The following is a 112,291-nucleotide window of genomic DNA, read 5'->3' as shown; positions in this document are numbered from 1 at the left end:
AACAAAGGCGAGCGTCGGGCGTGGCGGCCGGCCCGGGTCAGCCTGTAAGGATGCCACCATGCGAGCGACCACGATCCACGCCCCCGGAGACATCCGCGTGTCGGAGGTCCCCGACCCGACCATCGAGCAGGCGACCGACGCGATCGTCAAGGTCACCGCCGGCTGCATCTGCGGCTCGGACCTGTGGCCCTACCGCGGCGAGAACGAGATCACCGCCGGGCAGACCATCGGCCACGAGTGCATCGGCGTCGTGGAGGAGGTCGGAGCCGACGTGACCTCGTTCCGGCCGGGGGACTTCGTGATCGTCCCGTTCGACCACTGCGACAACACCTGTGCCCACTGCCTCGCCGGCGTCCAGAGCGCCTGCGTGAACTACGGCGTCACGGTGAGCGGTCAGGCGGAGTACGCCCGCGTCACCCAGGCCGAGGGCAGCCTGGTGAAGCTCGACGGCGCCCCCGACGCCGCCCTGGTCCCGTCGCTGCTGGCTCTGTCCGACGTGATGCCGACCGGCTGGCACGCGGCGGTCGCGGCCGGCGTACGGCCGGGCGGCACGACGGTGGTCATCGGCGACGGCGCGGTGGGCCTCTGCGGTGTCCTCGCCGCGGCGACGATGGGCGCCGAGACGATCATCGCCATGTCCCGCCACGAGCCGCGCCAGGAACTCGCCCGCGCCTTCGGCGCCACGCACGTCGTCGCGGAGCGCGGCCGCGAGGGTGGCGCGATCGTGAAGGAGATCACCGGGGGAGTGGGGGCCGACTCCGTCCTGGAGTGCGTCGGCACCGATGCCGCGATGCGCACGGCCTTCGGCGTGGCCCGCCCCGGGGCCACCGTCGGCTTCGTCGGAGTCCCGCACGGTGTCGAGCTCCCGGTCCGCACGATGTTCGCGAAGAACGTCGGCCTGGCCGGCGGGATCGCTCCGGTACGCCGCTACCTGCCCGACCTGCTGCAGCTGGTGCTCGACGGGCGGATCGATCCCGGGCGGGTGTTCGACGCCACCCTGCCGCTCGACGAGGTCGCCGAGGGCTACCGGGCGATGGATGAAAGACGGGCGATCAAGGTACTGATCCAGCCGTGACCTCTCCGCTCCGCCTCGGCCCGCTGCTCCGGTACGTCGACGACACCTCCGCCGCCGTCTGGGTCGAGACCGAGTCGGCGGCGACCGTGGTGGTCACCGCAGGGGACCGGGCCGCCACGTCCCGTACCTTCACCGCGCACGGTCACCACTACGCGCTGGTCGAGGTCGAGGGTCTCGAGCCGGGCAGCCACACGCCGTACTCCGTGTCGATCGACGGCGAGCGGGTCTGGCCCCTCGCCGCGGGGGAGTACGGCGAGTCGATCATCGCCACCCTGCGCCCGGGCAAGCCGCTGCGGATGGCCTTCGGATCCTGCCGGGTGAGCGTGTCCCACGACGAGAAGGGGCACGCGGCCCACGGCGTCGACGCCCTGCGCGCCTACGCGCTGCGGATGGCCGGGATCACCGGTGACGGCGACGCCGACGGCTGGCCCGACCTGGTGCTCTTCCTCGGCGACCAGGTGTACGCCGACGACACCAGCGACGAGATGAAGGCGTTCATCGAGCAGCGCCGGGACCCGACGAAGTCGCCGTGGCACGAGCTGAAGGACTACGAGGAGTACGCCCATCTCTACCGGCTCGCGTGGAGCGATCCGGCGAACCGGTGGCTGCTGTCGACGCTGCCGAGCGCGATGATCTTCGACGACCACGACATCCGCGACGACTGGAACACCAGCCTGAGCTGGCGGCGTGAGATGGAGGCCACCGACTGGTGGCACGAGCGGGTCGTCGCCGGGCTGGCGTCGTATTGGGTCTACCAGCACCTCGGCAACCTGAGCCCGTCCGACCGCGCCCAGGACGCGCTCTGGCAGCGCATCAGCGCGTACGACGGACCGGGGGAGCTGGACGTCACCGAGGAGCTCGACCGGCTGGCCGACGACGCGGACCAGCGGCCCGACAGCTACCGCTGGAGCTTCGCCCGGGACTTCGACACCCAGGCGAGGCTGGTCGTGGTCGACTCCCGAGCGGCCCGGGTGCTGCAGCCCGACCAGCGCTCGATCCTCGACGACGCCGAGATGGCGTGGCTCGACGAACAGCTGCGTGGCGACGTCGACCACCTGCTGATCGGCACGTCGCTGCCGTTCCTGCTGGCGCCGGCGATCCACCATGCCGAGTCGTTCAGCGAGGCGCTGGCCAGCGGCCGGTTCGGGCGGCTGCTGAAGCCGCTGGGGGAGAAGGCGCGCCAGGGCGCCGACCTCGAGCACTGGGCCGCGTTCCAGGAGGGCTTCGCGCGGGTCGCGCGGATGGTTCTCGACGTCGGCTCCGGTCGTCGCGGCCGGGCGCCGCGCTCGGTGACGTTTCTCTCCGGCGATGTGCACCACAGCTACGTGGCCGAGGCGTGGCCGGACCCGGCCGAGGGCATCGACGTGACGAGCCGGATCGTCCAGGCGGTGTGCTCGCCGATCCGCAACCCGCTGCCGAGGTTCATGCGCGGCGCCACCAAGCTGGCCGGCCTGGGACGGGCGCGACCCACCGGCCGGCTGACCCGCGGACGGATGCCCCGCTCGCCGCTGCGGTGGCGGATGGCGAAGGGGCCCTGGTACGACAACAATCTCGCCGTACTGGAAGTGCTGCCGGGCGGTCTGCGGATGCGCTGGTGGTGCGGCGAGGTCCAGGGCGGCGACGTACGACGGCCGCGGCTGCGGATGGTCGCCGACATCGACGGGATCGGCTGACCCCGAGGAGCCGATGCTCAGGCGGCGCGGTGCTGGTGCGCCGGCTTCTGGCTCGGCTCACAGCTGCAGCCGTCGCCGCACGCCAGGAACGTGTGCATCCCGTGCCCGCAGCGCGGGCAGGGGCGGTCGTGCGACAGGTGCTCGCCACTCGACTGGACGGTGTCCCACATGGCTCTTCCTCCCCTCGCGTGCGGTCCGTCGACTCTCACCTGAACGTACGGACAGCGCGCGGCGAAACTGCGGAGAACGCTCCGGAAACACGCAGGTGAGCCATCAGATTGGCCCGATCGGGCACCGCCGGCATGACCCGGACGGGCCATACCGGAGCGCCGGGCGGGCCGATGGCGCCGCCCGAGGGGGAGCGGCGGATCAGTCCTCGCGCCGACCCGCGGCGCAGAGCAGCGCGCCGAGGAGGATCAGGATGCCGCCACCGAGCTCCGTGACGAAGATGCTGGTCGGGTCGTCGTAGACCAGAGCGAAGAGGATCAGCAACGCCCCGCCGAGGCCGATCACGCCGATCGCCGGACCCGGCGAGACGCGGGTGCGCAGCACGAACGACGCCAGGACGACCACCGTCGCCACCATGCCGCCGCGGTAGCCGGCCCACATCCCCGCGGCGTCCTGCGGGTAGATGTACCAGGTCGAGATCACGACCAGGATGCCGGTGGTCAGCACCAGCGCCCAGCCGAGGGGAGCGAGCACGGGGACCGGCTGGTAGGCCGCGGCGGCCGGGGCGGTCACGTCGGAGGGCTTGGCAGGAGTCGTCATGGTGCCGACATCCTATTCACTCGGTGCCGTCGGAGGCAGGGGAGGTCCGGTGGTTCGGGCGCGCGCGTTAGATTGCCGGGTAGCCCACCCCCCAGCTCTGGAGCATCGCGATGACCGACCAGCCCCGTACCGGTTCGTCCCGCACGCCCATCCTGGCGGCGCTCGCCGTGGTGCTCGTCATCGTCGGTGCCGTGGCGGTCGGTCAGCTCGTCCGCGACGACGACGGAGGTTCGACGGGTTCGTCGCAGGGGGAGTCTCCTGCTCCCGAGGGCGCCGAGCGACCCGAACGGCTGCTCGTCCCGGCGGCCACCGAGACCTGGGGCAGTCAGTCCGTGGCGGACTGCGCGTCGTACCAGTACGGCGAGGAGCCCGAAGTCGTCTACGTCCCGCAGCTCAGCTACGAATGCGTGGCCAAGGTGCCGCACGACGCGAGCGTCGTCTTCTCCGCGAGCGATGCGGTGACCATCGGCGGCATCGCCTGGGACAAGGCGTCGGAGCCCTGGGTCCAGGTCGACGGGCATCAGGTGATGAAGAAGGTCGAGGGTGACGAGTTCAACCTGACCAGCCGGGTGATCCAGGGCGTCTGGGTCGACACGCCGCGCGAGTACGCCGTCTTCGTCGGACCCGAGAGCCCCGACGCCCTGGCGTCGTTGGAGGCCGGCGGCTGACGAACCGGTCCACCGCGCAACGAAGGCAACACTTGCTCATTGTGTTGTGTGCGTTGCGTCGGAGCGGTACGATGGGCTGACGTAGCGAGAGGGGAGGGATGATCGTGGGCGCGTCCCGCGTGCTCGTCCCCGAGGGCATGGATCCGCGGCATGCCCAGCGCACGCTCGACCTGCTCGCGGCGCACGAAGGTGCGCTGCACCGGATCGAGAGCGCCCTGGCGAACGAGGCGACCGCCACCGCTCCGGCGACGGCCGCCATGCTGGCGGCGCTCGACGCGAAGTGGCGCAGCGTCGAGGTCGACTACGGGGTCTACGAGACCAACGAGGTCGCTGCTCTGGTCGGGGTCACCAACCGGTCCTCGGTGCACCGGCTGCGCGAGACCAGGGGACTGGTCGCCTACAAGCGGGCCAACCGCCGTCTCTACCCCGCCTTCCAGTTCCACCGCGGCCGGGCACTCGACCTGCGTCCGCTCACGAGCCCGCTGCGCGAATCCGGCTGGAGCGACGAGGACATCGTCATGTGGCTGATCTCGGCCAACGGCTACACGCGCGGCAACGAACCTCCCGCGCGAGCACTGGTCGAGGCGATCGAGCGTGCGGACTCCGGCGTACCTGACGTTCCTGACGAGCTTGCCGGGCTGGCCCGGACCGCAGCCGCCCCGGCGTGGTGAGCGCCGCGTCCGGCGGATCGGTCGTCGCGCCGCCGCCGGAACCGTTCGAGGTCACGGAGGAGATCCTCCCGGCCGGCACCCGGCTCTACCGGGTCCATCCGCTCCAGGTCCCCGAGGTGGACGACCTCCTCCGGCCCACCGGGGCGGTCCTGTCGGACGACGGCACCCTGTTCAACCCCGGAGTCGGCCGGACCCGCTTCGCGTTCTTCGGCGATCCGCCGGTGCCGGTCTGGTACGCCGCCTGCGGTCCCGAGGGTGCGGTCTTCGAGTCGCTGCTGCACGACAAGGTGCCCGGTGGCTCACTTGCGCGCGCCGAGTGGGCCGAGCGGATGCTGTCCGTCGTGGTGACCACTCACGACCTCCGGCTGGCGAAGCTGCACAGCGACGGTCTCCGCAAGTACGACCTGACGGCCGCCCGGCTCACCGACACGCCTCCCACGACGTACGGCGAGACCGTGCGCTGGGCGTACCAGGCGTGGCTGGCCGGCTTCGACGGCTGCTCGTGGGTCTCCCGGCAGTACAACAGCCAGTTCGCCTACGTCCTGTTCGGCACGGCCGGGGCGGACGGGCGATCGCGCATCGGCGCGCCGCCGACCCGGCTGCGTGCCGTCGCCGATGCCGCCGAGACCCGGGTCTTCGCCGTCAGTCGGGCCGACTACGACTGGCTGGCGGACGTCTGCTGGTCGATGCGGGTGACCACGACGCTGTGATCGTCGTGAGCTCGTGGAGATCCAGCGGATACGGGCTGGGCTCTGCCACCGGTCCGGCGCTCTCGTTTCGCTCCATCCACTTGTGGTCGTCGCGCCAGACGAGGAGTACCGCGGACACCGCAGCCGCCGAGATCAGTGCGCACAGTCCGATCTGGAGTACGAGTACCGCCGGGACCGGGTCCATGTCATCAGTGTGTGCCGCCGGAGATCGGCGCACCAGGTATCCCTCCGCGGATACCGCCGATAACTGACATTATGTCAGGTAGTGTCCCGGAGCGCCTCGCTCCCTCGCTCTCGGCGTGGCTGCGTCAGTGCGCAAGTTCTGCCGACTCGGCGTGCAAGTTCTGCCGACTCGGCGTGGGGCGTCAGGAGAGCTTGGCGAGGATGGTGATCAGCGTTGTTCGCTCGGCTGAGGTCAGCGGGCTGAGTACCTGGACCTGTACGTCGTCGACGATGCGTTCGAGGCGCGGCAGCAGGTCGCGGCCGTCGTCGGTGAGCGTCACGACGTTGCGGCGGCCGTCGGCGGGGTCCGGGCTGCGGTCGACCAGCCGGCGACTTTCGAGCTCGTGGAGCGTGACGGCGACGTCCTTGCGGTCCAGGTGCAGGAGTCGGCCGAGGTCGGCCTGGCTCAGGGCGTCGTACTCCCCCAGTGTCGACAGCGTCCGGAAGTGGATCGGCCGGAGGTCGAGCTCGGCGAAGGCGTCGGCGAGGACCGCCTGACTGCGGGCGTTGGCTCGACTCAGCAGCCAGGTCGGGAGTCCGGCGAGCTTCGCGGGCGGCATACGAGCAGTCTAGAGATTGTTGGCCTTCCCAACAAGGTATATCGTTGGAGAAACCAACAAAGTGGAAGGTGGCCACGATGACGTCCTTCGGACCTCAGCTCATCGGCGAGACCGAGAAAGCCCTCAACGCCCTGCTCCGGCTGCTGCTCAACGATGCCGAGCTGACCGAGCCCGAATGGGTGACTCTCCGGCTGGCCGGCCAGGCTCCGCCGGGAGTCGCGCTGGCCGAGCACGTTCGCGGGCGCGCCCACTTCCCCGATGCGCGGGCACTCGTCGACGAGCTCGAGGGACGGGGGCTGGTCTCGGAGGACAGGCTCTCCCCCGCCGGTGGCGCGCTGGTCGCCGAGGTGCAGCGGCGGATCGCCGCGGTCACTGCACCGATCTGGAGATCCCTGGACCCGAGCGATGTCGTCGTAACCGAACGGGTGCTGAGGACCGTCGCAGCGAGTGCTCGCGAGGTCGTCACGACGGTGGTCAGCCGAGCGTCACCAGGCGAGCCGCGTCCTTCGGCAGGACTGCCCGGTTGAGCCTGCGATCGAAGGTGACGAGAACGGCGTCGTGCCGCGCGGCCAGGTTCAGCAGGTGCCAGTCGGTCACCTGCCGATGGCCGGCAAGGCCCGTGGTGTCGATATCGGCATCGGCGAGGCTGGCATCGTCGGTGAGGAACACGGCTCGTTCGTCGGCCCGGATGCCGGCGAGCACGCCCAGGGCCTGCGGGGTGGACACGGACTGACCGGCGACCACGGGGTTCAACAGCATGCGGACGAACCGCTCTCCGTGATCGGTGTCGTCGCCAAGCGTGTCACGTCCCCGAGCCAGCGGTGCGCCTCGGTGTGGAAGACGTGCGCCGGGTTCGTGAGCGCGACGAGCACGTTGACATCCGGAAGGAACAGCGTCTGATCAGTGGTCATCGAGGGCGTCGTCCACCATCTCGACGGTGATGACGTGGTCCGCGACGGCGGGCAGCATCGGGAAGCCGACAGGATGCGCGACGGCCGAGGACTCGGCCTCGTAGCCGATCAGCGCGAGCTGCGAGAGCGCCTCTCCCACTGAGATGCCACGGCGTCGCGCGCGGCTGCGGGCAGCGGCCAGCACGCGGTCGTCGATGGTGAGTGTGGTGCGCACATCACGAGGCTAGCGCGGTGCATCGCGCATCAATCATCGCCTGGCAGGTCAGCCGGCGAGCGCGGCGGTCCGCAGCGGCGTACGACGAGCGGTGACCTGGCGGGCGGCGACCGCGGCGACGTACGCGTCGCGGCGGCGAGCGACGACGCCGTTGGGGCGGGCGGGGGCCTTGACCATCTCGGGGTCGAGGGCGGCGTTCATCGCGTCGCGCACCATGACCAGCGCCTCGGCGCGCATCTGGGAGATGCGGGACTCGGTCACGTCGAGCTCGGCGGCGAGCTCGGCCATCGGGCGCTCCTCGAGGAAGTAGCCCTCCACGACCCGGCGCAGGCGCTCGGGGAGCTCGATGATCGCGGCGTGGAGGTACTGCAGGCGCTCGGTCATCTCGATGCTGGCCTCGGGGCCGGGCTCGGCGGACCGGACGAGCTCGGCGAGGGGGAACTCCGAACCGGCGTCCAGGGAGGTCACCCCGGCGCGGGCCACGTCGTTCGCGGTGCGGGTGATCTCCGCGACGTCGATGCCGAGCGACCGCGCCACCGCGGCGTCGTCGGGGAACTGGCCGAGGGCCGAGGCGAGCCGGTTCCGGGTCTCCTCGATCTCGCGGCTCTTGCGGCGGACCGAGCGCGAGGCCCAGTCGACGGAACGCAGCTCGTCGAGCAGCGCGCCGCGGATCCGCGCGGCGGCGTACGCGCCGAAGGCGATGCCCCGCTCCGGCTCGAAGCTCCGCGACGCCTTCACCAGGGCCACCAGACCGGCCGACCGGAGGTCGTCGCGGTCCACGTGCGAGGGCACGCGCGCCATCGTCTCGCGCACCAGGTGCGCGACCAGCGGGACGTGCGTCTCCGCCAGGTGGTTGGCGGTGGCGAGGTCGAGGGGCTCGGCGGAGGGGGCGGCTTCGGGCGCGGCCGTCGTGTGCTTCATGGGAATAATCTCAACGCCGGTGATTCTGAGTAATGGCAAAGAATCGTCAAGTATTCATCAAGAACCCTGAGCTCTGATCAGGACGCCGATCTTGTCGATGCGGTGCTCGGGGTTGTCGAACTCGTCCGACCAGTAGTTGCCCACCGCGTGGTCCTCGATCGTCGCGCAGGTCGACAGGGTGATCATCGCCGCCGTCGGCTCGACGCCCGGTCGTCCCGGGACGGCGGCGCGTTGCTCACGCAGGGACCGCGGTGAGCGGAACGACGTACGACGGGTCTCGGTGATCCGGTAGGTGTAGCGCACGCCGCCCGCCTCGACGTGCACGCGGTCGCCGCGCCGCAGCTGCGGCAGGAACTCGAAGGCCCGCGTCGACGAGAGCCGGTGCGCCGTCACCTGGTAGTTGCCGATCCCGCCCGGACCCGTCCCGCCGCGCCGACCGTGCGGGCTGGCGGCGTGTCCGCGGTTCTGGATCTCGGTGCCGGGAGCGTCGTCGGTGAAGCCGACGTACGGGACGACGGCCAGGTCGTCGACGTCCAGCGCGGGGATGCTCAGGCGCGCGCGTCGGGGCGTGCCGTCGCTGGGCGTCGGACCCGTCGGCGTCGGATCCGGAGTCCCGGTCGGAGCGGTCGGTGTCGGCAGGGCCGTGCTGGAGCTCGGCGTCGGCGTCGCGCTCGGTGCGGCCGAACGGGAACCGCCCGGAGTCGACCCGGGTTCCCCCGTCGAGCAGGCGACGAGCAGCGGCGCGATCAGGACCAGCGCACGGCGCGGGAGACGCTCAGACCTCGGCAAGGCGGGGCAGCACCTTCTCGCAGACCCCCGTGGTCCACGCGACGGGGTCGTCGCCGGCCGGTACCAGCGCGACGAGGCTGATCCCGAGGGCGGCGTACCGTTCCATGTCGGCGAGGAAGCCGTCGACGTCGGCGAGCGGGTCGACCGAGCCGATCATGGTCTTCCGGATGCTGTCGTAGTCGCGCCCGACGTCGTCGCAGTGCCGGCGCAGCACGTCCAGCTTGTGGGCGACCCGGTCGGGCGACTCGCCGAACAGGTTGCAGGCGTCGGCGTACTCCGCCACGAGCCGCAGCGTCCTGCGCTCGCCCGATCCGCCGATCAGCACCGGCGGGTGCGGCCGCTGCACGGGCGGCGGCACGCAGACGGTCTCGGCGAGCCGGTAGTGCTCGCCGGTGAACGGTCCGTCGTCGTCGCTCCACATCTGGCGACAGATCCGCAGCGTCTCCTCGAGCCGTCCGAAGCGCTCCTTCAGCGGCGGGAACGGGACGCCGAGGCCCTCGTGCTCGCGTTCGTACCAGGCCGCGCCGATGCCGAGCATCGCCCGACCGCGCGAGAGCACGTCCAGCGTCGTCACGGTCTTGGCGAGCAGGCCCGGACGACGGTACGTCGCGCCCGTGACCAGCAGGCTGAGCCGGATCCGCTCGGTCACGGCTGTAAGGTAGCCGAGCGTGGTGTACCCCTCGAGCATCGGCTCCTCAGGACCCCCGAGCGTCTCCATCTGGAACCAGTGGTCCATCACGGTCAGCCACGCCACACCGCCCTGGTCGGACACCCGCGCCGTCTCGGTGAGCCGGTCCACGAGCAGGCGGTCCCACGCGGGGTGGGTGAAGCTCGCGTAGTGCAGGCCTAGGTCCATACGGGCGAGATTAGCCCCGTGGGCGAAGGGATACCCCGGGCGTCATGACCTCCGAAAGCACCGAGAGCACCGAGAAGCTGGAAGCCGTCCAGGCCGTCGTCGACCGGGTGAGCTCGTGGCAGGACGGCGCCACCGAGGGCACCGTCGCGAGCGAGCTGCGCAAGGGCGCCGGCGAGGTCGGCGTCGACCTGACCGAGACCGAGATCGAGAAGCTGGCCGACGCCATCGAGTCCCGCCACGGGGCGGTCTCCGCGGCCGACGTGCTCGCGACCTGACCATGTCCGGTCCCGACGCGGCCCACCAGCGGCCGGCGGGCGTCTCGGACGCCACGGTCAACGCGCTGGGCAAGCTGTCCGAGGCGCTGGAGGCGGTCGAGGTCGCACGCGGCTTCCTCTACTCCTTCCACCGGCTCAGCGGCACCGCCGACCTCACCCTGGGTGATGCGGTGAGCGAACTGCGCGAGGCGGGCCATGCCGATCTCGCCGACCGGATCGAGCGCGAGCTCGTGGGTCGCAACGTGATCGAGGGTCGGTGGACCTTCCAGATCGTCGAGGCGTACGACGACACGTACTACTCGGCCTTCAAGGAGCTCGAGGCCGCCGCCCGGGACGAGCTCGTCGGCGGGCGACGCCACCTGTACGAGGCGGAGATGAAGGAGGGCCGGCGTACCCACGGGCGTGAGCACCACGCGGCGACGCCGGACGAGGGCTCCTAGGTCCAGTGGACGGGCCGGCTCAACCGCCTCGGCAGCCGGGTCGCCGCACTCCCCCGGGCCGCGTTGGCCTGCGGCTGGGTGAGGAAGAGGGTCGCGGACAGGTCCGCGCCCGCGACGTCCGCCCCGCGGAGGTCGGCGCCGAGCAGGTCGGCCCGACCGAGTACGGCGTCGCGCAGGCCGGCGCCCATGAGCAGCGCGCCGCGCAGGTCCGCGTCGCGCAGGTCGCGGGCACGTAGGTCGGCGCCGGCGAGGTCGGCGTGCCGGAGGTCGGCTCCCGCGCCGCGGACGAGGAGGCTGATGCGCTCCAGCACGGGGCCGATCCGGACCCGGAGCGCGAACGGGTCCACGGCGAGCACCTCGTCGGGTTCGCCGGCGGTCAGGGCGGTGACCCGCCCCCGCAGCTCGACCACCTCCGGGTCCGAGGCGAGGGCGGCCGCCTCGTCGAGCAGCACCAGGAGCTCGTGCAGGTCCCGCATCCGGGCGAACACCGCGAACATCTCCGACGCCGTACCGGGATCGTCGCGCCACGAGCGGCCGCCGTACGTCACCTGCGAGACCTGCTGCCCGGCGCCGAAGCACTCGAAGACCGTGCAGCCGGTCATGCCGTCGGCACGCAGCGTGCGGTGGATCGAGCACCCGAAACCCGCGTCGAGGTGCTGGCACGGGGTGTCCGGAGCCTTGTCGAAGGCGAAGTCCGAGGAGCGCCGGAACGGCAGTGCGGTGCAGCACAGCCCGAAGCAGCGCGAGCAGTCGGAGGTCAGGTCCACGGGCTCCATGGTGCTCCTAGGCTGAGGCCATGACCGTCCCCACCCGCACCCTGAACGACGGCCGGACCATCCCCGGGATTGGCTTCGGCACCTACCCGCTGACCGGTGACGACGGCATCGCCGCGGTCGTCAGCGCCCTCGAGACCGGCTACCGGCTGGTCGACACGGCGGTGAACTACGGCAACGAGCAGGAGGTGGGCGAGGCGATCCGGCGCGCGGGCGTGCCGCGGGAGGAGCTGTTCGTCACCAGCAAGCTGCCCGGCCGCGACCACGGGTACGACGACGCGATCGCCAGCGTCCGGGGCTCCCTGGAGCGGCTCGGCCTCGACTACCTCGACCTGCACCTGATCCACTGGCCCAACCCGAGCGTGGACAGGTACACCGAGGCGTGGCGCGCCCTGGTCGAGCTGCGCGAGCAGGGGCTGGTGCGCTCCGTCGGGGTCTCGAACTTCACCGAGGCGCACCTCGAGCGGATCATCGCGGAGTCCGGCGTGACGCCCGTCGTCAACCAGATCGAGCTGCACCCCTACTTCCCCCAGCGCGAGATGCGCGCCGTCAACGACCGGCTCGGCATCCAGACCGAGTCGTGGAGCCCGCTGGGCAAGCGTCAGGCGCCGTTCACGGAGCCGCCGGTCGCGTCGGCCGCGGAGAAGTACGGCGTCACGCCGGGCCAGGTGATCCTGCGCTGGCAGCTCCAGCTCGGCTCGATCCCGATCCCCAAGTCCGCGACGCCGGAGCGGCAGCGGGCCAACCTCGACCTCACCGGCTTCGAGCTGTCCGCCGACGAGGTGGAGGCGATCACCGCGCTGGGCCGTCCCGACGGCCGGCTCTTCGGCGGTGACCCCGAGACCCACGAGGAGTCGTGACGACGCCGCGGACGCCGTACCTGCGGGTCGACGTCGGGCGGCTCGACGCCAACCTGACGCGGGTCGCGGACCGCGCCGCGTCTGCCGGAGTCGCGCTGCGTCCGCACGCCAAGACGCACAAGTCGGTCGAGGTGGCCCGGCGGCAGCTCGAGGCGGGCGCGGTCGGCCTGACCGTCGCGACCATCGGCGAGGCCGAGGTGTTCGTCGACGGCGGCTGCTTCGACGTGTTCGTGGCCTATCCGCTGTGGGTCGACGCCACGGCGGCGGCGCGGCTGCGGTCGCTCGCGGAACGGGCCGTCGTGGCCATCGGGGTCGACTCGGTCGCGGGTGCCGAGCAGGCGGCGGGGTTGCTCGCGGGCTCCGGCGTCGAGGTGCTGGTCGAGGTCGACTGCGGCCAGCGCCGCACGGGCGTGCTCCCGGCCGGGGCCGGCACCGTCGCCCTCGCCGCGGCGCGCGCCGGGTTGGGCGTCCGCGGGGTGTTCACGTTCCCGGGCCACAGCTACGCGCCGGACGCGCTGGCGTCCGCGGCGGTCGACGAGGCCACGGCGCTGGCGGAGGCGGCCACCTCGGTCCGAGCCGTCGGGCTCGACGTCCGGGTCCTCAGCGGAGGGTCGACCCCGAGCCTCGCGGCGTCCGACCTCGATGTTCTCACCGAGCTGCGGCCCGGCGTCTACGCGTTCGGCGACGCCCAGCAGTGGGAGCTCGGCGTCCTCGATCCGCGCGACGTCGCGCTCACCTGCCGGGCCACGGTGGTCAGCCATGCCGGTGGGCGCCTGGTGCTCGATGCGGGGAGCAAGGCGCTCGGGGCCGACCGGGCGTCGTACGCCACGGGCTGGGGCCGGCTCCCGGCGTACGACGCCGCCCGGGTCGTGCTCCTCTCCGAGCACCACGCGGTGGTCGACCTGGCGGGGGCCGAACTGCCCGCGTTGGGGTCGGTGGTGGACCTCGTCCCGAACCACGTCTGCGCCGCGGTCAACCTGCACGACACCCTCTGGGCCGAGCGCGACGGGGCGTTGGTGGCCTGGACCGTCGCGGCCCGCGGCCGCAACTCGTGACCCGCTCCCCTACGATCTGGCGCATGTCCTCCCTGAAGCGCCCGCTGGCCGTGCTCGCCGTACTCGCCTCCGTGTCCGTCCTCGCCGGCTGCGGCGACGACGAGTCCAGCAGCGCCGTCGACTCCGGGAGCGGGAGCTCCTCGGCGCCGTCGGAGCGCGAGGGCACCGGGACGGAGTGCGACTTCCCGGAGGACCCGATGGGCGCGTCCAAGGAGGTCGAGCCCCCGCCGTCGGAGTCCAACGTGAGCGGTGAGGTCCCCGTGACGATCTCCACCAGCATCGGCGACCTCCAGGCGACCCTGGACGCCGACGCCGCCCCCTGCACGGTCACCTCGTTCGTCTCGCTCGCCGAGCAGGCGTACTTCGACTCGACCACCTGCCACCGGCTGACCACGAGCCCCGGTTTCGGCGTCCTGCAGTGCGGCGACCCGACCGGAACCGGCACGGGCGGCCCGGGGTACTCCATCCCGGACGAGCTGGAGCAGACGAAGTCCTACCCGGCCGGGACCCTGGCGATGGCCAAGACCAACGCGCCGAACTCCGGTGGCTCGCAGTTCTTCATCTGCTACACCGACACCCAGCTCCCGCCCGAGTACACGGTCTTCGGCAGCATCGACGAGGCGAGCAACAAGCTCGTCGCCGACGCGGCCGCGGCCGGCACCGTCGACGGCGGCCCCGACGGTACGCCGAAGACGCCGGTCGAGATCGAGACCGTCACCGTCGACTGACGGCGGGCTCCCCGCTCAGCCGGGGAACCCGACGCCGGTCAGCTCCTCCGAGCGCGCCCACAGCGCCTTCGCGAGGTCGGGGTCGAGCGCGCGCTGGCTGCGCCGTACGGCGGTCGGCCAGCCGCGCATCTCCAGGCGGCCGTGCGGACCGACGTAGGTGTTCGCGGGCACGTCCATCGTGGCGGCGTACAGGATCGGGAGCGCGCCGCGCGCGATGGACATGCCGACCAGGCGGTGCCCGTAGCGGCCGACGAGGGTCTTCACCGGGCTGCCGGTGTGCCCGGTGATCCCGGTGGCCGTCGAGCCGGGGTGGGCGCCGGTGACCCGCAGGGTCGAGCCGACGGCCGTGAGCCGGCGCTGCAGCTCGGCCAGGAAGAGCATGTTGGCGAGCTTCGAGGATGCGTAGGCGGCGTACGGCCGGTAGGGCCGGCGCTCCCACAGCAGGTCGTCGGGGTCCAGGTCGCCCACGAGGTGGGAGCGCGAGGAGACCACCACGACCCGGTCCGTGAGGCGCGGGAGCAGCAGGTTGGTGAGCGCGAAGTGGCCGAGGTGGTTGGTCGCGAGGTGCAGCTCGAACCCGTCCACGCTGCGGGAGAACGGCAGGCCCAGCACGCCGGCGTTGTTGACCAGGACGTCGATCTCCCCCGTCGCATCGGCGAACGACCGCACGGACGCGAGGTCGCTGACGTCGAGGCGGCGTACGTCGACGTCGCCGGCGAGTCCCGCGGCGGCGCGCTCGCCCTTGGCCACGTCGCGGACGGCGAGGGTGACCCGGGCGCCGCGGGCCGCGAGCACCCGCGCGGTCTCGAGGCCGATGCCGCTGCTGGCTCCCGTGACGACGTACCGACGTCCGGGCTGGGGAGGTACGTCGCTCCAGGGACGGACCGCGGCCATCAGGGCTCGACCGGCCCACTGACGTAGCGGACCGGGTCGCCGACCTGGACCGTCCGGCCCACGGCGCACAGCCGGCCCTCGATCTGGGACAGGGCACGCGGGAGGATCTCGCGCGCCCGGTCGCCGCCCTCCCCCTCGGGGAAGGTGACGTCGAAGGTCACCCGCAGGTCGACGAGGTGGTTGCCGAGCTCGTCGCGCACCTTGTGCCCGTCGCTGCGGGCGGCGAAGGAGGCGAACGGAGCCCGCTTCCCGGTGAGGTGCTCCAGGTCGATCGCACCGCACCCGGCGAGCGCGGCCAGCAGCAGCTCGACCGGGGTGAACGAGTCGTCGTCGCCGCTCCCCATCGGCAGCACTCCCCCGCGGGCGTTGGTGGCGGCGAAGGTGAAGTCGCCCGTGCGCTCCAGGTCGATGCTGCGGTAGGTCTCCGGGGGGTGGCTCATGGGCCGCAGCCTGCCAGATCGACACGCCCGGGACGGCGCCGACTTGAACGATCGGCCGTCGTCGGGTTCCGTGGGGAGCGACCTGCACGCCATCGGAAAGGCGAGTCATGCTCACCCTCACCGAGAACGCCAGCACGATCGTCAAGGACATCTCCAGCCAGCCGGGACTCCCCGAGTCCGCGGGCCTGCGCATCACCTCCGAGAGCGAGTCCGAGCTCGCCGTCAGCGCCGCCGACCAGCCCCAGCCCGGGGACCAGGTCGTCGAGCAGGCCGGAGCCACGATCTACCTCGACGAGACCGCCGCGGTCATGCTCGACGACAAGATCCTCGACGCCGCGGTCGACCCGACGGGGAAGGTGGAGTTCGCGCTCGGCCTCCAGGGCTGACGAGGCGCGGTTCGTGCCGGGACCCCGGGGTCTGCCGTTTGGTCACCAACGGCAGTCCCCGGGGTCCTTTTCGTGCCGTTGGTGACCAAACGGCAGACCTCAGCGGCCCACTGCCGGCCGGATGCTCGTCCGGTTCCGATAAGTTCTGCCGACTCGGCGCGCAAGTTCTGCCGACTCGGCGCGCAAGTTCTGCCGACTCGGCGCGCAAGTTCTGCCGACTCGGCGCGCAAGTTCTGCCGACTCGGCTATTCGGCGTCGAGCAAACTCGTCGGCGGGAGGTCGAACCAGCGCAGGTGCTCGAAGTCGGCGATGATGACGCCGGGGCGGAGGGCCGGGTGGGAGTCGAGGTCGGGGCCGGCGGATGCGGCGAGGATGGCGGCACCGTCGCGCAGGTGCTCGGCCAGCAGCTCCTCGCCGCCGGTGGCCCGGTGGGTGGGGAACGACGGCCGCCCGGCGGCGTACGAGACGTCGTGCAGCGAGAGGGGCGGGGCCACGACGCCGTCGCGGTGCCGCCAGCGGCCGGTGGCGGGGTCGAAGCGGTAGTCACCGAGGAGCCGCCATCCGTCCCGGGCGACCAGGCGCACGGCCTCGACCAGGTAGTCGGCAACCGCGTCGGAGACGAAGTAGTTGAGGTTGACCCGCACCCAGCCGGGCTTGATCCCCTCGCAGCCGCCGGTGATCTCCCGCTCGAACTCGTGCGAGCGCTCCAGGTCGATCCCGAGCAACCGGTGGCCGTACGGGCCGGCGCACGAGCAGCCGCCGCGCGACTGGATCCCGAACAGGTCGTTGAGCAGGGCGACGACGTAGTTGTGGTGCAGGTAGCGGCCCGATGGGGAGCGCACCACGAACGAGACGATCGAGAGCCGCGGCGCGTCCAGGTTGCCGAGCAGCTCCAGCGCCGGCTCCGCGCGCCACGCCGATACCGCGCGAGCCAGGAGCCGGTCCTCGTGCTCGCGGATCGTGTCGGTGCCGACCGCCTCCTTGAGCTGGAAGACCAGTCCGGCGCGCACCGCCTCGATGATCGCCGGCGTACCGCCCTCCTCGCGGTGCGTCGGGTCGTCCAGGTACCGGTGCTCGTCGTCGTTGACGTAGGCCACCGTCCCGCCGCCGGGGATGTCGGGCACCCGGTTGGCGAAGAGCTCGCGTCGCGCGACCAGTACGCCGGGAGTCTGTGGACCGCCGACGAACTTGTGCGGCGACAGGAAGACCGCGTCCTTGTACGACGCGGGACGGCCGGGCAGCGCCCGCATGGAGATGTCGACGTACGGCGCGGCCGCGGCGAAGTCCCAGAGGCTGAGCGCGCCGCGCTCGTGCAGCAGCTCGGCGATGCCCGCGGTGTCGGAGATGATCCCGGTGACGTTCGAGGCGGCGGAGAATGAGCCGATCTTCAGGGAGCGGTCGGCGTACCTCTCCAGCTGGGCGCGCAGATCCCCGACGTCCACTCCCCCGTCGCCGTCCTGGTGGATCACCACCACGTCGGCGATCGACTCGCGCCAGGGCACCTCGTTGGAGTGGTGCTCGTAGGGACCGACGAACACGACAGGTCGCTCTGCGGTCGGGATGTGCCCGGTCAGGCCGTAGGTGTCCTCCAGGACCGAGGGCACCCGGAGCCCGAGCACCCCGATCAGCTTGGCGATCGCCCCGGTACACCCGGACCCGGCGAAGAGGACCACCGTGTCGTCGTCACCCCTCACCGCCGCGTGGATGATCGCGCGGGCGTCCTCGCGCAGCCGGGTGGTCTGCAGCCCGGTGCCGCTGGACTCGGTGTGGGTGTTGGCGTACGACGGCAGCACCTCCTCCCGGATGAAGTCCTCGAGGAACGTCAACGCGCGACCGGAGGCCGTGTAGTCGGCGTAGGTCACCCGACGGGCGCCGTACGGCGTCACCATCAGGTGATCCTCGCCGATCACGGACTCGCGGATCAGCGCGAGCAGCGCCTGCGCGTCGTCGGCACCCATGTGCCGACGATACGGCGGTCCGGCGTCGTCAGCGCACGATCACGCTGAGCGTCTTCGAACCGCCGACGACGTGCGCGAGCGGTGCGCTCGTCTGGGTCTGGACGAACGACACGCGCTTGCGGCCCAGCATCTCGAGCAGGTCCTCGAGATCGCCGTCCGAGCCGAGGTCGACCTTGTTCGCGGTGCCCACCTGGACGCGGACCTGGTCGTGGCGCAGCTGCTTGGCGAAATCGGCGCCGATCTGCGCGGTCCGCTCGCCCGACACCATGTTCCAGGCGCCGTCGCCGCCCTGGGCGACGAGCATGAGGACGCCGCGGGCGCGCTTCGGGATGCTGATCCGCTTCAGCGGCACGACCTTCCGGCCCGCCCGGCCGCCGACGACGGCGCGCAGCCGGATCGTTTTGCCGGCGCGACCGATGGCGGGGGCGCGTCGGGTGACCCGGACCCACTGACCGGCGCGGCGCTGCTCCACGGCGACGAGCGTGTGGCGGCGCAGGTCGTCGGTCACGTTCGCGCTGGCGCTCACCGAACGGATCGTCACGTCGTCCAGGGAGATCAGGTGCGCGACCAGCTCGGCCACGCCGAGGCTGGTCTCGAAGGACAGGTCGCTGCCGGTCCAGCGGTCGGTGTAGGACAGCGTGAAGGGCTTGCCGGCCTCGACGCCGGTGATGGTCCACGACAGCAGCGAGGTGCCCTTCGAGGCACCGTCGACGACGCGGTCCTGGTTGGCGACGAGCTGCAACAGGCTGATCTCGGCGGCCAGGTCCTGCACCGAGACCGCGGTGGTGCCGGTGCGCGAGCGCGGGCCGTAGGTGACCTTCGAGGTGATGGAGGCCGCGGCGGGCAGGGCGCCGAAGGTGCCGGTCACGCCGGTCAGCCGGTCGTCGGTCACGGTGCCGACGGCGGGGGCGATGTTGGCCACCTTGAAGGGCGCGGAGACCGGGTCGGGCTGGACGTAGATCGCGTCCGCCGGGTGCAGACCCATCGTGGTCGCCCCGAGCAGCGCCATGGGGTGCCCGAAGCCGACCACCCGTCCGCCGCAGACCGAGGTCGCGGTGCCGACGCCGGCCATCGTGACGTCGCCGTACGACGCGGACACGCCGAGGTTGCCGCCGGCGACGATGGTCTCGGCGGCCGGCGCGGCGGAGGCCGCGCGACCGAGGACGTACGTGCTCCGCTCGACGAGCTTCGGAAGCTTGGCCTGCAGCTGGGCCAGGCGACGCGCGGTGACGCCGGTGACCCCCATGGGCATCGGCAGCTCGCGGAAGCCACGGGAGGCCTGGTCCGTGCTGATGCCCGCCCGGGCCGCGAGGGTGCGGGCGGTCGCCTTGCCGACGGCCACGCGGCGCGGGGCCGCGGCGGGCAGGTAGTCGTCCATGAGCTCGAACGGCGTGATGCCGGCGATCGGCGACGGGCCGACGGCCAGACCGTAGGCCACGGCGCCGATGAGCTCGCCGTTCGCGGCGTAGACCGGGGAGCCGGACATGCCCTGCCAGATCCCGCCGGTGCGGTCGAACTCGGGCATGTCGAGCTCGGCCATGATCATCGGGACGTCCGGGCCGATCCCGTCCTCGACGACCCCGAGGATCTCGCCCGTGAAGCCGGTCGGGGTGGTCCCCCGCACCACGGTGTCCCCAGTGACCGGGTCCCCGGTCGCGATCTCGTCGACGGGGAACGGCACGGCGCAGTCCTCGGCGGGCGGGGCCGACTGGGCCGGACCCGCGAGGAGCGTCGCACCGACCGCCGGGAGGCCCAGGGCCAGGGTGGCGGCGGTGGCCAGGGACACCAGCCGCTGGCGGCGGTGGAACACAGACATGGAGAACCCTTCCGAGGGCGGGCCGGGCGACGGTCGTCGCGCTGGCGGAAGGGTCAGCCTAGGCACCGTCAAGTCTCCCTGACCGGCGAACACGCGAAGTGGCGCCATGACCTGCGTCCTACAGTGCGAGGGTGACCGCACCCTCTCGCAGCCTCCAGCACACGGAGGCCCAGGCCCGGGCCGCCCTCCTCACCGTCGAGGGGTACGACGTCCGCCTCGACCTCGCCGCGGACGAGGCGACCTTCGGCTCGGTCACGACGATCTCGTTCACCAGCCGGGGCGGTCCGACGTTCGTCGACCTGAAGCCGGTGCGCGTCAACGCGATCCGGCTCAACGGCGCCACCGTCGACCCGGGCCTCCTCGAGCGCGGACGGCTGCCGCTGGCGACCGTGGCCGGTCCGAACGAGCTGGTCGTCGACGCGGTGATGCCGTTCCGCAACGACGGAGAGGGACTGCACCGCAGCGTCGACCCCGCGGACGGTCGCCACTACGTCTACGGCATGTCGTTCATGGACGCCGCCCCGTCGATCTTCGCCTGCTTCGACCAGCCGGACCTGAAGGCGCCGTACACCTTCCACGTGCGCGCGCCGCTCGACTGGACGGTCATCGGCAACGCGGCGGCGACGCAGGTCGAGCCCGGCAGCTGGGAGCTGGAGACGACGCATCCGCTGTCGACGTACTTCGTGACCCTGGTCGCCGGTCCCTACCACCTGATCGAGGCCGAGCACGACGGCATCCCGCTGGGGCTCAGTGCCCGGCGGAGCCTGGCGGGCACCCTCGAGAAGGACGCCGAGGAGCTCCTCACCCTCACCCGGCAGTCCTTCGACGAGCTGCACCGGCTGTTCGGGATCCGCTACCCGTTCGGCCGCTACCACCAGGCGTTCGTGCCGGAGTTCAACGCCGGCGCGATGGAGAACCCCGGCTGCGTGACCTTCCGGGACCCGCTGCTCTTCGACACCCGGGTCACCCGCGGGATGCGCATCACCCGCGCCACGACGGTCGCCCACGAGATGGCACACCAGTGGTTCGGCAACATCGTGACGCCGCGTTGGTGGGACGACCTGTGGCTCAACGAGTCGGTCGCCGAGTACCTCGGCACCCGCGTCGTCGCCGACGTCACCGAGTACGCCGACGCCTGGGCCGACAACACCTACGCGCGACGGCAGTGGGGACTGGGTGCCGACCAGGGTCCGGGCACGCACCCCGTCGCCGGCAACGGCGCCGTCGACGCGGTCGCCGCCCTGCAGGACTTCGACGGCATCTCCTATGCCAAGGGCGCGACCATCCTGCGCCAGCTCAACACCTCGCTCGGAGACGACGTCTTCTTCGGCGGCATCGTCGACCACCTGGACCGGCACCGCTTCGGCAACGCGACCATGCACGACCTGCTCGGCAGCTGGGAGCGGGCCGGCGCCGGAGACCTCGGACCGTTGACCGAGCAGTGGCTGACGACGTCCGGCGCCGACACGATCAGCCTGGACCGGCCGGCCGGCCTCCTGCGCCGTACTCCCCCGGGCGGGAACTCCGCCGACCGCGCCCACACGTTCCGGGTCGCCGTCGGCGGGCCGGACGGCTGGACTGACGAGCAGGTCACGCTCGCCGCCGCGGAGACGCCGTACGACGCGGGCGGTGCGCCGGTGCTGATCGACCCGTACGGCGACACCTGGGCGGTCACCCACCCCGACGCCACCACGGTCGCGGCCCTGAAGGACGCCCTGCCTGCGATCGCGGACCCCGCCCTGCGGGCGGGCGTGTGGGACACCGTCCGCAGCGCGGTCGTGGACGCGGCGCTCGACCCGGCCGACGCGGTCGACCTGGTGGTGACGTCCTTCCCCGTCGAGGACACCGAGGACGCGCCGCACCGCAGCAACGCCCGACGCACCCAGCCCTGGGTCTTCCAGTTCCTGTTGCCCGTCTCGCCTCCGGGGTCGCTGGAGCGGGTGCACGCCGCGACGACGGGGCTCGTCTCGTCGCTGCCCGCCGGCTCGGAGCACCAGCTCGCGGCCTTCCGCGCCGCGATCAAGTCCGCCGGCGACCCCGCGGTGCTGAGCGGCTGGCTCGACGACGTGCCGGCCGGGATCGAGCCCGACCTCGACGTCCGCTGGCGGATCCTGGTGCGACTGGCGGCCCTCGGCGGTACCGACGCCGTTTCGCTGGACGCCGAGCTGGCGGCCGACCCGACCGGGCTCGCCCGGGTCGAGCACACCCGTGCACGTGCGTCGCTGCCGACCACGGAGGCCAAGGAGTTCGCCTGGGCCCGGCTCACCGGTGAGGTCGGCGCCAGCAACTACGAGATCGAGGCGGCGGGTCTCGGGCTGTGGCAGGCCGAGCAGGCCGAGCTGACCGCGCCGTACGTCGACCGCTACCTCGACGCCGTGCCGGGGCTCTCCGGAGCGCACAGCGGCTGGGTACTGGGCGAGGTGACCGAGGCCTTCTTCCCCATCACCGTGCTGGACCCGTCGCTCGTCGAACGGGCGGGTGCCGTCGCGGAGACGCCCGGTCTGGAGCCCGCCGTACGACGCAGGCTGCTCGACGTCACCGACCGGCTGCGCCGGATGCTGGCCGCGCGGGCGGCGTACGCCTCATGACGGCGCGGCGGCCCGGTCCGACCGTCCGCACCCGGGTCCGGGAGTACACCGGCAGCACCGAGCGCAGCCGCGAGGACCGGCTCGCGACGGAGGAGCCGCTGGAGATCCGGGTGGAGTGGCCGGGTGCCCCGGCGCGGCCGGTGTGGGTGACCATGCGGACGCCCGGCCACGACTTCGAGCTCGCGGCCGGCTGGCTGCGGCACGAGGGGTTCGTGGCGGGCGGCTCGACGATCCGGTCCGTCGCCTACTGCACCGACGAGACGCTGAGCGCCGAGCAGGAGTTCAACGTCGTCACCGTCACGCTGGGCGGTCCGCCAGCGCGGGATCCGGGGCACCGGCACGACGCGGCCTCGAGCGGCTCGGCGGCGTGCGGGGTCTGCGGCAAGGACAGCGTGGCCGCCGTCCTCGACGTCCCCCGTGGCGAGTCGTGGTCCGGTCCGGTCCCGACGGCCGACGTCGTCCGGACCCTGCCCGACCGCCTGCGTGATCACCAACCTGCCTTCGCCCGCACCGGAGGGGTGCACGCGGCCGCACTGGCCGACGTGGAGGGCCGGCTGCTGGTGATCCGCGAGGACGTCGGCCGGCACAACGCGGTGGACAAGGTGACAGGTTCCCGGCTCCTGGGAGCAGAGCCCGAGGCCGGCGCGTGCCTGGTGGTCAGCGGACGTGCCGGGTTCGAGCTGGTCCAGAAGGCGGTGGCCGTGGGCACCGGCTCGCTGGTCGCGGTCGGGGCGCCCTCGAGCCTGGCGGTCCGGCTCGCCGAGGAGGCCGGGTTGGTGCTGTACGGCTTCGCGTCGGCGGAGCGCTGCGTGCGCTACGCGTGATCCGTCACGTCCCGGCGTGGGTACGCCGTCCTGTCGGTGGTGCCTCCTAGGTTCGTCCCGTGCGCATCCTCCACACCTCCGACTGGCATCTCGGCCGGTCCTTCCACCGCGAGGGGATGCTCACGCACCAGGCCGACTACGTCGACCACCTGCTGGCGGTGGTCGAGTCCGAGCGGGTCGACCTCGTCGTCGTCGCGGGCGACGTCTACGACCGGGCGCTCCCCCATGTCGACGCGGTCCGGCTCGCCGATGAGACCTTGGCCCGGCTGGCCGCCTCGCGCGCGAAGGTGGTGCTGACCAGCGGCAACCATGACTCGGCGCAGCGGCTCGGGTTCAGCTCCCGGCTGATCGATGCCGCGGGCGTGTTCATCCGCACCGACGCGGGCCGGATCGGCTCCCCGGTGCTGCTCGAGGACGAGCACGGGCCGGTCGCCGTCCACGGCATCCCCTACCTCGACCCCGACGCGGTCCGCGAGCCGTGGGGGCTGGCGGTGCGCTCCCACGAGGCCGCGCTCTCCGAGGCCATGCGACGCGTCCGTCTCGACCTGGCCGGGCGGTCCGCGGCGACCAGGTCGGTCGTGCTCGCGCACGCCTTCGTCGCCGGTGCGCAGCCGAGCGACTCCGAGCGCGACATCAGCGTGGGCGGCGTCTCGCGCGTGCCGACGTCGGTCTTCGACGGGGTGTCGTACACCGCGCTCGGGCACCTGCACGGTCCGCACACGCTGACGGACTCCGTGCGCTACTCCGGCTCCCCGCTCGCGTACTCCTTCTCCGAGGCCGACCAGCGCAAGGGATCCTGGCTCGTCGACCTCGGGCCGCAGGGCGTCACCTCCACGACCTTCGTCGAGGCGCCGGTGCCGCGGCCGCTCGCTCGGCTGCGTGGCGACCTGGAGACGTTGCTGGACGACCCCGACCTCGCCGCGCACGAGGACGCCTGGGTGCAGGTCACGCTGACCGACGCGGTGCGACCGACCGGGGCGATGGACCGGCTGCGCCGGCGGTTCCCGCACACGTTGGTGCTGGGCTTCGAGGCCACCGCGCCCGGACTCGGCAGCCTGCCGGCCGAGCGCACCCACGGCCGCACCGACCACGACGTGGCCCGGGAGTTCATGACCGAGCTGCGCGGCACGGAGCCGTCCGAGGACGAGACGGCGCTCCTCTTCCGCGCCGTCGACGCGTGCTGTGACGACTCCGACGTCGACACCGTGATCTCCGCCTCGCCAGGCTCGTCGGAGGCCGACTGATGCGCCTGCACCACCTCGAGGTCACCGCCTTCGGACCCTTCGCCGACACGGTCGAGGTCGACTTCGACCACCTGTCCGGCGCGGGCCTGTTCCTGCTGTCCGGGCCGACCGGGGCCGGGAAGACCAGCGTCCTCGACGCCGTCTGCTTCGCGCTGTACGGCGACGTGCCCGGCGACCGCGCCACGGCCCGCCGCCTCCGCGCGGACCAGGCGGCGCCGGGTGTCGCGCCCCGGGTGACGCTCGAGGCGACGCTGTCCGGCCGCCGGTTCCGCCTGGTCCGCTCGCCGGCCTGGGAGCGTCCGAAGAAGCGTGGCTCCGGCACCACCGCCCAGCAGGCGTCCGTGACGATCTCCGAGCGCATCGACGGTGAATGGGTGCCGTTGACCAGCCGTCTCGACGAGGCCGGTCACCTGGTCAGCCGGCTGCTCGGGATGAACCTCGCGCAGTTCACGCAGGTCGCGATGCTGCCCCAGGGGCGCTTCCAGGCATTCCTGCGCTCCCGCTCCGAGGAGCGGCACCAGCTGCTGCAACGGCTGTTCCGCACCGGACGCTTCGAGGACGTCGAGCGCTGGCTGCGCGATCGCCGGATCGACCTGCGCCGTTCCTCCGACCGCGTCCATCAGGACGTCGCCGACCTCGTGAGCCGGTTCTCGGAGTCGGCCGGCACGCCGCTCCCGGAGGACTGGGACGTCCGCGACCTCGCCGCGCAGGCCGATGACGGGACGCTTGCGGCGTGGTCCGTCGAGCTCGTGACCACCACCCGCGGCTCCCTGTCTGCCGCCACCGCGGTGACCCGCTCGGCGGCCCAGGCGGAGCAGACCGCCCGGTCGGCGCTCGACGCCGGGCGCGCGACGGCCGACCAGCAGGCCCGGGTGGAGGCCGCGGCCGCGGAGCACGCCCGCCTGCTGGCCGCCGCCGACGAGCACGCGACCGCCCGGATCCGGATCGAGGCGGCTCGTCGCGCCGCCACCGTCGTACCTCTGCGGCGGGTGGCGGTGGACGCCGGACGAGCTCTGGAGCGGGCGGCGGCGCAGGTGCCGCCGGGCACCGACCGTGAGGCGGTCGAAGCGGGTCTCCTCGACCTCGTGGAGGGCGTGGCTCGGGTGCGGTCGCTCCAGCCCCGGGAGGACCGGCTGGCCGTGCTCGACCGGGAGCTCACCACGCTCGTCGCGCGGCGTGACTCCGTCGCCGCGGCACTTGAGGTCGCCACCGGTCGTGCTGCTGAGCTTCCCGCCCTCGTCGGCGATCTGCGCGCCCGCCGGGAGGCCGCGCGTGCGGCCGTGGCCGAGGTCGACTCGGTGGCGGCGCGGCTCTCGGCGCACGAGGAGGTCGCCGCCCTCACCGTGGCTCTCGACGAGGCCCGCTCGGCTCACACCGCGGCGCGCGAGGTCGCGCTCGAGCTGCGCAGCCGGGCGCTCGACGTACGCCAGGCTCGGTTGGAGGGCATGGCGGCGGAGATCGCGCACGGGCTCGCCGTCGGGGCGAGCTGTCCGGTGTGCGGTTCGCACGAGCACCCACAGAAGGCCGCCCGCCCGGACGGCGCCCCCGACGCCGCCGCGGAGCGCACCGCCCAGAAGGCCGCCGACACGGCCGCCGCCGACGAGCACCTGCGGGATGTGGAGGCGCGGGACCTGGCGACCAGGCTGGAGCACGCCACTGCCCGGGCCGGCGACCCTGCGGACCTCGACGAGCTGCGTGCCCGCCACGCCACCCTCGCGTCCGCCGCGGCCACCGCCCCCGAGGTCGAGCGCTCGCTGTCCGCCGTCGAGGCCGAGGTGACGGCGGTCGCCGACGCGGTGCGCCGCCACGAGACCGAGGCCGCCGAGACCGCGGCCTCGCTCCGCCTGCTCGGCCAGGAGGCGGCGGTGCTCCGGGCCGAGATCGACCGAGCGCTCGACGACACTCCCCACGCGTCGTTGGCCGCGCTGCTGGCGGACCTGCTCGACAGGGAGCGGACGGCACGGGCGCTGCTGCGGGCCCTCGACGCCCGCGACGCCGCCGCCGATGCCGCCGCCGAGGCGGAGCGCCGGGCCGAGGAGTGCGCGCTGGAGGCGGGCTTCGACGACGTCGCCGGCGCGCTCGCCGCTGCCCTGCCTCGCGAGGAGCTCGACGAGCTGGCCGCCCGGGTCGCCGACCACGAGCGGCGCCTCGCCAACGCGGAGGCGGTCCTCGCCGAGCCCGGCGCGGACCAGGCCGGCCTGTTCCCGCCGCCCGACCTGAGGGCGCTGACCCGCACGCACGGCCGCTCACTGACCGCACTGACCGCGGCCCGCACCACCGAGGCCGCCTGGGCGACGCGGGTCGAGCGCCTCACCCTTCTCGCAGCCGAGCTGGCGGTGACTCTCGAGAAGTGGACCCCGCTGCGGGCCGAGCTGGACCTCACCACCCGGCTGGCGAGCTTCGTCGAAGGCAAGTCGGCGGACAACCGGCTCCAGATGCGGCTCTCGGCGTACGTCCTGGCGTACCGGCTGTCCCAGGTCGTCGCGGCTGCCAACGAGCGGCTGTCGCGGATGAGCGACCAGCGGTACTCCCTCGAGCACACCGGCCGCCGGGGCGCCGGCGAGACCCGCGGCGGCCTGAGCCTCCTCGTCCGCGACGACTGGTCGGGCGAGTCACGCGATCCCGCCACCCTCTCCGGTGGCGAGACGTTCGTCGTCTCCCTCGCGCTCGCCCTCGGCCTGGCCGACGTGATCACCCAGGAGACCGGCGGCGCCGACCTCGACACCCTCTTCGTCGACGAGGGCTTCGGCTCCCTGGACGCCGACACCCTCGACGACGTCCTCGACACCCTCGACTCGCTGCGCGACGGCGGTCGCGTCGTCGGCGTCGTCAGCCACGTCGCCGAGATGCGCGACCGGATCCCCACGCAGCTGGTCGTCACCAAGACGCGCACCGGTTCGGGCGTCTCGGTCGTGGGCTGAGCGCCCTCGGTCGTCCCGCCGCCTGAGGCCTCCCGGGGTCGGGTGGTGCCTGCCGAGGTGTGCCGTTTGGTCACCAACGGCACAGATTCGGCCCCAGAGTTGCCGTTGGTGACCAAACGGCACCCCCTGGGACCGGCCGAAAAATCGACTGGCGCAGGTCCGGTAGGTTCGCGACATGAGTGGCCAGCAGGTCGATCCCAGCTTCCTCGCGCTGCCGTACCGCAGCCTCGGCGACACCGCGCTCGCGCGGGCACAGGAGCTCGGGGCGAGTCATGCCGACTTCCGCTTCGAGCGGGTGAGGTACCAGGACCTCGCGGTCCGCGACGCGGTGCTGCAGAGCGCGAGCGACCGCGAGGACCTCGGCTTCGCGGTCCGGGTGGTGCACCAGGGTGCCTGGGGCTTCGCGGCCGGGGTCGTGCTCACCGAGGAGGAGGCGGTCCGGGTCGCGGAGACGGCGGTGGCGGTGGCGCGGGTGGCGGCGACGATGACGCCGGTCCCGGTGGAGCTCGCCCCCGAGCCGGTGCACCCGGACGTCACCTGGGTCTCTGCGTACGACGTCAACCCGCTCGACGTCCCGGTCGCGGAGAAGGCCGAGGTGCTGGTCGGCTGGACCGAACGGCTGCGGGCAGGTGCCGCGGTCGACCACGCGTCGGCGTACCTGATGCAGGTCCAGGAGAACAAGTACTACGCCGACCTGACCGGCACCCTGACCACGCAGCAGCGGGTCCGGATGCAGCCGGGCTTCGAGGCGATGGGCACCGGCGCGGACACGTTCGACTCGATGGCCAGCATCGCGCCGCCCGTCGCTCGCGGCTGGGAGTACGTCGTCGGCAGCGGCCCGGAGCGCTGGGACTGGGACACCGAGGTCGACGAGGTCCCCGAGCTGCTGGCCGAGAAGCTGAAGGCACCGAGCGTCGAGGCGGGCAGCTACGACCTCGTGATCCACCCGAGCAACCTGTGGTTGACGATCCACGAGTCGATCGGGCACGCCACCGAGCTCGACCGCGCGCTGGGCTACGAAGCGAACTACGCCGGCACGTCGTTCGCGACGTACGACAAGCTCGGCAACCTCCAGTACGGCAGCGGCGTGATGAACGTGACCGGTGACCGCACCCTCCTCCACGGCCTCGCGACGGTGGGGTACGACGACGAGGGCGTCGCGACCCAGTCGTGGGACATCGTCCGCGACGGGGTCCTGGTCGGCTACCAGCTCGACCGCGCCATGGGCCACCTGAAGCCGGAGCTGAACGACGGACGCTCGAACGGCTGCGCGTACGCCGACTCCCCTGGACACATCCCGATCCAGCGGATGGCCAACGTCAGCCTCCAGCCCGCCCCGGACGGACCGAGCACGGACGAGCTGATCGGCCGCGTCGAGCGCGGGATCTACGTCGTCGGCGACAAGAGCTGGTCGATCGACATGCAGCGCTTCAACTTCCAGTTCACCGGCCAGCGGTTCTACCGGATCCAGGACGGCGAGCTCGTCGGCCAGTTGCGCGACGTCGCGTACCAGGCGACGACCACCGAGTTCTGGGGATCGCTCGAGGCGGTCGGAGGTCCGGAGACCTGGGTGCTGGGCGGCGCCTTCAACTGCGGCAAGGCCCAACCCGGGCAGGTCGCCTCGGTCAGCCACGGCTGTCCGACGTCGCTGTTCCGCGGCGTCAACATCCTCAACACCACCGACGAGGCGGGCCACTGATGAGCACCCTGTCCCCGCAGTCCTTCGTCGAGCACGCGGTGGCGACGAGCATCGCCGACGACTGCATCGTGATCGTGCACGACGAGACCGGCGCCAACCTGCGCTGGGCCAACAACGCCCTCACCACCAACGGCGTGATGCACGGTGTGTCGGTCACGGTGATCTCGTTCGTCCGCTCCGCCGCCGGCGTCTCGACCGGGTCGGTCAGCGGGAGCGCCACGACGCAGGCGCAGGTGACCGCGCTCGTCGAGGCGGCCGACGCCGCCGCGCGGGCCGGTACGCCGGCCGAGGACGCCGCCGACCTCCCCCGAGACCGGGTCTCGCCCGACTGGTCCGAGGCCTCGGTGCCGACGGACATCCACGTGTACGACGCGTTCGCACCCGCCCTCGGCGAGGCGTTCGGCCGGGCCAGCGGGGCCGGTCGGGTGCTCTACGGGTTCGTCAACCACGAGGTGACGACGACGTACCTCGGCTCGACCACCGGCCTGCGGCTGCGCCACGTCCAGCCGACCGGGCACTACGGCTGCACCGGCAAGACCGCCGACCTGACCCGCAGCGCCTGGGTCGGCGGCGCCACCCGCGACTTCGCCGACGTCGACGCACTGGCCCTGGACACCGCCCTCGAGCAGCGACTCGGCTGGAGCGCTCGCCAGGTCGACCTCCCCGCGGGGCGCTATGACACGATCCTGCCGCCCACGGCCGTCGCCGACCTGATGATCGACGCCTACTGGTACGCCGGCGCCCGCGTCGCCCACGAGGGGCAGTCGGTCTACAGCCGTCGGGGTGGCGGCACCCGGCTCGGCGAGCGGATCGCCCGGCCGGGCGTCGGGCTCTACTCCGACCCGGCCTACCCGGGCCTGGAGTGCTCCCCGTTCGTCGTGGCCTCCCGGTCCGGCAACGAGTCGAGCGTCTTCGACAACGGCCTGCCGCTGGAGCGCACCGACTGGATCCGCGACGGCGAGCTCACCGCGCTGTTGCAGACCCGGCACTCGGCCCAGATGACCGGCCAGCCCGTCACTCCGGGGATCGACAACCTGGTCCTCGACGTCGCCGGCGCGACCCGAGGCATCGACGAGCTGGTCGCCGGCACCGAGCGCGGCCTGCTGCTGACCTGCCTGTGGTACATCCGCGAGGTCGACCCGCAGAGCCTGCTGCTCACGGGCCTGACCCGCGACGGCGTCTACCTGGTCGAGAACGGCGAGATCACCGGCGCGGTGAACAACTTCCGCTTCAACGAGAGCCCGATCGACCTGCTCAACCGCTTCACCCACGCCTCCGCGACGGTCCCGAGCTTCAGCCGCGAGTGGGGCGACGACTACTTCTCCCGCACCGCCACCCCGGCCCTCCGCGTCCCCGACTTCAACATGTCGAGCGTCTCCCAAGCCCAGTAACCCGCGACCCGGCGCGAGTTCGCGCCGGGTCGGCAGCAAACTCACGCCGGGTCGGCGGTTGGTGGGGTCAGGCGAAGGCCTCCGGGGGCGGGCAGGCGCAGACGAGGTTGCGGTCGCCGTACGCCTGGTCGATCCGGGCGACGGGGGGCCAGTACTTGTCGGAGACGCCGTTGGGGCCGGTGAGGCCGGAGGGGAAGACGGCCAGCTCGCGGGAGTAGGGGCGGTCCCAGTCGCCGACCAGGGCGCGGGAGGTGTGCGGGGCGCCGCGGAGCGGGGACTCCTCGGGGCTCCACTCCCCCGCGCCGACCCGGTCGATCTCGCCCTTGATGGCGATCATCGCGTCGCAGAACCGGTCGATCTCGGCGAGGTCCTCGGACTCCGTCGGCTCGACCATCAGCGTGCCCGCGACCGGGAACGACATCGTCGGGGCGTGGAAGCCGTAGTCGATGAGCCGCTTGGCGACGTCGTCGACGCTGACCCCGGTCTCCTTGGTCAGCCCGCGCACGTCGAGGATGCACTCGTGGGCGACCAGCCCGCCGTGGCCCTGGTAGAGCACCGGGAAGTGCTCGCCCAGCCGCGCGGCGATGTAGTTCGCCGACAGCACCGCGGTCGCGGTCGCGCGGGTCAGTCCCTCGGCACCCATCAGCCGGACGTACGCCCACGAGATCGGCAGGATGCCCGCCGACCCGTACGGCGCCGCACTGATCGGCCCGATCCCCGCGCGCTTGTCGGCCTCGGGGTGCATGCCGTGCGTCGGGAGGTACGGCGCCAGGTGGGCGCGCACCGCGACCGGTCCGACGCCCGGGCCGCCGCCGCCGTGCGGGATGCAGAACGTCTTGTGCAGGTTGAGGTGCGAGACGTCGCCGCCGAACTCGCCGGGCTTCGCGTAGCCGAGCAGGGCGTTGAGGTTCGCGCCGTCGACGTACACCTGACCGCCGTGGCCGTGCACGATCTCGCAGAGCTCGGTGATGGTGTCCTCGTAGGCGCCGTGCGTCGACGGGTAGGTCACCATGATCGCGGCCAGGTCGTCGGCGTGCTTGTCGCACTGCGCGCGCAGGTCGTCCAGGTCGACCGCTCCGTCGTCGGCGGCCTTGACGACCACGACGCGCATGCCGGCCATTACGGCGGAGGCGGCGTTCGTGCCGTGGGCGGACGACGGGATCAGGCAGACGTCGCGCGCGGCGTCGCCGTTCGCCCGGTGGTAGGCGCGGATGGCCAGCAGGCCCGCGAGCTCGCCCTGCGAGCCGGCGTTGGGCTGGATCGAGACCCGGTCGTAGCCGGTCACCTCGGCGAGCCAGCCCTCCAGCTCGGACACCAGCTGCAGGTAGCCGGCCGCGTCCTCGACCGGCGCGAACGGGTGCAGGTCGGCGAAGCCGGGCAGCGACACCGGCTCCATCTCGGTGGTCGCGTTCAGCTTCATGGTGCACGAACCGAGCGGGATCATGCCGCGGTCGAGCGCGTAGTCGCGGGCCGAGAGGCGGCGCAGGTAGCGCAGCATCGAGGTCTCGCTGTGGTGGGTGTTGAAGACCTCGTGCTCGAGGTACGGCGTGGTGCGAGCCAGGTCGGCGGGCAGCGCGTCGACCGGCTCGACCTCCGTCGGCACGACCTCGAACGCCGTGTGCAGGGCGCGCAGCGTGTGCGCCCCGCTCAGCTCCGAGAACGACAGCCCGACCGTGTCGTCGTCGACGAGCAGCAGGTGCAGGCCCTCCTCGCGGGCCGACTCGACGATCTTCGCCGCCCGGCCCGGAGCCGCGACGCGGAAGGTGTCGAAGAAGGCGGTGGTCGGCACGTCGTACCCCGCCCGCTGCAGTGAGGCGGCCGCGCGGGCCGCGAGCTCGTGGGTGCGCTGCGCGATCGCGCGCAGGCCGGCGGGGCCGTGGTAGACGGCGTACATCGACGCGACGACGGCGAGCAGCACCTGGGCGGTGCAGATGTTCGACGTCGCCTTGTCGCGGCGGATGTGCTGCTCGCGCGTCTGCAGCGCGAGCCGGTACGCCGGCCGCCCCTCGGCGTCGACCGAGACGCCGACCAGCCGGCCGGGCAGGTGCCGCTCCAGCCCGGCACTCACGGCCATGTAGCCGGCGTGCGGGCCGCCGTAGAACAGCGGGACGCCGAAGCGCTGGGTCGAGCCGACCACGACGTCGGCGCCGAGCTCCCCGGGCGACTCGAGGACGGTCAGCGCGAGCAGGTCGGCGGCGACGACGGCGAGCGCGTTGCGCTCGTGCGCGGCGGCGATGACGGCACGTGGGTCGCGGACCTCCCCGGACGCACCCGGGTACTGCACGAGGACCCCGCTCAGCTCGCCGTCCGGCAGCCCGGCGCCCAGGTCGGCGACGACCACCTCGATGCCCATCGCCTCGGCCCGGGTGCGCACGACCTCGATGGTCTGCGGCAGCGCGTCGGCGTCGACCACGAACGGACCGGACGCCTTCCGGTTGCCGCGGCGTACGAGCGTCATCGCCTCGGCGGCGGCGGTGCCCTCGTCGAGCAGGCTGGCGTTGGCGGTCGGCAGCCCCGTGAGGTCGCCGACGACGGTCTGGAAGTTGATCAGCGCTTCGAGGCGGCCCTGCGAGATCTCCGGCTGGTACGGCGTGTAGGCGGTGTACCAGCTCGGGTCCTCGAGCACGTTGCGGCGGATCACCGGCGGCGTGGTCGTGCCGTGGTAGCCGAGCCCGATCATCGGCTCGGCCGGCCGGTTGCGCCCGGCGAGGGCGCGCAGCTCGCGGGCCACCTCCTCCTCGCCCCGTGCTGCCGGGAGGTCGAGCTCGGCCGTGGTCCGGATCCCACCGGGGACCGCGGCGGACATCAGCGCCTCGAGGGAGTCGAAGCCGAGGCGACCGAGCATCGTCTCGACGTCGGCGGGGCGCAGGCCGATGTGGCGGTCCACGAAGGACGTGGCGGCAGGGGTCTCTGACACGGGGCTCCTCGAATCCAGCGGATGGGTCGATCGGCCTCCCCCTCTGTCGGAGCGTCGTCGCTCCTTCAGAGTCGCCTGCTCCACGCGGTCCGGTGGCCTGAGAGGTTCCGGGGAGGAATTGCCCCTTCGGCGCCCCGCCCGGCGTACCGGTCGAGGACTCTCCCGCGCGGGATGGTCAGCGCGACCGAATCTACCAGCCGAGACGCCGACGGCCCGCCTCCCCGTGGGAAGGCGGGCCGTCGTGCGGTCGATCGGGGTCGGGCTACCCGGCGTTCCGGGCCGCGCGGCGCGCGGCGAGCTCGTCGCTCATGCTCGGCGCCTCCGCCACGTCGGCGGTGCGCTCGCTGGGCAGCTCGGCGAGCGTGCCCTCGATCTCGCGCCACACGCCGCCGATGGCGATGCCGAACACGCCCTGTCCGCCCTGGAGCAGGTCGATGACCTCGTCGTTGCTGGTGCACTCGTAGACCGAGGCACCGTCGCTCATCAGCGTCACACGGGTGAGGTCCTCGGTGCCCCGCTCGCGCAGGTGCTGGACCGCGGTGCGGATCTGCTGCAGCGAGATCCCGGCATCGAGCAGGCGCTTGACGACCTTGAGCAGCAGGATGTCCTGGAAGGAGTAGAGCCGCTGGGAGCCGGACCCCTTGGCGCCGCGGACCGTGGGCTCGATCAGGCCGGTGCGGGCCCAGTAGTCGAGCTGGCGGTAGGTGATGCCGGCGGCGTTGCACGCGGTCGGCCCGCGGTAGCCGGTGTCACTCGGCAACGGCGAGACGTCGTCGGTGAAGAGCAGCCCTTGCTCGTCGGCCACCGATGCGGCCGCGGCCGCCTCGGCGTTCAGCTCCTGCTCGTGCTCGTTCACACGGTCCTCCGGGGGTCTACTCCGTTTGCTCGTAACGTCCGGGGAAGGGCCGGTGCTACGCACGGGACGCAAGCACAGCGGTGGAGTTACAACAGAGACAGTTCAAGGTAAGCCCCCGCGGGAGGGTGGTCAAAGAGGTGCGCGGCGTGTCGCAACCCTCAACCTCAACTTGAGGGTGAGGGGCGCGGTCACTGCGCCTCGAAGTCCTCCGGCGTCACCTGGTCGAGGAACTCGCGGAACCGCTCGACCTCGTCCTCCTGCTCGGCGGGGACGGCGAGACCGGCCTCGTCGAGAACCTCCTCCGCACACACGATGCGGGTGCCGGTGCGCAGGGCGAGCGCGATCGAGTCCGAGGGCCGGGCGCTGACCTCCACGCCCGAGCCGAAGACCAGGGTCGCGAAGAAGACGCCGTCCTTGACGTCGGTGATGCGGACCTCGGCGAGCTCGTTGCCGGTCGCGGCCAGCACGTCCTTCATCAGGTCGTGGGTCAGCGGTCTCGGCGGCACCACGCCCTGCTGGGCGAAGGCGATCGCGGTCGCCTCGACCGCGCCGATCCAGATCGGGAGGTACCGCTCCCCCGAGACCTCGCGCAGCAGCACGATCGGCTGGTTCGACGGCATCTCCACGCGGACACCCATGACATCGACTTCGCGCACGTCGCCACCCTACTCCCGGGCCCCGACAGCGCTACGAGGACCGCAGACCGGCCTTGACCAGGGTCGCGTGCAGCCGCACCGACAGCGCGGCGATCTCGCTGACCGCCTCCTCCGCGCGGGCCTTGGCGCCCGTGTCGCGACCACGCTTGTGCGGGGCGACGACCTGCTCGACGAGACCGACCTCGCGGTCGGCGGCGGTCTTGAAGGCGCGCAGGTGCCGGGGCTCGAAGCCGAAGTCGGCGAGCTCGCGTGCGGTCCGGGCGATCACCAGGCAGTCGGTGTCGTAGTGCCCGGTGCCGGGGCGGGGCGTGATCAGCCCGAACTGCTCCAGCTGGTCGAGCAGGTCCTCGGAGATCTCGGCGATCTTGACCAGCTCGCGGCGCGACAGCCGCAGCTGGTCGGTACGCCGGAACGACTCGGGCGAGGGCAGTCCGTCGGCGGCCAGCGCCACCCGCGGGACGGTCGGGACGACCGCGTCGATGGGCGGCGGCTCGAGGCCGCGGTCGATGGCATCGAGGTGCTCGCCGATCACCTTCAGCGGCAGGTAGTGGTCGCGCTGCATCCGCAGCACGTAGCGCAGCCGCTCGACGTCGCCGGGCGAGAACTTGCGGTAGCCGGACGGGGTGCGGTCCGGCTTGATCAGCCCCTTGTCCTCGAGGAAACGGATCTTGGGGATGGTGATGCCCGGGTAGTCCGGGCGGAGGAGGTCGAGGACCTCCCCGATGTTCATCCGCCCCCGAGAAGCCCCGGACGCGGCGCCCGCGGGCTGCGTCACGGCCACCGGATCAAGCGCTCTCGTGTCCGGAGAAGAACACCAGGCGGTACTTGCCGATCTGCACCTCGTCGCCGTCGGTCAGCTGCACGCGGTCGATCCGGTCCCGGTTGACGTACGTGCCGTTCAGGCTGCCGACGTCGCTGACCGTGAAGGTCGCGCCGTCCCGCGTGAACTCGGCGTGCCGCCGGGACACGGTGACGTCGTCGAGGAAGATCTCGCTGTCGGGGTGCCGACCGGCGTTGACCACGTCGGAGTCGAGCAGGAACCGGCTGCCCGATCCCGGGCCGCGCTGGACCACGAGCAGCGCGTGACCGGTGGGCAGGGCGTCGACCGCGGCCGCGTCGACCGGGTTGAGCTGACGGTCGGAGGTGTCGACCTTGTCGCCCACGCCGATCTGGATCGTCGCCGTCGACTCCCCCACGGCCTCGGTGATCGTCGTCTCGTCGGCAGACGCCGCCTCGGCGGTCACCAGGCGGGTACCGCACTGGGAGCAGAAGCGCGCGTCGTCGGGGTTCTGCTTGCCACATGCTGTGCAGAACGGCATCGGTCATCCTCCGGAGTCGGGCGGTCGCGAAACCCCAGGTCCCTCAAGGCGAACCCTCAAGGCCGGGCTGAGGTTGACGGTTGTCCGAACCTATCAGCCCGGCCGTGTGGCTCAAGCCGGAACGGGTGCGCGGGACGCCGGGCTCAGGAGTCCAGGGACGCGACGTACGCCGAGGCGTCCATCAGCTCGTCGAGCTGGGCCGGGTCCGAGGGGACGACCTCGAAGAGCCAGCCGGCGGCGTACGGGTCGTTGTTGACCAGCTCCGGGGTCGCGTCGAGGGCCTCGTTGCGGGCCACGACCTCGCCGGAGACGGGCGCGTAGACGTCGCTCACCGACTTCGTCGACTCCAGCTCGCCGCAGGTGCCGCCGGCCTCGATGGTGTCGCCGACCTCGGGGAGCGAGACGTAGACGATGTCGCCCAGGGCGTCCTGGGCGAAGTGGGTGATGCCGACCCGCACCGAGCCCTCCTGCTCACCGGGCGAGCGCAGCCACTCGTGCTCGGAGGTGTACTGAAGGTCGTCGGGGTACAAGGCGTCTCCTCGGGTCGGACCAGGCGGTCGGTGCTGTCCTGCGACGGCAGGTTACTGCCCGGAGCCCGGCTGGGCGTACACCGGATCCTCGGGGTCGCGGACCGCCGTGATCTCGAGCGGGCCGCGGTCGGCGTAGGTGAGCTTGCCGCCGTCGACGGTCTCGACCTGGTAGCGCGGGCCGAGCGGGAAGGTGAGCGCGCCCTCCAGGCTGTGCGGGTCGCCGATGACGTCGAAGACGTACGGCGCCTCGAGCTGCTGGCCGTCGATGATCACCCCGCCGTCGCCCTCCGAGAACGAGCTCTGGGCGACCAGCCGGACCCGGCCGTTGACCTGGATCGCCTCGGCGCTCCCGGTACGCAGCTCCTGGACCATGTCGAGCAGGGTCTCGGCGCTGACCCGCGAGGTCTTCTCCTCGACGGTGATCCGCAGGCCGGGGCCCGTGACGGGGACCTGTCCGGCGAGGATACGCAGGGTCTCGGCCTCGGTGCGTGCCTGGCTGAGGGCGGCCTGGCGCCGGTCGGAGTCGGAGAGCAGGTCGTCGCGGGTCTCCTCCAGGCGCGAGATCTCGGCCTCCGCCCGCTGGGTGGTGCCGGCGAGGCCGGTGAGCACGTCGATCAGGTCCTGCTCGCGGTAGCCGGCCAGGTCGGCCTCGTCGACCTGCGTGTCGCGGACCTGGGTGATCGCGGCGAAGGCCAGGACGCCCAGCAGCACCGCGACGACCGCCTGGCCGCGTGAGGGTCGTGAGAGTGCCCGGAACAGCCGCTGGCGGCCGGAGGCGGGCGGGGGCGTGGCGTGTTCAGGCATGGAACAGGTGCCTTCGGATGGCCGCGGCGTTGGAGAAGATCCGGATCCCGAGGACGACGATGACGCCGGTCGAGAGCTGGCCGCCGACGCCGAGCTGGTCGCCGAGCCAGACGATGGAGGCGGCGATGACGACGTTGCTGACGAACGAGACCACGAAGACCTTGTCGTCGAAGATCCCGTCGAGGTAGGCGCGCAGGCCCCCGAAGACCGCGTCGAGGGCGGCCACCACCGCGATCGGCAGGTACTGCTCCAGGGACTGCGGGACGTCGGGCGCGAACACGAGCCCGAGGACGATGCCCGCGAGCAACCCGAGTGCGGCGATCACGGTGCGGTCCCCTCGTTGGCGCTTCTGTTCTTCTCGATCGTCTTCAGGGAGGCGTTGCGCAGGCGCTTCGCCCGCGACGCCCCCATCGTGATCGAGTCATCATTGTCCATCTCGAAGCCAAAGCCGTAGCGATCCTGCAGCGAGTTGAAGGTCGCGAAGCTCGACGTGTCGAGCAGGTCGGCGCCCAGGGTGCCGCCGTTGCCGATGGCCTCGATCGTGTACGGCGGCAGCAGCGCGGACGACTCCACGTTGATCGCGACGTCGGAGTTGTTGATCGACGTGAGCCCGCCCAGCCGGTGTCCGTTGAGCGAGATCGCCTCCGCGCCCGCGGCCCACAGGCCGTTGATGAGCAGGAACAGGTCCTCCTTGCGGATCCGCTCCTCGCCCTGCTCGGGATCGTCGACGACGATCCGGACCCCCGGCCCGGTCACCGCGATCCGGCCGGTGCGGACCTGGAGCCGCTCGTTGTCGGCCTGCACGGCCTGTAGCGCGGCGTCGGTGTCGGCGAGGTCCTCGTCGAGCTGGGCGTTCTCGTCGCGCAGTGCGGCGATCCGCTCCTGCAGGCTCGCGACCGACTCACGCTGCTCCCCGATCCGCTGGATGAGGCTGGCTCGGCCGGCGTCGACGGTGTCGGCGTTGCGGTTCGTCTGGACCGCCGCGATCGTCACCAGGATGCCGAACACGGCGGCGACGGCGACCACCGCCGCCGTACGCCGGCCCCGGCCGGACGACGGGCCGTCGGCACCCTGCGCCACCCGGCGCTCGGCGGCGTGCAGGTAGTCCTCGTCGAGGGACTGCTGGGTGATCAGGGTCAGCAGCGGCATGGTGACGCGTGCCGGCAGCTGCTCGCGCTCGCGGGTCTCAGCCATCGCGGACCGCCACCCGGCGCTCGGTCGTGGCCAGCAGCCGGCGCACCTGCCAGGCGTAGAGGATCCCGGCCCACCAGTACAGGCCGATCCCCCAGAACGCGAAGGCCCAGCCGAAGACCTCGGCCAACGTCGCGACCGTGCCCTCGCCGTCGCCGAGCAGCAGGAGCGGGAAGGCGTAGAGCAGGTTGAACGTCGCGGCCTTGCCCAGGAAGTGGACCGGCAGCGCGCTGTAGCCGCGAGTGCGCAGCAGCGGTACGAGGCCCCACATCAACAGGTCGCGCAGCGGCAGCAGGACGGCCATCCACCAGGGGATGATGTCGCGCAGGGCCAGCCCGACGACGACCGCGAGGATGTAGAGCCGGTCGGCGACCGGGTCCAGGATCTGCCCGAGGACGGTCGCCTGGTCGAAGCGGCGTGCGAGCCAGCCGTCGGCGTAGTCGGTGAAGCCCGAGACCATGAGCAGGGCCAGCGCCCAGCCGTCCGCCTCCGGGCCGAGTACCAGCCACAGGAACACCGGCACGCCGGCCAGACGGAGCATGCTCAGCGCGTTGGGCAGCGTCCACACGCGGTCGGTCCGCGTCATCTCGTCTGCCACGTACTGCCTTCGTTCCGGGTCGGGATCACTGGTCTGACACCCTAGATCGTCCCGGCCTCAGACCTGCTCCTCGAGGTGGGCCGCGTCGCGAATCTCTCCGATCAGCTCCTCGATGACGTCCTCGAGGGTCGCCAGGCCGAGGGTCACGCCGTCGACGTCGACGACGCGCGCCATGTGCGCACCCCGACGCTGGAGCTGCTCGAGGACGTCGTGCAGGGCGTCCTCCTGGGTGACCGGCGCGAAGGGCCGGATCCACTTGTCCTCGATCGGGCGCAGACGACGCTCCTCGTCGGGCTCCAGGACGTCCTTGATGTGCAGGTAGCCCAGCAGCTCGCCGTCCTCACCCTCGACCGGGAACCGGCTGAACCCCGTGGCGGCGCACAGCGCCTCCACGTCGGCCGGCGAGGAACCGCGCAGGACCGTCGAGAGCGTCGCCCGGGGCATCAGCACCGCTGCGACGGTCTTCTCGGTGAAGCCGAGCGCGCCGGCGAGCCGGTCGTACTCGTCGGCCTCGAGCAGCCCCTCCCCCCGGGACTCCTCCACCAGGGCGGCCACCTCCTCGCGGGTGTAGCTGGAGCTGATCTCGTCCTTCGGCTCGACCTTCAGCAGCCGCAGCGTGCCGTTGGCGATCGCGTTGAGGGCGACGATGACCGGGCGCAGGACCGTGACGACGCCCAGCATCGGCGGGCCGAGGACCAGGGCGGCCCGGTCGGGTCCGGCGATCGCGATGTTCTTCGGGACCATCTCGCCGAGCACCACATGCAGGAAGACCACGACGACGAGGGCGATCACGAACGAGATCGGGTGCACCAGCCCGTGCGGGACGCTCAGGGCCTCGAACACCGGCTCCAGCAGATGGGCGACGGCGGGCTCGCCGACGGCACCGAGACCCACCGAGCAGATCGTGATCCCGAGCTGGGCGCCCGCCATCATCAAAGAGACGTTCTCCATGGCGTGCAGGGTCGTGCGGGCCATCCGCGAGCCGGCGAGCGCACGCGGCTCGATCTGGCTGCGTCGGGCGGAGATCAGGGCGAACTCGGCGCCGACGAAGAAGGCGTTGAACGCGAGCAGCAGCAGACCGACGATCAGGCCGAGGTAGTCGCTCATCGCTCCCCCTCGGTGGTCCGGCCGGAGACCTGGGCGGAGACCTGGGTGGAGATCGTCCCGTCGAGGAGCCGGAGCGAGAGGCGGTCCACGCGCAGACCGTCCATGTGCTCGACGGTCAGGACCGCGAGCTGCTGACGCGGCTCGTCGGGGACGGAGCGGTCCGGCACGGGCACCTCGGCCAGGTCGCCGCGCTGCGGGATCCGGCCGAGCACCTTCAGCACCAGGCCCGCCACCGTGTCGTAGTCCTCGTCGTCGGGCAGCTCGACGCCGGTGACGTCCTCGACCTCGTCGGGACGCAGCAGACCCGAGATCAGCCACGAGCCGTCGCGCCGGCGCCGGATCCGCGACCCGGAACGGTCGTGCTCGTCGGAGATGTCGCCGACGATCTCCTCGATCACGTCCTCGAGGGTCACGATGCCCGCGTGGCCGCCGTACTCGTCGAGGACGACGGCCATCTGGAAGCCGTCCTCGCGCAGCAGGGCCAGCAGCGGGTCGAGGCGCAGGGAGTCCGGCACCACGATCGGCTTGACCATGAGGTGCTTGATCTTGGTCGTCGAGCGCTCGTGCAGCGGCAGGGCGACCGCGTGCTTGACGTGCACGGTGCCGACCACGGCGTCGTCGGCGTCGAGGACCGGGAAGCGGGAGTGTCCCGTCTGCCGGGCGGCGTCGATGACGGCGCTGGCGCGGTCGTTGACCTCGAGGGTCCGGTTGCGCACCCGGGGCGTCATGATCTCGCCCGCCGTGCGGGTCCCGAACTCCACGGAGCGCTCCATCAGCCCCGCGGTCTCGGCGTCGAGAGTGCCCTCGTCGGCGGAGCGCTGGATCAAGGAGGCGAGCTCGGTCGAGCTGCGGGCCGAGCGCAGCTCCTCCTGGGGCTCGATGCCGAGGCGGCGGACGAGTGCGTTGGCCGAGCCGTTGAGGAGGCGGATCGGCACCCGGTTGACGGCGGTGAACAGGCGCATGGCCCGCTGGGTCGCCCGGGCCGTCTCCAGGGGCAGCGCGATCGCGTAGTTCTTCGGGACCAGCTCGCCGAAGATCATCGTCAGCACCGTGCCCACGACGAGGCCGATCGCGAGCGCGATCGGACCGACCGCGCCGGAGGGCACGCCGACGGATTCCAGCGGGCCGCGCACCAGGTCGGCGATGGCGGGCTCGGCGAGGAAGCCGATGCCGAGGTTGGTGAGCGTGATGCCCACCTGCGCTCCGGAGAGCTGGGTCGAGAGGCTGCGCAGCGCCGTCTGCACGCCCTGCGCGCCGGCGTCGCCCTCGGCCGCCGCCTGGTCGACCCGGTTCCGGTCGACGGTGACGAAGGAGAACTCGGCGGCGACGAAGATGCCGCACAGGCCGACGAGCACCAGCGAGAGGGCCAGGAGCAGCAGAGACGTGGTCATCGGGGCTCCCCTGACGGGAGCGAACTACTTTGAGAGCCGTCCATGACGGAGAGCGGTGGTCCTTCGGATCTGGGGCCGGATGAGCCTCGGAGTCTACTGACCGAGCGCCCGTTCCGCCGCACCGTGGCCGAAGCCGCGGTGCGGCGCAACGCCTAGCTCGAGGGCGACGGCGAGGGCGAGTCGGCGTCGCCCAGGTCGATGTCGCACTCGGACTTGGCATGGTCGGAGATCGTCTTGCCGGCGGAGTCGAGGCTCTCGCCGATCTTCGCCAGCTCTCCCTGGAGCGCGGTCATGGCCTCCGGGTCGGCGGTCTGCATGGCGCTCGGGTTGTCGAGGTCGTCGAGGTCGAGCCCGGCGTCCTCCAGCTTCGACTCGAGCTGGTCGAAGGCCTCCTCGATCTGGTTCCAGGCGTCGGCGACCTCCCCCGGCGCCTCATCGGCGAGCTCCTCGGCCGCGTCCTTGAACTTCTCGAAGCTGGCGGCGTCCTGGGCGTTCTCCAACGTGTCCTGGAAGCCCTGGAGTTGGTCGCAGTAGGACCCGCCTCCGCCGTCCGCCTCGTCGCTGCCACCGTCGCTGCCGTCGTCACCGCCGCAGCCGGCGAGCACACCGGCCCCCAGCACGATGGCGGCGGCCCAGGTCCCGATTCGTCTCACGTCGTCTCCTCTGCTTGGTGACGCGCGCCGTCGCGACGCACATCCCGGAAGGGTTCCACCCTTGCTCGGTGCCCGCAACGATGTCCCGGGCCGGTCCAGTCGATCACCATCCGCAGTGGCTCGAGAAGAACGCGCGGAGCGCGGCGCGTCGCTCGTCACCGATCGGCAGGAAGAAGGAGGCCACCGAGCCGAGCTCCGGAGCCGCGGTCCGGACGCCGATGAGGGTGCCGACCTTGTCCTCGGCGAGGGCATGCGGGTCGCAGCGGGTCGGCACCAGCCGGAGCCGGAGCTCCACCGGCTGGTCGCCGGGGCCGAGCGGGAACGTCCGTCCGGTGTCGGCGGCGATCGACCGGTCGGTGTTGCGGAACAGCACGGTGTCCTCGAACCCGGCGAAGGACACGTCGTCGCGCTCGCCGGTCGGGCTCAGCGTGACCGGGAGCTCGAAGACCGACGCCCGGCCGGTGCCGACCACCCGGGGCTCGCCGATCTCGAGGGTCGCGGCCTCGTCGAGGACCTGCTGGGCGCAGTCGCGGTCCAGGAACAGCCCGAGCGCGCCGTACCGGTCGGTGGCGGTGGCCTCGGAGATCCGCTCCGGTCCGTCGTCGAGACGGTAGGTGAGCCGGACGTGCGCGTCCGACCCGTCGCCGCACCGCCCGGGAGGCACCTCGAAGGGCAGGTCGGTCTCGTTCGGGAACGACTTCTCGCCGGTCCAGGTGACCGTCCCGAACCGCGGCGAGGCGATCTCGGCGCGGGTGACCGTCACGGTGTGGTCGGAGTCGTCGACCAGCCGAACGAACGCGTTCCGGGAGGTACGCAGCAGCCGTGACTGGTCGACGTACGCCGTGAGGCCGGCCGGCAGGTCGACGGTCTCGACCGACTGGTCGCCGTCCCCTCCCCCGCAGCCCGCGAGGCCCAGGACGGGCAGCACGACGAGCGCGGCGAGGACCCGGCGCAGACGCGGCACCGGCTCATCGTAGAGCCGGCGGCGGGCGGACGCCCGGGCTTCAGGGCGTCTCGGCAGCCACCACGACCGCAGTCAGCTTCACACCCGGGCGGGGCGAGTAGGTCACCGTCGCACCGACCTCGGCGCCGACGATGGCCTGACCGAGCGGGCTGGCCGGCGTCACGGTGTCGACCCCGGCGACGGCCTGCTCGACCGAGCCGATCAGGTAGCTCTCCGGCCCGTCGCCGAGGTCGAGCGTGACCCGGTCGCCGACGGACACCACGCCGTCGGTGTGCCGCTGCTGTGCGGCCTGCTCGATCTCGAGCTCGATGGCCGCGATGCGCTCGTCCAGGACCTGGGCGCGGATGGTCGCCTCGACGTTGGTCGCCCGGTCGGCGACGTCGCCCACGGCCTCGAGCCGGCTCTCGGCGAGGACCTGCTCCCGCTCGGCGCGCAGGGCCTCCAGGCGCTCGGCCAGCAGGGCGGACGGAGTGCTCGTGCTGGTGGCGGAGGTGAGGGACAAGGGTGGCTCCTTCGCGGGTTCGGATAGGTCCCGGACGTCCCTGTGGGGCCGTTCCGGCAGAGCCGCAACCATGCCGACGACGCGGTCATTCCCGCTGCTCCGAGGGGAGCGTAGAGGTCGCGGGCAAACACCGCGAGAGGGCGCCGCGCCGAGCGGCGTACGGACGTGACGAGTCCCACCGGGAGAATGGTCCTCACGGGACCGACCGAGAGGAGCGAGCGTGGAGGAGATCGCGGTGCTGGGGGCGGTGGCCGTCCTCGTGATCGTCGCCGTCGCGCACTTCGCCCCGCGCCTGGGCGTGGCCGCGCCGGTGCTGCTGGTGCTGGTCGGGATCGTGGCCAGCTACGTGCCGGGGGCGCCCGAGGTCGAGGTCGACCCGCACCTGATCCTCGCGGTCGTGCTGCCGCCCATCCTCTACTCGGCCGCCATCACGGTCCCCGCCTCCGACTTCCGCCGCAACTTCAAGGCGATCTCGGCGCTCGCGGTGGTCCTGGTGCTGGTGTCGGCGTTCGTGAGCGGGCTCGTCGTCTACTGGCTGCTGCCGGGCCTCGACCTCGCCGCCGCGATCGCGCTCGGCGCGGTGGTCAGTCCGCCGGACGCCGTCGCCGCGACCTCCATCGGCAAGCGGCTGGGACTGCCGCCCCGGCTGGTGACCGTGCTCGAGGGCGAGGGCCTGGTCAACGACGCGACAGCGCTGGTCATGCTGCGCTCCGCGGTCGCCGCGACCGCGGGCGCGGTGTCGTTCTGGGGCGTGATCGGCGACTTCGCGCTCGCCGTCCTCGTGGGGGTCGTCGTCGGCGCGGTCATCGGCGTGGTCAGCGTCCGCATCCGGTCCCGCCTCGACGACCCGGTCCTGACGACGGTGATCTCGCTGACCGTCCCCTTCGTCGCGTTCGCACCCGCGGAGAAGCTGCACGCCTCGGGCGTCCTGGCCGTCGTCGTCGCCGGCCTGATCACCGGGCACCAGTCCGCCCAGCACTTCTCGGCGCAGGACCGGGTCACCGAGCGGATCAACTGGCGCACCATCCAGGTGCTGCTGGAGAACGGCGTGTTCCTGCTGATGGGCTACGAGATCCACGTCATCCTCGACGACGTCAACGACGGGGACGGGGTCGGCGTGGGACGGGCCGTGCTGCTCGGGCTGCTCGTCACGGTCGTCCTGGTCGTGCTCCGGATGGGCTTCATGCTGCCGCTGGTCGCGTGGCTGCGTCACGGGGAACGACGCGCGATCGCGGCCGCGCCGTACCTCTCGGCGACGATGGAGCGCCTCGACGGCCTCCCGGACGATCCGGACTCACCGCGGCACGCCGCGCGGGTCCGCTTCTTCCAGCGTCGCCTGCGCACCCGCATCAGCGACGCCGAGGCCCTCGCCAAGGAGGGGCTCGGCCTGCGTGGTGGCGCGGTGCTGGGGTGGTCCGGGATGCGCGGCGTCGTGACGGTGGCGGCGGCGCAGTCGCTGCCCTCCGACGTGCCGTACCGCTCGGAGCTGATCCTGATCGCGTTCACGGTCGCCCTGGTGACCCTGGTGGGCCAGGGATCGACTCTCCCGCTGCTGATCCGCCGACTCGGCGTCCGCGGCACGGACGCGGAGGCCGACCAGCGGGAGCTCGCGAACCTCGTCGCCGAGCTGGCCGAGGTGATGGGCGCGCGTCTCGACAGCCCCGATCTCCGGCGTGCGGGTGGCGGGTCCTTCTCGCCGGCCGTCGTCGAGCAGGTGCGGGACTTCAACCTCGACATCGCGCGGCGGCTCGCCGACACCGACACCCGGGGTCGATCGACGATCGACGAGCGCCGAGAGCTCCGCCGCGTCCTGCTCGAGGCGGGACAGCTGGCGCTCCTCGACGCACGCGCCTCGGGCACGTACGCCGCCCGCACGGTCGAGCGCGCGCAGGCGATCCTCGACGCGGAGACCATCCGGCTCGAGGCGGGCTCGACCTCCGGCCACTGAGCCGGTGGGTCAGGCGGACGCCGCTACCCGTGCTGGGCCAGCACCAGGGCGACGTCGTCGCTCGTGCCGTGGGCACCGAAGGCGAGCAGCTGCTCGACCAGTCGGTCCAGGGCGTCCTCAACCGAGCCGTCACTGAGTGCCCCGGCGAAGTCGTCCAGGGGGAAGAACGACCCGGTGCTGTCGCGGGCCTCGACGAGGCCGTCGGTGTAGAACAGCAGCCGGCTGCCGGGCGTCCAGGTGTGCTCGGAGAGCACCGGGACGCTCCCGAGGCCCAGCGGCAGGGTCGGCTCGCCGGTGTCGACCAGAGCGGTCGCCGCGCTGGCGACCAGCAGCGGCGGATGGTGGCCGCAGTTGGCCAGCAGCACCTGGTCGCCCTGGAACTGGGCGATGATCGCGGTGACGAAGTCCTCCTCGCCCAGGTGCTGGACGAGCGCCTCGTCGATGCGTCGCGCCAGGCTGGCCGGGTCGGGCTCGGTGAACGCGGCGGCCCGGAACGCGCCGAGCACGGCGGCAGCCGTCTGCACCGCCTCCAGGCCCTTGCCCCGGACGTCGCCGACGATCACCCGGACGCCGTGGGGCGTCGCGGCCACCTCGTACAGGTCGCCGCCGACCAGGGCCTCCTCGCTCGCCGACACGTAGCGCGCGGCCAGGCCGACCGACCCGATCGCGGACGGCATCGCGCGCAGCACGGCGCGCTGGGCGGTCTCCGCGATCACGATCATCCGCCGCAGCCGCGCCTCGCGCTGGTCCCGCAGCAGGGCGGAGGCCGTCGCGAGGACCGACAGGGCGACGCAGATCCCGACGCGGAACCAGTACGACGGGGTGATCGGCAGGCCGAGCCAGAACCCGCCGAGGACGGAGCAGATCACGGCGCCGACCGCCACGATCGCGGTCCGGCGAGCGTCGGCGAAGAAGGACGCGACGATCGGCGCCGCCACCATCGCGGTGGTCAGCTGGAGCTGCCAGATCACCGAGATGGCCGTGAGGCCCACCAGCAGCGTCAGACCCGCGAGCAGACCGAGGTCCTCACGAGGATGGGTCGACCAGCGCGTCTTCATTCGGCGCATCCTGCCAGGCCGGTGACGGGTCTCCGCACGGAACGGAACGCGCTCTAGTCCACCCTCTCATCACGGCGTAAAGACCACCTTGACCATGCCGTCCTCCTTGGCCCGGAACGACGCGTAGGCCTCGGGTGCCTGCGACAGCGGGAGCCGGTGCGTGGCGAAGGACTCGGTCCCGAGCGGGTCGCTGTCGTCCAGCAGGAGCGGGAAGATGTCGTCGGTCCAGGCCCGCACGTTGGCCTGGCCCATCCGCAGCTGCAGCTGCTTGTCGAACATCTGCATGAGGGGCATCGGGTCCGCGGCGCCGCCGTACACGCCCGAGAGCGAGACGGTCCCGCCGCGGCGTACGGCGTCGATCGAGCCGTGCAGGGCGGCGAGCCGGTCGAAGCCGACGTTCTTCATCAGCGGCCGGGCGATCGCGTCGGGGAGCAGGCCGACCGCCTTGATCAGCTTCTCGGCCACCGGGTTCCCGTGCGCCTCCATGCCGACGGCGTCCACGACGGCGTCGGCTCCCCGGCCGGAGGTGCGCGAGCGCACCTCCTCCCCCAGGTCGTCGACGGCGTCCAGGTCGATGGTCTCCGCGCCGAGGGCGCGCACCCGCGCCAGTCGCTCGGGGACCCGGTCGACGGAGATCACGCGGACGCCGTCGCGCAGGGCGATCCGCGCCGCCATGTCGCCGATCGGACCGGCGCCCATCACCAGGAGGGTGCCGTCGGTCGGCACGTCGGCGTACCGCACCGCCTGCCAGGCCGTCGGGATCACGTCGGACAGGAACACGAACCGGTCGTCCGGCGGACCCTCGGGAACCTTCACGGGCAGGAAGTCGGCGAACTGCACCCGGAGGTACTCCGCCTGCCCGCCCGGTACGGCGCCGTACAGCTTGCTGTAGCCGAGCAGGCTCGCGCCCGTGCCGTGCTCGCGGTTCTGGGTGGTCTCGCACTGGCTGTAGAGCTTGCGCTCGCAGGTCCAGCAGGAGCCGCAGCTGATGTTGAACGGGACGACCACCCGGTCGCCGACGCTGAGGTTCCGCACCTCCGGGCCGACCTCCTCGACGATCCCCATCGGCTCGTGGCCGACGACGTCGCCGGGGGTCATGAACGGGGCGAGCGGTTCGTAGAGGTGGAGGTCGGACCCGCACAACCCCGTCATGGTCACTCGGATGACGGCGTCGGTCGGGTCGACGATCGTCGGGTCCGGCACCTCCTCCACCCGGATGTCGCGTGGGCCCTGCCAGGTCGCAGCCAACATGTCGTGCCTCCAAGTCCTCGGGTACTCCCCTCGCCGTTACCCGCAGTGCCCGAGCGGGCGACCCACCCCGAGGGGTGGTGGTCAGCCGGAGAGCGCCTGGGCGAGGTAGCCGAGCGCCACCGTCACCGCGGCGAGTCCCAGGAGCCGGCGGAGCAGCGGCTCGGGGAGGTACGGCTGCAGCGAGGCCCCGACGTACCCGCCGACGAGCCCGCCCAGGCCGGAGGCGAGGCCGATGGACCAGTCGGGCGCGATCTGGTCGTGCGATCCGAGGGCGAGGAGCGCGAAGGCCACGACACCGACCACCGAGGTCACCATCGTCGAGGCCAGTGCCGCCGGGGCGACGACGGTGACCGCCAGCCCGCTGCCGACGAGGATCGGTCCCAGGATCGAGCCGCCACCGATGCCGTACAGCCCGCCGACGACGCCGACCGCCAGGGCCAGCGCCGAGATCGTCCGGGGCGCCGTGATGGCGGTCCGCCCGTCCCGCGGGGTATGTCGGGGGCGGAGGATGAACAGCCCGGTCGGCAGCAGCACGCCCGCCGCGACCAGCCGGAAGACCGCGGGGTCGCTGACCACGTGCACCCGGAGCACGGCGCCGATCACCACGCCCGGCACGCAACCCAGCAGCAGCGCCCGGACCAGCACCGGGTCGAGCTGGCGCCGGCGCCAGTAGCGCCACAGGGCGCCCGGACCCGAGACGACGTTGAACAGCAGGTTGGTCGGTGTCACCTGCGGGTTCGGCACCTGCAGCACGGAGAGCTGCACGGGCAGCAGGAACACCGCTCCCGAGACGCCGACCGGCGCGGTCAGCGCGGCGACCACCATCCCGACCAGGAGGGCGACGAGGTCCCGCTGCCACTCCATGCCCGCACCCTAACTGGATCAAGACACTGGACATTGGCGAATGGTGGGCCTCCCTCCCTTTTCGTCTCGATCGACGCGGGTACCTGGTCCGCGCCACGCACCCGACCACCCCACGACGTACAGGAGTCTTCCCATGCGAGTCGGCTACTTCCTCTCCAGCGAGGAGTACACCCCCGAAGAGCTCGTGGAGCAGGCCGTGGCCGCCGAGCGGGCCGGCTTCGAGGCGCTGTGGATCAGCGATCACTTCCACCCGTGGAACGACGAGCAGGGACAGAGCGCCTTCGTCTGGACCGTGATCGGTGCGCTCAGCCAGGCCACCTCGCTGCCCGTCACCACCGCAGTCACTTGCCCGACCGTCCGGACCCATCCCGCCGTGATCGCGCAGGCGGCGGCGACGTCGGCGCGGATGCTGGGCGGACGCTTCGTCCTCGGCGTCGGGACCGGCGAGGCGCTCAACGAGCACATCCTCGGCACGCCGTGGCCCTCGCTGGACGTCCGGCTCGAGATGCTCGAGGAGGCGGTCGCGCTGATCCGCGAGCTGTGGACCGGCGAGGTCGTGACGACCCGGGGCCGGCACTACTCCGTCGACACCGCACGCATCTACACCCGGCCCGTCGAGCCGCCGCCGATCTACGTCTCCGCGTTCGGGCCGAAGGCGCTGGAGGTCGCGGCACGCATCGGCGACGGCTTCATCTCCACCCAGCCGGACGCCGACATGGTCTCGGCCTTCAAGGAGAAGTCCGGCGGACGCCCGGCGGCCGGCGGGGTCAAGGTCGCCTGGGCCGACACGCGCGACGAGGGTGTCGACCATGCCCACCGGCTCTGGTCGAACGCGGGCCTGCCGGGCGAGCTGGCCCAGGTGCTGCCGTCCCCGCAGCACTTCGAGCAGGCATCGTCCCTGGTCACCCGCGAGTCGACGGCCGACAGCGTCGTCGCCGGCCCGGACGTGGACGAGCACGTGCAGCAGCTACGCGAGTACGCCGCCGCCGGGTACGACGAGGTCTACGTGGCGAACATGGGTCCGCACTACCTGCCCATGATCGAGACGTACGGCCGGGAGGTGCTGCCCGCACTCCGGACCTGAGGCCGCCTCAGCACCGGATGCCGGACAACCACCCCGACGGGTGACACTGCCCACGACCGGCCGGGGGTACCCCGGCAGCGTGACCCTCCTCGATCCCCCACCGACGACGGGCCTCGCGGCCGAGATCGTCGTCGCCTCGGTGCCGTCCGGGCACGTGTACGTCCGGCACCTCGCCCCGGAGCACGGTCGAGGGCCCCGGCGCCTCGCGGATCCCGATCCCGTCTCACCCGACCGGGCGGCCACCCAGCGGTGGTGGCCGCCGGTGATGCTCGAACCCGAGTGGGCGGACTCGGCCGACTTCGACCTGATGCACCTGCAGTTCGGCTTCGACTCCCGCACCCCCGAACGGCTCGCGGAGCTCGTCGACGCGCTGCGTGGGCGCAACCGGCCGCTCGTGTTCACCGTCCATGACCTGCGCAACCCGCACCACCCGGAGCGCGCGTTGCACGACGAGCAGCTGGACGTGCTGGTCCCCGCTGCCGACGCGCTGATCACGCTGACCGACGGAGCAGCCGACGAGATCCGCGAGCGTTGGGGCCGCGAGGCCGTCGTCCTGCCCCACCCGCACGTGGTCGACCTGCGGACGATGGCCGTCGCCCAGGATGCCCGGGCGCGCCGGCGCCACTGGGGCTTCCGCGTCGGACTGCACGTCAAGAGCCTGCGTGCCTCGATGGACCCGTTGAGCGTGCTGCCCACCCTGGTGGAGACCATCCGAGAGCTCCCGGGCGCGGTCCTCCAGGTCGACGGGCACCGGGACGTCCTGGACGGCGACGGGGCGAAGCACGACGCCGCGCTCGCGTCGTACCTGCGTGCCGGGGCGGCCGCCGGCGACCTGGAGCTGCACGTCCACGACTACTTCTCGGACACCGAGCTGTTCAACTACCTGGGGTCGCTCGACGTCTCCGTGCTGCCCTACCGCTTCGGCACGCACTCGGGGTGGCTCGAGGCGTGCCGCGATCTCGGCACCACCGTGGTCGCACCCACCTGCGGCTACTTCGCCGACCAGGGTCCCGTGCTGAGCTACCTGCTCGACGAGGTCAGGTACGACGCCGACTCGCTCGCGGCGGCGATCGTGCTCGCCTACGAGACGCGCCCCCGCCTGGGCGCGTCGATCGACCTGCGCCGCCACCAGCGCGCGCAGGTGGCGCAGGCGCACGACCTGCTCTACCGGAGCCTGGTCCGCACCACCCGGGACCCGCGGTGACCATGGTCCGCCCCCTGCGCATCTGTCTGGTCGCTTCCGCCCGCTTCCCGATCCGCGAGCCGTTCGCCGGCGGTCTCGAGGCGCTCACCCATGCCCTCGCCGCCGAGCTCGGCCGTCGCGGCCACCACGTGACGCTGTTCGCGGCGCCCGGCTCCGATCCGGCGCTGCACGTCGAGGAGCTGCCGGTCGCCGAGTTCGAGCCCAGTCCCGCGGCCCAGCGCGACGTCAACGCGCCGTCGACGCGCTGGATGGCCGAGCACCACGCCTACCTCCAGCTGATGCTCGGGCTGGCCCGGGACCCGGGCCGCTTCGACCTGGTCCACAACCACAGCCTCCACCACCTGCCGGTCGCCATGGCGCCGTCACTCTCGACGCCGCTCGTCACCACCCTGCACACGCCGCCTCTCCCCTGGCTGGAGTCGGCCGCATCGCTCGCCCCCGACTCGGCGGTCTTCACCGCCGTCAGCTCCCGGACGGCGCGTGCGTGGGCGCACGTCGTACCGAGCACACCGATCCTGAACGGGGTCGACGTGCAGCGCTGGCAGCCCGGTCCGGGAGGCGGCCCGGCCGTGTGGTCGGGACGCCTGGTGCCCGAGAAGGCGCCCCACGAGGCGATCGACGCGGCGACGGCGGCCGGCGTACCCCTGGTGCTGGTGGGGCCGACGCCCGACGAGCCGTACTTCGAGCGGGAGATCGCTCCGCGTCTCGGACCGACGGCGGTCCACGCCGGACACCTCGACCACGGCGCACTCGCGCGGCTGCTCGGCCGGGCGTCGGTGGCACTGGTGACGCCGGCCTGGGACGAGCCGTACGGGCTCGTCGCGGCCGAGGCGATGGCGTGCGGGACCCCGGTCGCCGCGTACGCCCGGGGTGCGCTGCCGGAGATCGTCGCGGCCGGGACGGGCGCGCTCGCCAACCCCGGGGACGTCGCCGACCTGGCACGAGCGCTGCGGGAGGCTCAGGCCTGCGACCGCGGGCTCGTACGTCGCCACGCCGAGGCGCACTGCTCGCTCGACCGGATGGTCGACGACTACGAGCGGCTCTACTCCTCGCTCGTCGACGTGGGAGCGGCCGCATGATCGGCTACTACGTGCACCACCACGGCAGCGGTCACGTGCACCGGGCGACCGCGATGGCGACCCTCGCGGCCACGCACGGCCGGGTCGTCACCGGTCTCTCCTCGCTCCCCCGCCCCGCGGCCTGGCCGGGTCCCTGGGTGCAGCTCCCCCGCGACGACGACGCGGACTGCCACCAGCGGCCCACGGCCAACGGTCGTCTGCACTGGGTCCCGGTCGGCGACGCCGGGCTGCTCGGGCGGACCGCCGCCGTCTCCGCGTGGATCGCCGCCGCCCGGCCGGCCTGCGTGATCGTCGACGTCTCGGTGGAGATGACGCTGCTGGTCCGGCTGCACGGGGTGCCCGTCGTCGCCGTGGTCCTGCCGGGCTCGCGCGGCGACACGGCCCACCGGTCCGGCCTCGGTGCCGCCGACGCGCTGGTCGGCCTGTGGCCGCCGGAGGCGACCGGGATGCTGCGCGACGTGCCGGCCGACGTGCTCGGTCGATTGCACCCCGTCGGCGCGCTGAGTCGCTTCGACGTCCGGCCCTCCGGGGCCCGACGTCCCGGTCCCGGACGAGTGGTGGTGCTCAGCGGCACCGGCGGTGACGGGCCCGACGAGGAGCGGGTCGAGCGGGCCCGCCGACAGAGTCCGGACTGGAGGTGGACCATGCTCAGCGCGTCCACCGGCACGTGGGTCGACGACCCCTCCGGGGTGCTCGGCCAAGCGGACGTCGTCGTCACCCACGCCGGGCAGAACGCGCTCGCGGAGGTGGCGGCCCTGCGGCGACCGGCGGTCGTTGTACCCCAGTCCCGGCCGCACGACGAGCAGCTGACCACCGCCCGGTCGCTCGCCACGGGCGGCTGGCCCGTCGTGGTGGAGGAGACCTGGCCCGACCTCGGCTGGTCCGAGCGCCTGGAGCATGCCGCGGCGCTCGACGGTCGGCGCTGGTCGCGCTGGTGCGACGGCCACGCCGCCGAGCGCTTCTGGTCGGTGGTCGACTCGGTCGCCCTGCAGGCGGTGGGCGCGTGAGCCCCCGGGTCGCGGTCGTCACCCTGGTCCACGGCCGGGCTGCCCACCTGGCCGCTCAGCACCACTCGCTGGCGGCGGGGACGCGGGTCCCGGACGACTACGTCGTCGTGGCCATGGACGATCCGGCGACCCGCTCCGTGGAGCACGAGGGACTGCGCCGGCGGATCGTGCGGATCCGGCGCGAGCGGTGCGGGCTGCCGCTCGCCCGCGCCCGCAACCGCGGCGTCCGCGCCGCGCTCGACTCCGGTGCGGAGGTCGTCGTCTGCCTGGACGTGGACTGCCTCGCGGGCCGCACCCTGGTGGCGTCGTACGCCGAACAGGCCGCGGCCCACCCCCGGGCGGTCTGGCAGGGCCCGGTGACCTACCTGCCGCCACCACCGGCGGGCGGCTACCGGCTCGATGCCCTCGACGCGATGGACGACCCGCACCCCGCCCGCCCGGCCCCGCCACCCGGCGAACGTCGGTGGGGCGGAGACCCCGACCTGTTCTGGTCGCTCTCCTTCGCCCTGTCGGCCGACGCCTGGGAGCGCGCCGGCGGCTTCTGCCCCGAGTACGTCGGCTACGGCGGCGAGGACACCGACTTCGGCCACCAGCTGGTGGCCAGGGGACTCGAGCTGGGTTGGGACGGGTCGGCACGTGCCTACCACCAGCACCACCCGGTCTCCCGGCCCCCGGTCGAGCACCTCGACGACATCCTGCGCAACGCGGCGCTCTTCCACCGCCGGTGGGGGCGCTGGCCGATGACGGGCTGGCTCGAGGAGTTCGAACGGCTCGGCCTGGCTACCTACCGGGACGGGAGATGGATCCGCGTCTCCCCCACGGAACCGCGCACCACCACCACGAGGAGAAGTGCATGAACGACAAGCAGACCCTGGTCTCGCTGATGGACGACATGCCGATCGCGATGCTGACCACGTTCGGGCCCGACGGCGGGCTCCGCAGCGTGCCGATGGCCCGCCAGGAGGTCGAACCCTCGGCCGAGCTCTGGTTCATCACCGCTCGCGACACCCGGCACGTCCACGACATCGTCGCCCGACCCCACGTGGCCCTCACCTTCTCCAGCAGCAGCTCCTGGGTGGCGCTCGAAGGCCGGGCGGAGGTGGTGGACGACACCGCGAAGCTGCGGGACCTGTGGACCACGTTCGCGGAGGCCTGGCTGCCCGGTGGCCCGGAGGACCCGAACGCCGTGCTGCTGCGCGTCGACGTGACGAACGGCGAGTACTGGGACACCCCGGGCGGGCGGGTGACGAGCCTGCTCAGCCTGCTGAAGTCCAAGGTCACCGGCGACACGTACGACGCCGACCACGGAAGCACGTCGCTGTAGGAGTTCCTAGGCCTCGAGCCGGACGGCGACCAGCGCCACGTCGTCGTCCGGCGACTCCGGAAGCAGCTCGCGCAGCAGCCGGTCGGTGAGCTCCGCGAGACCGACGCGCTCGCCGACGAGCCGGGCCAGCAGCGAGCGCATCGTGTCGAGGCCCGCGTCGATCGACTGCCCCCGTCGCTCCACGAGGCCGTCCGTGAAGAGCAGCACCGTCGCGCCGGGTGGCAGCGCGACGACGGACTCGGTCCGCTCGGTGGTCGGGTCGAGGCCCAGCAGCAGCTCTGACGGCTCCGCCCCCAGCGTCGTCACCTCGACCGAGCCCACGACCGGTCCGGGGAGGGCGACCAGCGGAGGCGGGTGTCCCGCGTTCGACCAGCGCAGCCGGGTCTCGCCCTCGGTCCGTTCCAGACGCGCGACGACCGCGGTGGCCGTGGTGTCGACCTGCAGCGTCTCCATCGCCTCGTCCACGCGGCGCAGCACGTCGGCCGGGCCGTCGGAGGTGGTCACCGCGATGCCGCGGAGCAACCCGCGGACCTGGCCCATCGCTGCCGCCGCCGCGGTGTCGTGGCCGACGACGTCGCCGATCACCAGGCTGGTGCCGCCGTCGGGCAGGAGGAAGGCGTCGTACCAGTCGCCACCGACCTGGGCCGCCTCGGCCGCGGGCTCGTAGCGGACCTCGAGCTCCAGGCCCTCGACCCGCGGCGGGGCCGTCAGCATGCTGCGCTGGAGGCCCTCGGCGAGGTCCTGCTGCTGGGTGAAGGCCCGGGCGTTGTCGAGGGCGGAGCCGGCGCGGGCGGCGAGCTCGGTCAGGGTGTCCAGGTCCTCCGTGCTGAACGTCTCGCGTCCCGGGTCGCGGAAGACGGTGAGCAGGCCCACCGTGTCGGTCCGGCCGCGCAGGGGTACGACGACCGCCGCCTCCGGGGCGAGCCCCCGGAAGAGGTCGCGTGCCTCGCCCTCCTGCAGCACGGCCCCGATCGCGTCGGTGGCGCCGTGGGCGATCAGCACGGGGCCGCTCCGCTCGAGGGCGCGTGCGACGAAGGAGGACTCCGTCAGGGCGGGGATCCGGATCTCGGCGTACCGCTCGACGTCGGCGCGCCGACCGGGCTCGTGGTGCCACCACCCGATGTCGCGAAGCCGATGACGCCAGCCCGGCCCGGTCGCCGGCCCGGAGCCCTCGACCAGGGTGACCACGCACCAGTCCCCCAGCACGGGCGCGACGAGCTGCGCCAGCCGGGCCACGGCCTCCTCGGCGTCGAGGGTGTCGTTCAGGGCGCGGCTGACCTCGGCCAGCAGGGCCGAGCGGCGGGCCGCCCGCGCGACCGACTCCTGGGCGGCGTGGCGCGCGGTGACGTCGAGGAAGTAGACCGAGAGCCCGTCGGGGTTCGGCCACACGTGCACGTCGTACCAGTCGTCGAGGGGCGGCGGGTAGTAGGCCTCGAAGCTCCGCGGCTCGCCGGTCGCCATCGCGTGCCGGTAGTGGGTCTCGAAGGTGCTCCCCACCGCGGCCGGGAACAGGTCCCAGATCAGGCCGCCGACGATCGGCATGCCGATGCCCCCGAGCAGCCGCTCGGCCTCGGCGTTCGCGTAGGTGAACCGCCAGTCCCGGTCGAGCTGGAAGAACGCCGTCGGCATCGTCTCGAGGACGCGCGCGACCCGGGCCTCCCCCTCCTGGACCGCGGTGGTGTCGAACGCGGCGCCCAGGAGCCGGGCCGCCTTCCCGTCGGGTCCTGCCAGCGCCTGGCCCCGCGCGACGATCCAGCGCAGGGCGCCGTCCGGGCGCACGATGCGGTACTCGGCCGCGAAGGCTCCGCAGGTGGCGACCGACTCGCTCAGGGCCTGCGTGACCCGGCCCCGGTCCTCGGGGTGGACCGACGCCTCGAAGGCCTCGATGGTCGCGCCGAAGGTGTCGCGGCTGAGCCCGAACAGCTCCAGCAGCCGCTCGTCCCACCGGAGCTCCATCGTCTGGAGGTCCCAGTCGAAGGCGCCCACCCCGGCCGCGTCGACCGCCAGCTGCCACAGCAGCTTGTCGTCGTCGTGCCGGGCGGCGAGGACGGCGAGCTCGAGCTCGGCCAGCACCGGGCCGGTGAGCTGCTCCAGCAGGGAGACGTCGCGCCCGGTCCATTCACGCGGACCGCGGTCGAAGACGCACAGCGCGCCGACCGCATGGCCGTCGACCACCAGCGGGACCCCGAGGTAGGACCCGATGACCCCGGAGGCCACCAGCGGGAGGTCCCGGACCCGCGGGTCCCGGACCGCGTCGGAGATACCCAGCGGGGCGCTCTCGTGGACCGTGACCGTGCAGAGCGAGTCCTCGGCCGGGGACACCTCGCCCACCGACGCCGCCGCGTCGCCCGAGCCCCCCATCACGGTCAGCACGTCGGACACGATCGACACCTGGGCCGAGCCCGCGCCGACGAGCCGGGCGGCGAGGTCGGCCATCCGGCTCAGGGCGGGGATGCCCTCGGGGTGACCGGTCACGCGCCGGGCGTACCGGGTGCGTACGGCGGCGAGCTCACCGTCTCCGTCGAAGGGGCCCGCGCCCGGCACCGAGGGCCGGGGGCCGCCCTCGTGGGGGACGTCGTGCAACTGCACTCCAACCGTGCTCGCCGTGCTGCGGACCGTTCCTACCGGGTGCGGGGCGCGCGCGAGGCGGGCACCGACCGGGCCAAGTTTCCCACACGAGCCGCCCTGCGGCGCAGGCAGGCCGACCCGGTTCGAGAACGCGTACTACCCGGTCGACGGGCGGGCTCCACCCTGGTCGGGCGAGGACTCCTCCGATCCGGTGGGCTCGGCCGGCGCCGCGCTCGACAGCAGCTCGACGACGAACAGCACGACCACGGTGACGAGCACGAACGCCAGCGCCGTACCCCCGGTCGGGTGGTCCTGGGCCAGGTAGGCGACGGCGGCCAGTCCGACGATCGCGACCCGGATGGGGCCGCGGTACCTGGCCAGCGCGACCCCCAGTCGGCCCGTGTTCAGGCCGGACCCCTCGCGTCGCCGGCGCAGGCCCTCAAACCCTCCGCCGAGGGCGCGTCTCGCGCTCGCGCCCGCTCCGTGGGAGGAGCTGAGCCAGGCCACCACGGCGACGGTGAGCGCCACGACCAGGACGCCGCGGAGGGCGAACCTGATGAACGACACCAGCTGGTCGTAGACCGCGCCGGCCGCGGCGGTCGAGCTGCTCGCGGGCAGGGCGTCGAGGTAGAACGGCCGGATCACGTTGAGCGCCCCGCCGAGCAGCAGCATCGAGGCCGCTACCGCGAGCCCGGCGGCGAGGAGGGCGCGCGCCCGGTCCCGGGCCACCATCACCGCCGCCGCGATCAGCGCCAGGGCCACGAAGGGCAGCCAGAGCGCGAGGTCGTCCACGAGGCCGAGCAGCCGCTGGACCTTCGCCAGGTCGTCGGACTGGATCAGCGCGAAGGAGGCCTCGACCTCGGGGATCCGGTCGGCGATGCCGAAGCCCGCCTCCGAGAGCTGGTTCTTCACCGTGTTGATCAGGACGGCCAGGTTGACCGAGACCTGGCCCCGGTCGACCTCGACGGCACCACTGGTGTCGCCGGTCAGGGCGGCGACCAACTCGGCGTGCGCCGTACGGTTGGCCTCGACCCAGGCGTCCTTGAACGCGTCGGAGCGCACGACGTCCTCGATGCGGTCGCTGACGAAGCCACGTACGCCGCTGGCCAGGGGCCGGGAGAGGGCGCGCAGGGTCGTCACCGCGGCGGGCGGCAGCCCGGGCGCCTCGAGTGCGGTGATGAGCTCGTCGGTGAGGGCGTCGAGGTCGAGGTAGGAGAACACGACCTCCTCCAGCCGCGCGGCGACCGCGTCCTGCACGTCGGGATCGTCGGCGAGCGGGGCGACCGTCGCGAGATAGCGGTCGGTGTCCTGGATCTGCCCGCTCGCCCAGGTGGCGAGCACGGAGACCGGAGCCAGCAGGGCGGCGGTCAGGACCAGCAGCCCGACGACCACCGGCCGCCACCAGCCGCGACGCTCCGGGGTGCGCTCCTCCCGGCGTTCCTGCTCCGCGAGGGACTGCCGCAGGCGCGCGACCTCGTCCTGGAGCCGCCGCACCTCCTCGGACGACGAGGCGACGGGGTCGGGAGGCTGATCGATGCTGGCCATGTTCCACCGTGGGACCCGGGACCGTGACGTGACGTCACCCGTAGGGGGTGACTCCTCGGGTCCGCGAGGCGTCGGGTCACCCCGGACAGGTGAGGCCGCGGGTCGGCGTACTCCGGATGCTGGTGGCCCGACACCGCGCAGAGGAGACCGTCATGACCGAGGAGACTACCGCCCGGAGCGACCCGGCGGCGGCGATCGATCCGAGCCGTTGGTACGGCCTGCTCGCCTTCGCCGGCATGATCATGCTGATGCTGGGGGCCTTCCACGCGATGGCCGGCCTGGTCGCGCTGTTCGAGGAGGACCACTACCTCGTCGCCCAGGACGGCCTGGTGGTGAGCGCCGACTACACCGTGTGGGGATGGACCCACCTCGTCCTCGGCGTGGTCATCGCGGTCGCCGGCGGCGCCCTGCTCTCCGGGGCGGCCTGGGCACGCGTCGTCGCCGCCGTCATCGCCCTGGTGAGCGCGCTCGTCAACCTCGCGTTCCTGCCCGCCTACCCGCTCTGGGCGGCGATCATGATCGCGCTCGACGTCCTGATCCTGTACGCCGTCACCACGCACCGGGGCGACAGCCGGCGGTGAGCGGGATTCACCCAACTCGGGTGAGCACGCCGCACGAAGCCCTGGCCAGGCTCGGGGCGCGGACGGGTCGGGCACGGCCCGCTCGCGTGCCGTCGGACGACTGCCGAGACAGCGAGGGAGGGGTCGACGTGACGCCTCGGCGCGGGTCGTGAACAGTCGCAGGCTCCGCTGGGTCGACGTCCTCAGGCTCCTGGTCACGTGGTTCCTCGCGTTCGTGGCCCTGCTGGCGACGGCGGTGCTGCTGCCGGGGTTCGACTACACCTCGTGGGTGCCGTTGGTGGCCGCCACGGCGGTGACCGGCCTGGTGGGGATGATCGTGCGGCCGATCCTCGTCGAGCTCGCCGCCGCGATCGGATGGCTCGCCGTGGGGCTCGCCACCGTCTTCGGGCAGGCGATCGTCATGCAGGTCGCCCTGATGATCGTGCCCGGGGCGTCGTTCGACTCGTTCGGGACGGCGGTCGCCGCGGCCTGGATCGCCTCGATCCTCGGCACCGTCCTCGTGTGGCTCTCCAGCGCCGGCACGGACGAGTCGTTCGGCGCCGGCCTGCTCCACCTCAAGCCGGGCCGGATCGACGATCCCGACGTGAACGGCATGCTGTTCGTCCAGCTCGACGGCGTCTCGTTCCCGGTGATGCAGTGGGTGCTCCGCTCGGGCAGCATGCCGACCCTGCGCCGCTGGGTCGACGACGGCACCCACGCGGTGCACGAGTGGACCGTCCAGCTGCCGTGCACGACGCCGGCCAGCCAGCAGGCGATCCTGCACGGCACGACGGACGGCATCCCCGCCTTCCGGTGGTACGACCGCGAGCTGGGCCGCGTCCTGGTGGCCAACCGACCAGCGGACGCGGCCGTCATCGAGTCGCGGGCGAGCACGGGGGCCGGTCTCCTCGCCGACGACGGGATCTCGGTCTCCAACCTGTTCACCGGTGACGCGCCGAGGGCGTCGATGACGATGAGCCGGATCGAGATGGCCCGCGGCTCCCGGCGTACCCGCGTCGTCTTCGCGCGCTTCCTGCTGCGGCCGGACGGGCTGTGCCGGAGCCTGTCGCGCACCGTCGCGGAGGTCGTCCGCGAACGCTTCCAGGCCAAGCGCCAGCAGCGGCTCGGCGTACATCCCCGGGTGCACCGGTCGCGGACGTTCGCCGGACTGAGGGCCTTCAGCAACGGGTTGCTGCGCGACCTGAACACCGTGGTGGTCAGCGAGGAGCTGATGCGGGGCACGCGGAGCATCTACGTGGACTACGTCGACTACGACGAGATCGCCCACCACGCGGGCAGTGCCCGCGTGGAGTCGCTCGCCTGCCTGGCCGGACTCGACCAGGTCCTCGCGCTCCTCGAGAGGGTGGCCGAGCGGGCCCCGCGTCGCTACCACCTCGTGGTCCTGAGCGACCACGGCCAGTCGCAGGGCGAGCCCTTCGCGGCGCGCTACGGCAGCGACCTCAGCGACGTCTGCCGCGCCCTCACCCGGGCCCAGACCACCGGTCTGGAGGGGAGCATCGAGGGCTGGGGCCGGTTGGACTCCGTGCTGGAGGACCTCTCCGGCGCCCAGGCCGACGGCGACCAGCCCGCCGCATCCCGGCGCGTGGACGAGATCCTCATGCCCGCCTCGACGGACGGCGACGCGGAGCTGGTCGTGCTCGGGAGTGGGAACCTCGGCCTGGTCTACGTGCCCGGACCGCGCCGGCTCACCCTGGCCGAGCTCGACGCCCGCTGGCCGGCCCTGGTCCCCGGGCTCGCCGAGCACGAGGGCGTCGGCTTCGTCAGCGTCCTGGGCCCCGACGGACCGGTCGCCATCGGTCGCGCGGGCCGGCATCACCTGGCTTCGGGGGTCGTCGAGGGTGTGGATCCGCTGCTGCCGTTCGACCGGCACGCAGCCACGCGGCTGCTGGCCGCGACCGCCATGCCCGAGGCGCCGGACATCTACGTCAACAGCGTGTTCGACGTCGACACGCACGACGTGGCGGCGTTCGAGCCCCTCGTGGGCTGCCACGGCGGCCTCGGCGGCTGGCAGGACTCCGCGTTCCTGCTGGCTCCCACCGCCCTGCTCGCGACCGGCGGGCCCATCGTGGGCGGGGTCGAGCTGCACCGGCACCTGGTCGGGATGCTCGAGGCGCTGGGCCACCGGACAGCCCTCCTCGGGAGCACCCCATGACGCTGACCCGGACGGGCAGGCTGCTCCTGAGCGCCGCGGGAGTGGTGGTCGTCGTCGCCGGCGTGCGCTCCGCCAGCGACATCATCGGCCCGGTGATGCTCGCGCTGGCGCTGACCATCGTGTTCCACCCCTTGCGAGCCGCCTTCGAGCGCCGGATGCCGTCGTGGGCCGCCTCCGTCGTCGTCCTGGTCCTGGCCTACGTCCTGATCCTGGGACTCACCCTCGCGCTCGTGGTCTCGGTCGCCCGGCTCGCCGCGCTGCTGCCGACGTACACGGAGGACATGGACGACCTCGCCGCGGACGTCGCGGGAACCCTCGACGGACTCGGTGTCTCCGCGCCACAGATCGAAGCGCTGGCAGGCTCGTTCGACGTGGGCGAGCTGCTCGACGTCGCGATGTCGTTCCTCGCCGGCATGGCTTCGGTGCTGTCCAACCTGCTGTTCATCGTCACGCTGCTGCTCTTCCTCGCCTTCGACGGCGCCCACGCGTCCACCCTCGCGCGTCAGGCGCACGAGCACCGACCGCAGCTGGTGGACGCGCTGGTCGGCTTCGCTCGCGGCACCCGGAGCTACCTCGGCGTGTCCGCCGTCTTCGGCCTGATCGTCGCCGTCATCGACACCGCCGTGCTGTGGGCCATCGGCATCCCCGGAGCCTTCGTATGGGGCGTGCTCGCCTTCGTCACCAACTTCATCCCCAACATCGGCTTCGTCATCGGGGTGATCCCGCCCGCGCTGATCGGGCTGCTCGAGGGCGGGCCCGGACTGATGCTCTGGGTGATCGTCCTCTACTCGGTCATCAACGTGGTGATCCAGTCGATCATCCAGCCGCGCTTCGTGGGCCAGGCGGTCGGGCTCTCGACCACGCTCACCTTCCTGTCCCTGGTCTTCTGGACCTGGGTGCTGGGACCCCTCGGCGCGCTGCTCGCCGTCCCCATGAGCCTCCTCGTCCGGGCCGTCCTCGTCGACGCCGATCCGGACGCGCGCTGGATGCGTCCGCTGATCAGCGGGCATCCCGGCGAGGCTGCGCCGTGAGCAGGGGTACGCCGGCTACTGCAGCGCGGCCGTCAGCCGCATCGTGTTGTCGAGATAGCGCAGGTGACGTGGGCGCTGCTGCCACTCGGGGAGCAGCAGCTCCCGGGAGATCGCCCGGTAGCCGTCCTCGACCTTGCGGAACCGCGCCACGACGTCCCCGCCGGTGACCATCATCGACACCTCGTAGTTGAGGGCGAAGGACCGCATGTCCATGTTGCTGGAGCCGATCACCGCGACGTCGTCGTCGATGGAGAAGTGCTTGGAGTGCAGGACCCAGGGCGCCGGGTAGAGGAAGATCCGCACGCCCGCCTCCAGCAGCGCCTGGTAGTAGGAGCACTGGGCGTGGGAGACCATGAACTGGTCGCCCCACTCGCTCACGAACAGCTCGACCGCCACCCCGCGGCGGGCGGCCGTCGTGACGGCGTACAGCAGCGGCTCGTCGGGCACGAAGTACGGGCTCGCGATCGACAGCCGCTCCTGGGCGGAGTAGATGAGGGCCGTGAACATCCGCAGGTTGTTCTCGGTGGCGTAGCCCGGCCCGCTGGGCAGCACCTGGGCCGCGATCCCGTCGGCGTGGTGCGTGGTGCTGTCCGGCCGGATCTCGTCCCCCATCCGCTCGTCGGACTCGATGTACCAGTCCTTGGCGAAGACCGCGCGCAGGGCGTTCACGCTCGGCCCGTCGACCCGGGCCACGAGCTCGATGTACTCCCGATCGTCCTTGTGGTTCTTCGGCTTGTTGTAGCCGGGCTCGATGAGGTTCTGCGAGCCCATGAACGCCACCCGGCCGTCGACCACCACCAGCTTGCGGTGGTTGCGCAGGTCGGGCCGCTGGAACTGGCCGTGGAGGGGGCGGACCGGGAGCATCTGGTGGAACCGGATCGCCGTCCGCTCCAACCGGGAGACGAACTCCTTGTGTCCCGGGATGCTGCGCGAGCCCATGTGGTCGAAGAGCAGCCGCACGGTGACACCGCGGTCGGCCGCGGCCACCAGGGCCTCGAAGAACGGCGCGGTCACCTCGTCCCAGGCCGCGATGTAGAACTCCACCTCGACCGAGGTGGTCGCGCCCGCGACCGCCTCCGTCATCGCCTCGATCGCCTCGCCGTACCCGGGATACAGGTCGACCCGGTTGCCGGTCTGCAGCGGGAGGGCGCCGAGGTTGAGGCCCAGCGTCGCCATCGAGGGCAGGTACACCGGCCCCTCGACCGGGGACGGGGCCAGCCGGTCGGTGGCGGCCCGCAGCGCCTCGTCGGCCTCGCGCTGGCGGGTGAGCCGTTTGGCGCCGACATAGGTGCGTCCCAGGAACAGGAACACCACGAACCCGGCCAGCGGGATCACCAGGATCAGGATCAGCCAGGCCATCGCCGACGACGGCTTGCGGTTGCCCGGCAGCACGCCGACGGCCAGGAACTTCACCACGTAGTCGGTGACGATCAGCGCGAACCCCGCGACGACGGCGACGTTCTGCAGGTCCACCTCGGCCTCCTCGACCACGGGCCGGTCGGCGACGCCCGCGTGCCGTGACTGCCTGCCCTCGCGCGACCCTAGGGGCACCCACCGGTCCCGGTCATCCCCCGGAACGAGGGACCCGCCGTCACCAGCGGTTGTGGACGTCCTCCGCCCAGCCGACGACGTCCGCGACCCGGATCCAGGCGCCGGTGTCGTCGCGGACCCGTCCGGACCAGTGCCCGAAGCACTGGTGGGTCCGCGAGGCGAAGACCTTGAGGTCGGTGACCGAGTGCTTGAGGTGGAAGGGCGTCAGGGTCAGGTCCACGGACTCGCCGGTGACACGCCACGGCGACATCCAGTCCTCCTGGTCGTAGTCCCAGACGAGCTCCTCGCTGATCTTCGTGAGGCGGCCGTCGACCAGCAGCGAGTTCTCCACGGAACCGGTGCCGTCGGTCCACTTCCCGCCGACCTGGATGCCGACGACCCGGTCGTCGGTCCGACCCGATCCCGCTCCCCAGTTCCAGCGCACGTCGTACGGCCAGCGGCCCCGTCCGTGGTCGAGGGTCGCCCACGACTCGTCGGCCGGTACGTCGGCCGCGACGTCGTCGACCCAGATCGTGCCAGCGGCCGGGCGCGCGACGTCCTTGACGGTGTACTGGAAGAGCCGGTCGGTCCACGGCACCACCACGCCCAGCGACTCGTGCCCCGGGGGTCGGTGCGCGACGACGTCGATCCGGACCCGCGCACCCCGCGCCCGGAGGCGGGTGCCGCCGTCGACCTCGTCGATGTCGATGTGCACCTTCCGGGTCCGCGAGCGCGCGGGTCCGGCACCGAGCGTGCCGGGCAGCGTGGCGCTGCCGCCGAGTACGCCGATCGCGTCGTGGGCGATCGTCTCGCCGGACCGGCGGTCGAGCAGCCAGATCCCGTGGACGGCGGCGTAGTCGATGTCGGAGACGACCAGGGCGGCGATGTGGGTCGGGGTCGTCACCGCCCAGTACTCCCAGCGCTTGTTGCGCCCCCTCCCCCGGCGGCCCCGTCCGATCCCGTCGGTCTCGATGAGGGGGGTGCGGGTCCACCCGACCGCCGCGGGGTTCAGCCGGCCGTCGGGGAGCGTGAGCCGCACCGGTCGGGTGATCTCGCGCTCGCGCATGGCGCGACCCTAGGGCACCGGGTTTCGAACCTGCCGCGTCGGCTACCGGTCACCATCGCCCGACCGGTCGCCCGACGTCCGATGGCATCCTTGCCCGCCGGACGGCGACGGCGCCGTACCTCCTTCTCGGATCCGGAGCATCATGCCCGCAGCACTCGCACGCCCCCGCCCCCTCACGTCCCTGGTCGCCGGCACCGTCCTGGCCCTCGGCGTGACCCTGCTCCCGGCCTCGGCCCCAGCCGCCGAATCGGCCGAACGCCGCAACACCAACCCCACCGGCACCGCCTCCGGCAGCTCGGCGAACCGCACGGGCAACCTGAAGGTCAGTCTCGCCGCGACCGCCGACGGCCGGATCAAGGTCACCTGGGAGCGCTCGAAGCGCGTCCGCGGCTTCAAGAAGGTCGCCGTCAAGGTGAGCCCCAGCCGCAAGATGAACGTGCGGGTGAAGGCCTACCGGGTGAGCCGCAAGCGACACGCCCTCGTCGTACGCCACGCCTTCGGGGCCGTGGCCGCCTCGGGCAACTACTCGTTCGTCAAGGTCGTCGGCTACCGGCGGGACGGCTCCCGGACGGCGAGCCCGGCGAAGTGGATCCAGGCCCCGATCACCCACCCGTGCACGGCGGCGCCGCAGGACCGGCTCACCGTCGCGGCGTTCAACGTGCGCAGCTGGGCGTCCGACCGGAACCAACGGCGCAACTGGACCGATCGCGGTGACAACGCCGTCTCCGAGATCCTGCGCAGCGGTGCTCACGCGCTCGGGATCCAGGAGGCCAGCGGGTCGGAGCGGGTCGGCTTCGGGTCGAAGCCGCAGCGGCGCTGGATCCTCGACCGGCTCAACGCCGTCGACCCCGACCGCAGCGCGCGGTGGGTCGACGCGCTGGACGACGACGCGTACCGCCCCCCGAAGGGCCGGCGACCCGGCCTCGTGGGCACGCGGGTGTTCTACGACGCGAGCAAGTACCGCAAGCTCGACGCCGGCCTGGCGCGGATCATCGACCCCGCCTACCGGAAGGACTCGCTCATCCCCTGGGCGCGGCTGCAGTCGGTCGCCGGGAACCAGGCCCCGTTCGTGCTCACCTCGAACCACCTGCGGGTCGGCGTGGTCGGCAGCCGCAAGGAGTGGAAGATCCGGGCCCGCCAGGTCAAGCGCACGATCGCCGTACTGCAGAGCCTGCAGAGGCGCTTCGGCGACCAGGTGATCCTCGGCGGCGACCTGAACTCGACGGCCAACACGCTGCCGTACAACAACGTGCACTGGGCGCTGATGAAGGCCGGGTTCTACGACGCATACGCGAGCACGCGCATCGCCGGCGGCAGGTTCCCGACGACGCAGGACAACCGGTTCCCGCTGTACCGCACCCCGTTGCGGCGCGACTACCTCCTGACGCTCGGGCCGGTGAAGGGCTCGTGCAGCTACCGCAACCAGGTCTACAAGCGGCGTTCCCAGATCGCCTCGGACCACTTCCTGCAGGTCGCCACGGTGCCGCTGCCATCCCGGCGCTGAGCCGGGGAAGTGCCGCGCCGCCCTCAGGTCGGCGCCCAGCCTGCCGTTCCCTGACGGGTGAACTCCTCTCCTCGCCACCGCGGCAGCGCGAGACCGCGCCGCGGTCTCCGCCTGCTCCTCGCCACCCTCCTGACCACCCTGGCGTCCGTCGCCGGGGTCACCCTGACCACCGCGCCCGCGCATGCGGAGCCCCTCACCTGCGAGTTCGTCGAGTACGACGCCGACGGGGCTCACTGGGCGGACCTCGTGACCAACGGGACGGTCTGGCTCTTCACCTGGGTCGACGGCGAGTTCTGGGGCTGGCACCTGACCAACGAGAACACCGTGCGGGTCGACGCCCAGCAGCTGCAGACCTTCGGAGGCACTCACAACCTGACCTACCGCGTCTACCCGGCTGACGCGGACCAGACCGCCATCGCCAACGACCCCGAATGGCCCTCGCTGTGCGAGGTCAGCTACGAGCCTCCGGCGCCGACCCCGCAGAACCTGGTCGTCAACTACCCGGACGACCTCCGCCTCGGCCGTTCGCAGAACCTGGTCGCAACCTCGGACAGCGGCCTGCCGGTCGCGTTCGAGTCCCGCACCCCGTCGGTCTGCTCGGTCACCGACCTGACCGTGACCGGCCTGGTGGAGGGCGAGTGCACCGTGCGTGCCAGCCAGCCCGGGGGCGTCGTCGACGGTGTCACGTATGCCGCCGCTCCGCCGGTCGACCGGACCTTCGAGATCTGGCCGGTGCCCGCCACCCAGACGATCACCTTCGTGCAGCCCGCCGACATGCGTCTCGGTGACCGGGTCCAGGCGCTGACCGCGACGGCGTCGTCGCGCCTGAACGTGCAGACGGAGTCGCTGACGCCGAGCGTGTGCACTGTGGACGGCCACGGGGGCGACCCGACGCGGACGAAGCCCCGGAGGATCGAGTCCGGCCAGGCGGCCGGCCCGCTCTCCTGGACCGTCGCGGCGGTCAGCCCGGGCCGGTGCACCCTCCGTGCCACCCAGGGCGGCAACGCCGACTGGGACTGGGTCGCCGAGGTCTTCAACCCCGCTCACGCGGTCGAGCGCACCTTCACCGTCCGCGGTGCCACCCCCGACGCCGTGGCCCAGTCGGTCGCCGTCAGCGGCTCCCGCGGTGTGGCCCTCTCCGCGGGCAGCGCCCCCGTGCGGTTCACCTCGTCGGCCGGCCTGCCGGTCCAGGTCGCGAGCAGCACGCCCGCCGTGTGCACCTGGAAGAACGGATCCGCCCGGCTGCACAAGGCCGGCACCTGCTCGCTCAGCGCCACGGCCGCCGGGAACGCCGCGCACCTCGCCGCGCCCGCGGTCAGGACCTCGTTCCCGGTGTGGGGTCACCCGGCCCTGCCGAACCGGTCGAAGTCGGCGCGCGTCCTCGACGTACTCGGTCGCGGCGAGGAGAGGCTGCGCGTCAGCGCCGGTCCGGCGGGCGTGTGCCGCGCCGTGTCGGGCGGCAAGGTCGCGCTGACCGACGCCGGCCGCTGCACCGTCCGGGTGACCGCCCGCGGCGAGCGCGTGCGCACGGAGAGGATCCGGGTCGTCGAGCTCACCACCGCCGCGGCGAAGCCGGAGGACATGACCCTGGCCGGCTCGGTGCGCTTCGCCTACCGGTCCGCGGACCTGACCGCGGACGGCCGGAAGACGCTGCGTCGCCTGGCGCCGAAGCTGCGGGACGCCCAGCTGGTCGCCGTCTACGGCAACACCCAGGCGTACGGCGCGGGCGACACCCCGGCCAACCGGAAGCTGTCGGCCCGTCGGGCCGCCGCCGTGGTCGCGTACCTGCGCGACCTGGGCGTGAAGGCGAAGACGACGAAGGTCGCGCTCGCCTCGCGCAACCCGGCCGGCCGGAACGAGGCCGCCAACCGGCGCGCCGACATCTACTGGGTCCGGTAGTCCCGAACCGTCGCGCACTGCGCCCCTCGCCGACCGGCAGGGGCGCAGTGCCGCTCAAGCCTCGCGACCGGAGGCGTGGGTGGGACAGTCGGCGTTGGTGCAGACGCGCTCGTCCACAGTCGGGTCGGCGCCCCCGACGACGCCGTCAGCGGGACCGACCGGTCCACCGGGCTCGACGACGTCCGAGCCGTCCCTGGCCCGCAGCCCGACCTCGGATCCACACACGTCGCAGGGTCGCTGGTCGAAGTACACGCCCCCCTGGTACCCACGGGACGCCCGGGGGGACCTTCGCCCCTACCGGCAGCGCGCGCCCGGGGCGAGGCTTGCTGCCATGAGCACCGTTCCCGGACGCCACCCCCACCTCGCCGAGCTCCCGGCCTTCGAGTGCTGGTCGCTGCTGGAGACCGCCGAGATCGCCCGGGTGGCCTGGACCGGCCCGCGGGGCGTGCTCGTCGTACCGGTGAACTACACGATCTCCGACGGGGCGCTGTGGTTCCGTACGACGCCCGGCGCCGAGGTCGTGCGGGACACCACCGAGGGATGGGTCGCGGTCGAGGTGGACAGTCTCGATCCCCAGTCACGGTCGGGGTGGAGCGTGGTGGTCCGCGGACCGGTCGGGCTGGTCGACGCCGAGGAGGCGCCGGACCGCCTCGCGGAGCTTCGCGTCTGGCCCCCGGGCCTGCGCACCGCCTACGCCCGCGTCGAGCCCGGCGAGGTCACCGGGCGCCGGCTCCTCCCGGGCGCCTGAGCCGACGTCGTCAGCTCGAGGTCGGCGCCGACTCCGGTACGACGGCGACGGTGGTCCGCGCCCGCTCGACCACGGAGGTCGCGATCGACCCGGTCAGCACCCGGCCGAGCGACGTCATCGGGTGGCGCCCGACGACGATGAGGTCCCAGGCCTGGTCCCGGCCGCTGAGCGCCTCGTCGACGAGCCCGTGCTGCAGGCCGACCGTCACCTGCACGTCGGGGTAGTCGGCGGCGAAGCCGGCGACCGACTGGGCGACGACCGCCCGGAGCTCCTCGAGCTCGGGCGCGTCGACGGCCTCGCCCCGGGCCTGGCGGTACTCGGCGACGGCGGCGACCGCGTCCCAGAAGCAGTGCAGGACCGTGAGTGGCTGCCCGCGCAGGGCTGCCTGCCGGTAGGCGAACTCGATGACCGGCACGGACTCCGCCGTGGCGTCGACGCCGACGACGACGCCTGCCCCCGAGGACCCGCCGCTCGACGGACGGCACACGACGACCGGGCAGGCAGCATGGGCACTGAGGGCCGTGCTCACCGAGCCGAGCAGCATGCTCTTGATGGCGCCGCGCCCCCGGGAGCCGAGGACGAGGACGCCGGCCCGCTCCGACAGGTCGAGGAGCACCTCGCGCGGGTCGCCGGGCAGGGCCAGTGCCCGCGGCGCCAGACCGGGGTGGAGCCCGCGGGCCGTGGCGACGCCCTCCTCGGCGATCGCGCCGGAGTCGTCACCCACGGCGACCACGGCGAGCGGACGGTGCTCCAGGACCGCCTGCTCGGCGGCCCAGTGCAGCGCACGGTCGGCGTGCTCGGACCCGTCGACGGCGACGACGATGCTGCGCGGCTCGATCTGCTCGTTCATGGGCTCACCCTCCCACGACGGACGGCGACGTCCCGAGGTACCCGGGTCCCGCCGTTCCGGGTCCCAGGACCCTGCCGGGGACGGTCCGCCCACCCGAGACTGGGGCCATGGGAGCGACGACCATGGGCCCCCGGATCGTCGGCGGGCTGTTCCTGGTGACCGGCGGCGTCCACCTCGGCCTGGTCGCGGCGGACCCCCAGGTGTATGCCCCCTTCGCCGACCGCGGGCTCTTCGGGTTCGTCAGGTCCGGCTGGCGCGACATCGTGATGGCCGACCCGGCCGTGTGGGGGCTGCTCCTCGCTGCCGGCGAGATCCTGCTCGGCGTGCTGCTGCTGACCGGCGGACGTGCCGCACGGTGGGGGTGGACGGGAGCGATCGGGTTCCACGTGCTGCTGATGCTCTTCGGCTGGGGGTTCTGGGCCTGGTCGCTGCCCGTCCTGGCCGTGCTCGTCGTCCTGGCCCGTCCGGACTTCGCGCAGGCGCGGACAGCTCCGAGGGCCACCCACCCCTCGGGGTGAAATCGGGATCGGGGCGGAATGCGCCCCCGGACCGGGGGTACCGCCGCGCCAGTTCCGTCCGTTCGAACCCTCCCGCCCTCTCGGGGCGTCCCATGGACAAGGAGTACGCACATGCCCGTCCACCCGAAGCGGGTGCTGGTGTTCCTCGCCAGCCTCCTGCTCTCCCTCGGCCTCGCCGCCGCCGTCACCCCGGCCTCTCCGGCGAACGCCGCCACCAGCTGCTCGTCCCTCGACCAGCGCTACGGCAAGACCCAGGTGCAGGTGAAGCGCGCGAAGGTGACGAAGAAGCGCACGGCCACGAAGGTCAGGAAGGCCAAGCGGGTCCACGCGAAGCGGCACACGACCGTCACCAAGAGGAAGCTCGTCAAGGCGCGCAAGGCCGACCGCCGGGCGGGCAAGAAGCTCCGCGTCGTCCGGACCCGCAACGCCAACGCCCAGCGGGCCGCCGCGAACTGCAACGCGTCGAACGCTGGGACCCCGACGACTCCGCAGCAGGACGCCCAGATCCAGCAGCTGCTCGGGCAGCTGGCCGCGGCGGGCCTGGACCCGGCGCAGGTGCAGGCCGTGGCCGACCAGATCGCCGCCGCGCTGGCGGGCGGCGGCGTGTCCCCCGCGACCCTGCTCGGCGTCCTGGAGCCGGTGGTGAACGCCCTGACCGGCGCCGACCTGGCGTCCGACCAGGTTGCGGCGGCCCTGCAGCAGGTGCTGGGCACCCTGACCGGCGACGACGTCCCGAGCGACTCGGCCGGGCTCGTCACCGCCGTGATCGACGCGCTTCAGGACTCCCTGGCCGGCACCCCCGCGGGTCCGCTGGGCACCCTCCTGGAGGACGTCCAGGTCACCTTGGCCAACGTGCTCGACGCTCTCCTGGGCGGCGTACCGGCGCCCTGAGACCTGACGCAGCAGACCACACGACCCGGGTCCGTCCTCCTCGGACGGCCCGGGTCGTGTGCTGTCGGCAGCGTGTCGTCAGCGGGCGCGCACGCTGCGCGAGACGGCCGCCGTACCGTGGCCGGCCTGGTTGCGGGCGTTCACCCGGATCCGGTAGCTGCCCCGCGGCAGCTCGACGGACGCCGACCGCGCAGCGGCGCCGACCCGGACGGTGCGTACGACGGTGCGACCCGTCGCCGTGACCGCCACGATCCGGTAGCCCCTGACCGGTGCGCCTCCGGTCGTCGCCGGCTTGGTCCACGTCACGGTGACCGTCGCCGGTCCACCCCGCGCGCCCGAGCCGACGCGCACCCCGGGGCGCCCCGGAGCGACCTTCGGCACCACGGTCGCCGCCGAGGCGGCCGTCTCCTGGAACCCGTCACGGTCCGCGAAGGTCGCCACTGCCCGGACCGTGCTGCCGCGCAGCCCGTCGGTGATGCGGACCGTCGGCCCGTTCACCGGCATCGCGACCCAGCGGCCGGTGACCCGGCGCTGCCACCGCCAGGACAGGGCGCCGATCCCGTTCCGGTCGGCCACGCTGCCGCGCGTCGCCGCGAGTACCGCGCCTCGGGCCGTGAGGCGGACGACGGGTGCGCCGGTCGCCGCATGGTTGACCGGACCGGTCTTCAGCGTCACGGGCTCGCTCATGCCGGAGTCGGCGCCGGTTCCGGCGTCGTTGACCGCCGCGACCGAGAACCGGTACGTCGCCGCCGGGTCCAGCCCCGTGATCAGCAGGCTCGTCCGGTCGGCGCCGGCCTCCCGGACGTCGACCACGTCGCCGTTGCGCCGGACCGTGACCCGGTAGCCCGTGATCGGTGCGCCACCGTCGCTCTCCGGAGCCTGCCAGCTCACCGTCACCCCGGTCGGTCCCGACACCGCCACGGCTGCGAGGGCCGGTGCCGCCGGCGGGGTGACCTCCGGCTCGCTGCCGTCGCCCGCGACGGGGTTCGGAGCCGGCGCGGACGCCGCCTCCTCCGCCGTACCGTGGTCGTCGGTGTAGGCGGCCACGACCCGCAGGTAGCGACCGGCGTGCGCGGCGGTCGGGATGAAGCCCCGGATGGTGAAGGGGTTCGTCGCCACCGTCGTCCACGGGCCGTCCTGGTCGACCGAGGTCTGCCAGCGCCACTCGAGCGTCTCCCCCGCCTCGTCGAGCCCGTCGTCGTCCGCGAGCCCGGAGGCACTGACGCGCTGGCCCACGGCCGGGCTGTCCGTGCTGAGCACCGGAGCGGTCGGGACGTCGTTGACGCCGACGACCCCGGCCGTGGTGACCGGCGAGATGATCGAGCGCAGCACCCCGTCGTCGAGGAAGGTGACCTCGATCCGGAGTGCCGTGTCGAACTCGGCGTCACCCGGCGTGAACGGCATCGTGCAGGTGAGTACGCCGCCCGTCGTGGTGCAGTCCTCCGCACGGTCCACCCGCTGGACCTCGCTGGTCAGCCAGTCGGCCTGACCGTTGACGTCCTCGAAGTCCGTGGCCATCCACCGGATCCGGATGTCCTGCGGGTCGGAGACGGCGAGGTGGTTGAAGGTCACGGAGCCGGTGACCGGCTGGTCCTCGACCGGGGCGTCCCCGTCGTACGTGATGGCCGCGGTGCCGAAGCTGCCGCAGGGCGCCATCGTGGCGAGCACGAAGCAGCCGTTGGAGAACCGCAGCAGCTCCACGTTGCGCAGCACGTCCTGGCCCTCGGCCTCCTCGGGCTCCTCGTCGGTCAGGTTGTGCGTGACCTCCCAGTAGCCGTCACCGAGATCGCGGATCGTGTACTGCGAGCGGTCCGCCCCGAACACGGCGGTGTCCAGCACGTCGGCCTGGTTGGGATCGACGGCGATCTCCCGGACGATGTCGATGCTGCCCGGGTCGATCGTGCCGTTGAAGATCCCGGTCTGCAGCCGGGCGTCGGACGGGTTGTCGTACCGCACCCCACCGGCCTGGAGGTAGACGTCGAGGTAGGCGTCGCCGTCGATGAAGTCGTCACCGATGCGGCTCTCGAACAGGTCGCTGCCCGAGCCGCCGATCAGCAGGTTGCTGACCCCGTCGGTGTCGAACCCGATGCTCTGCGGCATGAACCGGTCGGCGTAGTTCTGCACGTGCCCCGGGTCGAGCATCGCCTCCAGTCCGTCGATCCGGTCCAGCGACTCCTGGGTCATCTTGTGCGCGTCGAGATCGGAGTCGGGCAGGTCGTCGACCGCCCGGCCCATGCCCCGCAGGACGTCGTCGCCGTCACCGCCCGAGATGCCCTCGACCAGGTCGAAGCGGTCCCGCAGCGCCTGGTTGTCGGGCCGCTGGAGCGTCGTGAACCGCAGGTCCACGTCGACCCCGGTGTCGTCGCCGCGGTAGGTCACCCAGTCGTAGCCGTGCATGCCCTCCATCCGGTCGGTCCCGGCACCGCGGCCGATGAGGATGTCGTCGCCACCCTCACCCTCGACGTCGTCGTTGCCGGCGCCGCCGTCGACGATGTCGTGCCCACCGTGCGGGTTGTTCTGGAACTGGTTGGCGTTGTCACCCTGCAGCAGGTCGGCGTGCGCGCCGCCCTGGATCCAGTCGTGGCCCTCGCCCGCGAACACGGTGTCCCGGCCGTTGCCGCCGACGATCACGTCGTCGCCGGTGCTGCCGAAGACGGTCTTGAAGTCGTTGCCCGTGGTCACGAAGTCGTCCCCGTGGCCCGCGAGCACGAGGTCGTCGCCCGACCCGGCCTTGATGGCGTCGTTGCCGAACCCGCCCTTCATGTTGTCGTCGCCGAAGGTGTCGGTGAGGATGTCGTTCCCCCGGCCGCCGACGTGCGAGTCGTTGCCCGAGCCGCCCTCGATCCGGTCGTCGCCGCCGTACCCCCACAGCGCGTCGTCACCCTGGCCGGCACGGATCCGGTCGCCCTCGGTGCGGTTGCCGTGGATCTCGATGTGCTCGTCGCCGTCCCAGCGCCAGGTGCCGTCCGGCGCCTGGCTGAGCCCGGCCGGCAGCGGGTCCGGCAGGCTCTCCAGGTCGAGGTAGGGGTCCTGGATGCTGAAGATGTCGGCCGGCAGCAGGGACGCGTTGGTGTTGCGCTGGATCAGCCCGGAGAACGAGTTGCCCTCCAGCGCCGAGAACAGCTGGTTCCCCTGGTTGCGGAACAGGTAGTAGAACCGGTCGCCGAACTGCAGGTCCTCGATCTGCTTCTCGAAGACGTAGTTGAACGTCGAGCCGAGCATCCCGCCGAACGGCTCCAGCGCCTCCGCGAGGCCGCCGACCCAGAAGTCGACGTTCTCCAGGCCGGTGTTGGTGCCGTCGTCGACGGCCCAGCCGCCGGTGCTGTTCATGAAGGCCTCCCGGTCGGCGGGCGCCCCCTCACCGCCGTTCACCAGCAGGCCCGCGGCCGCGCGCTTGCCGGCGACCGTGTCGACCTCCAGCACCGACGGGTGGGTGCCGTACGCCGCGACGAAGTTGACCAGCGACGCGTTCGGGTAGGAGGTCTCGCGCCCGAAGTTGTCGCCGTTCTTCAGGCTCAGTCCGAAGTCGACCCAGCTGGTGTACGGCTCGAGGATCGGGTCCCCGCTCTGCTCGAAGAAGGTCCGTCGTGCCACCTGGAGCGGCGGTACGCCGGCATCCCGGCCGCGGGCGATGTTGATGGTGGCGAGGTCCAGCGGCAGGCCGAGCAGGTTGTTGCGCAGGGTGCCGATGATCATCTCGTCGATCTGCGCCCCGACCTGGTTGGTGGTGCCGTTGACGATGGCCCCGGCCGCCTGGTCGGGAGTCAGGGTCCCGTCGTCGTCGTACGAGCGTGGGTTGAGGAACCCGGACAGCAGGCTCACCGGGGCGACCCCGGTCCCCGGCAGGCTGCGCTCGATGTCCTCGGTGAGCATCGAGTGGCCGAACCGGTAGACGACGTGGGCGAACTCCGCCTTGATGGCCGGGTCGATCGTCGCGTCGTAGCTGTTCTCGTTGAGCACGATCGCGTCGATCGCGGGCTGCACCTTGCGGGCGAACTCCTCGAAGACCAGGTGCTGGTACTGCATCTCGGTCGGGAAGCGGGCCGCCTGGAACAGGCGCTGCTCGTAGGACCAGTCGTCGGCCTCCGGCTCGGACGGCACCGGCTCGCCGAGGAGCTCGCGGTAGTCGTTGTCGACGCCCTGGAAGGCCTTCTTCAGCTCGGCGTTCTCGGGCTTGTCGAGGATGGCCTCGATCTCGCGTGCCATCCGGTTGTGCTCGGAGTGGAAGACGTGGTGCACCGCGGTCAGCCCGATGTTCTCGTTGCCGCGGCCGTCGCCGGTCACGAAGTGCTCCCCGAGCGCGACGTTGTCGTACCCGGGAGGAGCGTTGGGGTCGGCGTTGGGGATCGGGGCAGCGCCGTTGGCGATGTCGTCCAGGAAGGCGTGCCGGGTCCGCAGCGCCTCGGTCGTCGACACCGCGCCGTCGCCCGCGCTGCCCTCGACCGCGCCGTCGTCGGTCATCAGCTGCGGGAAGCCGTTCTCGCCCGGGACGAAGTTGCCGTAGAGGTCGGTGGCGAGCATCGGGACGTCGAGCACGTCGGTGTCGACCAGCGCGATGCCGAGGACGTCGCGCGCCTGGCGCTTGACGTCGTTCCAGGTCGGGAGCCCACCGGTGCCGCCTCCGGGCAGCGTGCCGTCGAGCAGCCGGCCGGTGTCGTGGGGCCGGCCGTCGACCAGCTCGTACTCGCGCAGGAAGACCTGGTGCGAGGGGTGCGAGGTGTAGGTCTGGTTCTGGTCGATGAACGGGGTGGTCTGGTTGTTGTGCTGGTCGTCGGCCGTGCCGACCTCGCCGTCCGGGCCGGGCAGCCGGGTGGCCCGGGTCAGCATCAGGAACCGCCGCGCGGGCGGCAGGTCGTCGGCGGTGCCGAGCTCGCCGTCGTTCCCGGCGATCAACGGGTCGTCCGGACGAAGGGGGACGACGACCGCGCCGTTGCCGCCCTTGTTGACCAGGTCGAGGCCGTGGTCGAAGAACTGGCCGAAGAAGGTGAACCAGGCGTTGAACGGCGCCGACAGCGCCTCGTCGGGGGCGGTGTTCGGGACGAAGACCTGGCCGTCCTCGAGGGTGGCCGCCTGGCCGGCCTCGAGTGCCGCCTCGTAGGCGTTGAGAGCGGCCGGGTTGTCCTCGGACTGGTCGACGATGAGGTTGCTGATCGTCCGGGGATCGGAGTCGTAGACGAAGCCGGACGACTGGGCGTAGCAGGTCGGCGACGCGTTGTTGCACGGGCCGGTGGCTCCGGGCGGGTTCGGCGGTGCCCCCGGCGGTGCGGCCTCGCCGGGTCGCCAGGTCTGCGGGAGCAGCTGCGGGAACGGCTGGTCGGCCGAGCCGTAGTCGGGGTGGGCCAGGTTGTTGAACGACCCGTCGACCGTGCGCAGGCCGTACGGCAGGGCCGCGTCGGGGACGCACTTGCCACTGGTGTCGGTCGGCTCGTCGCAGAGCAACCGGCCGCCCGCCGCGTGTGCCTCGGAGATCTGGATCTGCTTGAGGATGTGCTCAAGATCCGCCTCGATGAGCATGAAGTCGGGCTCGGGATCGGTCGCGGCGTACGCGGTGGGCGTCGCCATGCCCACGCCGCTGACGGCGAGCGTCACGGCGAGCCCGGTGACCAGCCAGGCTCGTCCCCGGCGCGACGGTCCTGCCGCGCTCCTGCGGTTCCAACTCATGGTGGACCTCCTTCCGTTCCACACCGCCCACCACCGGTGCGGGTGCCGGGCACGCTCGTGCCGGTGCCGCAGTGTTCGCCCCGCGGTGTCACAGGTCCGTGAAACGCGCGCCGTACCCTGTTTTGGGGTGTTGGTCCGCAAGTCGCTCCCGCCGCGGTCCGGGTCCGAGTCAGATGGCATCGGGCCGGTCGATCGCGGTAGCCGGCCGAGGAGGTGCGGCATGGACGTGGAGATCAGGCTGCTGGGCGCGGCCCGGGTGCGACGGGGCGAGTGCGGGGACGTGGACGCCGCCGCGTGGCGGACCGCCAAGACGTTCGACCTGCTGCGGGTGCTGGCGCTGGCCGGCGGCCGCCCGGTCCCCGTCGACGAGCTCCTCGACCAGTTCTGGCCGTACGCCGACGCCGGTCGAGGCGGGACCAGCCTGCGCACCGCGACCTGCCAGATCCGCAAGGTGCTGGGCCACGAGAGCATCGCCCGCGTCGGATCTGGCCTGGTGCTCCAGGGTGCCTGGGTCGACGTGCAGGCGTACCGGGACCTGGCGGCGCTCGTCACCCGAGCCCGCGAACAGGGCCGCGACGCGACGGTCGTCCGCCTCGTCGAGGCCGCCGAGGCGCTGTACGACGGTGACGTGGACGTGACCGGGACGGACTGCCGGGCTCTGCACACCGCCCGCGCCGACCTGCGCCGGCTGCGGGTGCGACTGCTGGTCGAGGCCGCGGAGTCCGCGGGAGCGTGCGCAGGCTGGCGCGAGTCGCTGGAGCTCGCGCAGCGTGCCGAGACGATCGAGACGTCGGACCGGACGACGCGTGCGTTGATGCGAGCCTGGTTCGCCCTGGGCGAGACCAGCCGGGCGGTCGAGGGGTTCGAGCGGCTGCGCCGGCACCTCGCCGACGAGTACGGCGTGGATCCCGCGCCGCAGACCCGTGCCCTCTACCTCCGCATCGTCAGCGAGTGCACCGAGTGGCCGCCGCGGGAGCTGACCGTCGGACGCGAGGACGAGGTCCGTCTGGTCGTGACGGCCGTGACGCGCTGGCTGATGGATCCCGACTCGCAGAGCGGCGTGGTGTGGCTGGTCGGCGAGCCGGGCTCAGGGCGCGAGACGGTGGCGCGCGAGTCCGCGCGGACGCTGATGCTTCCCCTGGGAGGGTCGCTCGCCGAGCCGGAGCGACAGGTCGTGCTGGAGCTGCTGTCCGACCAGTGCGCCCTGACCCGACAGCTCGCGGCCACCCTGCGCGAGCGGGCGCGGGCACAGCGGCGGGTCCTGCTCGCCCCGGTGACGAGCACGCCGCCGGGCACCCGGGACGCGAGTGACGCCGTCGTGGAGATCCCGCCGCTCGCGCCGGAGAGCCTCCGCGAGGTGCTCACGGTGGCCCTCCAGGGCCGACCCACCCCGGAGCTCGCGGCGGAGCTGTGCGCGGAGTCCGGCGGGCTTCCCGGTCGGGCCTGCGCCCAGGTGCGGCACCGCCTGCAGGACGGCAGCCTGTCGTGGACGCCCGAGGGGGTCGACACGACCTTGTCAGCCCGGCGCGCTCGCGGGTCGGCCTGGCTGCGGGTGCGCACCGCCCTGGCGGCGTTGCCGGTGGCGTGGGCGGGACTGGTCGGCGCCGAGTCCTTCGACCCCGCAGGCGAGCGGACCGCCCAGGAAGCGCCGGTCTCGCCGGCGCAGTGGCGCCAGCACCGTGCCGGTGCCCGGCGGACCCGCCCGGGGGCGGCGGGTCGCCGGGCGTGCGTACCGGCCTAGCCGTGCGGAGGATCAGGCGCAGTCGTTGCAGAGGTCGGCGCCGGGGGCGGACCGGCGCGAGACGTGCTGGACGAGGAAGCACCCAGTGCAGGTGAACTCGTCGGCCTGCTTCGGGGTCACCTCGATGGTGAGGGTCTCGTGGGAGAGGTCGGCTCCGGGGAGCTCGAAGTTCTCGGCGGCCTCGGCCTCGTCCTCGTCCACCTTGCCCGAGGTCTTGTCCTGGTCGCCCGACGCGAGACGGCGAGCCTCCAGGCTCTCTTCCTTCTGCTCGTCCTCGGTCTTGCGGGATGCGTCGTAGTCAGTTGCCATGTGTGCGATTTCTTTCCGGTGCGGGGCCGCGAATGCTAGCGGCCTTTACCCACAAGTCGTGCACTCGCCCCTCTCATCACCCTCCGGCGTGTGCCGCGAGCGGCAGGATCCGCGGGCTCATGATCCGGCGTACGACGCCGTCCACCGGGTCGACGTACTCGAGCTCGCTGGCGAGGAGCTGCAGGGGGCGGGTGAAGTCGTCGATGTCCACCTCGAGGTCGACGGGGTAGAGCGGATCGTCGACGATCGGGGCGCCCAGGTCGCGCAGGTGCAGCCGGAGTTGGTGGGTGCGTCCGGTGCGCGGGCTCAGCCGGTAGACGGCGAGGTCGCCCCGGCGCTCCTCCAGCTCCACGAGCGTCTCGGCGTTGACCGGCGCTCCCGGGACCACCTCCGCTCCCCCGGTGCGCGGGACGGCGGCGATGTGGTTGCGCACCGTGGTCGGCGTCTCCAGCGCGGCGCGCCACGGCGCCAGCGCGCGGTACGTCTTGCGCACCGTGCCGTGCGCGAACATCGACTGGTACGCCCCGCGCCACTCCCGGCCGAGCGCGCACAGCACCAGGCCCGAGGTCACCCGGTCCAGCCGGTGCATCGGCGTCAGCTCCGGGAGTCCGAGCTCGTCGCGCAGCCGCACTACGAGGCTCTGCGCGACGTGGCGGCCCCGCGGCACCGTCGACAGGAAGGCCGGCTTGTCGACCACGACCACCCGCTCGTCGCGGTGGACCACCGTGATCTCGCCCGGTACGACGGGCTCGTCCCGCAGGTCGCGGTGGAACCAGACGAAGGTGTGCGGGCGGTACGGGTCGGCCTCGGCGACGGGCCGCGCGTCGGCGTACACGAACCGCTCCGAGGCGAGCAGCGACTCGACGTCGACGCGGGCATCGACGTGGTAGCGCAGCCACTCCCCCATGGACCGCCACGGAGCGGGCGACGCCGGGTCGCGGTGCGGCGTACACACCCACGCCGCGCTGAGCCCGTTCCTCAACGGCAGCGGCGAACGGGGAGGCACCCCCGGATCCTACGGAGCCCCCACCCCCGCCGAGTCGGCAGAACTTGCGCGTCGAGTCGGCAGAACTTGCAGTCAGGGCTGACGTGAACTTCTGCCGACTCGGCCTAGTGGGCGCCGGCGCGCTGGTACGGCTGCTCGTCGCGGACGTACCAGACGGCCCAGGTGACCGGGAAGAAGAGACCGGCGATCAGCACGTGCGCCGGCCCGTGACCACGGCGGCGGTCTCCCAGGCCGGTCAGCACGGGCAGGGCGAGGGCCACGGCGGCGAGCACGAGGAGGCCGAGCAGCATGTGACCAGCATGGTGGACGCCGGCCCCGCGAGTCACCGGTTCTCGGCGAGTGCTGTGGGTTCCAGTGGGCCGGGTGCGTGTTTCATGGCCCGGGTGAGCGAATCGGAGCACTGGAGGCTGGACCGCATCGGATCCGCGAGAGCGGGGACCAACCCCACCGTGCTCGCCAAGCTGCCGCAGTCGTACGCCGTCATCGGCGACACGCAGTACCTGCCCGGCTACTGCGTGCTCCTGGTGGACGACCCTCGGATCGACCGGCTGACCGACCTGCCGAAACGGGCGCGCCTGGAGTTCCTCGACAGCATGGACACCCTCGGCCAGGCCGTCGAGACGGCGTGCCGGGACGCCGATCCCGGGTTCCGGCGGATGAACTACGAGATCCTCGGCAACACCGACGCCTACCTGCACGCCCACCTGTTCCCCCGCTACGAGTGGGAGCCACCCACCCACGTCGGTCGTCCGGTGTGGCTGTACGACCCCCGCGAGTTCTACGGCCCCGAGGCCGCCCTCTCGGCCCGCCACGACGAGCTCCGGGACCGGATCGTGACCGAGCTCGCCGCCCCCTAGCCCGCCGAGTCGGCAGAACTTGCGCGCCGAGTCGGCAGAACTTGCCGTCAGACCTGACGTGAACTTCTGCCGACTCGGCGGGGACCGCAGTTACCTCATTTGTGCTCTTCCCGGTCTCGCGTCACTGGTGGCAATGTGTCCTGGGTCACACTCACTCGGGAGGTCCCCCCATGCGCCGACTCGTGTCCTGTCTCTTCGCCACAGCGGTCGTCGCCGCGTTGGGGGCCGGCCTCGCGCCACCCTCGACGGCCGCGGCGTCAGCCGCCCCGGTCGCCGCCGAGCGCGACCAACGTCTGGACGCCTACACCGCGCGCCAGGTGACCTCCGACCAGCTGGGCAGCCTGGCCCAGCAGGGCTACGACCTCACCGAGGCCCACCCCACCGGCAGGACCTCCCAGGTCGACCTGGTGCTGACGCGCCAGGAGGCCGAGGACCTCCGTGCTCAGGGCATCGACCTGGACCTGACCAAGGTCAAGGGCGGACAGACGGTCCGCCAGTTCGCCGCGGCCCAGGCCGTGAACGGCTACAACGTCTGGCGTTCGTACGACGAGCGCGGCGGCATCCGGGACCAGCTCATCAAGGCGGCCCGCCGCTACCGGGGCGTCGCGAAGCTGGTCAAGCTCGGGACGACGTACCAGGGCCGCGACATCCTGGCGCTGAAGGTCACCGACCACGCCCGTCGCAAGCGGGACGGCTCCCGGCCCGCGGTCATCTACAGCGCGACGCAGCACGCACGCGAGTGGATCGCGACCGAGGTGACGCGGCGGCTGATGGACGACTACCTCACCCGCTGGAAGGACGGGGACCGGAAGGTCCGCAAGCTGCTGCGGCGCACGGAGCTGTGGTTCGTCCCGGTGCTCAACCCCGACGGCTACCAGTACACGTTCGACCACGAGCGGCTGTGGCGGAAGAACCTGCGCGACAACAACGGCGACGGCATCACCCAGGTCGGTGACGGCGTCGACCCGAACCGCAACTTCCCCTCGCACTGGGGCTACGACAACGAGGGCTCCTCCCCCATCCCGTCGAGCGACACCTACCGCGGCCCGGCGCCCGCCTCCGAGCCCGAGACCAGGGCGTCGATCCGGCTGTTCAAGAAGGCCCGTGCCGAGTTCATGGTCAACTACCACTCCAACGGCCAGTGGCTGCTCTACAACGACGGCTGGCAGATCGGCACCCCGACCGCGGACGACCCGATCTACTACGCCCTCTCCGGCAACCTCGACAACCCGGCCATCGAGGACTTCCACCCCGGGCTCTCCTCGGACGTCCTCTACGTCACCAACGGCGAGATCGACGGGTACGCGCAGGAGGCCACCGGCACCCTCGCCTGGACCCCCGAGCTGTCGCCCGGCTGCCCGACCTGCGGCTTCGTCTTCCCGGACGACGAGGCGCTGGTGCAGGCGGAGTTCGAGCGCAACCTGCCCTTCGCCCGCTCCGTGGCCGCGTCGGCGAAGGACCCCGACGACCCGAAGTCGACGCTCGGCATCGAGACCAAGCCCTTCTACCTGGACAGCGACGACGCCTACAAGGCCGGCCTCCCGGCCGTCCAGCTGAGCTTCAGCAAGTCGTACGGCGACCCGCAGCCGGTCGCCGTACTCGCGAAGCGCAGCCTGGGCAGGGTCACCGCGAAGTGGAGGGTCAACGGTGGCCGCACCCACTCCGCCCCCACCCGCGAGTGGAAGGGCGGCGAGCGCTACGGGATGACCTCGACCCACTACCGCCAGGTGCGCGGCACCGTCCGTGGCACCAAGCCGGGCGACTCGGTGAAGGTGTGGTTCGAGGCCCGCGGCAAGCGCAGCCCGTCGTTCACCTACCGGGCCGTGTCCGAGTCGAAGAGTCGCGTGCTCGTGGTGGCGGCCGAGGACTACACGGGCGCCTCGCCCGTGCAGACGCCCGGCCCGCACTACCTCGACTACTACCTCGACGCCCTGGCCGCGAACGGCCAAGGGGCCGACGTGTACGACGTCGACGCACAGGGTCGCGTGGCTCCCGATGCCCTCGGCGTGCTCAGTCACTATGACGCCGCGATCTGGTACACCGGCGACGACGTCGTGACCCGTACGGCGGGCCGCGGCGCGGGCAACGTCGACCGCCTCGCACTCGACCAGATGCTGGAGTTCCGCTCGTTCATGAACGAGGGCGGCAAGGTGTTGTACACCGGCAACCAGGCCGGCGAGCAGTACACCGGCAACCTCGGGACCCAGCTCTACGACCCGCAGGGCACGATCGCCTGCGCCCCGCTCCCGGCCGACGTCGACCCGCGCCGCTGCCTGCAGCTGCGCGGCTCGGGCGACGGGACGAACGACGTCCTGCAGTACTGGTTCGGCGGGTACCTCGCCGTCCCGGGTGACGGGCTCGACGAGGAGGGCAACGTGCACGACGTCGCCGGCATCGACAACCCGTTCACCGACCTGACCTGGTCGATGAACGGTCCGGAGTCGGCCGACAACCAGGACGCCACGTCGTCGTTCATCGCGACCAGCGGGATCCTGCCGAAGGACGAGTTCCCGCAGTTCGAGAGCTGGCCGTCGGCACGGTGGAGCAAGCCGGGCGGACCGTTCGACCCGCACTCCGGCGAGCAGTTCGTCTACAGCCAGATCGCCGACGTGTCGTACAAGCGGCTCACCCGCACGGTGACGGTCCCGGCCGGCGGCGGCTCGCTCGACTTCTGGACCTCGTTCGACACCGAGGCGGCGTGGGACCACGTGTTCGTCGAGGCCCGCACCCCGGGCGGCGACGACTGGACGACGCTGCCCGACGCCAACGGTCACACCAACCAGGAGACCGGCGACAGCTGTGCGTCCGGCTGGCGCGAGCTGCACCCGCAGCTCGACCACTACCAGACGTACGACGCGGCGACGGAGACCTGCACGCCGACCGGTACGACGGGCGTGTGGAACGCCGCGTCGGGCAACTCGGCCGGCTGGCAGGAGTGGAGCGTCGACCTCGCCGCATGGGCCGGGTCGGAGGTGGAGCTCTCGATCACCTACGCCAGCGACTGGGGCACCCAGAACCTCGGTGCGTTCATCGACGACGTGACGTACCCGGACGGCACGACCACGTCCTTCGAGACGGGTCTGGACGGCTGGACGACTCCGGGCGCCCCGACCGGCAGTGCTCCCAACGCCAACGACTGGATCGCCACGGACGCCAGTGGCTTCCCCGTCGGGGCGGCGATCACGACCCCCGACTCGCTGCTGATGGGCTTCGGGTTCGAGGGCATCGCCACGCCCGCGGCTCGCAACGAGGTGATGGGCAGAGCGCTGGATCACCTGCTCGACTGAGCGGGCGGTCGACGTACCGGGCTCCGGGCCTCGGCCCGGAGCCCGGTACGGGCGCGCATGATCTGCCGTGGGGGCGGACACCGGAACGTCATGACCGCGCGCCCGTCGTACCCCCATGACCCGGACCTGCACGTGCCCGGCACGTCCGCCGCGTCGGGGCGGTGCTCTCACCACGAGGATCACCCCGACGACGGTCCCTGCACCGGCGAGGCCGTGGTGTCGTTCCAGGACTCCGCAGGCCGCTGGCAGTCCGGTTGTACGACGGCGCTCCAGGAGCTCGTCGAGCGCGGCGAGATCGAGCCGCTCGGCCAGGGCGCCTGAGCCTGCGCGTTCGCTCAGGCCGCGGGGACTCGGTCGGTCTTCAACAGCAGGATCCACAGCGCGGCCACGCCGACCGCCAGCAGTCCGACGACGTACCCCACCGTGGCGGCGCCGCCGTCGAGGTCGCCGCCGTGCCGCGCGAGGGCCACGCCCTGGAGCACGACGAAGGTCGCTCCCGTCCAGCCGACCGGCCGGACGGCGCGCACGTCGTCCACCAGGCCCGCATGCCCCGCTGCCCAGCCGAGGCCGACGAGCCAGGCACCGACGGCCCGGGCGGTGAGCGGGGTCAGCGGCCACGACCAGAGGGTGGCGGCAGTGCCGGGGACGAGGAGCAGGGTCACCCCGGCGCCGATCAGCGCCACGCCGAGCACGATGAGCAGCGCCCGCAGGCCCTCCGGAAGCTCGCGTACCGGCACGGGGTCCATCCACGACCGGGCTCGCGCGAGCTCGCGCACCCCGACCGCCGTCAGCGCCACCGGCACGACCGTGTAGATCGCCAGCCAACCCCAGGTGATGGCGCGCGCCCCGCCCGGATGCTCCGCGCCGAGATGGAACCGGTCGAGGTGCACCAGCGTGACGACGAGGGTGAGCGTGGTGAACACCAGGACGCTCCCGACGGCCAGCCGCGCCTCCGACCATCCGGCGGCGCGGGCGCCGGCGATCTCCAGCACCGCGCTGGACCAGTACGCCGCCCCGAGGAAGACCGCGGTCATCGGCGGGGCGATCGTCCAGGCGAACCAGTCCGCGGTGCGCAGGGGGAACACGAAGAGCTGCAGCGCGGCGAGGAAGACCAGGGCGGCCGCGACGAGCAGCAGGCGTCGTAGCGCCGGAGACACCGCGAGGCGGTCATCCGTCGTCGGCGGCACCGCTCGCGATCCTCTCCGCCGACACGGGGTGCGCGGCCAGGTAGCCGTGCAGCATCGAGATCACCGTCGCCCCGTCCCCGACCGCCGTCGCGACCCGCTTGACCGATCCCGCCCGGACGTCGCCGATGGCGAAGACGCCGGGCAGGCTGGTCTCGAGGGCCAACGTGCTGCGCCCGGTCCCGTCGACCGACGCCCGCTCCCCGGTACGGACGAAGCCCGCCTCGTCGCGCAGCACCCTCGCGGGCAGCCACGCCGTCCGCGGCGTCGAGCCGATCAGCACGAAGAGTCCACCGACGTCGATCTCGTCGGTCTCGTGCGTCCGGGTGTCCCCCACCGTGATCGCCTCCAGGCACCCGTCGACGGCTCGAGCACCCACGACGGCTCCGTGGTACCTGATGGAGAGGTTCCGCGTCGCCTCCATCTGCGCGATCAGGTAGTCGGACATGCTGGCGGCGAGGCTCGCCCCGCGGACCAGCAACGTCACGTGCCGGGCGTAGCGCGCGAGGTGGAGCGCGGCCTGCCCGGCGGAGTTGCCCCCACCGACCACGCACACCTCCTGACCGGTCATCGACGGTGCCTCCGACACCGCGGCGCCGTAGTAGACGCCCCGGCCGACCAGGCCGTCGAGATCGGGTACGTCGAGCCTGCGGTAGTCGACCCCGGTCGCCACCACGACGCTGCGGGCCCGGACGACGCTCCCGTCCGACATCGTCACGACGTGCAGCGGTCCGTCGGACTCCAGCCCCTCGACCTGACGCATGAACGAGTAGTCGGTGCCGAAGGCCCACGCCTGCTGGAACGAGCGGTACGCCAGGTGCGCCCCACTCACCCCGCGCGAGAACCCGGGGTAGTTGCGGATCAGCGAGCTGGTGCCCGCCTGCCCGCCCACGGCCTGCTGCTCGATCACCAGCGTGGACAGGCCCTCCGAGGAGGCGTACACCGCCGCGGCCAGGCCCGCCGGCCCCGCTCCCACGATGACCACGTCGACGACCCGGTCGGGCGACAGCGGGGCCATCAGGCCGAACGCCTCGGCGATCTCCAGGTCGGTCGGGGCGACAAGCACCGTGGGCGGACTGGTGAAGGCCAGGACGACGACGGGGAGTGCCGGGTCCTCGAGGTCGAGCGCGGCCAGCATCCGCTGTCCGGCGTCGGTGCCGACCGCGTAGAACCCCACCGGGATGTGGTTGCGGCCGAAGGAGTCGCGCAGGGTGAAGGTGCGCTCGTCGCGGGCCTCGCCGATGAGTCGTACCGCCTCGAAGCCGAGCCCCTGGGCGAGGTTCCAGTCGTCGAGGGCGTCGGTGATCGCGCCGTGGAACTCCTCGTCCCGCGACCGCTCCGGTCGCACCAGGGACAGCTCCGCGTGCCCGTGCGCGATGGCGGCGAAGACCGGCGCCGCGCTGGCGAAGTCGCCCCAGGTGACGGCGACCGCGCGCTTGGCCGACGGGTGCAGCGCGTAGGCCCGGCGCAGGAAGTCGAGGCCGTCGCGGTCGTCGGGCCCGTAGTAGCCGATGATCAGGGCGACGGACCGCCCCCACCGGCGCAGCCCCTCGAGAACCGCGCGGGCGTGCGCGTAGTCCGCGCACACGACGACCTCGTAGTCGCCGCCGTACCGACGTCTCAGCTCACCACCGAGTACGCCGCGCGAGACCTCGTCGGTCGTCGCCATCAGCAGAACGGGATCGGTGTCCATGACTGCCCTCCCTCGCAGGGCTGCCGGCTTGAGCTGAGACACCGTCACCCTGCGCGTCGTGCGACCGGCCGGGGTCACCCGAAGCAGGTGACCCGACGGCCCCCGGACGCGCCGAGCATCACCGCATGGACAGCCGAGCGCAGGTCATCGTCGTCAGTCACGACGGCTCACGAGCGGCCGATGCCGCGTTCCGCTGGGCGCTCGCGCAGGCCCGCGCGGTGTCCGGGAAGCTGCGGGTGGTCCGCGCGTGGACCATGAAGAGCGCCCCACGTCCTCGCACCCAGACCATCGGCTACGTCCCGCCGATCGAGGACTTCGAGGAGGCCGTCGTCGAGGCGCTGAGCGCGGACTGTGCGCGGATCTCCGCGGGCTACGACGACCTCGACATCGCCTGCTCCGCCGTCCGGGGTCCCGCCGTGAACAAGCTGCTCGAGGCAGCCGCCGACGCCGACCTGCTGGTCGTGGGCGCTCGTGGTCTCGGCGGCTTCCGCGGCCTCGCGCTCGGCTCGGTCAGCGACCAGCTGGTCCGGCACTCACCCTGCCCGGTCGTCGTGGTCCGCGACGCGCACTCCGCCGAGACCGATCGCACCCTGCCGCCCGAGTGAGCCCCGGCCACCCGGCCGTCGGGGATCAGTCGTTGGGGATCGTGAGCACCTCGACGACCGGGATGCCGAGCGAGCTCAACAGGTTCAGCACGCCCTGCAGCTCCTCCTGGTCCGTGAGCTCGCCGACCAGCGTCGTCTGCGCCCGGTGGTGGCGTGGGGTCAGGTGCGGGAAGGCGCTCGCCAGCTCGTCGGACACCTCGGCGTCCACGCGGATCATCATCCTCACCGTCGCCTCCACTCTGGGACTCGTGAGGCTAGAGGCGCCACGCCGGACGGGTCCTCACCGTTTTCGGGCGAGACCCCGGGACGTCGTACGGAGAGTCCTGACGACGCCGTCGTCGACCGCGCTCCGCCTGCTCGAACACCCCGGGTCCGCCGTTCACCAGGAACGGGTGAGCCGTCGGATGGGGGCAGGACGTGGACTCGGGGCACCGCGAGACCACCGCGGCCACATTCCCCCGCGACACAAGGAGCGCCCGCCATGGCCCAAGCCACCCTCACGGTCTGGAAGTTCGATACCCCCCAGGGGGCCGAGGAGGCGTCGAAGACCCTCCAGGGCCTCGCCAGCGAGGGCATCCTCACGCTGCACGACGCCGCGACCGTGTCGTGGGAGGAGGGCAAGAAGAAGCCGAAGACGCGGCAGCTCGCGTCCACGACCGGCGCCGGCGCCCTCGGCGGCGGGTTCTGGGGACTGCTGTTCGGGCTCATCTTCTTCGTGCCCCTGCTCGGTGCGGCGCTCGGCGCCGCGACCGGGGCGCTCGCCGGGTCGCTGGCGGACGTCGGGATCGACGACCGGTTCATCACCAAGGTCCGCGACCAGGTGACCCCCGGGACGTCCGCGCTGTTCGTGATGACGTCCGACGTGGTCGTCGACAAGGTCAAGGACGCCTTCGCCGCGCACCAGCCCGACGAGCTCATCTTCACCAACCTCAGCGACGAGCAGGAGTCCGCGCTGCGGGGAGTCTTCGCGCACGAGTGACCGAGAGAGCGGTACGACGCATCCGGGCGTCCCGCCGACCACGAGAGGATCCCCATGACCACGCACGCCAGCGGCCGGGCCTACGAGAAGTCGACCAAGGGCCTGGTTGCCGTCGGAACCACCGCCTTCGCCGGCGTCATGCTGGCCACCGTCGCGATCTTCCAGATCCTGCAGGGGATCGCGGCCCTGGCGGAGGACACCGTCTTCGTCAGCGGTGCCGAGTACACCTACGAGTTCGACGTCACCGCGTGGGGCTGGATCCACCTGGTCGTCGGCATCATCGCGCTCCTCACCGGCATCGGCATCCTCGGCGGCCAGAGGTGGGCGATGCTCGCCGGCATCGCGATCGCCACGCTCGCGGCCATCACCAACTTCGCCTTCATGCCGTACTACCCGTTCTGGACGATCGTGGTGCTGGCCTTCAACGTCTTCGTGATCTGGGCGCTCTGCAACCAGATCATGGCGGCCGACCGGGCCGCCGGACGCTGAGTCTCTACTCGGGTCCTACCTCATCCGGAGGGGTGACTTCCAGTCCGAACAGCCCTAGGCTCGAGATGCTGGGGATGGGGCCCCGGCTGCTCGCGACTGCGACGAGCAGCGCGAGTGGCACGAGCATCGCATGACATCTGTGTTGACCCGGCGGTTGGCGGGTTCCGACGCACTGGGGGGCGCATCGGGCACCTGGGAGCTGCGCGGCCAAGGCGAAGGGCTCCCCATGCACCTCTCCCCCACGACCCCCACCCCGTCCTCCAACCCGCATCCGCCCGCCCCACGGGGCTCCGTCCCGGCGTCCCGCCGGGGACCCCGACTGCCGCGGACCTATGTCCCCCGGCCGGCGTTCTGGTCGCAGCTGGACCGGGCCACGCAGGGGCCCGTCACCCTGGTGGTCGCCCCCGCGGGCGCCGGCAAGACGCTCGGGGTCGGCGGCTGGCTCCAGCATGCATCCGCGGAGCCCGGAGCTCTCGAGGAGGCACGCTGGGTCACCGGTGACGCGTCCTGGGACGCCCGCCGGATCGCGGATCTTCTGGCCGGTGACGACGACAGCGGCTCGCTGCAGGACGGCGACATCGACCCGCAGGCGGGCTCACCCCGGCTGCTCGTGATCGACGACGCGCACCTGTTGCCGCCCTCGGCACTCCACCTGCTCGACCAGCGGCTCAGCCACGACCCGGAGTCCCTGCGGGTCCTGCTCCTCAGCCGGTGGGACCTCCCCCTGAGCCGGCTGCTGCCCGAGCTGCTCGGTCATCTCACCGTTCTGCGCGGCGACGTCCTGCGCATGGACGAGGCGGAGTCGGCCGCGATGGTCGCCGCCCACGCCCGCTCCCACGACCCCGACGTCGTCGCGACCATCACGACGCACGCCCAGGGCTGGTGCGCGGCAGCAGTGCTGATGGCGCGGGCCGTCGCCTCGGCTCCCGACCCCGCGGCGGCGGCGCGCCGGTACGCCGGCGTCGACGCCCGCGTGGCCGACCGGGTGGCCAGCGAGGTCTTCTCCGCGCTCCGGCCACGGGAGCGCCACCTGCTGCTGTGCATCGGACAGGAGAAGCAGGTCTCGGCCTCGACGGCGCGGCACCTGTCCCACGACCCCCACGCCGGCGAGGTCCTCAACGACCTCGAGACCACCGGACTCCTGGTCACCCGCGTCTGGCCGGACAGTCATGCCGGGAGGCAGCGGGCCTACTCGGACGCGGACCCGAACGACGACCCGTGCTACCAGATCCACCCGCTGCTGGCCGAGGTCATCCGCCGGCGCCTGGTCGCGGGCGGCGTCGACGTCGCCCAGGCCCGGGCCACGGTCGCTCGCGCGGTGGCGCTCGACGTCGAACGGGGCGAGACCGCGCACGCGTTCGACCGTCTCGTCGCCATCAACGAGCCGGGCCGGGCCGCCGACCTGCTGGCCCGGGAGGGCGTCAGCATGGTGATGCGCGGCCAGGGTGCCGCGGTCGCCGCGTTCGTGCGTGCCCACCCCGACGTCGTCGCCGAGCACCCGGAGACCTGGTTCCCGGTCGCCGTGGAGCGCTGGGTGACCAACGACGTGGAGTCTGCCCGGCACTGGATGGACCGTGCCCTGAAGGCCGCGGCGCCGGCCGCCTCGGCCGACGCTCACTCACCACAGGTGGCCTGCATCCGTCTGATGCGCGCTCGCCTCGGCCTCGAGTCCCTCTCGGCTGCCGTCGGTCACGCCCAGCGGGTCGTCCTGGAGTCGCACCGCGACGGGGCGGACGACGAGGTCATGCCCCAGCTGCTCACCGAGCTGGGCATCACCCAGAACTGGACCGGGGACCTCGTGCACGCGCAGGTCAACCTGACGACGGCCGTCGGGTTGAGCAAGACCCGGAACCTGCCGGCGCTGGCGATCGCGGCCCTGAGCCACCTCGCGATGACCGAGTACATGGCCGGGCGGGAGCGGTCCGGCCGGGAGCTGGCCGCCGAGGCGATGGGGCTGCTCGGCGCGGCGCTGCCGTGGCGCCCGCAGTTCGCGTTCTCCCGGGCGAGTCTCGTCATGCTCTTCTCCGGCCTCGTCGACCTGCCCTGGGGCGACGGTCCGATCGAGCCGCCCACGAGACCGACGCCGGTGCACGCCGCCGACCTGTGCACGCTCTTCTGGACCCGGATGCGCGACGCGCGCCTGGCCCTCCAGGCGGGGTCCGCCACGCAGGCCGAGCGCATCCTGGAGACCCCCCTGGATCTGCCGACGGGCCTCGAACAGCTCCCCGACCACCTGCGGACGGTCACCCTGGTCGAACGCTCGTTCATCGCGGCAGTGGCCGCCGACGGCGACCTCCTCAAGGTCCTCGAGGGCGAGCTGCTCCAGCTGCGGGCACTCGGCGAGGCCAGCCTCGTCGGCGGGCTCCGGGCCGACCTCGCCGGCGACGTACGCCGGGCCGCCTCGCTCTTCGGGGCCGCGGTCGGGGACATGGCCTACGCCCAGCCGGCCAGCCGCGAGATCGCGATGGTGTGCGAGGCGCAGACCCTGGACGTCCTCGGCGAGGACGAGGCCGCCCATCGTCGACTGCAGGAGGCGGCGACGGCGACGGCCGTCCGGCGCAACGCGGTGCCGTTCCTCGGATGGACCCGGCACGGCACGCCCATCGCCACCCTCCTGGCCCGCTCCGCCGAGCAGTCGGGCAACGGCTGGCTCCACGAGCTCGCGAGCGCCGCGGACGGGCAGCCGGACGTCATCTCGATCTACGCCGTCAACACCCCCACGCCGCGCGAGCGGGACCGGATCTCGGGCGCCCGGGTGCTGCCGGCGCTGAGCCCCCGGGAGCGCGACGTCCTCCACGAGCTCGCCCGCGGCGCGACGTACGCCGACATCGCCGCCAACCTGTTCGTCTCGGAGAACACCGTCAAGACCCACGTCTCCAGCCTGTACGCCAAGCTGGCGGCCGGCCGACGCAGCGAGGCGCTCGCCGTCGCCCGGAGCCTGCACCTCATCTGAGGCAGGCGCCGGGCGCGGCCCGGGTCACAGGAGGAACCGGATCGCCTGGGTCAGTCCCCAGGCCAGCCCGCCGAGGACGGCGGCCACCAGGGCCGCGAGCGCGACGACGGCGACGATCCCCTCCAGGACGACGCGGATGGATCCCGGGTCGCGGTGCGGTCCGGGCAGTGGGTGGGTCGACATCGCGCCTCCCGAAGGTTCGCGGGTCACCGGCGCTCCGAGCGGCGCCGACGGAGCGTCAGCCTCAGCCCGCCGGGCGCCGTACCGGGCCACCCTTTTCGGGCGAAGCAGGCGACTCCCCCGGCCCGCCAGCATGGCCACCATGTCCCAGCCCGTCTCAGACACCGCCCCTCCCTCTCCACTGCCGGGCCCCAACGACGGACACGGATCGCCCCGGTACGGCGCGGTGCCGCCCGGCCTGAGCGGGCTCGCCGAGCACTGGGGACTGGTGCTGGCCTACGGAGTCCTGACGCTCGGCATCGGCGTGGTCCTCGCGGTCTGGCCGGACGAGACGTTGAAGGTCGTCGCGGTCCTGGTCGGCATCCAGTTCCTGATCTCGGGCGTCCTGCGCATCGTCGCGGCCATCGGCTCGACCTCGCTCGACGGCGGCGTCCGTGCGCTGATGGGGCTGGCGGGCGCGCTCGCCCTCATCGTCGGACTGCTCTGCCTGCGCGACCCGCTCCAGACCCTGGTGGCCATCGGCATCCTGCTGGGCGCCTGGTGGCTGGTCTCCGGAGTCATCGACATCATCGCCGCCTTCGTCTCGCCCGTCCCGGGCCGGCGCGGCTGGGACATCGCGACCGGGCTGCTCAGCGTCGCCGCCGGCGGCTTCCTGCTCGTCTACCCGGAGCTGTCCCTCGGGGTGTTCGTCCTGGTCGCCTGCCTATGGCTGTTCGCGATCGGCCTGCTGGCCGTGGTCGCGGCGTTCGCTCTCAGGTCCGCCCGCGGGAAGGACGCCGCCCCGACCGTCTAGGAGCTCGCGTCCACGCCGGATCAGTCGCCGGGTGAGCTCGTCCTCGGTCAGCACCCGTCCCACGACCGCCGCGACGACCATCACGCCGCCGAAGCCGACCAGCCACGTCGCGACGGCCAGGACCAGCCCGATGGTGCCGAACTGCTCCCCGCTGGCCGTCGCATAGCGGGGCATGACCAGCGTCGAACCGGCCGAGTACGCCACGACCGCCACCCCGGTCAGCAGGGCCGGGAACAGCAGCGGTCGCCACCCGACCCGCCCGCTCAGCAGCACGTGCATCGACCACCACCAGACGGCGGCGGCGATGGCGGTCTTCGCGATCAGCCAGAGCGGTTCGAGGGTCACCTGGTCGACCTGGTCGTCGACCCACGCGACGATCGACAGGCCCTGCAGCCCGATCAGCCAGCCGAGCAGCCAGCCGAGGCAGAGCCGCCGCCCCCGCAGCCCGCCGATGTGCGGCTGCGCCCAGACCCGCTCGTACATCCGCTGGACCGCACGCGCGAAGCTCGAGGCGGACAGCACGGTGAGTGCGAGTCCGAGCGCCCCGGTCTGGGTGCGCACCTCCGAGACGTCCAGCGTCGTCGACACACCTGCCGCCTGCTCCTTGACCAGGTCGGCGCTCGCCTCGCCCACCCCGGTGACCGCCTCGATCCGGTCCGCGCCCAGCGCGGTCAGCTCGTGCGGCAGGAACGCCGCGAGGACGATGATCAACGGCACCAGGGCGAGTAGGCCCTGGGCGGCGATCACCATCGACCGGTCGACGAACTCGACCCGCAGCAGCTCCTCGAGCCCCTTGCGGATCGGTGGAACGGTGTCGAGGATGCGGAATCCCAGGTCCCGCGCCCGCTGGTAGGCGGCGCGCACCCGTTCGGTACGTCCACCGGGCTCGGAAGCCATCCGCACCGCCTGTCGGGGAACCGGCCGCCGCTCGACGGCGTGAGGGAAGCGTGACGGGGAGCGGGAGGGCGGCGCTCACCCGTCCCGGGTGAACCCGCTCCGTGAGGCATGCAGCCACCATGGCCACGGCCGGACGTCCGGCTCCGCACAGGTGGCGTCCTTGCCGCGGGAGGTCTGCATGGGGTTGGCACGCTGGCTGCGGCTGTTCGGCATCCTCGGCTTCATCCTGGTCCTCTACTTCCTGGCGCCGGTCAGCTCCGATCCCCCGCGGCAGATCGCGATCCGCGGCCTGATCGGTGTGCTCCTCCTGGCCGGACTCGCGGCAGGTCTGCGTGCCCAGCTCAGGCTGGCCGCTCTGGACGGGGACCGCCGCATCGACGGTCTGGTCGCGGCCATCGTGATCGTCCTGGTCTCGTTCGCCTACGCGTTCTACGCCATGGAGATCCACCAGCCGGGCCAGGTGGACGGGCTGAGGACCCGGATCGACGCCCTCTACTTCTCGGCGTCCACGATGCTCACGATCGGGTACGGCGACGTGCACGCGGCCGGGCAGGGCGCGCGTTTGATCGTCCTCATCCAGATGGTCTTCGACGTCGTCTTCGTCGCCACCGCCGTCACCCTGCTCACCTCGAAGGTGCGGCGGGTCGCCGAGCAGCGTGCCGCGGGCAACCGGTAGGGCAACCTCCGATGGCCGCCACAGCAGGAGGGCGGGGGGACATCAACCTGCTGCAGCGGCTCACCCGACCCGACCTGACCGGTCGGCCCCCGACGGCGGTCGCCACGGCTCGGGACCGATGGCGCCGGCGTACTCAGGAGGTCGCGGTGATCGGGCGTCCACGACGCGCGGGGCGACGCCCGCACGTGGCCGATCATGTCGAACAGGCCGTGGCCTTTGGGGCGGTACGACGCCGGCGGGGCGCAGGCCCGCGGTGGTGAGGGTCCGGCTGGACGAGACCGGGTGGTGTCCCACGCTCACCACCTCCCTCCCCGGGACAGGTGCACGGCTCGTTCGTGCGTCAGCCTGGGAAGGACGTCGTCCGTGCGCCTCCCCCGACTCGGGTGAACGCCCTCAGCGCCCCGCCTTGATGTCCGAGCCGTGCACCGTCAGCGCCATGATCAGCACGACCGCGAGGGCGATCATGGTCAGCGACCAGAACGGGTACGCCGCCAGGAACGCGACGTTGACGATCACGCTGAGCACCCCCATCACCACGCCGACGATGCGGGCCCACATCTGGCCGGCGAGCACGCCGAACCCGGCCAGCAGGACCACCGTGCCGGCGACCAGGTGCGTCCATCCCCAGGCGGTGAAGTCGACGTTGAGCGCGAGCCCGCCCGGGCCGACGAGGAAGAACTCGTCCTTCACCAGCGCCACGATGCCCTGGAAGATGTGCAGGCCGCCGAGCAGGATCATCAGGACGGCCGCGAAGGCGATCCAGCCGACCCAGCCGGAGGTGCCGGGGTCGGGCTGCCGCGCGATCGCGGACTGGGAGTACATCTGTTGGTCGGTCATGGTCGTTCTCCTTGGTGGTGGTCGGTCGGGTCACTTGTGGGGGTGTGCCATCGCGTCCACCGCGACGGTCACGGCGAGCAGGAGCAGGACGTCCTCGCCCGGCGCGACCTGGACGCCGTACGTGTCACGCGCCCGGAACCACTTCTTCGAGACCTCGCCGATCTTGCGGCCGTCGGCCTCGATCTCGTACTCGTGGTCGGCGATGCTGCCCTGCACCTCCCAGTCCGGCCCCGTGGGGCGGTCGACCTTCCAGCGCTCGCGCAACGGCGAGATGAGCGCCTGGTGCACCAGGGCGAGCCGATCCCCGTCGGGGTCCTCGATCGCCATCGAGTCGCGGACGTGCAGGACCCGGGTCTGGATCCGGCACAGGACGGTTCCGGACGGATCCTCCACGTCCAGCGTGTCCCGGAGCCGGAGGGCCTTGCCGTTGACCCGGAACACCCGGGTGCCGGCCTCGTCCTCGATCCAGTAGTCGTCGCCCACCGAGAGCAGCTTCTGGCGGAGCTGGAAGCGGGACGCCGCGCCGTCGCGACCGAAGTTCTCCCGCTCCTCCCGGCGCCGCTCGCCCCTGTCACGCAGTCCCATCTCGTTCTCCGCTCGGTCGCGCCCGTCCTCGGACCTCACCGATGCTGGCCGGGTGGCCGGTCACCGCGCCTCATCCGGGACAGGTGAGTTCGGAGGTTCCGGTCATGGCCGACCCGTCACGCGGCTGCGGGACGGTGGGTGTGCGGGTTCAGTCCCCCGGGCCCGCGTGGTGTGCCCGGTAGGGCACGTAGAGCCGGGCCAGGAACGCCTCGAGCTCGGCGGCGAGCTCGTCGTCGAGCGACGGGAACGAGAACGTCGCCTTCCCGGTACGCCGCCCGGTGAACCGCTCCGAGGCGCCGTCGAGTGCCTCCGGCCAGGTGTCCACGGCGATCGCGTACAGGCTGACCTTGCGGGCGCTGCGCTGGACGGCCGCGAAGTAGTCGTGAGCGCCGGAGCCCGGCCACCGCAGCGAGGGCATGCCGTAGATGGTCGCCTCCTCGAGCTCGTCGCGGTAGGGAGCGAGCAGCGCCCAGATCCGGGCCTCCACGATGTCGAGGGGCTCGGCGGCCCCGTCACGCATGCCCATCATGCTCTCCGCTCGGTCGCACCGTCCTCGAACCCCACCATGCTCACACCTCCCGAAGGCTGGCCCGTAACCCGAGGCGGGCGAGGTGCGTTAGGAGGGTCAACGCTGGGAGCCGTTCCGTCTTCGAGACCACGGACCGACGGGGTGGCTCTCGTTGAACACTCGTAAGGAGAACCCGGACATGCCCCACGTCTCGAAGCGGGTGCTGACGCTCCTCACCAGCCTCCTGCTCACCCTCGGCGTCGCCGCCGCGATCCCCTCCACTCCCGCCAGCGCCGCCCCGCCGGGTTGCGCCCAGCAGGACCAGAACTACGGCAAGACCCAGGTCCGCACCGCCCACGCGGCCAAGGCGAAGAAGAAGGCCGCGAAGAAGGTCAAGAAGGCCAAGCGGGCCTACGCCAAGAAGCACACGGCCTCCAACAAGAAGAAGGTCAAGAAGGCCCGCGTGGTCTACCGCAAGGCGGCCAAGCGGCACCGTGGCTGGCAGGCGCGCAACGCGGCCGCCCAGCAGGCGGCGTCGCGCTGCCACGCGACGACCGGCACCCCCGCACCGCAGCCGCTCCCGCAGCCGTTCCAGCAGCTGCTCGGGACGCTCGCCGGCGCGGGTCTCGACCCGGCCCAGCTGCAGGCGGTCGCCGAGCAGGTGACCGGTGCCCTGACCAGTGGCGACGTCTCGCCCGACACGCTGTTCGCCGTACTCGACCCGGTGGTCGACGCGCTGACCGACAGCGGCCTGCCGGCGGAGGACATCACCGCCGCGCTGCAGGAGGTGCTCGGCTCGCTGTCCGGCGGCGACGTCCCGACGGACCCGGCCGGGCTGATCGACCTGATCGTGGACAGCCTCCAGGACGCGCTCGCCACCACGCCCCTCGAGCAGCTCAACCCGGTCCTGGAGCAGGTGCAGACCGGCCTGAACTCCGTCCTCGACCTGCTCCTGGGAGGCCTGCCGCTGCCTCTCCCCTGACCAGCTGATCAGCTGAACCCATCGCCTCCGCCGAGTCGGCAGTCACTGCCGGCTCGGCGGAGGCGTCTTCTGGCGGTTGTGGCGCACGGTGAAGAAGATGACCGCGATGGCGACGGTCGTGACGAGCCCCGAGATCACGAACGACGCCAGCGGGTAGGCGCCGAGGGCGAGGCCGATCTCGTAGGCCAGGATGCACGTGTAGATGCTCCACAGGGTCCCGCTGATCACGGACCAGACGACGTAGCGCCGGTACGGGATGTCCGAGAGTCCCATCGTCGCGTTGACGACGAATCGCATGCCGGGCAGGTACCGGCCGCCGATGATCAGTACGCCGGCACTGGAGTCCAGCAGCTCGAAGGCGCGGCGTACCCGGTCGTTGGCCCGGGCCCGCTCGACCTGGCCGGAGATCCGGTGCCGGTAGGTGCGCGCCAGCCAGAACAGGCACGAGTCCCCGACGATCGCGCCGAGCGCGCCCATCACGATGATGGGCAGCAGCTCCAGCTTCCCCTGCGCGGCCAGGGTGGCGGCTGCGTTCAGCGTCGTCTCGCCGGGGAAGATCGGCATCACCGCGTCCAGGGCGATCAGCACGAACACCCACAGGTACGCCGTCGTGGGATCCTCCGGGTCGACGATCGAGAGGCCGTCGCCGTTGATCACGTAGTTCACCGCGGCCACCGCGAACGGCAGCGCCACGAGGCTCGCGGTGACGACCTTGCCCCGGACCGAGAGCCGCTGCCACCGGGCGAGCAGGGAGCCGGCCGTCACCGGGCGTCCAGCGCTGCGGCGCGGCTCGCCTGGATCGGGAACCACCGGCCGTGCAGGGTCGTCACCAGGCTGATCAGGGTCAGGAAGAACAGGGCGGGAGCGGCGCTGATGTCGCCGCCGGCGTGCGGCAGCAACCAGGCGGCGAGCACCACCAGCACGACGTTGGCGGCGGTGCGGGCGAGGAAGGCCAGGGCGGTCGCCTCCACGCTCCGGGACCGCCTCGCGACCGCCACCGCGAACGCCGCGTTGACCACGACCACCACTGCGATGCCGACGAAGAGCTGGATGTTCGACGCCTCGACGCCCGGCAGGGTCTGCGCGAAGACGACCGAGAGCAGGCCGAGGAGGACCACCTGCTCGAGGGTCGCCGCCCGCCGTACGGCGCCGCGCTCGGCGTACCCCCGGGCCTGGTCGGCCCCGGAGCGCCACGCCGCGGGCAGGGGGTCCGCGGTGAGTCGCCAGGGATGGTCGGCCGGCAGCAGGCGGGGCCGGCCCCAGATCCAGAACGCCCCGGCCGCGACCAGCGCCAGGACGACGATGGTCGGGCCGGCCCAGGAGTTCTCCTCGAGGAACTCGGTGAAGTCGAGCTGCGCGACGTGGATCCACCACTCCTGCGGGAGCTTGACGAAGATCCAGATGACGGCGGCGACGCCGATCCACCAGCGCAGACCCCACCGCGACGGCGTCCAGCGGGAGCGGATGGCCTCGTAGGCCATGAAGAAGTACTCGAAGGTGTTCGGGAAGACCAGCAGCAGCGCCCGGGTGTGGGTCAGCTCGAAGGCGACCACCCCGACGAGACGGTAGAAGTACAGGAACCGCCCGACCCGGTACGCCGCCACGCTCGACCAGTTGCGCAGCGTCGAGAGGTAGGCGAGCGCCAGGTAGTAGACGTCCATGGCCTTGTCGTAGCCCTGGTAGCCGGGCGGGTCGTAGCCGAAGGCCTGGAAGATCGACTGGTCGGCAGCGTCTAGGACCAGGCAGGCCACGATGGCCGGCAGTGGGACGCGCGGGATGAGCAGCGGTACCAGGAAACGCGCGCCGATCACGGCCAGGAAGACGACCGTCTCCCCCGTACTCATCCGAGCGGCCTAGGCGTCGGCCAGGAAGTCGACGAGGCGTACGACGCCGTGCCCGAGCGCCACCAGCGCGGCCACGACCGCCGCGGCACCCGCCCCGACCGCCATCAGGCGCACCTCCGCCGGTGACCGGCCGGTCCCGTCGGCGATCACCCGGATCAGGTCCATGGCCCCTGCCACCGTGTGCGGGCTACCGGTGACGAGCCGGCCGGTTGCGGAACTGGCTCGTGAGCGCCCAGATGAGCAGCAGGTTGAAGGCCAGCAGGGTCAGCGCCCATCCCGGGTAGTAGGGGACGAACAGGAAGTTCGCCACCGCGGCGAGGACGGCGATGACGATGCCGCCGATCTGCCCCCAGCCCTGCCGGGCCACGATGCCGATGCCGATGATCACCCCGACGATGCCGAGCAGCAGGTGGATCCATCCCCAGGTGGTGAGGTTGGCCGCGAAGGTGTAGTTGCCCGCGTCGGCGTACACGTCGTCCTTGGCGAGCGCCGAGATGCCCTCGAGGATCTGCATGGACGCGATCGCCGCGAGCATGACGCCGGCGAAGGCGCTGAGTCCCCAGGCCCATCCCTCGTCGGAGTCGACGGCGAAGGGGTCGCCCCCGGCGTGACCGGTCGTCGTCATGTGCGACACCTCCTGGACTCGACCCCGGCTGGGTCGTCGTGCCGAGCCTGCTCCGGATCGGGGTGAGCAAGCGCCACCCTGGCGCGGGTGGGGTGGGGCCACCCGCGTTGTCACCACGCTGTGCTCAGTTCGCGGAGGACGTCCCCGGAGGCGATGCATGCAACGTGCTGATGAGAACCCCGACCGGCTGGCCCGGGCGATCGTCGCGGACGTCTCGGCCACCTTCGCCGGGGTGCTGCTGCTGATCGCGTCGGCCCTGGACCTCGTCCAGGGCGCGTCGGCGGTCAACCACGACCAGATGTACGACCAGGGCGTCGAGTTCCTCTACCGCTTCGACACCACGACCTGGGGCTGGATCCACATCGTCATCGGCGTGCTCGGCGTCGCCGTCGCGGTGGGGATCATGCTCCGCAAGACCTGGGGCCAGGTCACCGGCCTGATCGTCGCGGGCATCTCGATCCTGACGAACTTCTCCTTCCTCCCGCTCTACCCGGTGTGGGGCGTGATCATCATCGCCTTCAACACCCTCGTGATCTGGGCGCTGTGCGTCCAGCTGAAGGACTACCAGTGACTCGCAGGAGCGGCGGCTACCGAGCCGTCGACTCGTCCTACCCAGGAGGTTCGTCATGATCACCGTGTGGGAGTACAGCCCGGGAGACGTGTTCCTCTCCATGGTCTGGTTCTTTCTCTTCTTCATCTGGATCTCGCTGCTCGTGTCGGTCTTCATCGACGTGTTCCGCAGCGACGACCTGTCGGGCTGGGCCAAGGCGCTGTGGACCCTGTTCGTCATCGTCCTGCCCTTCTTGGGCGTCTTCGTCTACCTGATCGTGCGCGGCAAGGACATGGGCGACCGGGGGTTCCGCGACTACTCACGCCGGCAGGACCAGTACGCCCGGTACGCCCAGAACACCGCGGGGCCGAGCACGGCCGAGGAGATCGAGCGGCTGGCCGAGCTGCAGCGTCGGGGGGACCTGTCGGACGCGGAGTTCCAGCAGGCCAAGGCCCGACTGCTGGCCTGACCTCCTCGGGAGAGGTTGAACCCATGGTCCACGGCCCGGACCCCGATCTCGTCGAGTACGTCGTCATCGGCCTCCCCCGTCTGTCGTCGAGCACGGCGGTCGGCCAGGCACTGCGGACGCTGGTGGAGTCGTCGCGGGTCCGGATCCTCGACCTGGTGGGCGTGGTGACCGACTCCCACGGCAGGTACTCGGTCACCGAGCCCGAGTCCGTCGCGGCCCTGTCCGACCTGCGCGGGGTCGAGGGTGAGGTCGGCGGGCTGCTCAGCGAGGACGACATCGTCCTGGCCTGTCGCTCGCTCCGCCCGGGTGCCTCGGCGCTGATCCTGGTCGTCGAGGACCGTTGGGCACAGGAGCTCGCCGACGCCGCGCGTGCCGGAGGCGGGCGGATCGTCGGCGGGGAGCGGATCCCCCGCCATCGCCTCGAGCAGGCCGAACGCGCCCGCCGGGGCACGGTGCTCCCGGACGAGGAGCTGGGATGAGGCGGACGGCGCAGTCACGACGTCAGCACTTGGGGGTGCTCCGGAGTCCCCCCGCCCTCGATACGAGGAGCAGCGCCTCGGCCGCCCTGCCCGGACTGCGCAGGAGCGACGAGGTGCGTCAGCTGCTCCGGCTCCTGGACCGGGGCGTGCTGTCGGAGGAGGAGTTCGATCGCCAGATGCGGAAGGTCTTCGCGCGCTACCCCTGAGCCCGGCGGCGTACCGGTCTCACGGCGCGCGCAGCAACCCCAGGGAGCGTGCCCGGTCGACCGCCTCGCCGCGCGAGGTCACGCCGAGCTTCTGGTAGATCACCCGCAGGTGGAACTTGACCGTGTTGCGGGATACGAAGAGCTCGGAGGCGATCTCGCGCACCGTGAGGCGGGTGGGCAGCAGCCGGAGCACGTCTCGCTCACGTGCGGTCAGGGCGTCGACGAGAGCGCCGGGCGCCGGGGTGGGATCGCCGCCACCGACGACCACGTGGCGCAGGCGGTGCATCCACCCCTCGGGCACCCGCCACGCGGCCAGCTCGAGCAGGTCCAGGAGATCCCGGCCCTCGGTGCCGACCGTCTCCAGCATGCCGTGGTCCGAGGCCAGCTCGAGGGCCGTGGCGACCTCCTTCTCGGCCGCCCCCCGATCATCGGACCGCAGCGCCCGCGCATGCAGCAGGTGCCAGACCACCTGGTGCCTCACCGACCGGGGCGCCGCCAGGGCCAGCGCCTCGACCGCCTCGCCGCGTCGGTGCGCGGCCAGGTGCACGCGACCATCGCTCACCGGTCCCCAGAAGGCGTCGTCGACGCGCTGCGCCCAGCGGGCCGCCGCCTCCAGGTCCCGGCGGGCCAGCTCGAGCAGGACGCCGCGGCGTGCCAGGCAGGTGGCCGCCCGGTCACCCGTCGGCTCACGCTCGCACGACCGGGTCGCGCGCGCGAACGAGGCCGCGGCCTCGCCGATGTTCCCGTCCGACAGATGCATCTCGACGAGCTCGAGCTGGGCCAGGACCTGGACGAACGACTGGGGGTACGACGGCTGTGCCGCCAGCGTCTCGAGCAGCTGTCGCGCCTGGTCGCCGTCCCCGATCTCGCGGCCGGCCAGGGCCTCGGCCAGGGTCAGCTCGGTCCGGAGCGAGCTCAGGTCGCCGTCCTCCGCCGTACGACGCACACCGGCGGCGGTCCGGACCGCGTCGAGCGGCTGACCGGCGAGCGCGAGCCCCACGGCCCGGGTGCCTTCGAAGGCGGTGGCGCGCGGGGCGTCCTTGGTGACGCCGAGCCAGACGCGTCTCACCTCCGGTCCACCGTCCGACCAGCGTTCGTCCAGGGCGATGCCGTGGGCGACCAGGGTCCAGCCGAACCGGCCCAGGGCGTCGAGCCAGGCCCGCTCGCCCATCGCGTCGAGGGCGTGGCGCGCCAGGGACTCGCAGTCGCGCCAGCTTCCCGAGACGAGCGCGGCGGCCGCCTGGAGGATCATCAGCCGCCCCCGGCTGTCGGGGTCGTCCTCGGGTGCGGCCGCCGACTCCGCGGCCGCAAGAGCGACCGCGAACGACTCCCGGTCCACGAGCAGCTGGCACCAGGCGTACTCGACCAGCGTGCCGAGGTCAGCGTGCGGGAAGGTCGGCGTGATGCGGGCGATCGTCCGCCGGAGCGCCGACTCCCTGCCGCCGTCGACGAGATCGACGGCGAGGTCGGCCAGGAGTCGCAGGGCCTCGCGCGGGAGGTCGGCTGCGAGCCAGTGCTCCAGTGCCCTCGTGCTGTCGTCGACCGTCTCGAACCACAGGGCCGCGCGCGCGTGGTAGCTCCGCAGCCGCCCGGGCGACCGACGCTCGAGCTCCGCGGCCAGCAGGTCGCGGACCAGGCCGTGCACCTCGAACCAGCCACCGGACTCGAGGGCCGTGACGAAGAGCCCGCGTGCCTCGGCCTCGGAGAGCAGGTCACCGGCTCGCGGACGGTCGACCAGTGCCTCGGCGAGCGAGAAGTTCACCCGGTCCACGACCGAGATTGCCAGCAGCAGGTCGATCATCTCGGGGCGCTCGGCGCGCAGCACCTCGTGCCAGAGGTACTCGTCGACCAGGCGACCCGACCCGTCCGGGATCTCCTCGCCGCTGCGCGGGTGCGGCAGCCCGCTGATCCGCCGGGACCGTACGGCGAGAGCGGCGAGCTGGAGGGCGGCCGCCCAGCCACCCGCCCAGTGCGCGGCGTCGGGCAGCTCCTCGGGCTCCGCGTCGGGGCACAGCCCGGTGAGCATCGTCAGGGCCTCGTCCTCGGAGAACCGCAGCGCCTCGAAGGAGAGGTCGGCCAGCGCGCCTCCCGCCCGCAGCCGGTGGACCGGGAGCGCGAGCTGTCGTCGACCCACCAGGAGCAGGTCCAGCCAGGCCGGCTTGTGCTCGACGAACGACGCCAGGCCCGCCGCGGCCTCCGGATCCTCGTCGACGAGATGCACGTCGTCGATCACGAGGACGGCCGGCGAGGCGGCGGCCTGCTCCAGGACGTCGACCAGCGCGAGCACCGCCTCCGTCGACCCGTGCGGGCGGCGCAGGACGGCCATCATGGCCTCCGCGCAGCCGGGCGCGAGCTCGTCCACCGCTGCGGCGAGCGCTGTCATGAGCTTGCGGGGATCGCGGTCCCCCTCGTCGATGGCCAGCCAGGCCGCCCGCCGGCCGGTGCTCCGGATCCAGTCCGCCGCGAGCGCGGTCTTTCCGGCGCCCGCCGGGGCCACGAGGGCGACGACCGGGTACGCCGACAGGTCGTCGAGCAGGCGCACGAGGCGGGGACGGTGCACGAAGTGCCGGGGTGGACTGGGCACGCGGAACTTCGACCGGAAGAAGGGCGAGTCGTACCGTCCGCGCTGCACCAGCACCGACCCCGTCCCGGCGGAGGTCGTTCGACCCATGGCGGCGCCTCTCGCTCGACGTCCCGACGCCGACACAGTCGCGCCGTACCGGCCCCGGCTGCCTCACTCGGACCGGGTGAATCGCCCTACCCCGACGGGGGTGAGGCGCGACCACCCGGCGGCTCCGGACGATCGACGGGACCGACGCGCGACTTCGCCCACCCGGAGGGGATCGATGACGACCAAGGACGTCCAGGGTGACCTCGTCGAGCGACCGGTCGACCCGGTCGCGGCGGACGCGGCCGACGTCGCGCGTGGGCTCGGCGTCGACCCGGCGGTCGGCCTCTCGGCCGAGGAGGCCGCCCGCCGGCTCTCGACCTACGGCCCGAACCACCTGGCCGAGGGGAAGCAGGAGCCGGGGTGGCGCGCCTTCCTGCGTCAGTACGAGGACTTCATGCAGCTCGTCCTGCTCGCGGCCGCGCTGGTCAACCAGCTGGTCACCGGCGAGGCCGGGACGACGGTCGTCCTGGCCGGCCTCACCGTGTTCAACGCCGTCATCGGGCTGCGCCAGGAGGCCAAGGCCGAGGAGAGCGTCAAGGCGCTGGCCCAGATGATGAAGACGATCGCTCGGGTACGCCGTGGCGGCGCGGCGGTCGAGATCGACGCCAGTGACCTGGTTCCGGGCGACATCGTGCTCGTCGAGGCGGGGAACCGCGTCCCGGCCGACGGGCGGGTCCTGGTGGCCGCGACGCTCGAGATCGAGGAGGCGGCGCTGACCGGCGAGAGCCTCCCGGTCGGCAAGTCGACCGACCCGGTGCCCGGCACCGACGTACCCCTCGGCGACCGGGTCTGCATGGCGTACATGAACACGTCGGTGACCCGGGGCCGGGGCGAGCTGGTCGTCACCGCGACGGGGATGGGCACCGAGATCGGCCACATCGCCGAGATGCTCGCCAGCACCGAGACCAGCAAGACGCCGCTGCAGAAGCAGCTCGACTCGCTCTCGAAGGTGATCGCGTCGATCGCCGCGGTCGCCCTGGTCGTGGTGGTCCTCCTCGGGCTCGCCCGCGGCGAGAGCTTCGACACCCTGTTCATCACGGGCGTCGCCCTGGCCGTCGCCGCCATCCCGACCGGCCTGCCCGCGGTCGTGACGGCGCTGCTGTCGATGGGGACCCGCGAGATCGCCCGGCGCAACGCGATCGTGAAGCGGCTGCCCGCCGTCGAGACGCTCGGCTCGACCTCCGCGATCTGCTCGGACAAGACCGGGACCCTGACGCTCAACAAGATGACCGCCCGGGAGATGGTCATCCCGGGGCACCACCGCTACACGGTGTCGGGCGAGGGCTACAGCACCGCGGGCGAGATCAGCCACGTCGGCGGCGAGCGGTACGACCTCGATCCGTACCTGCTCCCGATGGTGCTCTGCGCCGACGCCGTGCTCGACGGCGAGTCCCTGATCGGCGACCCGACCGAGGGGGCGCTCATCGTGCTCGGCGCGAAGGGCGGGCTGAACATCACCGAGACCCGGGCGGCGCTCCCCCGGGTCGCCGAGGTCCCATTCGACTCCGACTACAAGTTCATGGCCACGTTCCACGAGGTGACCGCGGGCGACGGTCGGCCCGTGGTACGCTGCTACGTCAAGGGCGCCCCCGACGTCCTGATCGCGCGGGCCACCACGATCCGCCGGCCCGACGGCACGATCGTGCCGATCACCGACGCCAACCGGTCGCTCGCCCTGGAGGCCAACGACCGGATCGCGGAGGCCGGTGAGCGGGTCATGGTGGTCGCCCAGCGCGACCTCGAGCCCGGTCAGGTCCTCCCCGGTGGCGACCACATCGGGCTGGTCCAGGAGCTGACGCTCCTGGCGATGGTGGGCATCGTCGACCCACCACGGGCCGAGGCCAAGGCCGCCATCGCCGAGTGCCGCGAGGCCGGGATCCGGGTCCGGATGATCACCGGCGACCACGCCACGACCGCCGCGGCCATCGCGTCCGAGCTCGGCATCGAGGGACGCGCGGTGACCGGGGCCGAGTTCGCCGCCATGAGCGACGACGAGCTGCGCCGGCAGGTCGGCGAGATCGGGGTGGTCGCCCGGGTGGCCCCCGAGGACAAGGTCCGGCTGGTCCGGGTGCTGAAGGAGACCGGCAACGTCGTCGCGATGACCGGCGACGGGGTGAACGACGCCCCGGCGCTGAAGACGGCCGACATCGGCGTCGCGATGGGCATCACCGGCACCGAGGTCTCGAAGGAGGCCGCGGTCATGGTGCTCACCGACGACAACTTCGCGACGATCGTCGGCGCCGTCTCGTACGGCCGGACCCTCTACGACAACCTGCTGAAGTACCTGCGCTTCCAGATGTCGACCCTGGTCGCCTACATCGCGATCTTCATCGGGGCCGGAGTCATCGGGATCGCCAACGGCGCACCACTGAACCCGCTGCAGATCCTGTGGCTGAACATGGTGGTCGACATCCCGCTCGCCATCGCGCTCGGCTTCGACCGTCCGGCCCGTGGCCTGATGGAGCGAGCCCCGCGGCCCGTCGGAGCGCCGGTGCTCTCGCGCGGCAACTGGGTGCGGCTGTGCGTCCAGGGCGCGGTGATGACCGTCGGCTCGCTCGCGGCGTACCAGATCGGGGACGACCAGGGCGACGCGATCCTCGGCGCGACGATGCTGCTCACCACCCTCTCGCTGTTCCACGTGGCAGCAGCCCTGCTGTGCCGCGACCAGCTCCGCACGGTCTTCGACCGCGACGCGCTCCCGGGCGTCATGCAGCTGCGCCGGTACGGCGTCGCGCTGGCCGCGATCATCCTCGTCACCTCCCTCGACCTCCTGCAGCGCATCTTCGACACCGTCGCCCTCGACTTCGAGCAGTGGAGCATCTGCGTCGGGATCGCCGCGTCGCTGGTCGTGGTCGAGGAGGTCGTCAAGGTCGTCCTGCGGCGCCGAGCGGAGCCCGTGGCTGCGGAAGACCGGGTCCCGCTGTCGTGACCGAGGGCCGAGTCCGCCACCGCACCGGCCCGTTCCGCCTGATCTTCGGCGGCGAGGGTGCGATCACCGGCACCGTCGTCTGTGCGGCGGTCATCGCGTACGGCGTCGGACACGCCGACTCCACCGCGCACCTGGCCCTGGGCATCGCCGCGACGGTGCTCGTCTACTGGATCGCCCACCTGCACGCCGTCACCATCGGCTCCGCGCTGACCCACGGTCACCATCCCAGCGCCGCGCTGCGGCACGCGCTCGTCGAGACCGCGCCGGTCGCACTGGTGTCGATCGGGCCGCTCGGCGTCCTGCTCGTCACCCGGCTCTTCGGCGCGACCCTCAGCACCTCCGCGTGGATCGCGCTGATCGCGACGATCGGGCTGCTGGCGCTCTACAGCTACGTCGCCGGCGCCCGGGGTGGCCTCGACCTCGGTGGCCGGATCGCCAGCGCCGCGGTCGGCGCCGGCGTCGGCGTGCTGGTGGCGCTGCTGAAGCTCGCCCTGCACTGAGGCGAACGGTCGACCGGACTCACCCGGAGCGGGGGAACCGCATCCGGCGGTCCCACCCCAGGATGCCGTCGTAACCCCGAGGAGGGAGCACGAGACATGCGCACGGTCGCAGCCTTCACCGCCATCGTCGTCGGCGTGGTCATGGCGATCGCCGGGGTCGTCACCTGGTTCGTCATCTCCGGGACGCTGGCCGACCAGAACATCACCGTCTCCGACGACGCCAGCTGCGCGGCCGGCGACGACGTGAACGGGCCGATCTCGGCGTTCTGCCAGGCCGACATCATCGACCAGCACACGCTCGACATCACGGGCGGGCTGACCTACGCGGAGCTGGAGCAGGACGACCCGAACCGGGCCGTGGCGATGGACTCCGCCTTCCTCCAGGCCTCGCTGTTCACCTCGGTCGTCGCCTTCGGCGTCGCCGCGATGGCGGTGGTCCTGGGGATCGTCCTCACCCTGGTCGGCCTCGCGCTGAGGACGCCGGCCAGGGTCGTGGCCCCCGAACGTGTGACGTGACCGGACCATGCCCGGCGACCTCGTCGCCCGGCGGGCCGGTGACCCGCTGGTGCCACCCGTTCCGGACGTCGTCGTCGGTGCGGCGTCGGTGCTGCTCGACGGGCTGTGGCGCGCGGGCCAGGTCGGCGTACGGGTCGGCCGGCCCGGTGTCCGACTCCTCCTCGACCCGCCCCTGCTGCCGGCACACCACCACCCGGCCCGCTGGGTCGAGGCCCTGGCGCGGCGGGGGCGGACCGACCGGGCAGCCCTCCTGCGTCGGCGCGACCTGCTCGTCGCGGCGGCGGTCCCGGCGCTGGTCGACTACCTGGCGAAGCACGTCACCGTCACCGAGCTCGTCCGACGGATGCTCGACCTCGACGCCCTGGTGGCCGACGTCGACCTCGACGCCGTCGCGGCGCGGCTCGACCTCGACGCCGTGGCGTCCCGCATCGACGTCGCGGCGATCCTCGACCGGATCGACCTGACCCAGGTCGTCACGGAGCAGGTCGACCTCGACGCCGTCGCCCGAGGCATCGACCTCGACGCCGTCATCGGCCGGGTCGACCTGGCCGGGCTGGCCAACGAGGTGATCGCCGCCATCGATCTGCCCGAGATCATCCGGGAGTCGAGCGGTTCCCTCGCCTCCGAGACGGTGCGCAGCGTGCGGATGCAGGGCATCGACGCCGATCGGGCGGTCGAGCGGCTGATCGACCGGCTCCGACGCCACCGTGCGCTCCGGCCCGACGACGGACCCGCCGGCAGCGCGGCGACATGACCGACCACCCCGGGGACCACGCGTCGCTCATCCCCGCCGAGGCGCGCGAGCACCAGGGGCACCCGGCCGGCGTCGTCAGCCGCTCGATCGCTGCGGGGCTCGACCTCCTCACGGTGCTCGGCGGGCTCGGGGCGGCGTACCTGGGGTGGAGCGCGGTGCGATTCGTCCTGCACACGAAGCACTTCTCGTTCCCCCGGCCCTCCGGCGCGCTCCTGCTCTCGGCGTACCTGGTCGTCGCCATCGGCTTCCTGGCGATCGCCTGGTGGGTCAACGGGCGCTCCTACGGTCAGCACGTCATGGGCCTGCGCGTCACGACACTTCGCGGGGAGCTGCTCTCGCTTCCGCGGGCGGTGCTGCGCGCCGCGCTCTGCGTGTGCTTCCCGGTCGGGCTGCTGTGGGCGGTCGTGAGCCGTGAGCACGCGGCGGTGCACGACCTCCTGCTGCGCACGATCGTGCGCTACGACTGGACCACCCGGACGTCCCGCGACGGAGTCGACCGTGGCCCGCCCGCGCCCTGACGGCGGACGGGTCGCCGCGTTCCGGCTCTGGCCGCCGGTCGCGGTCGGCGCTCCCCTGCTCCTCGGCTGGCTGGCCACGCGGCGGTGGGGCGACCCCGTCTCGCCCGGCCGGTGGCGGTTCCCGCTCGGCTGGGCTCTGGTCCTGGCGTTCGTCGGGTGGAACGGCTGGTCGCTGTGGCTGTTCCACCGCCACCGGACCGGGCTGCTCCCCGGGCAGGCGACGTCCTCGATCATCGAGGAGGGGCCGTACCGCCGGTCCCGCAACCCGCTGTACGTCGGGCTGCTCGCGCTGTACGTCGGCCTGGCCCTGCTCATGCCCACGCTCTGGGGGCTCGTGCTCGCGCCCGCCGCAGTGCTCCTCGTCCGCTGGGGCGCGATCGGTCCGGAGGAGCGGTACCTGCACGAACGGTTCGGCGCGCCGTACGACGCCTACGCGAGCCGCGTGCGGCGCTGGCTCTGAGCATGTCGGTCCTGCCGGATTCACCCGTTGCGGAGGAGGGCGCCGCGACCCCGGGCCGTCGAGCATGGCGGCGCGGAGGGAGACGGAGGTCCGCCATGGGTCGGAACGCGGGTGAGGTGAACCTCGTCGCCGCGGTCTCCTTCACCCTCGGCGGAAGCCTGTTCGCGCTCGGCGCCCTCTTCGCCCAGCTCGACCTGGTCCCGCTGACGACGATCAACGTGACCTACCTGGTCGGCGGCTTCTTCTTCTCCCTCGGTGGCTACACCTCGATCCTGCTCGCCGAGGCGACCGGGGGACGGCACGCCCGGCTCAGCGCGATCGTTCTGTTCACCGGCACCCTGCTGTTCGCCGTCAGCCTCGTGGCGGCCTTCGCGCAGGGGCTCACACCGCGGCAGTCCGACGGCTGGATCTGGCTGCCGGACATCCTCGGCTGCGTCTGCTTCCTGGCGTCCGGCCACCTCGCCATGCTCGACGTCGGCGACGGTCACGTCGTGGTCCGCCCCCACGAGGCCGGCTGGTGGGTCGTCGCCGTCAACCAGCTCGGCTCGGTCCTATTCTTCCTGGCCGGACTCGCGGCCTTCACCCGTCCCGCGACCGACCAGGTGGTCGACGCCGGACTCGTGAACTGGGGCACCTTCGCCGGCGCCGCCTGCTTCGCGGTGGCCGGGGTCGTCCAAGCCTTCGACACACCCACTCCGACACGAACGGCGGTACAGCAGACGTGACCACACCGAGAACACCCACGGCCGAGGAGCTCTTCGGCAACCGGTTCCTGACCGAGAGGGCGCCCGCGACCTCCTTCCCCCCGGGCGGGATGCCCGCCTCCGACGCCCTCCGCCTGCTGGCCGAGGACCTGAACCTCGAGGGCGATCCGCAGCGCAACCTGGCCACCTTCGTGACCACCTGGATGGAGCCGGAGGCGCAGCGGATCATCGCCGAGAACCTGCACCGCAACTTCATCGACCACGCGGAGTACCCCATCTCCGCCGAGATCGAGCAGCGATGCGTGCGGATGCTGGCCGACCTGTTCAACGCACCCGGCCCGACGACGGGCTGCCGGACCCAGGGCTCGTCCGAGGCGATCATGCTCGGCGCCCTGTCGCTGAAGTGGAAGTGGAAGGAGCGCCGTGAGGCGGCCAACCTCCCGGCGGACCGCCCCAACCTCGTCTTCGGCGGCGACGTCCACGTGGTGTGGGAGAAGTTCTGCCGCTACTTCGACGTCGAGCCGCGGATCGTCCCGCTGGCCGAGGACAAGTACACGATCGGCCCTGACGACGTGGCGCCGCACCTCGACGAGAACACGATCGGCGTCGCCGCCGTACTCGGGACCACGTTCACGGGGCACATGGACGACATCGTCGGCATCAACGACCTCCTGCTCGACGTCAAGGCACGGCGCGAGCTCGACATCCCGATCCACGTGGACGGCGCCAGCGGCGGGTTCGTGTGGCCGTTCCTCTATCCCGAGTCCCGGTGGGACTTCCGGCTGGAGCAGGTCCGCTCGATCAACGTCTCCGGCCACAAGTACGGTCTCGTGTATCCCGGCATCGGGTGGCTGGTCTTCCGGTCGGAGTCCGACCTCGCGCAGGACCTGGTCTTCTACGAGAACTACCTCGGCAAGACCGACGCGACCTTCACCCTGAACTTCTCCACCGGGGCCGCGATGGTGCTCGCGCAGTACTACAACTTCGTCCGGCTGGGGCGCGACGGCTACGGCTACGTGATCGGGCAGATGCAGCAGAACGCCCGGGCGCTGGCGGCCAACCTGCGCGACAGCGGCCGCTTCGAGGTCATCGGCACCGACGCGGAGCAGCTGCCGCTGGTGGCCTTCCGGCTCGCGGACCGCAACGCGTCGTACGACGAGTCCGACATCGCCTGGCAGCTGTCCGCCGAGCGGGGCTGGATGGTGCCAGCGTACACCCTCCCGCCGAACGCGGAGCGGGTGAAGATCATGCGAGCGCTGGTGAAGGAGACGATGAGCCGCGAGCAGGTCGAGCGCCTGACGCAGGACATCGAGGATGCCTGCTC

At 72.4% G+C, this 112,291-nt stretch carries 109 protein-coding genes and 1 riboswitch (1 of these 110 only partly in view); of the genes, 56 read left to right on the top strand and 53 right to left on the bottom strand.

All coding sequences use genetic code 11. The features are described from left to right. Positions 1–58 precede the first annotated feature (58 nt). The gene (locus VMF51_RS03300) at positions 59–1,075 is read left to right on the top strand and encodes a zinc-dependent alcohol dehydrogenase family protein (RefSeq protein WP_325472962.1); all 1,017 of its coding nucleotides are present in this window, start codon (positions 59–61) and stop codon (positions 1,073–1,075) included. Beyond that, complete coding sequence (locus tag VMF51_RS03295) at positions 1,072–2,748, top strand: alkaline phosphatase D family protein (RefSeq protein ID WP_325472961.1); 1,677 nt, start codon at positions 1,072–1,074, stop codon at positions 2,746–2,748. Before VMF51_RS03300 ends, VMF51_RS03295 begins: the two co-directional genes overlap by 4 nt. Before the next feature lie 17 nt (positions 2,749–2,765). On the opposite strand, the gene VMF51_RS03290 is transcribed toward VMF51_RS03295, so the two are convergent. Together VMF51_RS03290 and VMF51_RS03285 are read right to left on the bottom strand one after the other, a co-directional pair. Further along, positions 2,766–2,918: a hypothetical protein gene (locus tag VMF51_RS03290; protein WP_325472960.1), complete on the bottom strand. Its 153-nt coding sequence runs from the start codon at positions 2,916–2,918 to the stop codon at positions 2,766–2,768. Positions 2,919–3,117: 199 nt separating this feature from the next. Next, positions 3,118–3,516, bottom strand: coding sequence for a hypothetical protein (locus VMF51_RS03285; protein ID WP_325472959.1), 399 nt, complete (start codon positions 3,514–3,516; stop codon positions 3,118–3,120). A 110-nt stretch (positions 3,517–3,626) separates the two neighbouring features. On the opposite strand from VMF51_RS03285, the gene VMF51_RS03280 reads away from it, so the two are divergent. From VMF51_RS03280 to VMF51_RS03270, 3 genes are all read left to right on the top strand, one after another. Next, on the top strand, positions 3,627–4,184 hold the full coding sequence (locus VMF51_RS03280; protein WP_325472958.1) for a hypothetical protein: 558 nt from the start codon (positions 3,627–3,629) through the stop codon (positions 4,182–4,184). A 104-nt stretch (positions 4,185–4,288) separates the two neighbouring features. Then, on the top strand, positions 4,289–4,855 hold the full coding sequence (locus VMF51_RS03275; protein ID WP_325472957.1) for a hypothetical protein: 567 nt from the start codon (positions 4,289–4,291) through the stop codon (positions 4,853–4,855). Beyond that, positions 4,852–5,565 carry an RES family NAD+ phosphorylase gene (locus VMF51_RS03270; RefSeq protein ID WP_325472956.1) on the top strand — a complete coding sequence of 238 codons (714 nt, stop codon included), beginning with the start codon at positions 4,852–4,854 and terminating at the stop codon, positions 5,563–5,565. The genes VMF51_RS03275 and VMF51_RS03270 overlap by 4 nt, the downstream gene beginning before the upstream one ends. Before the next feature lie 365 nt (positions 5,566–5,930). On the opposite strand, the gene VMF51_RS03265 is transcribed toward VMF51_RS03270, so the two are convergent. Beyond that, positions 5,931–6,347, bottom strand: coding sequence for a MarR family winged helix-turn-helix transcriptional regulator (locus VMF51_RS03265; RefSeq protein ID WP_325472955.1), 417 nt, complete (start codon positions 6,345–6,347; stop codon positions 5,931–5,933). A 77-nt stretch (positions 6,348–6,424) separates the two neighbouring features. On the opposite strand from VMF51_RS03265, the gene VMF51_RS03260 reads away from it, so the two are divergent. Further along, entirely contained in the window at positions 6,425–6,874 is a 450-nt protein-coding gene (locus tag VMF51_RS03260) for a hypothetical protein (protein ID WP_325472954.1), read from the top strand. Here VMF51_RS03260 and VMF51_RS03255 read toward each other — a convergent pair. The 5 genes from VMF51_RS03255 to VMF51_RS03235 all read right to left on the bottom strand — a co-directional run bounded on the left by VMF51_RS03255 (position 6,822) and on the right by VMF51_RS03235 (position 10,038). Beyond that, entirely contained in the window at positions 6,822–7,106 is a 285-nt protein-coding gene (locus VMF51_RS03255; protein ID WP_325472953.1) for a hypothetical protein, read from the bottom strand. The two genes, VMF51_RS03260 and VMF51_RS03255, sit on opposite strands and share 53 nt — an antisense overlap. A 141-nt stretch (positions 7,107–7,247) precedes the next feature. Continuing rightward, complete coding sequence (locus VMF51_RS03250) at positions 7,248–7,472, bottom strand: DUF2191 domain-containing protein (protein ID WP_325472952.1); 225 nt, start codon at positions 7,470–7,472, stop codon at positions 7,248–7,250. 48 nt (positions 7,473–7,520) lie between these two features. Then, the gene (locus VMF51_RS03245) at positions 7,521–8,393 is read right to left on the bottom strand and encodes a sigma-70 family RNA polymerase sigma factor (protein ID WP_325472951.1); all 873 of its coding nucleotides are present in this window, start codon (positions 8,391–8,393) and stop codon (positions 7,521–7,523) included. A 57-nt stretch (positions 8,394–8,450) separates the two neighbouring features. Beyond that, positions 8,451–9,182, bottom strand: coding sequence for a sortase domain-bontaining protein (locus tag VMF51_RS03240; RefSeq protein ID WP_325472950.1), 732 nt, complete (start codon positions 9,180–9,182; stop codon positions 8,451–8,453). Then, positions 9,169–10,038, bottom strand: a complete 870-nt coding sequence (locus VMF51_RS03235) for an LLM class F420-dependent oxidoreductase (protein ID WP_325472949.1) — start codon at positions 10,036–10,038, stop codon at positions 9,169–9,171. Before VMF51_RS03235 ends, VMF51_RS03240 begins: the two co-directional genes overlap by 14 nt. A gap of 44 nt (positions 10,039–10,082) precedes the next feature. On the opposite strand from VMF51_RS03235, the gene VMF51_RS03230 reads away from it, so the two are divergent. Together VMF51_RS03230 and VMF51_RS03225 are read left to right on the top strand one after the other, a co-directional pair. Continuing rightward, complete coding sequence (locus tag VMF51_RS03230; protein WP_325472948.1) at positions 10,083–10,313, top strand: hypothetical protein; 231 nt, start codon at positions 10,083–10,085, stop codon at positions 10,311–10,313. A gap of 2 nt (positions 10,314–10,315) precedes the next feature. Further along, complete coding sequence (locus tag VMF51_RS03225; protein ID WP_325472947.1) at positions 10,316–10,753, top strand: hypothetical protein; 438 nt, start codon at positions 10,316–10,318, stop codon at positions 10,751–10,753. On the opposite strand, the gene VMF51_RS03220 is transcribed toward VMF51_RS03225, so the two are convergent. Then, entirely contained in the window at positions 10,750–11,529 is a 780-nt protein-coding gene (locus VMF51_RS03220) for a pentapeptide repeat-containing protein (protein WP_325472946.1), read from the bottom strand. The two genes, VMF51_RS03225 and VMF51_RS03220, sit on opposite strands and share 4 nt — an antisense overlap. A 20-nt stretch (positions 11,530–11,549) precedes the next feature. Between VMF51_RS03220 and VMF51_RS03215 the strand changes: the two genes are divergently transcribed. Genes VMF51_RS03215 through VMF51_RS03205 form a run of 3 tightly spaced genes read left to right on the top strand, consistent with a single transcriptional unit; the run spans position 11,550 to position 14,169 of the window. Continuing rightward, a complete protein-coding gene (locus VMF51_RS03215) occupies positions 11,550–12,386 on the top strand; it encodes an aldo/keto reductase (protein WP_325472945.1) in 837 nt (278 codons plus the stop codon). Then, positions 12,383–13,441: an alanine racemase gene (locus tag VMF51_RS03210; protein ID WP_325472944.1), complete on the top strand. Its 1,059-nt coding sequence runs from the start codon at positions 12,383–12,385 to the stop codon at positions 13,439–13,441. Before VMF51_RS03215 ends, VMF51_RS03210 begins: the two co-directional genes overlap by 4 nt. 23 nt (positions 13,442–13,464) lie before the next feature. After that, positions 13,465–14,169, top strand: coding sequence for a peptidylprolyl isomerase (locus VMF51_RS03205; RefSeq protein WP_325472943.1), 705 nt, complete (start codon positions 13,465–13,467; stop codon positions 14,167–14,169). 15 nt (positions 14,170–14,184) lie between these two features. Here the strand turns inward: VMF51_RS03205 and VMF51_RS03200 are convergent, their stop codons facing one another. Beyond that, complete coding sequence (locus VMF51_RS03200; RefSeq protein ID WP_325472942.1) at positions 14,185–15,063, bottom strand: oxidoreductase; 879 nt, start codon at positions 15,061–15,063, stop codon at positions 14,185–14,187. Then, positions 15,063–15,503 (bottom strand): OsmC family protein, encoded by a 441-nt coding sequence (locus tag VMF51_RS03195; RefSeq protein ID WP_325472941.1) that lies wholly within the window; start codon positions 15,501–15,503, stop codon positions 15,063–15,065. The genes VMF51_RS03200 and VMF51_RS03195 overlap by 1 nt, the downstream gene beginning before the upstream one ends. A 107-nt stretch (positions 15,504–15,610) precedes the next feature. Between VMF51_RS03195 and VMF51_RS03190 the strand changes: the two genes are divergently transcribed. Further along, positions 15,611–15,889: a Fe-S cluster assembly protein HesB gene (locus tag VMF51_RS03190; RefSeq protein ID WP_325472940.1), complete on the top strand. Its 279-nt coding sequence runs from the start codon at positions 15,611–15,613 to the stop codon at positions 15,887–15,889. Between the two features lie 245 nt (positions 15,890–16,134). On the opposite strand, the gene VMF51_RS03185 is transcribed toward VMF51_RS03190, so the two are convergent. Together VMF51_RS03185 and VMF51_RS03180 are read right to left on the bottom strand one after the other, a co-directional pair. After that, positions 16,135–17,847 carry an aminotransferase class V-fold PLP-dependent enzyme gene (locus VMF51_RS03185; RefSeq protein WP_325472939.1) on the bottom strand — a complete coding sequence of 571 codons (1,713 nt, stop codon included), beginning with the start codon at positions 17,845–17,847 and terminating at the stop codon, positions 16,135–16,137. 28 nt (positions 17,848–17,875) lie between these two features. After that, positions 17,876–19,663: a SpoIVB peptidase S55 domain-containing protein gene (locus tag VMF51_RS03180; RefSeq protein WP_325472938.1), complete on the bottom strand. Its 1,788-nt coding sequence runs from the start codon at positions 19,661–19,663 to the stop codon at positions 17,876–17,878. Positions 19,664–19,794: 131 nt separating this feature from the next. Between VMF51_RS03180 and pepN the strand changes: the two genes are divergently transcribed. The 6 genes from pepN (at position 19,795) to VMF51_RS03150 (ending at position 30,330) form a co-directional block, all read left to right on the top strand. Next, entirely contained in the window at positions 19,795–22,251 is a 2,457-nt protein-coding gene (gene pepN / locus VMF51_RS03175) for an aminopeptidase N (protein ID WP_325472937.1), read from the top strand. Next, the gene (locus tag VMF51_RS03170) at positions 22,248–23,075 is read left to right on the top strand and encodes a formate dehydrogenase accessory sulfurtransferase FdhD (protein ID WP_325472936.1); all 828 of its coding nucleotides are present in this window, start codon (positions 22,248–22,250) and stop codon (positions 23,073–23,075) included. Before pepN ends, VMF51_RS03170 begins: the two co-directional genes overlap by 4 nt. A 59-nt stretch (positions 23,076–23,134) precedes the next feature. Further along, a complete protein-coding gene (locus tag VMF51_RS03165; RefSeq protein WP_325472935.1) occupies positions 23,135–24,319 on the top strand; it encodes an exonuclease SbcCD subunit D in 1,185 nt (394 codons plus the stop codon). Then, the gene (locus VMF51_RS03160; RefSeq protein WP_325472934.1) at positions 24,319–27,240 is read left to right on the top strand and encodes an SMC family ATPase; all 2,922 of its coding nucleotides are present in this window, start codon (positions 24,319–24,321) and stop codon (positions 27,238–27,240) included. The genes VMF51_RS03165 and VMF51_RS03160 overlap by 1 nt, the downstream gene beginning before the upstream one ends. 175 nt (positions 27,241–27,415) lie before the next feature. Then, positions 27,416–28,939: a TldD/PmbA family protein gene (locus tag VMF51_RS03155; RefSeq protein ID WP_325472933.1), complete on the top strand. Its 1,524-nt coding sequence runs from the start codon at positions 27,416–27,418 to the stop codon at positions 28,937–28,939. Then, positions 28,939–30,330, top strand: a complete 1,392-nt coding sequence (locus VMF51_RS03150; protein WP_325472932.1) for a TldD/PmbA family protein — start codon at positions 28,939–28,941, stop codon at positions 30,328–30,330. The genes VMF51_RS03155 and VMF51_RS03150 overlap by 1 nt, the downstream gene beginning before the upstream one ends. Positions 30,331–30,397: 67 nt before the next feature. Here VMF51_RS03150 and gcvP read toward each other — a convergent pair whose 3' ends face one another. The 15 genes from gcvP to VMF51_RS03075 all read right to left on the bottom strand — a co-directional run bounded on the left by gcvP (position 30,398) and on the right by VMF51_RS03075 (position 43,818). Then, positions 30,398–33,175, bottom strand: a complete 2,778-nt coding sequence (gene gcvP, locus VMF51_RS03145) for an aminomethyl-transferring glycine dehydrogenase (protein WP_414689435.1) — start codon at positions 33,173–33,175, stop codon at positions 30,398–30,400. A 147-nt stretch (positions 33,176–33,322) separates the two neighbouring features. Beyond that, positions 33,323–33,422: riboswitch (glycine riboswitch) on the bottom strand. 87 nt (positions 33,423–33,509) lie between these two features. Next, positions 33,510–34,103 (bottom strand): MerR family transcriptional regulator, encoded by a 594-nt coding sequence (locus tag VMF51_RS03140; protein WP_325472930.1) that lies wholly within the window; start codon positions 34,101–34,103, stop codon positions 33,510–33,512. A 188-nt stretch (positions 34,104–34,291) separates the two neighbouring features. Then, positions 34,292–34,759 carry a bifunctional nuclease family protein gene (locus VMF51_RS03135; RefSeq protein ID WP_325472929.1) on the bottom strand — a complete coding sequence of 156 codons (468 nt, stop codon included), beginning with the start codon at positions 34,757–34,759 and terminating at the stop codon, positions 34,292–34,294. 31 nt (positions 34,760–34,790) lie between these two features. Next, positions 34,791–35,534 carry a MerR family transcriptional regulator gene (locus VMF51_RS03130; RefSeq protein WP_414689431.1) on the bottom strand — a complete coding sequence of 248 codons (744 nt, stop codon included), beginning with the start codon at positions 35,532–35,534 and terminating at the stop codon, positions 34,791–34,793. A gap of 10 nt (positions 35,535–35,544) precedes the next feature. After that, positions 35,545–36,078 carry an FHA domain-containing protein gene (locus tag VMF51_RS03125; RefSeq protein ID WP_325472928.1) on the bottom strand — a complete coding sequence of 178 codons (534 nt, stop codon included), beginning with the start codon at positions 36,076–36,078 and terminating at the stop codon, positions 35,545–35,547. Positions 36,079–36,221: 143 nt separating this feature from the next. After that, on the bottom strand, positions 36,222–36,608 hold the full coding sequence (gene gcvH / locus VMF51_RS03120) for a glycine cleavage system protein GcvH (protein ID WP_325472927.1): 387 nt from the start codon (positions 36,606–36,608) through the stop codon (positions 36,222–36,224). Positions 36,609–36,659: 51 nt separating this feature from the next. Further along, entirely contained in the window at positions 36,660–37,412 is a 753-nt protein-coding gene (locus tag VMF51_RS03115) for a DUF881 domain-containing protein (RefSeq protein WP_325472926.1), read from the bottom strand. Then, a complete protein-coding gene (locus VMF51_RS03110; RefSeq protein ID WP_325472925.1) occupies positions 37,405–37,737 on the bottom strand; it encodes a small basic family protein in 333 nt (110 codons plus the stop codon). The genes VMF51_RS03115 and VMF51_RS03110 overlap by 8 nt, the downstream gene beginning before the upstream one ends. Next, positions 37,734–38,606, bottom strand: coding sequence for a DUF881 domain-containing protein (locus tag VMF51_RS03105; protein ID WP_325472924.1), 873 nt, complete (start codon positions 38,604–38,606; stop codon positions 37,734–37,736). Before VMF51_RS03105 ends, VMF51_RS03110 begins: the two co-directional genes overlap by 4 nt. Further along, positions 38,599–39,189 (bottom strand): CDP-alcohol phosphatidyltransferase family protein, encoded by a 591-nt coding sequence (locus VMF51_RS03100; protein ID WP_325472923.1) that lies wholly within the window; start codon positions 39,187–39,189, stop codon positions 38,599–38,601. Before VMF51_RS03100 ends, VMF51_RS03105 begins: the two co-directional genes overlap by 8 nt. Positions 39,190–39,258: 69 nt before the next feature. Continuing rightward, positions 39,259–40,308 (bottom strand): hemolysin family protein, encoded by a 1,050-nt coding sequence (locus VMF51_RS03095; RefSeq protein ID WP_325472922.1) that lies wholly within the window; start codon positions 40,306–40,308, stop codon positions 39,259–39,261. Further along, a complete protein-coding gene (locus VMF51_RS03090; RefSeq protein WP_325472921.1) occupies positions 40,305–41,699 on the bottom strand; it encodes a hemolysin family protein in 1,395 nt (464 codons plus the stop codon). Before VMF51_RS03090 ends, VMF51_RS03095 begins: the two co-directional genes overlap by 4 nt. 152 nt (positions 41,700–41,851) lie before the next feature. Then, positions 41,852–42,352 (bottom strand): hypothetical protein, encoded by a 501-nt coding sequence (locus VMF51_RS03085; RefSeq protein ID WP_325472920.1) that lies wholly within the window; start codon positions 42,350–42,352, stop codon positions 41,852–41,854. Between the two features lie 103 nt (positions 42,353–42,455). After that, positions 42,456–43,316, bottom strand: coding sequence for a hypothetical protein (locus VMF51_RS03080; RefSeq protein ID WP_325472919.1), 861 nt, complete (start codon positions 43,314–43,316; stop codon positions 42,456–42,458). A gap of 40 nt (positions 43,317–43,356) precedes the next feature. Continuing rightward, the gene (locus VMF51_RS03075; RefSeq protein WP_325472918.1) at positions 43,357–43,818 is read right to left on the bottom strand and encodes a GreA/GreB family elongation factor; all 462 of its coding nucleotides are present in this window, start codon (positions 43,816–43,818) and stop codon (positions 43,357–43,359) included. A 220-nt stretch (positions 43,819–44,038) separates the two neighbouring features. On the opposite strand from VMF51_RS03075, the gene VMF51_RS03070 reads away from it, so the two are divergent. Continuing rightward, entirely contained in the window at positions 44,039–45,766 is a 1,728-nt protein-coding gene (locus VMF51_RS03070) for a sodium:proton antiporter (protein ID WP_325472917.1), read from the top strand. Between the two features lie 23 nt (positions 45,767–45,789). Here VMF51_RS03070 and VMF51_RS03065 read toward each other — a convergent pair whose 3' ends face one another. The 3 genes from VMF51_RS03065 to VMF51_RS03055 form a co-directional block, all read right to left on the bottom strand. Further along, positions 45,790–46,824: a PP2C family protein-serine/threonine phosphatase gene (locus tag VMF51_RS03065; protein WP_325472916.1), complete on the bottom strand. Its 1,035-nt coding sequence runs from the start codon at positions 46,822–46,824 to the stop codon at positions 45,790–45,792. 69 nt (positions 46,825–46,893) lie between these two features. After that, on the bottom strand, positions 46,894–48,075 hold the full coding sequence (locus VMF51_RS03060) for a zinc-dependent alcohol dehydrogenase (protein ID WP_325472915.1): 1,182 nt from the start codon (positions 48,073–48,075) through the stop codon (positions 46,894–46,896). Positions 48,076–48,156: 81 nt separating this feature from the next. Further along, on the bottom strand, positions 48,157–48,939 hold the full coding sequence (locus VMF51_RS03055; protein WP_325472914.1) for a sulfite exporter TauE/SafE family protein: 783 nt from the start codon (positions 48,937–48,939) through the stop codon (positions 48,157–48,159). 133 nt (positions 48,940–49,072) lie between these two features. On the opposite strand from VMF51_RS03055, the gene VMF51_RS03050 reads away from it, so the two are divergent. The 6 genes from VMF51_RS03050 to VMF51_RS03025 all read left to right on the top strand — a co-directional run bounded on the left by VMF51_RS03050 (position 49,073) and on the right by VMF51_RS03025 (position 54,637). Further along, on the top strand, positions 49,073–50,023 hold the full coding sequence (locus tag VMF51_RS03050; RefSeq protein ID WP_325472913.1) for a TIGR03557 family F420-dependent LLM class oxidoreductase: 951 nt from the start codon (positions 49,073–49,075) through the stop codon (positions 50,021–50,023). A 79-nt stretch (positions 50,024–50,102) separates the two neighbouring features. After that, on the top strand, positions 50,103–51,227 hold the full coding sequence (locus tag VMF51_RS03045) for a glycosyltransferase family 1 protein (protein ID WP_325472912.1): 1,125 nt from the start codon (positions 50,103–50,105) through the stop codon (positions 51,225–51,227). Between the two features lie 2 nt (positions 51,228–51,229). Further along, a complete protein-coding gene (locus VMF51_RS03040) occupies positions 51,230–52,306 on the top strand; it encodes a glycosyltransferase family 4 protein (RefSeq protein ID WP_325473002.1) in 1,077 nt (358 codons plus the stop codon). Further along, on the top strand, positions 52,303–53,313 hold the full coding sequence (locus VMF51_RS03035) for a glycosyltransferase (protein WP_325472911.1): 1,011 nt from the start codon (positions 52,303–52,305) through the stop codon (positions 53,311–53,313). The genes VMF51_RS03040 and VMF51_RS03035 overlap by 4 nt, the downstream gene beginning before the upstream one ends. Continuing rightward, positions 53,310–54,170: a glycosyltransferase family 2 protein gene (locus tag VMF51_RS03030; RefSeq protein WP_325472910.1), complete on the top strand. Its 861-nt coding sequence runs from the start codon at positions 53,310–53,312 to the stop codon at positions 54,168–54,170. The genes VMF51_RS03035 and VMF51_RS03030 overlap by 4 nt, the downstream gene beginning before the upstream one ends. Further along, the gene (locus VMF51_RS03025; protein WP_325472909.1) at positions 54,167–54,637 is read left to right on the top strand and encodes a pyridoxamine 5'-phosphate oxidase family protein; all 471 of its coding nucleotides are present in this window, start codon (positions 54,167–54,169) and stop codon (positions 54,635–54,637) included. Before VMF51_RS03030 ends, VMF51_RS03025 begins: the two co-directional genes overlap by 4 nt. 6 nt (positions 54,638–54,643) lie before the next feature. Here the strand turns inward: VMF51_RS03025 and VMF51_RS03020 are convergent, their stop codons facing one another. Together VMF51_RS03020 and VMF51_RS03015 are read right to left on the bottom strand one after the other, a co-directional pair. Continuing rightward, positions 54,644–57,220 (bottom strand): SpoIIE family protein phosphatase, encoded by a 2,577-nt coding sequence (locus tag VMF51_RS03020; RefSeq protein ID WP_325472908.1) that lies wholly within the window; start codon positions 57,218–57,220, stop codon positions 54,644–54,646. A gap of 141 nt (positions 57,221–57,361) precedes the next feature. Continuing rightward, positions 57,362–58,750, bottom strand: coding sequence for a hypothetical protein (locus VMF51_RS03015; protein WP_325472907.1), 1,389 nt, complete (start codon positions 58,748–58,750; stop codon positions 57,362–57,364). A gap of 152 nt (positions 58,751–58,902) precedes the next feature. Between VMF51_RS03015 and VMF51_RS03010 the strand changes: the two genes are divergently transcribed. From VMF51_RS03010 to VMF51_RS03000, 3 genes are all read left to right on the top strand, one after another. Further along, positions 58,903–59,331 (top strand): DUF7144 family membrane protein, encoded by a 429-nt coding sequence (locus VMF51_RS03010; RefSeq protein ID WP_325472906.1) that lies wholly within the window; start codon positions 58,903–58,905, stop codon positions 59,329–59,331. A gap of 148 nt (positions 59,332–59,479) precedes the next feature. After that, positions 59,480–61,483: a phage holin family protein gene (locus VMF51_RS03005; RefSeq protein ID WP_325472905.1), complete on the top strand. Its 2,004-nt coding sequence runs from the start codon at positions 59,480–59,482 to the stop codon at positions 61,481–61,483. Further along, complete coding sequence (locus VMF51_RS03000; protein WP_325472904.1) at positions 61,480–62,514, top strand: AI-2E family transporter; 1,035 nt, start codon at positions 61,480–61,482, stop codon at positions 62,512–62,514. Before VMF51_RS03005 ends, VMF51_RS03000 begins: the two co-directional genes overlap by 4 nt. Positions 62,515–62,529: 15 nt before the next feature. Here VMF51_RS03000 and cls read toward each other — a convergent pair whose 3' ends face one another. Together cls and VMF51_RS02990 are read right to left on the bottom strand one after the other, a co-directional pair. After that, positions 62,530–63,987, bottom strand: coding sequence for a cardiolipin synthase (gene cls, locus VMF51_RS02995; RefSeq protein WP_325472903.1), 1,458 nt, complete (start codon positions 63,985–63,987; stop codon positions 62,530–62,532). 118 nt (positions 63,988–64,105) lie between these two features. Next, a complete protein-coding gene (locus tag VMF51_RS02990; RefSeq protein ID WP_325472902.1) occupies positions 64,106–65,110 on the bottom strand; it encodes a DUF2804 domain-containing protein in 1,005 nt (334 codons plus the stop codon). Positions 65,111–65,252: 142 nt separating this feature from the next. On the opposite strand from VMF51_RS02990, the gene VMF51_RS02985 reads away from it, so the two are divergent. From VMF51_RS02985 to VMF51_RS02975, 3 genes are all read left to right on the top strand, one after another. Beyond that, positions 65,253–66,614: a hypothetical protein gene (locus VMF51_RS02985; protein ID WP_325472901.1), complete on the top strand. Its 1,362-nt coding sequence runs from the start codon at positions 65,253–65,255 to the stop codon at positions 66,612–66,614. A 57-nt stretch (positions 66,615–66,671) separates the two neighbouring features. Next, positions 66,672–68,513: an OmpA family protein gene (locus VMF51_RS02980; protein ID WP_325472900.1), complete on the top strand. Its 1,842-nt coding sequence runs from the start codon at positions 66,672–66,674 to the stop codon at positions 68,511–68,513. A 331-nt stretch (positions 68,514–68,844) separates the two neighbouring features. Continuing rightward, positions 68,845–69,261 (top strand): pyridoxamine 5'-phosphate oxidase family protein, encoded by a 417-nt coding sequence (locus VMF51_RS02975; protein WP_325472899.1) that lies wholly within the window; start codon positions 68,845–68,847, stop codon positions 69,259–69,261. A 10-nt stretch (positions 69,262–69,271) separates the two neighbouring features. Here VMF51_RS02975 and VMF51_RS02970 read toward each other — a convergent pair whose 3' ends face one another. Then, positions 69,272–70,111 carry a universal stress protein gene (locus VMF51_RS02970; RefSeq protein ID WP_325472898.1) on the bottom strand — a complete coding sequence of 280 codons (840 nt, stop codon included), beginning with the start codon at positions 70,109–70,111 and terminating at the stop codon, positions 69,272–69,274. Between the two features lie 107 nt (positions 70,112–70,218). Between VMF51_RS02970 and VMF51_RS02965 the strand changes: the two genes are divergently transcribed. Together VMF51_RS02965 and VMF51_RS02960 are read left to right on the top strand one after the other, a co-directional pair. After that, positions 70,219–70,629 (top strand): hypothetical protein, encoded by a 411-nt coding sequence (locus VMF51_RS02965; RefSeq protein ID WP_325472897.1) that lies wholly within the window; start codon positions 70,219–70,221, stop codon positions 70,627–70,629. 111 nt (positions 70,630–70,740) lie between these two features. Beyond that, a complete protein-coding gene (locus VMF51_RS02960; RefSeq protein ID WP_325472896.1) occupies positions 70,741–71,520 on the top strand; it encodes a hypothetical protein in 780 nt (259 codons plus the stop codon). 78 nt (positions 71,521–71,598) lie between these two features. On the opposite strand, the gene VMF51_RS02955 is transcribed toward VMF51_RS02960, so the two are convergent. Beyond that, positions 71,599–77,181, bottom strand: a complete 5,583-nt coding sequence (locus tag VMF51_RS02955) for a peroxidase family protein (protein WP_325472895.1) — start codon at positions 77,179–77,181, stop codon at positions 71,599–71,601. 220 nt (positions 77,182–77,401) lie between these two features. Here VMF51_RS02955 and VMF51_RS02950 point away from each other — a divergent pair, with 220 nt between their 5' ends. Beyond that, the gene (locus tag VMF51_RS02950; RefSeq protein ID WP_325472894.1) at positions 77,402–78,922 is read left to right on the top strand and encodes an AfsR/SARP family transcriptional regulator; all 1,521 of its coding nucleotides are present in this window, start codon (positions 77,402–77,404) and stop codon (positions 78,920–78,922) included. Positions 78,923–78,934: 12 nt separating this feature from the next. On the opposite strand, the gene VMF51_RS02945 is transcribed toward VMF51_RS02950, so the two are convergent. The 3 genes from VMF51_RS02945 to VMF51_RS02935 form a co-directional block, all read right to left on the bottom strand. Continuing rightward, the gene (locus VMF51_RS02945) at positions 78,935–79,231 is read right to left on the bottom strand and encodes a DUF4193 domain-containing protein (RefSeq protein ID WP_325472893.1); all 297 of its coding nucleotides are present in this window, start codon (positions 79,229–79,231) and stop codon (positions 78,935–78,937) included. A 76-nt stretch (positions 79,232–79,307) separates the two neighbouring features. Beyond that, positions 79,308–80,237 carry a pseudouridine synthase gene (locus tag VMF51_RS02940; RefSeq protein WP_325472892.1) on the bottom strand — a complete coding sequence of 310 codons (930 nt, stop codon included), beginning with the start codon at positions 80,235–80,237 and terminating at the stop codon, positions 79,308–79,310. A 104-nt stretch (positions 80,238–80,341) separates the two neighbouring features. Then, complete coding sequence (locus VMF51_RS02935) at positions 80,342–80,527, bottom strand: hypothetical protein (RefSeq protein ID WP_325472891.1); 186 nt, start codon at positions 80,525–80,527, stop codon at positions 80,342–80,344. A gap of 93 nt (positions 80,528–80,620) precedes the next feature. On the opposite strand from VMF51_RS02935, the gene VMF51_RS02930 reads away from it, so the two are divergent. From VMF51_RS02930 to VMF51_RS02920, 3 genes are all read left to right on the top strand, one after another. Beyond that, the gene (locus tag VMF51_RS02930; protein WP_325472890.1) at positions 80,621–81,094 is read left to right on the top strand and encodes a diadenosine tetraphosphate hydrolase; all 474 of its coding nucleotides are present in this window, start codon (positions 80,621–80,623) and stop codon (positions 81,092–81,094) included. Positions 81,095–81,264: 170 nt separating this feature from the next. Further along, positions 81,265–84,381, top strand: coding sequence for a M14 family metallopeptidase (locus tag VMF51_RS02925; protein ID WP_325472889.1), 3,117 nt, complete (start codon positions 81,265–81,267; stop codon positions 84,379–84,381). 90 nt (positions 84,382–84,471) lie between these two features. Further along, complete coding sequence (locus tag VMF51_RS02920; protein WP_325472888.1) at positions 84,472–84,702, top strand: hypothetical protein; 231 nt, start codon at positions 84,472–84,474, stop codon at positions 84,700–84,702. A gap of 14 nt (positions 84,703–84,716) precedes the next feature. On the opposite strand, the gene VMF51_RS02915 is transcribed toward VMF51_RS02920, so the two are convergent. Both VMF51_RS02915 and VMF51_RS02910 read right to left on the bottom strand, forming a co-directional pair. After that, positions 84,717–85,568, bottom strand: coding sequence for a hypothetical protein (locus VMF51_RS02915; RefSeq protein ID WP_325472887.1), 852 nt, complete (start codon positions 85,566–85,568; stop codon positions 84,717–84,719). Beyond that, entirely contained in the window at positions 85,549–87,258 is a 1,710-nt protein-coding gene (locus VMF51_RS02910) for an FAD-dependent oxidoreductase (protein ID WP_325472886.1), read from the bottom strand. The genes VMF51_RS02915 and VMF51_RS02910 overlap by 20 nt, the downstream gene beginning before the upstream one ends. Positions 87,259–87,383: 125 nt before the next feature. Between VMF51_RS02910 and VMF51_RS02905 the strand changes: the two genes are divergently transcribed. Continuing rightward, positions 87,384–87,863 (top strand): universal stress protein, encoded by a 480-nt coding sequence (locus VMF51_RS02905; protein ID WP_325472885.1) that lies wholly within the window; start codon positions 87,384–87,386, stop codon positions 87,861–87,863. Positions 87,864–87,888: 25 nt separating this feature from the next. Here the strand turns inward: VMF51_RS02905 and VMF51_RS02900 are convergent, their stop codons facing one another. Beyond that, positions 87,889–88,083, bottom strand: coding sequence for a hypothetical protein (locus tag VMF51_RS02900; protein WP_325472884.1), 195 nt, complete (start codon positions 88,081–88,083; stop codon positions 87,889–87,891). A gap of 261 nt (positions 88,084–88,344) precedes the next feature. Between VMF51_RS02900 and VMF51_RS02895 the strand changes: the two genes are divergently transcribed. The 3 genes from VMF51_RS02895 to VMF51_RS02885 all read left to right on the top strand — a co-directional run bounded on the left by VMF51_RS02895 (position 88,345) and on the right by VMF51_RS02885 (position 92,284). Then, positions 88,345–88,842 carry a DUF1269 domain-containing protein gene (locus VMF51_RS02895; protein WP_325472883.1) on the top strand — a complete coding sequence of 166 codons (498 nt, stop codon included), beginning with the start codon at positions 88,345–88,347 and terminating at the stop codon, positions 88,840–88,842. 54 nt (positions 88,843–88,896) lie between these two features. Then, on the top strand, positions 88,897–89,331 hold the full coding sequence (locus VMF51_RS02890) for a DUF7144 family membrane protein (protein WP_325472882.1): 435 nt from the start codon (positions 88,897–88,899) through the stop codon (positions 89,329–89,331). 226 nt (positions 89,332–89,557) lie between these two features. Further along, positions 89,558–92,284, top strand: a complete 2,727-nt coding sequence (locus VMF51_RS02885; RefSeq protein ID WP_325472881.1) for a helix-turn-helix transcriptional regulator — start codon at positions 89,558–89,560, stop codon at positions 92,282–92,284. A gap of 24 nt (positions 92,285–92,308) precedes the next feature. Here the strand turns inward: VMF51_RS02885 and VMF51_RS02880 are convergent, their stop codons facing one another. Beyond that, positions 92,309–92,467 (bottom strand): hypothetical protein, encoded by a 159-nt coding sequence (locus tag VMF51_RS02880; RefSeq protein ID WP_325472880.1) that lies wholly within the window; start codon positions 92,465–92,467, stop codon positions 92,309–92,311. Between the two features lie 139 nt (positions 92,468–92,606). Here VMF51_RS02880 and VMF51_RS02875 point away from each other — a divergent pair, with 139 nt between their 5' ends. After that, on the top strand, positions 92,607–93,257 hold the full coding sequence (locus tag VMF51_RS02875) for an HdeD family acid-resistance protein (RefSeq protein ID WP_325472879.1): 651 nt from the start codon (positions 92,607–92,609) through the stop codon (positions 93,255–93,257). Here the strand turns inward: VMF51_RS02875 and VMF51_RS02870 are convergent. After that, positions 93,168–94,154, bottom strand: coding sequence for a hypothetical protein (locus VMF51_RS02870; protein ID WP_325472878.1), 987 nt, complete (start codon positions 94,152–94,154; stop codon positions 93,168–93,170). The genes VMF51_RS02875 and VMF51_RS02870 overlap by 90 nt on opposite strands. Before the next feature lie 178 nt (positions 94,155–94,332). Between VMF51_RS02870 and VMF51_RS02865 the strand changes: the two genes are divergently transcribed. Beyond that, positions 94,333–94,830, top strand: a complete 498-nt coding sequence (locus tag VMF51_RS02865) for a potassium channel family protein (RefSeq protein ID WP_325472877.1) — start codon at positions 94,333–94,335, stop codon at positions 94,828–94,830. A gap of 393 nt (positions 94,831–95,223) precedes the next feature. Here the strand turns inward: VMF51_RS02865 and VMF51_RS02860 are convergent, their stop codons facing one another. The 3 genes from VMF51_RS02860 to VMF51_RS02850 form a co-directional block, all read right to left on the bottom strand. Further along, complete coding sequence (locus VMF51_RS02860) at positions 95,224–95,667, bottom strand: DUF7144 family membrane protein (protein WP_325472876.1); 444 nt, start codon at positions 95,665–95,667, stop codon at positions 95,224–95,226. Positions 95,668–95,697: 30 nt separating this feature from the next. Then, entirely contained in the window at positions 95,698–96,252 is a 555-nt protein-coding gene (locus VMF51_RS02855) for an LURP-one-related/scramblase family protein (protein WP_325472875.1), read from the bottom strand. Positions 96,253–96,400: 148 nt separating this feature from the next. Further along, a complete protein-coding gene (locus VMF51_RS02850; protein WP_325472874.1) occupies positions 96,401–96,772 on the bottom strand; it encodes a hypothetical protein in 372 nt (123 codons plus the stop codon). A 187-nt stretch (positions 96,773–96,959) separates the two neighbouring features. Between VMF51_RS02850 and VMF51_RS02845 the strand changes: the two genes are divergently transcribed. Then, positions 96,960–97,742: a hypothetical protein gene (locus VMF51_RS02845; protein ID WP_325472873.1), complete on the top strand. Its 783-nt coding sequence runs from the start codon at positions 96,960–96,962 to the stop codon at positions 97,740–97,742. A 42-nt stretch (positions 97,743–97,784) separates the two neighbouring features. Here VMF51_RS02845 and VMF51_RS02840 read toward each other — a convergent pair whose 3' ends face one another. From VMF51_RS02840 to VMF51_RS02825, 4 genes are read right to left on the bottom strand one after another with little or no spacing between them, the layout of a single operon-like run. Next, on the bottom strand, positions 97,785–98,507 hold the full coding sequence (locus VMF51_RS02840) for a DedA family protein (RefSeq protein WP_325472872.1): 723 nt from the start codon (positions 98,505–98,507) through the stop codon (positions 97,785–97,787). Further along, positions 98,504–99,586, bottom strand: coding sequence for a hypothetical protein (locus VMF51_RS02835; protein ID WP_325472871.1), 1,083 nt, complete (start codon positions 99,584–99,586; stop codon positions 98,504–98,506). Before VMF51_RS02835 ends, VMF51_RS02840 begins: the two co-directional genes overlap by 4 nt. 9 nt (positions 99,587–99,595) lie before the next feature. After that, on the bottom strand, positions 99,596–99,751 hold the full coding sequence (locus VMF51_RS02830) for a hypothetical protein (RefSeq protein WP_325472870.1): 156 nt from the start codon (positions 99,749–99,751) through the stop codon (positions 99,596–99,598). A gap of 22 nt (positions 99,752–99,773) precedes the next feature. Further along, a complete protein-coding gene (locus VMF51_RS02825) occupies positions 99,774–100,211 on the bottom strand; it encodes a DUF7144 family membrane protein (protein ID WP_325472869.1) in 438 nt (145 codons plus the stop codon). A 157-nt stretch (positions 100,212–100,368) separates the two neighbouring features. Between VMF51_RS02825 and VMF51_RS02820 the strand changes: the two genes are divergently transcribed. The 4 genes from VMF51_RS02820 (at position 100,369) to VMF51_RS02805 (ending at position 101,915) form a co-directional block, all read left to right on the top strand. Continuing rightward, entirely contained in the window at positions 100,369–100,782 is a 414-nt protein-coding gene (locus VMF51_RS02820; RefSeq protein ID WP_325472868.1) for a DUF7144 family membrane protein, read from the top strand. A gap of 55 nt (positions 100,783–100,837) precedes the next feature. Further along, positions 100,838–101,230: an SHOCT domain-containing protein gene (locus VMF51_RS02815; RefSeq protein WP_325472867.1), complete on the top strand. Its 393-nt coding sequence runs from the start codon at positions 100,838–100,840 to the stop codon at positions 101,228–101,230. A gap of 23 nt (positions 101,231–101,253) precedes the next feature. After that, positions 101,254–101,709 (top strand): DUF6325 family protein, encoded by a 456-nt coding sequence (locus VMF51_RS02810; RefSeq protein ID WP_325472866.1) that lies wholly within the window; start codon positions 101,254–101,256, stop codon positions 101,707–101,709. A gap of 113 nt (positions 101,710–101,822) precedes the next feature. Beyond that, positions 101,823–101,915 carry an SHOCT domain-containing protein gene (locus VMF51_RS02805; protein ID WP_325472865.1) on the top strand — a complete coding sequence of 31 codons (93 nt, stop codon included), beginning with the start codon at positions 101,823–101,825 and terminating at the stop codon, positions 101,913–101,915. Between the two features lie 19 nt (positions 101,916–101,934). On the opposite strand, the gene VMF51_RS02800 is transcribed toward VMF51_RS02805, so the two are convergent. Then, positions 101,935–104,586 carry a LuxR C-terminal-related transcriptional regulator gene (locus VMF51_RS02800; protein WP_325472864.1) on the bottom strand — a complete coding sequence of 884 codons (2,652 nt, stop codon included), beginning with the start codon at positions 104,584–104,586 and terminating at the stop codon, positions 101,935–101,937. Positions 104,587–104,761: 175 nt separating this feature from the next. Here VMF51_RS02800 and VMF51_RS02795 point away from each other — a divergent pair, with 175 nt between their 5' ends. The 8 genes from VMF51_RS02795 to VMF51_RS02760 form a co-directional block, all read left to right on the top strand. Further along, positions 104,762–107,515: an HAD-IC family P-type ATPase gene (locus tag VMF51_RS02795; RefSeq protein WP_325472863.1), complete on the top strand. Its 2,754-nt coding sequence runs from the start codon at positions 104,762–104,764 to the stop codon at positions 107,513–107,515. After that, a complete protein-coding gene (locus VMF51_RS02790; RefSeq protein WP_325472862.1) occupies positions 107,512–108,015 on the top strand; it encodes a hypothetical protein in 504 nt (167 codons plus the stop codon). The genes VMF51_RS02795 and VMF51_RS02790 overlap by 4 nt, the downstream gene beginning before the upstream one ends. Before the next feature lie 96 nt (positions 108,016–108,111). After that, complete coding sequence (locus tag VMF51_RS02785) at positions 108,112–108,531, top strand: aromatic ring-opening dioxygenase LigA (RefSeq protein WP_325472861.1); 420 nt, start codon at positions 108,112–108,114, stop codon at positions 108,529–108,531. A 7-nt stretch (positions 108,532–108,538) separates the two neighbouring features. Then, positions 108,539–109,285: a hypothetical protein gene (locus VMF51_RS02780; protein ID WP_325472860.1), complete on the top strand. Its 747-nt coding sequence runs from the start codon at positions 108,539–108,541 to the stop codon at positions 109,283–109,285. Continuing rightward, positions 109,282–109,803, top strand: a complete 522-nt coding sequence (locus VMF51_RS02775; protein WP_325472859.1) for an RDD family protein — start codon at positions 109,282–109,284, stop codon at positions 109,801–109,803. Before VMF51_RS02780 ends, VMF51_RS02775 begins: the two co-directional genes overlap by 4 nt. Further along, positions 109,784–110,263, top strand: coding sequence for an isoprenylcysteine carboxylmethyltransferase family protein (locus VMF51_RS02770; RefSeq protein ID WP_325472858.1), 480 nt, complete (start codon positions 109,784–109,786; stop codon positions 110,261–110,263). The genes VMF51_RS02775 and VMF51_RS02770 overlap by 20 nt, the downstream gene beginning before the upstream one ends. A gap of 95 nt (positions 110,264–110,358) precedes the next feature. Further along, positions 110,359–110,988, top strand: a complete 630-nt coding sequence (locus VMF51_RS02765) for a hypothetical protein (RefSeq protein WP_325472857.1) — start codon at positions 110,359–110,361, stop codon at positions 110,986–110,988. Further along, positions 110,985–112,291 carry the 5' portion of a glutamate decarboxylase gene (locus VMF51_RS02760; RefSeq protein WP_325472856.1) on the top strand. Its footprint extends 70 nt past the window's final position, so 1,307 of the gene's 1,377 nt are visible here — the first part of the coding sequence; it begins with the start codon at positions 110,985–110,987; its stop codon lies beyond the right edge, outside the window. Before VMF51_RS02765 ends, VMF51_RS02760 begins: the two co-directional genes overlap by 4 nt.

Source organism: Nocardioides sp. (assembly GCF_035503875.1).
GTDB lineage: Bacteria > Actinomycetota > Actinomycetes > Propionibacteriales > Nocardioidaceae > Nocardioides.
Note: the sequence above shows the minus strand (reverse complement) of the source record. Positions and strands in the feature narration are given on the sequence as shown.

Excerpts from the sequence above, each read along its gene's own strand:
- VMF51_RS03055 (WP_325472914.1), bottom strand. The coding sequence starts at position 48,939 with ATGGAGTGGCAGCGGGACCTCGTCGCCCTCCTGGTCGGGATGGTGGTC.
- VMF51_RS03285 (WP_325472959.1), bottom strand. The coding sequence starts at position 3,516 with ATGACGACTCCTGCCAAGCCCTCCGACGTGACCGCCCCGGCCGCCGCG.
- VMF51_RS02895 (WP_325472883.1), top strand. The coding sequence starts at position 88,345 with ATGGCCCAAGCCACCCTCACGGTCTGGAAGTTCGATACCCCCCAGGGG.
- VMF51_RS03265 (WP_325472955.1), bottom strand. The coding sequence starts at position 6,347 with ATGCCGCCCGCGAAGCTCGCCGGACTCCCGACCTGGCTGCTGAGTCGA.
- VMF51_RS02855 (WP_325472875.1), bottom strand. The coding sequence starts at position 96,252 with ATGGGACTGCGTGACAGGGGCGAGCGGCGCCGGGAGGAGCGGGAGAAC.
- VMF51_RS02955 (WP_325472895.1), bottom strand. The coding sequence starts at position 77,181 with ATGAGTTGGAACCGCAGGAGCGCGGCAGGACCGTCGCGCCGGGGACGA.
- VMF51_RS02910 (WP_325472886.1), bottom strand. The coding sequence starts at position 87,258 with ATGGACACCGATCCCGTTCTGCTGATGGCGACGACCGACGAGGTCTCG.
- VMF51_RS02975 (WP_325472899.1), top strand. The coding sequence starts at position 68,845 with ATGAGCACCGTTCCCGGACGCCACCCCCACCTCGCCGAGCTCCCGGCC.
- VMF51_RS03205 (WP_325472943.1), top strand. The coding sequence starts at position 13,465 with ATGTCCTCCCTGAAGCGCCCGCTGGCCGTGCTCGCCGTACTCGCCTCC.
- VMF51_RS02925 (WP_325472889.1), top strand. The coding sequence starts at position 81,265 with ATGCGCCGACTCGTGTCCTGTCTCTTCGCCACAGCGGTCGTCGCCGCG.
- VMF51_RS02990 (WP_325472902.1), bottom strand. The coding sequence starts at position 65,110 with ATGCGCGAGCGCGAGATCACCCGACCGGTGCGGCTCACGCTCCCCGAC.
- VMF51_RS02880 (WP_325472880.1), bottom strand. The coding sequence starts at position 92,467 with ATGTCGACCCACCCACTGCCCGGACCGCACCGCGACCCGGGATCCATC.
- VMF51_RS03225 (WP_325472947.1), top strand. The coding sequence starts at position 10,316 with ATGTCCGGTCCCGACGCGGCCCACCAGCGGCCGGCGGGCGTCTCGGAC.
- VMF51_RS02785 (WP_325472861.1), top strand. The coding sequence starts at position 108,112 with ATGCGCACGGTCGCAGCCTTCACCGCCATCGTCGTCGGCGTGGTCATG.
- VMF51_RS02765 (WP_325472857.1), top strand. The coding sequence starts at position 110,359 with ATGGGTCGGAACGCGGGTGAGGTGAACCTCGTCGCCGCGGTCTCCTTC.
- VMF51_RS03200 (WP_325472942.1), bottom strand. The coding sequence starts at position 15,063 with ATGGCCGCGGTCCGTCCCTGGAGCGACGTACCTCCCCAGCCCGGACGT.
- VMF51_RS03185 (WP_325472939.1), bottom strand. The coding sequence starts at position 17,847 with ATGGGTGCCGACGACGCGCAGGCGCTGCTCGCGCTGATCCGCGAGTCC.
- VMF51_RS02945 (WP_325472893.1), bottom strand. The coding sequence starts at position 79,231 with ATGGCAACTGACTACGACGCATCCCGCAAGACCGAGGACGAGCAGAAG.
- VMF51_RS03230 (WP_325472948.1), top strand. The coding sequence starts at position 10,083 with ATGACCTCCGAAAGCACCGAGAGCACCGAGAAGCTGGAAGCCGTCCAG.
- VMF51_RS02815 (WP_325472867.1), top strand. The coding sequence starts at position 100,838 with ATGATCACCGTGTGGGAGTACAGCCCGGGAGACGTGTTCCTCTCCATG.
- VMF51_RS02835 (WP_325472871.1), bottom strand. The coding sequence starts at position 99,586 with ATGAGTACGGGGGAGACGGTCGTCTTCCTGGCCGTGATCGGCGCGCGT.
- VMF51_RS03245 (WP_325472951.1), bottom strand. The coding sequence starts at position 8,393 with ATGAAGCACACGACGGCCGCGCCCGAAGCCGCCCCCTCCGCCGAGCCC.
- VMF51_RS02825 (WP_325472869.1), bottom strand. The coding sequence starts at position 100,211 with ATGACGACGACCGGTCACGCCGGGGGCGACCCCTTCGCCGTCGACTCC.
- VMF51_RS02875 (WP_325472879.1), top strand. The coding sequence starts at position 92,607 with ATGTCCCAGCCCGTCTCAGACACCGCCCCTCCCTCTCCACTGCCGGGC.
- VMF51_RS02845 (WP_325472873.1), top strand. The coding sequence starts at position 96,960 with ATGCCCCACGTCTCGAAGCGGGTGCTGACGCTCCTCACCAGCCTCCTG.
- VMF51_RS03090 (WP_325472921.1), bottom strand. The coding sequence starts at position 41,699 with ATGACCACGTCTCTGCTGCTCCTGGCCCTCTCGCTGGTGCTCGTCGGC.
- VMF51_RS02890 (WP_325472882.1), top strand. The coding sequence starts at position 88,897 with ATGACCACGCACGCCAGCGGCCGGGCCTACGAGAAGTCGACCAAGGGC.
- VMF51_RS02865 (WP_325472877.1), top strand. The coding sequence starts at position 94,333 with ATGGGGTTGGCACGCTGGCTGCGGCTGTTCGGCATCCTCGGCTTCATC.
- VMF51_RS03180 (WP_325472938.1), bottom strand. The coding sequence starts at position 19,663 with ATGTCTGTGTTCCACCGCCGCCAGCGGCTGGTGTCCCTGGCCACCGCC.
- VMF51_RS03100 (WP_325472923.1), bottom strand. The coding sequence starts at position 39,189 with ATGACGCGGACCGACCGCGTGTGGACGCTGCCCAACGCGCTGAGCATG.
- VMF51_RS03060 (WP_325472915.1), bottom strand. The coding sequence starts at position 48,075 with ATGTTGGCTGCGACCTGGCAGGGCCCACGCGACATCCGGGTGGAGGAG.
- VMF51_RS02935 (WP_325472891.1), bottom strand. The coding sequence starts at position 80,527 with ATGCTGCTCGGCCTCCTCGTGCTCGCCGCCGTGGCCCTCGCCCTGCCC.
- VMF51_RS03025 (WP_325472909.1), top strand. The coding sequence starts at position 54,167 with ATGAACGACAAGCAGACCCTGGTCTCGCTGATGGACGACATGCCGATC.
- VMF51_RS03280 (WP_325472958.1), top strand. The coding sequence starts at position 3,627 with ATGACCGACCAGCCCCGTACCGGTTCGTCCCGCACGCCCATCCTGGCG.
- VMF51_RS02800 (WP_325472864.1), bottom strand. The coding sequence starts at position 104,586 with ATGGGTCGAACGACCTCCGCCGGGACGGGGTCGGTGCTGGTGCAGCGC.
- VMF51_RS02820 (WP_325472868.1), top strand. The coding sequence starts at position 100,369 with ATGCAACGTGCTGATGAGAACCCCGACCGGCTGGCCCGGGCGATCGTC.
- VMF51_RS02885 (WP_325472881.1), top strand. The coding sequence starts at position 89,558 with ATGCACCTCTCCCCCACGACCCCCACCCCGTCCTCCAACCCGCATCCG.
- VMF51_RS03160 (WP_325472934.1), top strand. The coding sequence starts at position 24,319 with ATGCGCCTGCACCACCTCGAGGTCACCGCCTTCGGACCCTTCGCCGAC.
- VMF51_RS02950 (WP_325472894.1), top strand. The coding sequence starts at position 77,402 with ATGGACGTGGAGATCAGGCTGCTGGGCGCGGCCCGGGTGCGACGGGGC.
- gcvP (WP_414689435.1), bottom strand. The coding sequence starts at position 33,175 with ATGCTCGGTCGCCTCGGCTTCGACTCCCTCGAGGCGCTGATGTCCGCC.
- VMF51_RS03115 (WP_325472926.1), bottom strand. The coding sequence starts at position 37,412 with ATGCCTGAACACGCCACGCCCCCGCCCGCCTCCGGCCGCCAGCGGCTG.
- VMF51_RS02780 (WP_325472860.1), top strand. The coding sequence starts at position 108,539 with ATGCCCGGCGACCTCGTCGCCCGGCGGGCCGGTGACCCGCTGGTGCCA.
- VMF51_RS02960 (WP_325472896.1), top strand. The coding sequence starts at position 70,741 with ATGCCCGTCCACCCGAAGCGGGTGCTGGTGTTCCTCGCCAGCCTCCTG.
- VMF51_RS03015 (WP_325472907.1), bottom strand. The coding sequence starts at position 58,750 with ATGGCCAGCATCGATCAGCCTCCCGACCCCGTCGCCTCGTCGTCCGAG.
- VMF51_RS02965 (WP_325472897.1), top strand. The coding sequence starts at position 70,219 with ATGGGAGCGACGACCATGGGCCCCCGGATCGTCGGCGGGCTGTTCCTG.
- VMF51_RS03290 (WP_325472960.1), bottom strand. The coding sequence starts at position 2,918 with ATGTGGGACACCGTCCAGTCGAGTGGCGAGCACCTGTCGCACGACCGC.
- VMF51_RS02810 (WP_325472866.1), top strand. The coding sequence starts at position 101,254 with ATGGTCCACGGCCCGGACCCCGATCTCGTCGAGTACGTCGTCATCGGC.
- VMF51_RS03300 (WP_325472962.1), top strand. The coding sequence starts at position 59 with ATGCGAGCGACCACGATCCACGCCCCCGGAGACATCCGCGTGTCGGAG.
- VMF51_RS02985 (WP_325472901.1), top strand. The coding sequence starts at position 65,253 with ATGCCCGCAGCACTCGCACGCCCCCGCCCCCTCACGTCCCTGGTCGCC.
- VMF51_RS02870 (WP_325472878.1), bottom strand. The coding sequence starts at position 94,154 with ATGGCTTCCGAGCCCGGTGGACGTACCGAACGGGTGCGCGCCGCCTAC.
- VMF51_RS02920 (WP_325472888.1), top strand. The coding sequence starts at position 84,472 with ATGACCGCGCGCCCGTCGTACCCCCATGACCCGGACCTGCACGTGCCC.
- VMF51_RS03040 (WP_325473002.1), top strand. The coding sequence starts at position 51,230 with ATGGTCCGCCCCCTGCGCATCTGTCTGGTCGCTTCCGCCCGCTTCCCG.
- VMF51_RS02900 (WP_325472884.1), bottom strand. The coding sequence starts at position 88,083 with ATGATGATCCGCGTGGACGCCGAGGTGTCCGACGAGCTGGCGAGCGCC.
- VMF51_RS03235 (WP_325472949.1), bottom strand. The coding sequence starts at position 10,038 with ATGGACCTAGGCCTGCACTACGCGAGCTTCACCCACCCCGCGTGGGAC.
- VMF51_RS03125 (WP_325472928.1), bottom strand. The coding sequence starts at position 36,078 with ATGCCGTTCTGCACAGCATGTGGCAAGCAGAACCCCGACGACGCGCGC.
- VMF51_RS03195 (WP_325472941.1), bottom strand. The coding sequence starts at position 15,503 with ATGAGCCACCCCCCGGAGACCTACCGCAGCATCGACCTGGAGCGCACG.
- VMF51_RS03260 (WP_325472954.1), top strand. The coding sequence starts at position 6,425 with ATGACGTCCTTCGGACCTCAGCTCATCGGCGAGACCGAGAAAGCCCTC.
- VMF51_RS03190 (WP_325472940.1), top strand. The coding sequence starts at position 15,611 with ATGCTCACCCTCACCGAGAACGCCAGCACGATCGTCAAGGACATCTCC.
- VMF51_RS03000 (WP_325472904.1), top strand. The coding sequence starts at position 61,480 with ATGACGCTGACCCGGACGGGCAGGCTGCTCCTGAGCGCCGCGGGAGTG.
- VMF51_RS03255 (WP_325472953.1), bottom strand. The coding sequence starts at position 7,106 with ATGCTGTTGAACCCCGTGGTCGCCGGTCAGTCCGTGTCCACCCCGCAG.
- VMF51_RS02970 (WP_325472898.1), bottom strand. The coding sequence starts at position 70,111 with ATGAACGAGCAGATCGAGCCGCGCAGCATCGTCGTCGCCGTCGACGGG.
- VMF51_RS03155 (WP_325472933.1), top strand. The coding sequence starts at position 27,416 with ATGAGTGGCCAGCAGGTCGATCCCAGCTTCCTCGCGCTGCCGTACCGC.
- VMF51_RS02850 (WP_325472874.1), bottom strand. The coding sequence starts at position 96,772 with ATGCGTGACGGGGCCGCCGAGCCCCTCGACATCGTGGAGGCCCGGATC.
- VMF51_RS03105 (WP_325472924.1), bottom strand. The coding sequence starts at position 38,606 with ATGGCTGAGACCCGCGAGCGCGAGCAGCTGCCGGCACGCGTCACCATG.
- VMF51_RS03065 (WP_325472916.1), bottom strand. The coding sequence starts at position 46,824 with ATGAAGACGCGCTGGTCGACCCATCCTCGTGAGGACCTCGGTCTGCTC.
- VMF51_RS02860 (WP_325472876.1), bottom strand. The coding sequence starts at position 95,667 with ATGACCGACCAACAGATGTACTCCCAGTCCGCGATCGCGCGGCAGCCC.
- VMF51_RS03050 (WP_325472913.1), top strand. The coding sequence starts at position 49,073 with ATGCGAGTCGGCTACTTCCTCTCCAGCGAGGAGTACACCCCCGAAGAG.
- VMF51_RS03095 (WP_325472922.1), bottom strand. The coding sequence starts at position 40,308 with ATGAGCGACTACCTCGGCCTGATCGTCGGTCTGCTGCTGCTCGCGTTC.
- VMF51_RS02795 (WP_325472863.1), top strand. The coding sequence starts at position 104,762 with ATGACGACCAAGGACGTCCAGGGTGACCTCGTCGAGCGACCGGTCGAC.
- VMF51_RS02775 (WP_325472859.1), top strand. The coding sequence starts at position 109,282 with ATGACCGACCACCCCGGGGACCACGCGTCGCTCATCCCCGCCGAGGCG.
- VMF51_RS03220 (WP_325472946.1), bottom strand. The coding sequence starts at position 11,529 with ATGGAGCCCGTGGACCTGACCTCCGACTGCTCGCGCTGCTTCGGGCTG.
- VMF51_RS02830 (WP_325472870.1), bottom strand. The coding sequence starts at position 99,751 with ATGGACCTGATCCGGGTGATCGCCGACGGGACCGGCCGGTCACCGGCG.
- VMF51_RS03010 (WP_325472906.1), top strand. The coding sequence starts at position 58,903 with ATGACCGAGGAGACTACCGCCCGGAGCGACCCGGCGGCGGCGATCGAT.
- VMF51_RS03035 (WP_325472911.1), top strand. The coding sequence starts at position 52,303 with ATGATCGGCTACTACGTGCACCACCACGGCAGCGGTCACGTGCACCGG.
- VMF51_RS03150 (WP_325472932.1), top strand. The coding sequence starts at position 28,939 with ATGAGCACCCTGTCCCCGCAGTCCTTCGTCGAGCACGCGGTGGCGACG.
- VMF51_RS03215 (WP_325472945.1), top strand. The coding sequence starts at position 11,550 with ATGACCGTCCCCACCCGCACCCTGAACGACGGCCGGACCATCCCCGGG.
- VMF51_RS03170 (WP_325472936.1), top strand. The coding sequence starts at position 22,248 with ATGACGGCGCGGCGGCCCGGTCCGACCGTCCGCACCCGGGTCCGGGAG.
- VMF51_RS02905 (WP_325472885.1), top strand. The coding sequence starts at position 87,384 with ATGGACAGCCGAGCGCAGGTCATCGTCGTCAGTCACGACGGCTCACGA.